Below are 113,855 nucleotides of genomic sequence, written 5' to 3' on the forward strand. Positions count from 1 at the left end.
ACGGTGATCGCTGAACAGGACGTACTGGGCGACCGCTTGATCCGGCAACCCAAGAAGCGCCGCAAGGCCGAGAATTTCCTGACCGAGACCCAGTCGCTGAGCCCCGGCGATCTGGTGGTGCATGTGGATCACGGCATTGGTCGTTATATGGGGATGGAGGTCGTCACGGCCGCCGGTGCCGCCCATGAATGCCTGCTGCTGGAATATGCCGAGCAGGCAAAGCTGTACCTACCGGTCGAAAACATCGAACTGCTGTCGAAATACGGCCATGACGAAGGGCTTTTGGATCGACTCGGCGGTGGCGCTTGGCAGGCCAAGAAAGCCAAGCTGAAAGAGCGCATTCGCGAGATGGCGGACAAGCTGATCCGCATCGCGGCGGAACGTGCGCTGCGTAAAGCCCCCGTGATGGATCCACCGCCGCACGCGTGGGAGGAATTCAGCGCGCGTTTCCCCTATCAGGAAACCGATGATCAGTTGCGCGCCATCGCCGAGGTGATGGAGGATATGCACTCGGGCGCGCCGATGGACAGGCTGATCTGCGGTGACGTCGGCTTTGGCAAGACCGAGGTGGCGATGCGCGCCGCCTTTGTCGCCGCCATGTCCGGCGTGCAGGTTGCGGTGGTGGCACCGACAACACTGCTTGCCCGACAGCATGCCGCAAGCTTCAGGGAACGGTTTCGCGGCTTCCCTCTGGAAGTGCGGCAATTGTCGCGTTTCGTCTCGGCCAAAGAGGCGCAGCAGACACGTGACGGGCTGGCCAAGGGCACGGTCGATATCGTGATCGGGACCCATGCGCTGTTGGCCAAGAACATACGGTTTCACAATCTGGGTCTGCTGGTCATCGACGAAGAACAGCATTTCGGTGTTGGACACAAGGAACGGCTGAAGCAACTACGCAGTGACATCCATGTTCTTACCCTGACCGCAACCCCGATTCCGCGAACCTTGCAATTGTCACTGACAGGGGTGCGCGATCTGTCGATCATCGGCACACCGCCCATCGACCGTCTGGCGATCAGAACCTATGTCAGCGAATTCGACGCGGTCACGATCCGAGAGGCGCTGCTGCGCGAACACTATCGCGGCGGGCAGAGTTTCTACGTGGTTCCGCGCATCTCGGACCTGCCCGAGATCGAGGAGTTCCTGAAAAGCCAGCTGCCCGAACTGACCTATGTGGTTGCACACGGCCAGATGGCGGCGGGTGAACTCGATGACCGAATGAACGCGTTTTATGACGGAAAGTATGATGTGCTGTTGGCCACAACTATTGTGGAAAGTGGTTTGGACATTCCAACGGCGAACACGATGGTCGTGCACCGCGCCGATATGTTCGGTCTTGCGCAGCTTTATCAGATCCGGGGCCGGGTGGGCCGGTCCAAAACCCGTGCCTATGCCTATCTGACCACCAAGCCACGACAGAAACTGACCGCCACTGCCGAGAAACGCCTGCGGGTTCTGGGCTCGCTGGACACGCTGGGCGCCGGGTTTACTTTGGCCAGTCAGGACCTCGACATTCGGGGCGCTGGCAATCTGCTGGGCGAAGAACAGTCTGGCCAGATGCGCGATGTGGGCTATGAGCTTTATCAATCCATGCTGGAAGAAGCGATTGCCAAGATCAAGGCCGGCGAGATGGAGGGGCTGTCAGATGCCGACGACCAATGGGCCCCACAGATCAATCTGGGCGTGCCGGTTCTGATACCCGATGATTACGTGCCCGATCTGGATGTTCGTCTCGGCCTCTACCGCCGCCTGTCGTCGCTGTCGACCAAGGTCGAATTGGAAGGCTTTGCCGCAGAGTTGATCGACCGTTTCGGCAAATTGCCGAAAGAGGTGAATACTCTGATGCTGGTCGTGCGCATCAAGGCCATGTGCAAACGGGCGGGCATCGCCAAGCTGGACGGAGGCCCGAAAGGCGCGACGATCCAGTTCCACAATGACAAGTTCGCATCCCCTCAGGGATTGGTCGAATTCATTCAGAACCAGCGCGGCATGGCCAAGGTCAAGGATAACAAGATCGTCGTGCGCCGGGATTGGAAGAAAGACAGCGACAAGATCAAAGGGGCCTTTGCGATTGCCCGCGACCTTGCTGAAAAAGTGGTCGCGGAAAAGAAGAAGACCAAGGCTGGCTGATGGGCAAGATGGGGCTCTGCCCCCGCTGCGCGTTCCGCGCATCTCCCCCGGGATATTTGCGGCCAGATGAAGTCACGGATCCCAGCTTCATCTGGCTGAAAATATCCCCGCCGGAGGCATCGCGCGGCAGCGCGATCCCGCCTATACTCGCATTGCAGCCTGCGCGCAGAAGCAAGACGCTGCAACCGCCCGATCAGCACGGGCCAGAGCCAGATCCAGGCGTTGTTTGACCTGTCGCATTTCAACATCTTCCCCGCGGGCTTTGAGACAATCGTACAGTCCCTTCAGGCTCCAGACGTTGTCGGGATGGATCGAAGCGCGGCTGAGCGAGCCGCCAAGGCCAAGATCTTCGCGATAGACGGCTTCTGCTTCTGCCGCATGACCTTGTTCGAACAGCAATGCGCCAAGCGCGTGGCGGGTGGGCTGCATCCAGCCCCAGGGTTCGTCATAGGGCAGGGTGTCGTCCAGTTCGACCGAGCGGCGCAGATGGGCAAAGGCGATTTCGAAATTGCCTTTTCGGTACTCGATCTCACCGCGCAGCATCTCCCCCGCGATTTCCAGCAGGTCGATCACACGATTGTTGTGCAACCTGCGTGTTTCCGGAACGCATTCCCTAGCTGCCAGAAACAGGTTCTCTTCCGCTTCGGCATGGACAACATCACCCGTTGCGGCATGCGCGATGGCGCGGGCGTAGTGGGTCGTGGCCGTCAGGGTCCGGTAGAGATCCGGATCGGAGGGCAGCTCCAGCGTCTTGGCCTCTTCCCAGCGGCCAAAGCGGATCAGGATGTGCGGCCCCATGGACATGTAGCTTTCGAAGTAATCCGCCATTGGGGGACTTTCGATGCGCAGCATCTCCTCTGGCGTTGTATCCCACAAACCCCGATTGGCGCGTAGGGCAGGTTCGATCTGACCTAGAAACAGCGCGCCATAGATGGCGAAGTGATAATTGTGTTGGCGGTATCCGGTGTAGATATTGAACGCGCCTTCGCGTTCGTAATACTTCAGATCCGCATCCGAGGCTTTTTCGTTCCACTGCACCACATTGTGATAATGGCCGCACAGCACGTCAATATGTGTCGGCATATGCACCAGGTGCCCCGCATCGGGCACCAATGTGCGCAGGACATCACCGGCTTTCAGAGCTTTTTCCGGAGTGGGCGACATCTCCATCAGGTGAACATAAAGATGCAGCAGGCCGGGATGTGACATGGCGGCCGGATCGTTGGCCATGGCCCATTCCAACGCCTCTTGCGCTTCAAGCGTTGCAGCGCCTTGTGCCGGTTGGCCGGTTTTCAGGTCCCACATTTTCCAGGGTGTCAGGTTCAAAAGCGCCTCGACGTAGATCGCGCGCAGGTCCGCATGATCGCGGTGCGCAGCGAAGGCTGCGCGCATCGCTTCGGCAAAATCGTGATCCCACCGATGCATGTCCTCTGCCGGATCTCGTTGCGGATAGCGCGCAGGGAGGGCTCGGATCAGAGCTTGCTCGACAGGCGTACAGCCGTCTGCCAATCGAAGGGCGTTTTGCATGGCATCATAAGCCAGCGCCAGCGCCTTGCGGCGTCCCCGCTCGTCCTGCAAGTCCCATGGCAGGTTGTAATTCGGCCCCGCCGCGTAGGCGGCGCCCCAATATGCCATGGCGCATTGGGGGTCGTGTTCAGCTGCGTGCTGGAAACAAACCACGGCTTCTTCGTGATTGTACCCATAGGTCCAGTTCAGGCCGCGGTCGAACCACAGCTGAGCCTCGGGAACGGAGGTCGTTACCGGACAGGAATAGCTGCCCAGATCATAATATTCACGCATCAGAAGCCCTCCGCTTGGTTCACGTCGAGGGTAGCGTGTTTCTGACGAGTCGCACAGATCAGGCTGGCAGACGTTCTTCAACGCGGCCCATATGCAGCATAAGCCCGAAGGCCAGAATGCACATGCTCAGGATACCAAAGGTCAAAGGCGTGATCGAACCGTCGAACAACAGCCCGATCGGGGCGGCGATGGCAGCGGCCAGCACCGTCGAAATCGATCCGATGACCGAGGCTGCCATTCCGGCAATATGCCCCATCGGCTCCATCGCGATGGCGTTCAGGTTGCCCAGCGTCACGCCGGCCATGAAAAACACCATGGTTTGCCAGAACACGAACAATGCGAACGAGGCGTCTGGCGAAAGATGCGCGGCGTTCAGGGTCATGACAAAGGTGGTAATCAGGATTTGCCCCCCCAGCGCCCATGTCACCATCCGGCGCATGCCCACACGCACCACTAGTGCCGCGTTCAGCAAACTGGCCGACCCGGACATCAGCGCCACGAACCCGAACCAGAACGGAAAGCTTTCGGCGCGGTCATGGATAACGTCATAAACGGGCTGAACCATTGTCAGCATGGTGAACAGCACCCCCATGCACAGGGTCTGAACCATGATCGAAAGGCGCACGGTCGGATGCGAGAACATTTCCTTCGTGGCCGAAAACATCAACGGAATGCGGAAGGGGCGACGGTTTTCACGGGCCAGAGATTCCGGCAACCGAACGCCCATCCAGGAAATGATGATCAACGCAAACAGAATGAAAGACACAAAGATCCCGCGCCATCCGAACAAAGCGATTACTCCGGCGCCCAGCATCGGTGCCGCCGCGGGTATCAACGTGAAAATCATCATCGCGATTGAGATGATCCGCGCCATTTCGCGGCCTGAATACAAGTCGCGGATGATCGCCATGGCCACCACGCGCGGACCTGCGGCGCCCAGGCCTTGAACCACACGTGCAATCAAGACCAGTTCCAGTGAAGAACTGGCCCATGCGACAGCAGACGCCGCAATGTACAAAGCCGCGCCGCCGTAAATGACCGGCTTGCGTCCCAGCGCATCCGAAAGCGGGCCGGTGAAAAACGTGCCGATCCCCATGCCCAACACAAATGACGTCAGGATCAGTTGGGCACGGTTAACGTCATCGGGGCTGAGCTGCGCACCGATCTCGGGCAACGCAGGCAGCATCGAATCGATCGAAAAGGCTATGGTGGCGAACATCATTGCAATCAGTGCAATGAATTCCGCCTTCGACATGCGATTGGCCATGAAGACCTCCTAACCCGTTCGCGCTATCACGGCGGGTCGGCATAGGCCAGACTGGAAATTTGCACAGACCTCAGTGCTATTCTGCAGGAGAAGCCTCAAGTTGAGACATGATTTCAGCGATCACTTTCTCCCACATTTCAGGAGGTTGGGCGCCGGGAACCGCATGTTGATTGGCGACAATGAAGGTCGGGACCGAGCTCACACCCATTTTGCGGGAATGAGCATCGCGATTGCGGATATCCTCGCGGTCGGCGTCTGATTTCAGCAGCTTCATGACCACGGCGGCGTCCATTCCGGCGCTGTCCGCGATATCGGCCAAGACTTCGTGGTCGCCGATGTCGCGACCCTGCACGAAATAGGCGTCAAACAGCGCATCGACGACGGCATTCTGCTTGCCTTCGATGCCAGCCCAATGGATCAGGCGATGCGCATCCAGCGTGTTGGGGGTACGTTTCATGGCCTCGAAGTTGATGTTCAGACCGGCCTTTTCGGCGTGTTCCACCACCGGCGCATAGGCGCGAACCGCGCCGTCCTTGCCGCCGAACTTGCGCTCGAGATACTCGCGCCGATCCATTCCCGCATCCGTCATGTCAGGATTCAACTGGAACGGATGCCATTCAATGACAAAGGGGTGGTCGGGTACGTTGGCCAGTGCCTTGTCCAGTTGAGTCTTGCCGATATAGCACCACGGGCAGATCGGATCGGACAGGATGTCGAGCTTGACGGTCTGGGTCATTTTGTTGGTGCCTCGAAATAGGCCGGCAGCGCCCGGCGCAGGAGTTTGCCGTTTCCGCCGGTCGGCAGGGCGGGCAGATGGATGAAGGCGCGTGGTTGTTTGTAACGCGCCAGGTTGGCTTCGACATAGGTGCGCAAGGCCGCATCGTCCAGCTTTTCCGGGCCCGTATAGAAGGCCGCTATCACAAATGTGTCCGGTTTGACCTCGACCGCGGCGGCGCCGACCTGAGTGATGCCCGGAAAGCGGGACAGGGCGGCTTCGACCTCGACCGGGGACACGCGATAGCCACCCGCGTTCATCATATCGTCGTCGCGGCCCAGATAGCTGATCTGACCATCCACGGCCATGACGCCCTGATCGCCCGTCAGAAACCACTCTCCCTGCATCCGCGTTTCAACCTCATCGGGTGCGTTGAGATAGGTCAGCATCAAACCGGGGTCAGAGCGGTGAATGGCGATGGTGCCTTCTTGGCCCTTTGGCACCGGACCGTCCGGACCAAGGATCGCCACACGACGCCCGGGTTGCGGTTGTCCTAATGCGTCGCTGCGCGCGGGGTGATCCGGGCTGGAGGAAATGAAGGTAGAGCATTCGGACATGCCATAGGCTTCGAACAACTCGGTGCCGGTGGCCTTTCGCCATTGTTCGTGCAGCGCGCGCGACAGTTTCTCACCCGCGCACAAGCCGTGGCGCAGGTCAGGCAGCTCCACCCGATCGCACCCTTGCACCATCTTGCGATAGACCCCGGGGGCCGCTGCAAAGATCGTTGCGCCATGCTGGCGCAGCAGGGCAGGCAGGGCCGTGATTTTGGTGCCGGGCGCGGGGATAAGGGCAGTTGCGCCCATGGTCCATGGATCCATCAGACCGGTGCCCAGCGTATAGGTCCAGTTGAATGCTCCGGCGTGACACAGCCGGTCGGTCTCGCGCAGACCATACCAGCCATCGACCATCATCTGCCGCGCCCAGATTGCTCGGTGGGCATGGGCCACGGCACGAGGCTTGCCCGAGGTTCCAGAGGTATAGACGACATAGGCCATACGTTCCGGATCGCCCATGTCAAATTCTGCCGGGGGCAGGTTTCGCATGGCTTTCAACGCGTCCAGCCCGATCTGCTTGGAATGCGAGGCGCAGGCGACGCCCGGATCACGCAGAATCACCGCCGGAGAAAGCTCGTCGATCATCCTGGCGGTTTCGGGTTCCGTCAGTTGTGACGATGTCGGCACCGGTACGATGCCCACGGCAATTGCCCCCAGATAGGCAATCGGGAAATCCACCGTGTTTCCCAGCCGCATCAGCGCGATATCACCGGGTTTCAACCCGGCCCGCAGCAACCCCATGCCTGTGCCCAGCACAGCCGCTTTCAGATCGCGATAGGTCCAGTCTTGCGCGCCGTTCGGGCGCAATATCGACAAAGCCACTTTATCCGGCGCGTGATCGGCGCGGCCCAGAACATGGGCCGCCAGATTGAATGGCGTGGGGCAGGGTGCGGGCGACCCCTGATCGAAGATTGACAACATGGCCTCTGGCTATCGCGCCGCCTGCCGCGTTGCAAGCATGGCTGGCCGGGCCTATAGAAGGGTCATGAGCACTCAAGATCCCAAATCTCTGATCCGAATTGCCCGCGATTCTGGCGACCATACCGAAGTCGAACCCCTGGACCTTGGCGCCCGTGTGCGAGAGCTGCGCAAAGCGCGGGAATGGACATTGGAACAGGCCGCCAGTCAGGCCGGATTGGCACGCTCGACCCTCAGCAAGATTGAAAACGGGCAGATGTCGCCGACTTACGACGCGCTCAAGAAGCTTGCGACCGGGCTAGAGATTTCTGTTCCGCAACTGTTTACGCCGCCCCAGCGCGATCAGGTGATCGGACGCATGGCGATCACCCGTGTGGGCGACGGCACGGCTCATGCCACCACCACCTATGAGCATGAGCTGCTGGCCGAAACCCTGACCAAGAAACAGATGCTGCCCTATCGTGCGCGGGTCCGCGCAAGATCAATGGATGAATTTGACGGCTGGGTGCGCCATGACGGCGAAGAATTCATGTATGTGCTGACCGGTGTCGTCAAGCTTTACACCGAGTTTTACGAGCCGGTTGAGATGCGCAGAGGGGACAGCGCGTATTACGACGGCAGCATGGGCCACAACGTGATTTCCGTCAGTGACGAAGACGCGACGATCCTTTGGGTTACATCACTTGCCTAAAGCGGTTCTGCTGAATTCCCGGTTCAGCCCTTCGGTGAACAGGAAATCTTCGACCTCTTCATGCGCCTCATTCATCGTAAGTTGGTGACGTTCGGCCAAATAGGCTTCAAACCCTTTTCGATCCTTCAACACGCGCATCATGTCCTTGTCACGCAGGTTCGGAAAACGCCGCTTTGCGCGTTCGCATGCCGCATTCCAGTCGTTTGTAAGATCGGTCCAGTTCATCATCAATGAGCTTCCCTTAGCAACGATTAGGACTGCTCTCCCCCACACCAGAGTACGGACAGGGTGCCGCCACGTAAGACATGACAAAATGTCGCAGCGGTGGACCGCGCTTTTTTCAGGGGGATTTGTGCCCGCTGCGAAGTTTCCGCAACGGGCCTACGGGCCTACATTTGGTGTGAGTGGTGGCGGGCCCGGTTGTTCTGTAATCCGCAGCGCCATATTATCCCGGCAGGCAGAGAGGCGGGGTCATCGCCAGCTCGACATTAAGCCTAAATGCCCAATTTATATGCATATTTTCCAGAAAAGTAAAATTGTTTGTGGGTGTTTCTTTCCGGATCGCTTGCATGTGACGATGCTGGACGCTGATTACGATGCTTCCAATGCGGCCAAACGATATCTTGTGTGGGATGGTAATGTGCTGAAATTTGCCGATTGGTGGAAATTTCCCGAGCGCTGTTTTTATGAAATTGCTGGCACTTTAAGCTTCCGTCTTTCGGAAACTTCAGTTGGAAAGACCAGCCGGATTCACATGTACAACGGCTGGTCTTGGGTTTGCGCCTTTTACTGGGCGTCGTACCACCAGACTTCGGGCATGTATTGCGGACCGTCGCCATAGATGGGCAGAGTTTCCGGGTGCTTCAGCTCTTTGACATGCGCGATGCGCCCGATGTCAAAGCTCCAGATCGGGATGACATAGCGGCCTGCGGTCAGTACCCGGTCCAGCGCGCGGGTGGCCGCGGTAAAGTCATCGCGGGTTTTTGAGGCCAGCATGGCATCGATCATGGCATCAACTGCGGGCGAAGATACGCCCATCAGGTTACGAGTGCCGGGGGCATCGGCAGTTTCGCTGCCCCAATAAAGACGCTGTTCATTGCCAGGAGACAGGGAAAGCGCCCGGCGGAACGTCGTGACGTCAAAGTCCAGCTCAGACGTGCGCCCGACATATTGGGCATTGTCGACCTGTTCCGTCGTGACCCCGATGCCGAGACGTTCCAGCGCGCGGGAATAGATCTCGACCACGGTTGCCATCTCGCTGTCACCCTGTTGCAGCAGGAAAGTCATCTGAAAGGCATCACCATTTGCATTGCGCAGCACGCCTTCCTGAACGGTCCAGCCTGCCTCGGCCAATAGTCCCGCGGCCTTGCGGAGGTTTGCCCGGTTCCGGGCCGATCCGTCGCCTTTCGGCAGTTCATACCCTTCCAGCGTGCCGGGCAACAGGATGTCATCATAAGGAAGCAACAGATCTTTTACCCGCCCCTGGGCCGGGCCAGGCTGCATGGCAAGGTCGGACCCCGAGAAATAAGACGCGATCCTTGGTTGCGCACCACCAGTTACCGTGTCGTTGATGAATTCGAAGTTGAACGCAAACATCAGCGCTTCGCGCACGCGCCAGTCGTCGAACGGAGCCTTTCTTGTGTTCATCACGAACCCGGTCATTCCCGAAGGTTTTCCATGCGGAATTTCGGTCTTGATGACATCGCCGCGCTGCACGGCGGGAAAGTTGTATTGCGTGTCCCATTTGTCGGCGTTGAATTCACGCACGGCTGAAAGCTCTCCGGCTTTGAACGCTTCGAACAAGACGCTGCCGTCGCCGTAGAATTCGATCCGCAGCTCATCAAGGTTCATGGTGCCGCGGCGAAACGGGATGTCGTTTCCCCAATAGTCCGGATTGCGTCGCAGATTCACAAAGCGTCCCGCTTCGTAGCTTTCAATCACGTAGGGGCCGGTTCCAATCGGCACATCATGCAGTTGTGCATCCGCGAAATTCTTGCCCTCCCATTGCGCTTTTTTCAGGATCGGGCGCATCCCGGCCAGCAGCGCAAGCTCTCGGTCGGGTTCATTGAACGTGATACGCACCGAACGCGGGCCGGTTTGTTCGATACTGTCGATCTTGCCCCATAGACCGCGATAGCGCAGATGCCCCTGCGTGCCCAACGTTTCGTAAGACCATATAACATCATCGATCGTGACCGGACTACCGTCGGAAAACCGCGCCTCCTCCCGCAGGCTGAATTCGACCCAGGACCGGGCTGGATCGGTCTCAACTGATTCGGCTAACAGCCCATAAAGTGTGAAAGGTTCGTCCCATGACCGCCCCATCAGGCTTTCATGGGTCCAGAAAGACAACTGCCATGGCGAGGTGCCTTTTTGCAAAAACGGGTTCAGGCTGTTAAAGCCGCCAGTGTTTCCGAACACGGCTTTGCCGCCTTTGGGCGCATCCGGGTTGGCGTATGGGAGGGACACAAAATCCGGTGGTAGGGCCGGGTCCCCATACATAGCTATGCCATGAGACGATTCTGCATGGGCGACAGAGATCACGAAAATGGTGGCGATTCCTGCCACAAGTGATCGAAACGGACGGAGAAAATCCGGGCTCATTTTGGAAACAATCCTGCTCTGGCCTTATTTTGTTGGTATTCACCGTAGTGATGATTTTTCTTATTATCAAACTTTTAGCTTGGACCAAGGCGCAGAATTGCTTATAAAGGTTGCACTGCTCGATAGGTTTCTTGCCTGTATGAAACCTGCCTCAATAACTTAACGCCCGCTTCGTGCGGGCGTTTTTTTTGCCTGTGGAAGTCTCAGGCCGGTATTCCAATCCCACATGTTTCCCCGTTTTCTTTGCAGGTGCAGCATGGCATGGTGCGCCTGATCAACGCTTGAGGGAGAATGGACATGAGCCTGTCCGGCAAAACGGCAATCATCACGGGATCAAATTCGGGCATCGGCCTGGGCGTCGCACGCGAGCTGGCCAAGGCCGGTGCCGATGTGGTTCTGAATTCCTTTACCGATCGCGATGAAGATCACGCGCTTGCCGCGCAGATTGCGAAAGAGACCGGAACCAATGCGCGCTACATCAAGGCCGACATGTCTAAGGGCGAGGAATGCCGATCCTTGATCGAACAGGCGGGGTCTTGTGACATTCTGGTGAACAATGCCGGGATTCAGCATGTCTCACCGATTGACAAATTCCCGGTTGATAAATGGGATGCGATTATCGCAATCAACATGAACTCGACCTTTCACACAACGGCGGCCGCGTTGCCGATGATGCGCAAGGCAGGTTGGGGACGTGTGGTGAACATCGCCTCGGCCCACGGTCTGACGGCATCCCCTTTCAAGGCGGCATATGTTGCGGCCAAGCACGGCGTGGTGGGAATGACCAAGACCGTAGCGCTGGAAACTGCGCAGGAACCGATCACCTGCAATGCCATCTGCCCGGGATATGTGCTGACGCCGCTGGTCGAGTCCCAGATTCCCGACACGATGAAAGAATACAACATGAGCCGTGAGGACGTTGTGAAGAACGTTCTTTTGGAACGGCAACCGTCCAAGGAATTCGCCACGGTCGAACAACTGGGTGGAACGACTATCTTCCTGTGTTCGGACGCGGCCGCTCAGATCACCGGAACCACAATTTCCGTCGATGGTGGCTGGACCGCGCTTTGAGGTTTTGCGGGGGAGCTGCCCCCACACCCCCAGAGTATTTTGGAAAAGATGAAGGGGTCCCGGCATGAAGCGGATCAATCTGGCTTTGCAGGGGGGTGGGGCGCATGGGGCGTTCACCTGGGGTGTGCTCGACCGGCTGCTGGACGAGGACGACATCGAGGTCGCTGCCATTACCGGAACTTCCGCAGGGGCGCTGAACGGTGCGGCCTACAAATCTGGTATGGTTCATTCCGGGCGCGAAGGCGCGCGGGCACGCCTGGACGGGTTGTGGAAGCGCATGGGCGCTATTGGCGACATGCGCTTTGCCAACTGGTTTCGCGGCCTTGAACCGGCGGCCATTGCGCAGGCGATGGAATATTCGGTGCCGTTTTCGATTGGGGATGCCTGGTCGCGGATGGTGTCGCCCTATGCGTACGGGCCGTTCTACAGCAACCCTTTGAAGCCGGTGGTGGACAGGTTCAATTTTGACGAGGTGTGCGCAGATGAAGGCCCGCGACTGTTTGTGTGTGCCACCTGCGTACGCAGCGGCAAGATCCGCGTCTTTACCGGCGACGAAATCAGCACCGACGCCATCCTGGCCTCGGCCTGTTTGCCGACCCTGTTCAAGGCGGTTGAGATTTTCGACCCGAAGACAAACCGGACCGAAGCCTATTGGGACGGAGGGTATACCGGCAATCCGGCGCTCTATCCGCTGTTCAACGATGATTTGCCGGATGACGTGGTGATCGTGAACATCAATCCGCTGGAGCGTGACGAAGTTCCGATCACGCCGCAGCAAATCCAGAACCGGATCAACGAGATCAGCTTCAACTCATCCCTGTTTCGCGAGTTGCGGGCGATCAGCTTTGTCCAACGGTTGTTGAAAGAAGGCAAGCTGACAGCCGGAGAGATGAGCCGCGTTCTGGTTCACATTATTGCAGATAACGACTTGATGAACAGCCTGTCTGTTGCCACCAAAACCGTGCCCAATCCGGTCATTCTGCACAAGCTGAAACAGGCCGGACGGAACGCCGCAGACGGTTTTCTTGCCAACCACAAGAAGGATTTGGGCCAGACCAGCACAATTGATCTGCCTGCGATGTTCAGCTGATCACTCGGGCGGCTGTGTCGGATCTTTTCCATTCGGATAGACAAGCCCTGCCGAAATCACCAGTTTGGCGGCGTCTTCGATGCTCATGTCCAGCAGGATCACGTCTTCTGCGGGGAAGAACAACAGAAACCCCGATGTCGGGTTGGGTGTCGTGGGTACGAATACGCTCAGCAGTTCGCCACCGGTTTCGGCGCGTTGGCTGACCTCACCCTTGGCGCTGGTCGAGACAAAGCCGATGGCCCAGATCCCGCGACGCGGGTACTGGATCAGGCAGGCTTTTTCGAAAGAACGCTCGGTCTGGGCAAACACCGTTTCCGAAATTTGCTTGATCCCGGAATAGACCGAGCGCACGACGGGCATCCGGTCAACAACGCTTTCGGCGAAGTGGATCAGGGAACGGCCCAGAATGCCCTTGGCGATCCAGCCGACCAGAACGGTGAAGATCAGGAAGATCACCACGCCCACGCCGCGCAGGTTGATGCCCACGTATTGTTCGGGCTGGAACTGTTGGGGCACCAGCGGCAGAACAGCACTGTCTATCCAGCCGACCACGGACCAGATCAGCCAGACCGTCAACCAGACAGGCGCAATGACCACGATGCCCGTCAGAAAGGACGCGCGCAGCCGTGAAAGCATGCCCGGGCGGCGGTGAGGCTCTTCGTCGAAGGGTGTATTCATTGCGGTTCCGAATGGTTTCCGGATTTAGGTAGTCAATCCACGGCCTTGGTACAATAGGTTAACGTCACCTCTGTTTGACGAGCGCTTGCGCGATCTTGGCCGCCAAACGCGCATTGTTTCGAACAAGGGCGATGTTGGCGACCAATGACCGGCCTTCGGTCTTTTCAAAGATACGTTGCAGCAGATAGGGGGTCACGGCTTTGCCGGTGATGCGATGGGCATCTGCATCTGACTGGGCTTCGGCGATGATGGGGGCCAATTCCTCGGCCGGGATTTGATCGGCGGCTGGAATCGGGTTCGCCACCAACTGCCCGCCGGGCAGACCCAGCGCGCGGCGGGTCGTGTGGGCTTTGGCGATGGCATCGGCACTGTCCATGCGCAGGGGCGCGTTAAAGGGCGACTTTGCCGACCAGAACGCAGGAAACTCGTCCTGGCCATGTGAGATCACAGGCACGCCCAGCGTTTCCAGAACCTCAAGCGTTTTGGCGAGGTCTAGGATGGCTTTCGCCCCGGCTGCGACGACGGTCACGGGCGTATGGCCAAGCTCGTGCAGATCGGCAGAGATGTCGAAGGAGGTCTCGGCCCCCTGATGCACGCCGCCGATACCGCCGGTGGCAAAAACCTCGATCCCGGCATAGTGCGCGGCGATCATCGTGGCGGCAACGGTGGTGGCCCCGGTGCCACCGGTCGAGATGCACGCCGCCATGTCCGCGCGCGAGATCTTGGCAACGCCTTGGGCCTGACCCAGCCATTGCAGCTGATCCTGATCCAGCCCGACATGCAATTTGCCTTCGATCACGGCCATGGTTGCAGGAACCGCACCCGCATCGCGGATGTCCTGTTCGACCTGAGCCGCGACTTCGATGTTCTGCGGATAGGGCATCCCATGGGTGATGATGGTGCTTTCCAGCGCAACGATGGGCAGGCCCGCGTCCTTGGCGGCGCGAACCTCGGCAGAGTATTTGATGTCGATCACAGTGGGGTTTCTCCGGAAACGTAGGTTGCAGCGGCGTGCAGGGCGCGGGTCAGGGCCTCGTCACTGGATGCACCGCCGGATTCTGAGGCGATATGGGCCGCCATGAAAGTATCCCCGGCACCGGTCACGCGGGTGACCAGAACGGCAGGGGGTGTTTGCGTCAGGATTTCTGTCGAGCTGCCGATGGTTGCCGAATTGCCGCCATCGGTGACCAGCACCCGCAGCGCGCCGCGATCCAGAAGGCCTTTGGCCGCGGATTCGGAATCGGTGAATTCACGCTGGCACAGGATACCGGCCTCTTCGAGGTTTACATAGAGCGTGGCGCGAGCATGTTTCAGGAACGGCAGCAGACGTTCGGCCTTGCCCGGCGATGCCGGGGCCACGCGCAGATCCGCACGAGCAAAAGCAGGGCTTTGGGCAATTTCTTCCAGCAGGTCCAGTGTCAGATTGCCATCCAGTGCGATCGGGCCCTCAAATGGGGCGTTCTCATAGCCCAGAGGTCCGTGCATCAAAGGGTGCAGTATCTTTGCGCCCGCGGCCTCCAGCGAATGCGCGTCGGCAATCGCCGCGATCAACCCGTTCGCACCTTCGACGGCCATATAGCGGTCGGTCGGCAAATCCTGCGACCGATAGATGTGATCCGTCACCATGCCGAGGCGCGAACAGGCATGGACAAGCTCGTCGCCTTCCGGATCGCGGCCAATGGCGGTCAGCAGGGTGGGTGTCATGCCGAAACGAACCAGTGTCATGGCAATGTTCATCGCAACGCCACCGGGCAGGCGGGTGATCCGGCCCGGCACGTCCGAGCCCTGTCGCATGGCGCTGGCCGATCGGCCGATCACGTCCCACAGGACCGAGCCGATGCACAGGATATTGGTGTTCTGAGTCATACGGGACGTCATGCCGCAGCGGTGTTGCCCGTGCAAGCCGGAACGTCATCGCAACAAGAGATTCCCGACCGGCCTGGGCCGATATGGCCTTTGGGCTTGCGATCCGTGGCCTTCGCGGGAACAATCAAAAGCAATGATTGGTGATTTGATTTTCCTGTTGGAGCGTTTCGTATGAATGGCCCCGTCTTCCGTGCCATCTTCCGAGCCCTCAATACCTGCGCCCTGAGTATTATCCTTCTTCTGACTTTGCATCCGGGACCCGTAAAAGCGCAAACTGCCCCGTCGACGGTCATTGATTTCTGGGTCAAGGATGACACTCTGTTTCTCGAGGTGAAACTGAACGCCGAGGCCATGCTGGTCGGTGCCGATCCGACACAACCCGACGCTTATTCCGGCAATTCAAAGTACCGATCTCTGCGGCGCATGGTGTCGTCGGAACTGGAACCCCAGATCAGAAATTTCGTTCAGGTCTGGAAGCAAAGCCTTGTGGTCGAAGCGCCTGATCGCCTGGACCTGTCTTATGAAGGTGTGCGTATACCGGTGGTGGGCGACACGGAAAAAGTGCGTGTTTCCAGGTTGTTGTTGACTGCACGTTTGCCGGATCACGCATCGAATCTGCGCCTGACCTGGCCGCAGTACAGCGGGTCAGTCGTTCTTCGTCAGCAAAACGTGATGGCCCCGTATACAGGGTTTCTGACTGCCGGAGAAATCAGCCCACTGATCCCGTTGCAGGGCGGGGCATCGCTAACGACCGAGCAGACACTGCAGACGTATTTCGCAAAGGGGATCAGCCGATTTGTTCAAGGCCTCCTTAAGCCATCCATCCTTGTTCTGACACTCGTGATGCTGACGCTGAGCCTGCGGCCTGTGATGTCTCAGGTGGCGTTTTTGGCAGCAGGGGTTTTTGTCGGGCTCGGGTTGGGCATGTACGGCGTGCTGGACGTACCAGAAAACATGCAGGATCAGGCCTTGGTGGCTGCGATCATCATTCTGGCGCTATGGAACCTGGTGGCCCGGCACTTGCAGGTCTGGCGCCTGTTGGCCGTGCTTGCCGCAGGCTGTGTTTACGGATTGGCACTGGCTTCGGATTTGACAAAGATCGGGGTGCCGCCCGATCATCTGGCCCCGGCTGTTTTGGGGTTTGGTGTCGGGAATCTAGTTCCTGTCGTCTTTGTGGCTGTTCTGGCCTTTGCCTGCGCGCTTTTGCTTGCAGGCGGGTCACACAGAAAACGAGGCCGGATTTCGGTTTTGACCTCGATGCTGATCGCCGGGATCGGCGTGTATTGGATGGCTGAACCCTGGTTGCTGGCTTAAGATATTGCCGCCAGCAGCTTGTTCAGCGCACCCAGCGGGTCGTCATCGCCCCAGATCTCGTCCCCGATGCCGAAGAAATCGGTGCAGGGGGCCAGATCGCCGATCAATTCGGGCGTCAGGCCGCCTTCGGCCACGACCGGGACTTCGATCATCTCGGACCACCATTGGAACAGATCTTTTTCGGCGCGGGTTCCGTCGCCCAACGTGGCGGTGCCAACGGGGCCGAAGGCCACATAATCTGCGCCGTGTTCGCCCGCCGTCATGCCGTCATGGCTGGACGCGCCGCAAAAGCTTCCGACGATCGCATCCGGACCCAGCTCCTTGCGCGCGGCGCGGACCGAACGTGCGCCGTCATCCAGATGCACCCCATCCAGCCCCAGACGTTGCGCCAGCAGCACGTGGTTTGAAATAACGATGGCCACGTCACGGGCGTGGGCCACTTCGCGGCAGGCATCAGCGGCACGGGCGATGGTGTCTTCGTCGTTGCCAGCCAGCGCCAGGCGGATGCAGGCGATCTCGGCCCCGTCCAGAACCGATGCCAGTTTGGCCGGAAACGTGCTCAGCTCGATGGTCGGAGGCGTTATCAGGTAAATCTGCGGCTGCTCGGGGGTGTCCATGGGCGCGTCCTTCGGCTTTTGGTCTTTGGCGCGGTTTAGCGGATTGCGGCGGGGAAGCAAACTTTTATGGCCGAGACCACGCAAATTCCAGCCCCAGCGCCTTGCCCTGCAAGAGCCTGCCGATTACAGCAGGCCAAGTTTTTACAAGGTGAACCATGCCCAGCGACAAATCCCAGCCTTCCTTCGTGCTTGTTCGCCCGCAGATGGGTGAGAATATCGGTGCCGCCGCCCGGGCGATGTGGAACTTTGGACTGGACCGGATGCGCATCGTGGCGCCTCGCGACGGCTGGCCAAACCCCAAGGCGGTGGCCATGTCCAGCGGTGCCGGCCGGTTGCTGGACGAAGCGCAGCTGTTTGACGATCTGGCCGGATCGCTGGCCGACAGCACTTTTGTCTTCGCCACCACTGCACGGCAACGCGGGCTGACAAAACCCGTCTACAGCCCCGAGCGCGCCATGCAGATCGCCGCTGAAAAGGTCGCGGCGGGCGAAAAGGTTGCGGTTCTGTTCGGCCCCGAACGCGCGGGGTTGGAGAACGAAGACATCGCCAAGGCAAATGCAATCATCTCGGTGCCCGTGAACCCGGAATACGCGTCGCTGAACCTGGGCCAATGCGTCTTGCTGACCGCTTATGAGTGGATGCGCCAGACCGGCGACGTGGTGCATGAATCCACCGATTTGGGCAAGGGGGACTGGGCCACGGGGATTGAAGTTGAGAAACTGGTGGAACACTACGAGGACCGGCTGGAAGAGGCCGGGTTCTTCTATCCCCCTGAAAAGGCCGAGGGCATGAAAACCAACCTGCGCAACCTGTGGTCGCGGATGCGGATGACGCGGGCCGACGTGCAGATGCTGCATGGGATCATGCGGCAGATGGTCCGCTGGAAAGACAAAGGCTGAGGCTGGACCTATCTTCCACCAAGCCCTAGCTTGCGACGAAATCAGGACATGAGGACAGCATGAGCGGTAAGCGCAGCATCTTCGAAGAGGTCTCGGACACCGAAAAACAACAGGCCGTTCAACCCGGTATGATCGACCGGGGGCGTGGCGGTGCGCGTAAGGCAATCCGTGCCTGGCTGATGATCCTGTTCGTTTTGGTCGTGGTGATGATCGCTGTCGGCGGTCTGACGCGGCTGACTGACAGCGGGCTGTCGATCACTGAATGGCGTCCGATTACAGGGGCGATCCCGCCGATGTCCGAGGCCGACTGGCAGGCCGAGTTCGACAAGTACAAGCAGATTGACCAGTGGCGCATTCAGAACCAGTGGATGCAGTTGAGCGACTTCAAAACCATCTATTGGTGGGAATGGGGGCATCGCCAACTGGGCCGCGTGATCGGGCTGGTCTGGGCCACCGGTTTCCTGGGCTTCCTCGTGACCCGCAAGATACCCACGGGTTGGACCGGCAAGCTGCTGATCCCCGGCCTTCTGGGCGGTGTGCAGGGGGCTGTCGGCTGGTGGATGGTCGCCTCGGGTGTGACGCAGGGCGAGGGGATGACCGCCGTCGCCAGCTATCGCCTGGCCACCCATCTGGGACTGGCATTCGTCATTCTCGGGTTCCTCGCTTGGTATATATTCGAGCTTGGCAGGGAAGAACGTGACCTGATGCAGGCGCGTCGCATGAAGGAAGCGAAACTGTTCTCGTTGTCCACCGGCCTGATGCATTTCGCCTTTTTGCAAATACTTATTGGCGCGCTTGTCGCCGGGATCGACGCTGGTCGGTCTTATACCGACTGGCCGCTGATCGGCGGGCAGCTGTTGCCGCCGGATGCCACCGCGTTGGAGCCGATGTGGCGCAATTTCTTCGAAAGCCCGGGGCTTGTGCAGTTCATCCACCGCTGCGCAGGCTACCTGTTGTTCATCTTTGCGATTGTCGTCTGGCGCCGCGGCAGCGCCAGCGCGCATCCTCAGACGCGCTTCGCCTTCAACGCGGCTTTCGCGGCCCTGTCGGTGCAAGTTGTCGTCGGTATCGTGACCGTCGTCTACGGAGCGCCGTGGCAGATCGCCATCTTCCACCAGTTCATGGCTGTTGTCGTCTGGACCCTGATCCTGCGCGCGCGGTTCCTGACTGCATATCCAATCGCAACATCTGTGCGCGGAGTAAATTGACATGACCGCTTTCGACGAACTGATGGCTTTTCAGCGTGAAACCTCGGCATTGGGCCAGATTGCCGGACGATTGGGGTGGGATCAGGAAACCGTCATGCCGCGCGGGGCCGCGCCTCAACGCGCCGAAGAAATGGCAGCGATCGAGGCCGTCCTGCACGCGCGCCGATCAGATCCGCGCGTGGCAGAGTGGCTGGATCAGGTCGCGCCACAGGATGAAGTCGGAAAGGCGCAGCTTCGGGAAATCCGGCGCGCCTATGATCGGGCGGTCAAGGTGCCCGCTGATCTGGCCACGGCGATTGCCCGGACCACGTCCGCCGCACAGGGAACATGGGCACAGGCGCGCGCGGACGAAGATGTCTCGACCTTCGTTCCCGTGCTGGAAGAGGTCGTATCGCTGAAGCGCCAGGAAGGCGAGGCGCTGGCGCAGGGCGGAGACGTCTATGATGCCATGGTCGAGGATTATGAACCCTATACGACCGGCGCTCAGATCGCGGCCATTTTTGATGAAATGCGCCCACGTCTTGTGGCCTTGCGTGCGGCCGTTCTGGAACGCCCGGAACCTGCTGCGCTGACCGGAAGCTTTGACGAGCTGACCCAAATGCGGCTTACGCAAAAACTGGCGGTCGCCTTCGGCTATGACCTCAACAACGGCCGTGTCGACAAGGCGGTTCACCCGTTCAGCTCGGGTTCGGGCCTGGATGTGCGCATCACCACGCGAACCAGCGAAACGGACCCGTTCAACTGCTTTTTTTCCACCATTCACGAGGTCGGCCACGCGGCTTACGAACAGGGGATCGACCGCGACTACCTGCTGACGCCGCTGGGGCGCGGCGTGTCCATGGGTGTGCATGAAAGCCAAAGCCGGATCTATGAAAACCAGCTTGGCCGTTCGCGTGCGTTTACGGGATGGTTGTTCGATCAGATGAAAGACGCATTCGGCGATTTCGGAATTGCCGATGCAGATGCTTTCTACGCTACCGTCAACCGGGTTCATAACGGTTATATCCGGACCGAAGCCGATGAAGTGCAATACAATCTGCACATCATGCTTCGCTTCGATCTTGAGCGCGCTCTGATGGCCGGGGACTTGCAGGTCAGCGAGCTGGAAGCGGCGTGGAATGACCGGTTCAAGGCCGACTTCGGTTATGCGGTCGACAAACCGTCGAACGGCTGTTTGCAGGATGTGCATTGGTCGGTTGGACTGTTCGGTTATTTCCCGACCTATTCGCTGGGCAATGTCTATGCAGGATGTCTGTATCAGGCACTGCGCGGCGCAGTTCCTGAACTGGATGCCCAACTGGCAGAAGGTGACACATCAGGCGCAACCGCTTGGCTGCGTGAACACGTCCAGCAACATGGCGGGCTTTATGCGCCACGCGAGATTATCCAGAGGGCGAGTGGAGTAGAGCCGGGGCCCGAACCTTTGCTGGACTATCTGGAACAGAAGTTCAGCGGATTGTACGGGCTGTGACGGCATGAAACGGTAGCCGATTGATAAGGCTTCTCGCCATTTGCGTTGCAACATTGGCTTTGGCTTGAATACTCAAACCAAGGCGTCGTGCAAAAAGTTTTCACACCTGTAACAAGCACAGGAATTCGGGCGCGCGGGTATTTCATGTATGGTTTCTGGGTGACAACCCAGTGTTTTGCGTCCGAAGGGCGAATGACTATGTCCAACCGTGATCTTTCTTCATGGATCGCAGGGAACGGGGCGGCGGGTGATTCAGAGTGCATTTCTTGTCAAGCCGATACTGGAGCGCGGGTATGCCATCGTCGCTCCGACCGCGCTGGAAATTGAATACCAAAACGGCCCGGGCACAGGGTGGGTTTGGAATGACGCATATTATGGCCGGGATGATTTTGAGTTCATTGCCAATATGCTTGAGGACGTGTTAGCTCGATTCCCCGTTTATCCGGCGCAGATCGTAACCACTGGCCATTCCCGAGGCGGATCGTTCGCTTGGTATCTTGCCTGTGCAGATATTGACCCACGTTTAATAGCCTTCGCCCCTATTGCTGGAACACCGGTGCGTGGCCAGCCTGGGGATTGTGCTTCAGCGGACTTCGATTTCGATATGTTATATAGCCATGGTTATGACGACACGGTTATTCCATTCGCCGGTTCCGGATCTTCGTGGTCTGATCCGGGATATATGGGTGCAGTTGAGGCTACGTTAAGGCTCGCATCTTCTGCAGGCTGCCAAAAGGATGAAGTTGTTGAAATAGATAGCCATGATCAGCGCATTCTAAGCGGTTGTAAAACCGGTTCGACCATTTCGGTGATCGGTTATGAGGCCGGGCATGGCGTTCCAAGTGGCTGGAGCGATCTGATGCTTGACTGGTTTGAGACGGTGAATGCCTTGGAATAGGGGCTTCCAACACAAAACTGGACTGGTGAAGACGGAGAGATGGTCGCGGGACATGCCGCGCAATTTGTCTTCGGCTTCACGCGGAACCCTTTATTGGGCGACGCCAACTCTCGTTTTGCGCAAACTTTTTCCCTCACAAACACGAACAGGTTATCCTAAACGACCTGAACCAGTTCGATTCGGGCCGCGACGGCTGCAAAGAACAAAACGCTGCCGACCAACACAAATACGTGCCAGATCGTATTGTGGAACGGCAGCCAGTCCAGCAGGTAGAAGGCGACCCCGGCCGTGTACACGAGCCCTCCGGCAATCATCAGCGTGACGATTGTGGGGGACAGGTCTGCCAACATGGATTGCCCGGCCCAGACCACCGCCCAACCCATCAATAGGTATAACGCAAGCCCGAACCAGCGGAACCGGTTTGGGTCTAACATCTTGAGAACTGACCCAAGCGTTGCCGAGGACCACAACCCGAGCAACAGCCCGGGGGACTGAGCACCGGACAACAGTAAAAACGGCGTATACGTCCCTGCGATCTTGACGTAGATGCCGGAATGATCGAGCCGTTGCAGAAACCCGCGCCATTCCTTGCTTTCGATCATGTTGTACAACGCAGAAAACGTCAGCATGAGTATCAACGTCACCCCGTAAATCGAGGCACCCAGTACCGCAGATTGATCATACCGGTAATTGATGGTCATGGTGATCAGCAGAGGTACGGCAACCAACGCACTTGAGACACCGAGCACATGGACCACACCGTCGCTGATCCGTTCCGTGCGACTGTAAGCTGGTCGGATATGCGCAAAAGACCACATATGAAAAGGCTAGGCGGCAGAATGGCTTCGGGCAAGCAGATCATCCCGAGAGTTGTCGATATCGTGATCCAGAATGACAAAACGCCCGCAGGGCGAGCGTTTTGTTTCAGATCCGTAATTGAGCGTGAGGGCTATTCTTCGGTTTCCTCATCACCCTGATCGGCGATCCGGGCGACGCTGACGACCTCTTCGCCCTTGCCGGTGTTGAACACCTTGACCCCGCCGGCACTGCGGGACCGGAACGAGATGCCGTCGACCGGAACCCGGATCGACTGACCCTTGGAGGTGGCCAGCATGATCTGGTCGTCGATTTCGACCGGGAACGAGGCCACCAGCGGGCCGCCCCGCATCGCCTTGTCCATCGCCATCACGCCCATGCCGCCACGACCGCGCACCGGGTAGTCATGCGACGAGCTGAGCTTGCCCGATCCTTTGGCCGTGATGGTCAGGATCAGGTTCTCGGCCGCCGACATCTCGGCATAGCGTTCCTGCGGCAGGATGCTGTCGGCATTGCCGCCATCCTCGTCGGTTTCGGTGTCATCGGTCACGCCGGCCATCAGGCGACGCATCTTCAGATAGGCGGCGCGCTCGTCCGGGGTGGCCTCGAAATGACGGATCACCGACATCGAGACCACGCGGTCGCCCGCGTTCAGTCGGATGCCCCGCACGCCGGTCGATTTGCGCCCCTTGAACACCCGCACGTCTGTTGTGGAGAAACGGATCGCCCGGCCGGAATTGGTGACCAGCATCACATCGTCATCGTCCGAGCAGATGCGCGCGTTGACCAGTTCCACGCCCTCGGGCAGGTCCATCGCGATCTTGCCGTTGCGCTTGACGTTAGTGAAGTCGCTCAGCGCGTTGCGACGCACGTCTCCGGCGCTGGTGGCGAAGACGATCTGAAGGTTTTCCCATTCTTCATCCGGCACATCGACCGGCATGATCGCCGCAATGGAAACGCCGGTGGGAATCGGCAGGATGTTGACGATTGCCTTACCCTTGCCGGTGCGCCCCGACTGGGGCAGGCGCCAGGTCTTGAGCTTGTAGACCATCCCGTCGGTGGTGAAGAACAGAAGCTGGGTGTGCGTATTGGCCACGAAGAGGGTGGTGACCACGTCCTCTTCCTTGGTCTGCATGCCCGACAGCCCCTTGCCACCCCGCTTTTGCGCGCGGAAATCGGCAAGCGGCGTGCGCTTGATATAGCCGCCCGAAGTCACGGTCACGACCATGTCTTCGCGCTCGATCAGGTCCTCGTCTTCCATGTCGCCCGACCAGTCGACGATCTCGGTGCGGCGCGGTACCGCGAATTGTTCGCGGACGCTGCGCAGTTCATCAGCGATGATGCCCATTATGCGTTCGCGCGAGGACAGGATATCCAGGTATTCCTTGATCTTTGCGGCCAGGTCTTCCAGCTCGTCCGTGACCTCTTTGACGCCCAGTTGCGTCAGGCGTTGCAGGCGCAGGTCAAGGATGGCGCGGGCCTGAACCTCGGTCAGGTTATAGGTCCCGTCGTCGTTCATCTTGGACAGCGGATCGTCGATCAGGCGCAGATAGTCCGCGATGTCGGCGGCCGGCCAGCGCCGGGTCATCAGCTTTTCGCGCGCCTCGGCCGCGTCGGCCGAAGACCGGATCGTGGCCACGACCTCGTCAACGTTCGATACCGCCACGGCCAGACCGCACAGGATATGGCTGCGTTCCCGCGCCTTGCGCAGGTCAAAGGCGGTGCGGCGGGCAACGACATCTTCGCGGAAATCGATGAAGCTGGTCAGGAAACGGCGCAGGGTCAGCTGCTCGGGGCGGCCGCCGTTCAGCGCCAGCATGTTGCAGCCGAACGAGGTTTGCATAGGCGTGAACCGGTACAGCTGGTTCAGCACCACCTCGGGCGTTGCGTCGCGTTTCAGCTCGACCACCACCCGTACGCCGTTGCGGTCGGATTCGTCCTGAACATGGCTGACGCCTTCGATGCGCTTTTCGCGCACGGCTTCGGCGATCTTCTCGATCATCGAAGCCTTGTTCACCTGATAGGGGATTTCATCCACGATGATGGCATAGCGATCCTTGCGCAGCTCTTCAACGCGGGTCTTGGCGCGGATGATTACGCTGCCGCGGCCTTCCAGATAGGCCTTGCGCGCGCCGGATCGGCCCAGCATCACGCCGCCGGTCGGGAAATCGGGGCCGGGAACGTATTCGATCAGTTGCTCGGACGTCAGGTCCGGGTCGTCGATCAGGGCCAGCGTCGCGTTAACTACTTCGCCCAGGTTGTGCGGCGGGATGTTGGTGGCCATGCCCACGGCGATACCGCCGGCGCCGTTGACCAGCATGTTGGGGAAACGGGCGGGAAGGACAGTCGGTTCCTTGTCCTTGCCGTCGTAGTTGTCCTGGAAATCGACCGTCTCTTTCTCGATATCCGCCAGCAGGGCTGCGGCGGGCTTGTCCATCCGCACTTCGGTGTAACGCATGGCCGCCGGGTTGTCGCCGTCCATCGAGCCGAAGTTGCCTTGACCATCCAGCAGCGGCAGCGACATCGAGAAATCCTGCGCCATCCGCACCAGCGCATCATAGATCGCGCTGTCACCGTGGGGGTGATACTTACCCATCACGTCACCCACCGGACGGGCCGATTTGCGATAGGCCTTGTCATGGGTATTTCCGGTCTCGTGCATCGCATAGAGGATGCGCCGATGCACCGGTTTCAAACCGTCGCGCAGATCGGGGATCGCGCGGCTGACGATGACCGACATCGCATAGTCCAGATAGGACGTGCGCATCTCGGATTCGATCGAGACCGTCGGGCCGTCATAGACAGGGCGCTCGGGCGGGGTTTCATCCATGTTTTCGGGGATTTCTGGCGTATCGCTCACGTAAACTGCCCGTATTTTGTGCTGGGTCTATATCTTGTGGATGCACCTTATCAGACCCGGCACATAAGGTGCAAGCAAGCAGCGCTCCCCAAGGTTCGAATCCTCGGTAACACCCAAGTAACATATTGTTATCTAAGTATTAGGGGGTTTTCGTGCTAGCCTGAGAATACCGTGCAACAAACCGGAGGTCTGCATGAAGACAAGTGAAACCGAATTGATGCTCAAGGGCTATGGCCTGACAACGGCCGAATTTTTCTATCACATGCCCGATTACGTCCACGTCCTGAATACCTTCATCTGGCAGGAATATGACCTTGCGCCGGATCATCCGAAACTCTTCGAATTCATCGAGTTTTGGCAACGAGAAATAGAAGGGCCGCTGCATTCCGTGAAATTCACGCACCGCAAGATGATCGCACCGGGCGAGTGGCGCAACATGGTTGGTGAGTTTCGCGTGAACTGAGTGATCGGCCAGGTCCGCGTGTGCGTCGGAATTCCTGTTCTCATTTGAGGCAAGTCGCGTATGGTGGCTGCCAATCTAATGGCGTCACAGGAAAAAACAATGATCAGAGCCGTTCTCTTTGTTGCAGCGCTTTGCATGAGCAGCCCCGTTTTTGCCGAGGGTGTTCTGGACAAGATCAAGAAAGGTGCCGAGAGCGTCGGGAAGACGATCGACAAAGGTGCCGAAGCGGTTGACGATACGATCACGTCCACTTCGGAGCTGCTGTCCAACGAGGCAACACCTGAAGAAACGCGCGCAAAGCTTGACGCGATGGCAGGCGAGATTTTGGATCAGCTTCTGGCGGAAAACCCCGATGCGCGGCCACTTTATGACGTCAGTGCCGGGTATGCGGTGTTCGACTCCCGTAAGGTTACGGTATTCCCCGTGTCGGCGGGCTATGGCCGGGGCGTGGCGGTGTCGAAAGACACCGGGCAACACACATATATGAACATGGGAACGGGCGGCGTTGGCGGCGCCATCGGCATCGGTGGTTTCGAGACCAAATTCGTAATCCTGTTCGAAACCCCTGCTGATTTGGATAAGTTCATAAACCAGGGCTATGACGCGACCGCAGAAACGGGGGCCATGTATGGCGAGGACAAAACGGGCGAAACCCTGCGTTTCACTGATGGACGCTCGTTCTTTGTTCTCAACAAAAAGGGCTGGCGCGTATCGGCCGGTGCGTCCGGCACCAAGTTCTGGAAATCGCCCGAGCTGAACTGATCAGCCAGAACAGCTGGCCCCGCCCAAAACGCAGAATTTGGCGCAATGAGGGTGGTTCAGATGCACGTCCGCCTCGGCCTCAGCCAGGGTATGACCCATCTCGAACTCGGGCTCATAGGGCAGCAGGGTACAGGCCAGGACAGCAGGTTTTTCGGCCCCCTTGCGTTTGACCACCATACGGGCGCTGGCGCACATGACGTCGTTGGGGGATTTGTCAAGAATTCCCCAGCACGCGGTGGTGATTTCTGGAACCTCGACAGTTTCGTCCATTTCGGGAAACAGAACGGTCTGAGCCGGGTTCTGCGGGTCAATGTCAAATCTGTGCCTGGCAAAGAACCTGGCATAGCCCGCACGGCTTTCCGCGTCTGACTCCCCCCAGACCGTACGCCCGGCGATGGCCATGTTGAAACCGTGGTCGCGCAACCATTCCATACCGGCCACGGTTTTGTCGAAACTGCCGTCACCGCGTTCTTCGTCATGCAGGGCCGGGCGGAAGTGATCGACCGAAACGCGCAGAGTCAACATGTGGTTGAATTCCTTTTGCAATCCCAGCAACCCGTCGCGCATTTTGCGGCGCATCATCGGCGCCATTGCGTTGGTCAGAATCAGAACCTTGTACCCTCGTTCCAGCGCGGCGCGTGTCATGTCGATCATGTCCGGGTTCATGAACGGCTCACCGCCCGTGAACCCGATCTCGTGCACGGGCCAGTTGCGAGCTTCGATCTGATCAAGGTAGTTCCGGACCTCGTCAGCGGTGATGTAAACCAAAGCGTCATTGGTCGGGCTGCTGGCGATATAGCAGTTCACGCATTCGATATTGCACAAAGTGCCCGTATTGAACCAAAGGGTCTCGGGCCGTGTCAGGGAAACCTTTGCGCGGGTCTGGCCGTCAGCTGTCACCGATTTGTTTTGAAACTTGCCGATATTGGCGAGCTGTGGGGCGTTGTCTTTCATTCCCGCATCCGGTTCTTAAAGGTCATCAATCCGATCTAGCCCTTTGTCGCGGATTTGGTAAGGGTGACGCAGCGGTTCTGACAGAGTTTTGAACAGAGTGATTTATTGCCGTATGGTTGCGCTAACATTGGACATGCCGGAAGGGGCGGGGTAAGGACAATTCATGGTTTCACGCGTCATACCTGTTGATCCCTTTGATCTGATCATTTTCGGCGGCACCGGCGATCTGGCGCAGCGCAAGATTCTGCCCGCGCTTTACCGTCGGTTTTGCGCCGGGCAATGGCATGAGGATGCCAGGATTATCGCAGCAGCGCGTGCGGGCCATTCCGCAGAAGATTTCCGGCAGATGGTCGCAGAATCGCTGCACCGGCATGCTGCGGTCCGCGCTTCGGAGTCCCAGAGAGTGTCCCGTTTTCTACAGCGGGTCGATTATGTCCCGCTGGATGCAGTATCAGCCGAAGGATGGGACCTGCTGGGTGAAAAACTGTCGCCTAACCGCGTGCGCGCGTTCTATTTCTCGGTCGGCCCAAGCCTGTTCGGCCCTTTGGCCGAGCGGGTCCGGGCCTATGATCTGGCGACCGAAGATACGCGCATCGTGGTGGAAAAACCGTTCGGGCATGATCTGGGCAGCGCGCGAGAGCTGAATGCCACACTGGCTGCGCATTTTGATGAAAGCCAGATCTACCGAATCGATCATTACCTGGGCAAGGAAACCGTCCAGAACCTGATGGCCGTACGGTTTGGCAATATGCTGTTCGAACCGCTGTGGAACAGCCAGTATGTCGACCATATCCAGATCACCGTTGCCGAAACCGTCGGTATCGATGGGCGCGAAGAATACTATGAACGCGCCGGCGCGATGCGGGACATGGTGCAAAATCACCTGATGCAGCTGCTGTGCCTGATTGCGATGGAACCCCCGGCAAAGTTCGATCCGGACGCGGTGCGAGATGAAAAGCTCAAGGTGATCCGGGCGCTTGATCCGGTGGAGCCGCATCACATCGTGCGCGGCCAGTTTTCGGCAGGGCCGGACGGGGCGGGATACCGCGAATGTGTCGGCAACCCACGCTCGACCACTGAAAGCTATGTGGCGCTGAAGGCGCATGTCAGCAATTGGCGATGGGCAGGCACGCCGTTTTATCTGCGTACGGGCAAACGGCTGGTGGCGCGTTCGTCGATTATCAATGTGATGTTCAAGGACGCGCCGCATTCGATTTTCGGGGAAGAGGCCGGGCGTCACGCCAATGCGCTATCGATCCGGTTGCAACCCAACGAGGGGATCACGCTGAAAGTGACGATCAAGGAACCGGGGCCAGGCGGGATGCGGCTGATCGACGTGCCATTGGACATGAGTTTCGCCGAAGCGCTGGGGCCCGAGAATCAAGACCCGCCAGATGCTTACGAGCGCCTCGTTATGGACGTGATACGGGGCAACCAAACGCTGTTCATGCGTGGGGACGAGGTCGAGGCCGCATGGGCCTGGACCGATCCGATCATCGCCGGATGGCTGGCGCGCGGGGACGTGCCCAAACCTTATGACAGTGGCAGCACAGGGCCGGGCGACGCCGAGCTGCTGATGAAACGGGATGGTCGCCGCTGGCAGGGAATAAAGCCATGAACATTCAAGAATATGCCGACCGAGAAATGCTGGCCATCGATGTGGCAAACGCGTTGGCGGGTGAGCTTGAGACCGCTTTGTTGCACAATGACACGGTTGCATTGGCCGTCCCCGGCGGGACGACACCGGGGCCGGTTTTTGACAGCCTGTGTGCTGCCGATCTCGAGTGGGACCGTGTGCGGGTTCTGCCTACGGACGAACGCTGCGTGCCGGCTGATCACGAACGTTCGAACGAACGCCTGATCCGGGAAAGGCTGCTGACCAACCGGGCATCCGTGGCACAGTATATCCCACTTTATGTTCCGGGCGCAGAGCCTGAATCGGCTTTGCCGGAAGTTGAATCGCTGATCGCGCCGGTGCTGCCTTTGTCGGTTCTTGTTCTTGGGATGGGGGAAGACATGCACACAGCTTCGTTGTTCCCCGGAATGGACGGGCTGGACAAGGCCCTCGACAGCCAGGCGCCGACCTTGATCGTCGCCCGGACCGATGTGCAGCCAGAGCCCCGGATTTCTTTGACGGCCCCTGTGCTGGACGGGGCTTTGTCGAAACATCTGATCATCTACGGGCAGGCAAAACGAGACGTATTGGACAAGGCCATGTCGATGCCACCGGAAGAGGCACCGATCGCCGCGGTCCTCAGCGGCATGACGGTTCATTGGGCGGAGTGAGGCAATGCAGTTGGATGCTTTGAAGGCGCTTGCAGCGGCTGACCGCCGTATCGTCGACCTGTTTGCAAAGGATGCAACCCGGGCCGCGGCGTTTTCAGCCTCGACCGGGGATTTGCTGTTCGATTATTCAAAAACGCAGATTGATGAAGACGTGCGCGCTGCGCTGCTGCAATTGTGTGAAGATGCCGGGCTTGCGACGCGGCGCGACGCCATGTTTACCGGGAAGAAGATCAACGAAACCGAAGGGCGCGCGGTGCTGCACACGGCGTTGCGCAATCTGGACGGTGGCCCGGTCGAAGTGGATGGTCAGGACGTCATGCCCGGGGTTCTGGACACGCTGCATCGGATGCGGGTCTTTGCCGAAGAAGTCCGCGGTGGTGCGATTGCCGGGGCAGGGGGTAGCTTTACCGATGTGGTCAATATCGGCATCGGTGGGTCGGATCTTGGCCCGGTCATGGCCACTCATGCGCTGGCTCCGTATCATGACGGGCCGCGCCTGCATTATGTCTCGAACGTGGATGGGGCCCACATCGCGGACACGTTGCGCCCATTGGATCCTGCACGGACGCTTGTGATTGTCGCGTCCAAGACATTCACCACGATCGAAACGATGACCAATGCGCGCACGGCCCGCGCCTGGATGTCCGAGGGCGGAGGTGATCCGTCCCGCCAGTTTGCCGCCGTATCCAGCGCGCTGGAAAAGACGCAGGCTTTCGGCATCCCCGAGGCGCATGTATTTGGTTTCGCTGATTGGGTGGGTGGGCGTTATTCGGTCTGGGGGCCGGTCGGATTGCCGGTCATGATTGCCGTCGGTTCAAATGCATTTGATGCGTTTCTGCGAGGCGGGCAGGCGATGGATCTGCATTTCCGCTCGGCGGATTGGGTGGAAAACATGCCTGTGATGCTGGCGCTGGTCGGCATCTGGCACCGTCAGGTTCTGGGTTGCACCAGCCGCGCTGTGCTGCCCTATGATCAGCGGCTGCTGCGCCTGCCGGCCTATCTCCAGCAGTTGGAAATGGAATCGAATGGCAAATCTGTCGCGATGGACGGATCTGCGCTGGCTGCCCCTTCCGGGCCGGTGGTCTGGGGAGAGCCGGGCACCAACGGCCAGCATGCGTTCTATCAGCTGATCCATCAGGGGACGGATGTCATTCCCTGCGAATTCATGGTCGCCGCCGAAGGGCACGAACCCGAGTTGACCCACCATCACCGCCTGCTTTTGGCCAACTGTCTGGCCCAGTCAGAGGCTTTGATGCGTGGCCGGTCTTTGGATGAAGCCCGTGAACGCGTGGCGGAAAAAGGCCTTGATGGCGACGAACTTGACCGGCAGGCGCGACACCGCGTGTTCCCGGGCAACCGCCCTTCCACGACGCTGATCTATCCGAAGCTTACACCGTTCGTTCTGGGGCAGATTATCGCGCTGTACGAACATCGTGTGTTCGTTGAAGGTGTTCTGCTGGGCATCAATTCCTTTGATCAGTGGGGTGTGGAATTGGGCAAAGAACTTGCCAACTCGCTCGGACCTGTCGTGGATGGTGTTGCCAGTGCTGACGGTAAAGACGGATCAACCGCCGCATTGGTCGCCTACGCGCTGAAACACCGAAACCAAGAGTGAAAAAATACCGCCCACGGCCGTGTTGGGCTGCATTCTTTTATTGTCAGACAATTAAATGATTGGCAGGGTTCCTCCGTAGGAAACGACTGCATTGACGCATCGGGTCACGCCCCAAGCCGTCAATGCCAGATGGACAAGGCAGAGGCCATCCAAGGTCTCGCCAAGGACGGGAGGATGTCCATGCTAGGACAGATGATGACGCAGCCCTTGCTGGTTTCGTCGCTGATCGATCACGCAGACCGCTATCACGGCCAGACCGAGATTGTTTCGGTTGAAACGGATGGAACGGTCACTGAAACCAACTGGTCCGAGATTGCGGTGAATGCCCGACGGATGGCGTCGGCCTTGACGAATCTGGGGCTGGAACCGCAGGACAGGATCGGGACACTGGCCTGGAACAATCGGCGGCATCTTGAGATCTATTTTGCCACGTCGGGCGCGGGCTATGTCTGTCACACGGTCAATCCCCGCCTGTTCCCCGAGCAGCTGACCTTTATCATCAACCATGCTCAGGACAGGGTTCTGTTCTTTGATGCGACGTTCATTCCGCTTGTCGCCGCGCTGCATGACGCTTTGTCCGAGGTTCAGCATTTTGTTCTGATGGGGCCTCGCAATGAAGAGGCTGCGGCTCAGGTTCCTGATCTGAAGTTCTATGACGAGTTGCTGGAGACCGGGGATGCAGGTTTCCAATGGCCCGACCTGGATGAAAAGACGGCCTGCGGTCTGTGCTATACGTCGGGAACCACGGGCAATCCAAAGGGCGTGTTGTATTCTCATCGGTCAACACTGCTGCACAGCTTTGCATCGAACACACGGGATGTGATCGGGTATTCAGCGATGGATGTTGTTATGCCGGTTGTGCCGATGTTTCACGTCAACGCCTGGGGATCGCCCTACGCCTGCGCCATGTCGGGATCGCGGCTTGTGTTGCCCGGGCCGGATTTGCACGGCGAGGCACTGGTCAATCTGATCGACACCTATGGCGTGACTTTGGCCATGGGTGTGCCGACCATCTGGCAGGGCTTGCTGGCCCATGCCGCAGCATGCGGAACCGAACTCAAAAGCCTTGAACGTACGGTTATTGGCGGCGCCGCGTGCCCTCCGTCGATGATCGAAACCTTCCGCGAAACCTATGGCGTTGACACGGTCCACGCCTGGGGCATGAGCGAGATGAGCCCGCTGGGCACGACGAATTATCCATTGGTCAAACACCTGAAGCTGCCACCGGAAGAACAGCACAAGATCCGCCTGAGCCAGGGAAGACCACCCTTTGGGGTTGAGTTGAAAATCGTGGACGAAGATGGGAATGATCTGCCGCATGACGGCGAAACCCAGGGCGATTTGATGGTGCGGGGTCACTGGGTTCTGGACAGCTACTTCCAGTTGCAGGATCAGGATCTGTTGCAGGATGGCTGGTTCGCCACCGGAGATGTGGCCACTTTGGACCCGGATGGCTACATGACCATTCGCGACAGATCCAAGGACATCATCAAATCCGGTGGGGAATGGATCAGTTCGGTCGAGCTTGAGAACATCGCCGTGGCCCACCCCCAGCTTGCGACGGCCGCCGTGGTCGGTGTTCCGCATCCGAAATGGGATGAACGCCCCTTGCTGGTTGCTGTCAAAGCCGATGGTGAAAATCCCGGCGAAGAGGATTTGCTTGCCTTTTTCGAAGGCAAAATCGCCAAGTGGCAGATCCCGGACAAGGTTGTCTTTGTCGACGCATTGCCGCTGAGCGCGACCGGAAAGGTATTGAAACGCAAGCTTCGGGCCGAGTTCGGCGACGCCCTGACAGGGTAGGTCTGCTGCGTTTTGGGGAATTGGCTCCGGCGGTAGGGATCGAACCTACGACCAATTGATTAACAGTCAACTGCTCTACCGCTGAGCTACGCCGGAACGGTTCGCGCCGTATAGCAATCCGGTTTCCAGACGTCCAGAGGGTGCGTGTGTTTTTCGACGAAAAAAACCGGCATAAATCGATGTGTTTTCTGACGCCAATGCAGGTCTGAACGAAGGGGGATTTTGGCTCCGGCGGTAGGGATCGAACCTACGACCAATTGATTAACAGTCAACTGCTCTACCGCTGAGCTACGCCGGAACTGAGGCGCATATAGCAACCCCGATTCCGGACGTCCAGTGGTTAAGTACGAGAACCATCAAAAAATTTTACTGTTTTAGCGAAGCCGCCGAAAAACAGATGAAACTGACAGTGGGCCAATGGGCGTCACTCTGTTTTTTCCAGTCAGATCAACGAGATGAGCGAAAACGTTGCGCTCGGCTGCGGGCAGCAATGCCGCTGGCGTATCCGTATAGATGCGCCCAGCCAGATGCCGCGCTGTCCCGTCTTCTTCTTCCAATGCGCTCAGAATCTGCGCCTCGCGGGTCTGGCGATGTGCAATCAGCCAGTCCAAACGTTGGGCAGGGCTGGTGATCGGTGCGCCATGGCCGGCATGGAAAACCGACCAGTCGCGCGCGCGCAGCCGATGGCAGGCAGTCATGAAGTCGGTCAGATCACCATCCGGAGGGGACACCAACGAGCTGGCCCACCCCATGACATGATCCGCCGTGAAACAGATGTTCTGCCAGGCCAGAGCAATGTGATTGCCCAGATGGCCCGGTGTGTGAATGACCTCAAGCTGCCACCCGTCGCCATTGATGGTCTCACTATCCGCCACTTCGACATCAGGGCGAAACGTGGTGTCGATGCCTTCGCCGCCGCCGGTCAGCCCCTGCGCGGCAAGATCGGTCATGACGGCGCTGCGCCCCGCCTCGGGCCCGCCATAAGCATAAATCGTCGCCCCTGTGCGCGCCGCCAGCGGAGCCGCCAGGGGTGAATGGTCCACATGCGTATGTGTGACAATGATATGGCTGATCCTTTGACCCGGCGCCAAGGAATCCAGAATTGCGTCCAAATGTGCCTCGCTTGCGGGGCCTGGATCGATGACGGCAATGTCGCGTTCACCCAGCAGATACGTGTTGGTGCCACGATAGGTCATCGGAGAGGGATTCGGGGCCAGAATACGCCGCAAACCCGGATGCAGTTCCTCTGGCTGGCCGACGGGCGGATCGAAATCATCTGGTGCCTGCATTCTGTGCTCTTTCTCTTGTCCGGGCAGCCCGTTAGGTTTAGCGCATGTCTTCGCACTGGCTCAAACCTTATATGCCTCGCAGTCTTTACGCCCGGGCAGCGCTGATCCTGGTTTTACCTGTGATCGTGTTGTTGCTGGTCGTGGGAATCGCGTTCCTTCAAAAGCATCTTGAGGATGTCACCGGCCAGATGACACGCGCGGCATCCCGCGAGGTGATGCTGATTTCGACAATGATCGAGGACGCGGAAACGCAACAACAGGCGCTGGCGTCGATTCGTCCCGATTTGCAGGCCCTTGAGATGAAGGCCAGGTTTCTGGGCGTCAACGAACAGCCTGAGATTGGCGCGCGGCGATGGTACGATTTCATCGCCCCGCAGGTCGAATCCGAACTGTATGCCAGGTTGCCCAATCTTGCCGCCGTGGCGTTACCCAGCAGCAAAGAGGCGCGGGTTTATCTGAAGACGCATCTGGGAGTGCTGCAATTGACGTTCGATCGGCGCAGGTTGTCGCCCGCGGCCCCGCATCAATTGATCGTCACCATGGTGTTCTTTGCGGTCATCATGACGACGATCTCGTTTCTTTACATGCGGAATCAATTGCGTCCCATTACGCGCCTCGCTGATGCAGCGCAGGCCTTCGGGCGGGGACGAATCGTTCCGTATTCACCCGGTGGAGCCATCGAGGTTCGTGCGGCGGGAAATGCGTTTCTGGATATGCGGTCCCGTATCGAACGCCAGATCGAGCAACGGACGTTGGTGCTGTCGGGTGTCAGCCACGATCTGCGCACCCCGTTGACGCGCCTGAAGCTTGGACTGTCGATGTTGCCGGAAGACGAGGCCGCACCGTTGCAAAAGGATGTCACGGAAATGCAGTCCTTGCTGGATGCGTTTCTGGACTTTTCGCGTGGGGCTGCCGAGGGATCGGCGGAAGAGGTCCAACCGGATGAATTTCTCCGCCAGATCGTGGATGATGCAAAACGGGCTGGTCATCAGGCAGAGCTGATCGCGGTCGAGGGGCAGGGGACGGTCATGATACGCCCCTTGGCTGTACGCCGGGCGGTGGAAAACCTGATTGGAAATGCCATGCGCTATGGCAGCCGGGCCGAGCTCAGCCTGTTTCTGAACGCGAAATCGATGCGCATCCGTGTTGAGGATGACGGCCCCGGTATACCTGCGGACCAACGTACAGAGGCGGTAAAGCCTTTCACGCGGCTCGACCCGGCTCGCAATCAGAATCAGGGCAGTGGCGTTGGCCTTGGTCTTGCGATTGTGGCGGATGTCGCGCGCGCGCATGGTGGAGCTTTGCGTCTGTCGAAAAGCGAACGTCTCGGAGGGCTCTGCGCGGACATAATAATCGGACGATAGACCCCCCGTTATGTCTGCGCTTGGGGTTCAATTTTGTTAATTTGTCTTGCCATGGCATCCTGTCCCCATAGTTTTTTACTTTTTTGGGGGCGCATAGGATGGTTATCGCAGGATTCGTGAAATTGGCCGAAAAGGGGTTTGTCGGGTGCGCGACACTTGCGGCCCTGCTGCCTCTTTGGCAGTGGTATGACGAAACCGATGAAAGGCGGGTGGAACGTCTGACCGGTTTTATCGGGGCAGGCGATACATGTCTGAAATGGTTGCGGTCCGACCTGATCGAATCGTTGGCATCCGAGTTGTGGCATGCGTCCCAGCAGGACGTGGTGGATGGCGACGAGGATCTTGCACCTCTTCCGGTTCAGGTGCGTGCCAATATGGCGATATTTTGCGCCGAAATGCTGGACTATTTGCAGAATGACTTCGGCAAGTTCGACGAGCCTCTCGCCTATGATTATTACATGATGATCATGGATGCGTCGTTCTGGGTCGATCCTGATGAATTCGAGACCTATTTGGAGGCGGTGCATCAAGATCCGAGCCTGTCCGGCAGTCACGAGGATTACAGCTTTGGTGGGCGCGACGGCTATTCCTATGAATGGCAAGTAACCCAAGAGGAGCTCGACGCCTATTTTGGGTTCGAAGATTCGGACGGATAAGCCAGCGCATCAACGTCCAGACGGCAACAACCCACCTGGATGTCTCGGCGAAATGGTAGGCCCGGAGGGACTCGAACCCCCAACCAAAGCGTTATGAGCGCTCTGCTCTAACCAATTGAGCTACAGGCCCGCCTAGGCGCTTGGGTATCACGGTGAACAGCCGCGTCAAGCCTGACCGTTGCAACAAACGCCACAATCGACTAACCCGCCCGCAAAGCTTTCTTGAGGGACCGGACATGACAGCGGGTAAAAACGGAATCACCTATGCCGATGCAGGTGTGGATATCGACGCGGGCAACGCCCTGGTCGATCGGATCAAACCCGCCGCCAAGCGGACCAACCGCCCCGGTGTGATGAGCGGCCTGGGTGGATTTGGCGCGCTGTTCGATCTGAAGGCTGCCGGGTACCAGGACCCGATTCTGGTCGGTGCGACGGATGGCGTGGGCACCAAGCTGCGGATTGCGATTGATACCGGCGTCGTGGACGGGGTCGGCGTCGATCTGGTGGCCATGTGCGTGAATGACCTGATCTGCCAGGGAGCCGAGCCGCTGTTCTTCCTCGATTATTTCGCGACCGGCAGGCTGGATACCGATACGGCGGCGCGGATCATCGAAGGGATTGCCGAAGGCTGTGCGCAGTCTGGCTGTGCCCTGATCGGTGGTGAAACCGCCGAGATGCCGGGAATGTATCCTGATGGCGATTTTGATCTGGCCGGGTTTGCGGTCGGTGCGATGGAACGCGGCGCAGATCTGCCTGCGGGCGTTCAAGCCGGTGACGTACTTTTGGGTCTGGCCTCGAACGGGGTGCATTCCAACGGTTATTCGCTTGTGCGCAAGCTGGTCGAACTGTCCGGTCTGGGCTGGGATTCGCCGTCGCCCTTTGGAGAGGGCAATCTGGGTGAGGCACTTCTGACGCCCACACGCCTTTACGTAAAACCGGCTTTGGCTGCGGTTCGCGCAGGTGGTGTGCATGCGCTGGCGCATATCACCGGCGGTGGGTTGACCGAAAATCTTCCCCGCGTGCTGCCCCAAGGGATGGGGGCCCGGATCGATCTGGACAGTTGGCAACTGCCCCCTGTCTTCGGCTGGATGGCGAAGACCGGCAGTATCGTTGAGGCGGAAATGCTCAAGACCTTCAATTGCGGTATCGGCCTTATTGTCGTGTGCGCCGCGGAAAAGGCGGATGAGCTGTCGGCCCTGCTGGCGGATGCCGGTGAAACCGTCGCTCGGATCGGTGCCGTCACGGAAACGCCCGGCGTTGCCTATTCGGGCAAACTGCTGTGAGCCAGAAGCGCGTCGCGATCCTGATCTCCGGGGGCGGGTCGAACATGGTGTCGCTTGTTGACAGCATGACCAAAGATCATCCGGCGCGGCCCTGTTTGGTGTTGTCCAATGATGCGCAGGCAGGCGGGCTGAAAAAAGCTGCGGACCGTGGCATTCCGACCGCAGTGGTTGATCATCGCCCTTTCAAGGGGGACCGCAGCGCCTTTGAAGCCGAGCTTTTGCAGCCCCTGCAAGAGGCGCAAACCGACATTGTCTGTCTGGCCGGCTTTATGCGGGTTCTGACAGCGGATTTCGTGTCTCGGTTTCAAGGCCGGATGCTGAATATCCACCCTTCATTATTGCCAAAATACAAAGGGTTACACACCCATGCCCGCGCGATTCAAGCCGGAGATTCCGAACACGGCTGCTCGGTGCATGAGGTGACGGCGGCACTGGATGATGGCCCGATTCTGGGTCAGGCACGGGTCCCGATCAAAGCCGATGATACACCGGAATCGCTGGCTGCGCGGGTGCTGGTTTGGGAGCATAAACTCTACCCCGAAGTGCTGCGGCGCTTTGCAGAAGGCAACAGGTCGCCCGTCCTGTTGCCGTGAACGCTCTGTGGGTGATTTACACCCGTGTAATAATCGGCCTATGGTCGTCGACGACGCTCGGGACGAGGACAAAAACGGGCAGGCACAAAAACAAGAGCGATACTAGTACGGCGCATGAAAACCCTGACGACGACGCAAGAGCTGGCCGATTTCTGCAAGGCCGCCGAAGGCTATCCCTATATCACGGTCGACACCGAATTTCTGCGTGAGCGGACGTACTACTCCAAGCTGTGTCTGGTGCAATTGGCTGTCCCGTCCGAGGATGAAGACAGCGCGGTTCTGGTCGATCCGCTTGCCGATGGCTTGTCGCTTGACCCGCTTTACGATCTTTTCCGGAATGAAAGCGTGGTCAAGGTGTTCCATGCCGCCCGCCAGGATCTTGAGATCTTCTGGGTCGAAGCCGGTGTGTTCCCCAAACCGCTGTTCGACACACAGGTCGCAGCGATGGTGTGTGGCTTTGGCGAACAGGTTGGCTATGAAACTCTGGTTCGGAAAATCTGCAAGCAGGGCGTCGACAAGACCTCTCGGTTCACCGACTGGTCCCGGCGCCCGCTGACCGATGCTCAGAAAAACTATGCTCTTGCGGATGTGACCTATTTGCGCGGGATCTACGAGCGTCTGGCCGCAGAACTTGAAAAGACGCAGCGCAGCCACTGGGTTGCCGAAGAATTGCGGACGCTGACACAGCCTGCCACATATGACATCCGCCCCGAAGACGCATGGAAGCGGGTGAAAACGCGCACGAACTCGGCCAAGTTTCTGGCTGTGGTTCGTGAATTGGCGCAGTTTCGCGAATCCTATGCGCAGGAAAACAACGTGCCCCGGAACCGCGTATTCAAAGACGACGCGTTGATCGAGCTGGCATCGACCAAACCCAAAACACATTCGGATTTGGGCGGATCCCGCCTGTTGCTGCGCGAAGCCCGCAAAGGGGCGGTCGCCGAAGGTATTCTGGCAGCGGTCAAGCGCGGCGTGAATTGCCCGCCCGACAAATTGCCCAAGGTCGACACTTCGCGCGACAAGCTCAAGGTCAATCCGGCGCTGGCTGACCTGCTAAGGGTTCTGCTGAAGTCCAAAACCGAAAGTTCAGGTGTGGCGGCGAAATTGATCGCCACAAGCTCGGACCTGGATCAGATTGCAGCCGGCGAGCGGGATGTTCCAGCCTTGTCGGGATGGCGGTTCGAAGTCTTTGGCGAGGATGCTCTCAAGCTGTGCGAGGGAAAGATTGCCCTGGCGGCCAAAGAGCAGTCGGTCAAGGTCGTGTCCCTGTAACGGCGCTTACCGGCGCCGTGATTCCAGTGCGTTCTGTTGTCCGACCACGCGGACCAGCCGAATACCTTCCAGTTCCTGTTTCGAGATATTGATGGCGTCCGATACCATCCGAGTACGTTCCGACCCTTGCGGCGTCTCATAGCTGGGGTAGTTCACACGGAACACAAATTCCAAAGTTCCGTTCTTCTGGTTTTCTTCCTTTTCAACAGGAACCAGACGCGCGTTGAATGCCCCCTGCCGGACAGCCGTGCCAGACGCATAGATGATCGCGCCAGAGGGGGTCGGGTCAATGCGCAATTCGTCGATCTGACCAATTGGAATGCTGGTGTCTTCAGCATCGGGGCGGGAAAACAGGCCGGTTCCTCCGCCTTGCTTCGGAACCAATGCGTCGGCGGCATTTGGGTCGGGCGGTGTTTCGGCTTCGACAGATCTGCTGGATCCGAACCAGTTTGACGGGTTCACCCGAGAGTCACGCCAGCTGCTGCATGCAGTCAGGGTCAGCGTGGCGATGATGAGAACGGACAGAGATTTTTGCATGGACCCACAGACTTTCACACGAGTTCAGGCAATGGGTTAGCGCAATTTCTTCGCGTTGAAAAGCCACCGCGGGGGCTGGACAGTGGCGGGTCACCGGCTTAGGTCACAATTGTGAATGCAAACAAAGGACCACCGCATCATGGCCACGCCCGCCTTTGAAGAGATTGTCGAGGATTTCGAGTTTCTCGAGGATTGGGAAGACCGGTATCGCCATGTCATCGAGCAGGGCAAGGCGATGGAGCCGTTGGACGACGCATTCAAGGTTCCGGCGACAAAAGTCCATGGATGCGCCAGCCAGGTCTGGCTGCATCCGATGATTGAATCCGGCGTCTTCAAGTTCGATGGTGACAGCGATGCACTGATCGTGCGCGGCCTGATCGCTGTTCTTCGGTCCTTGTACAACGGTTTGCCCGTGGCCGAAGTTCCCAAAGTCGATGCGGGGGCTGAACTGGCACGCCTTGGGCTGAACGACCACCTGTCCGCTCAGCGCTCGAACGGCCTGCGGTCGATGATCGAACGCATCCGGCAGGTCGCACAGGAAAACGCCTGATCTCATCTTGGGCGGTTTGCCCAGTCCGAGAGCGTGTTTTCCAGATCGCCGTAACCGGTGAACCGGCGTTCGAATTCAAGCCCCATCCGGTCTGCGCATTCGCGCGCGCGTTCCGTCAGCTCTGGGCTGTCGATCTGGGCCTGATAGACAAGTTTGGTGTAATTGCCGAAATACATGTCACGTAGTTCCGGGTGGCGGTCCAGGCCCAGTGGTTTCCAGACAAAGGCGTCGAATTGCCGGGCCAGGAAATCTGTCAGATAGAACGCGGTTGTTTCGTCTTCTCCGCGGTCCTGAAAAGCCTGATTTCCTTCGAAGAAGGAATAGCAATGGGGCCCCTTCACCATTTCGACCCCAAGCTTTTCGCAGGCGGCCTGAAGCAGGCCCCCTGTGCCGCAATCGGCGTAAACGATGTAGATCTTGTCATAATTGCGCTGATGCTTGGCCACGGCGTCTTCCACAGCCTGGGTGATCCGTTCCGGGTGAACGTGCAGGATCGCAGGCAGGCAGGTCAAAGCCATGTGATCCCAGCCATTCCGTGTTTTGATGTCCAGTATTTCGCGCGCAAGAGCGCCGCAGGCAATCAACAGGATGCTTCCCTTGCCCGTATCGTCATAGCCCTTCGTGGTCAGGGCTGCATCATCTGGCAGGGATTCGTTTGACGTCACTTGGCATCCTCCGGGGCTGCTGCCATAGGAGGATGATTGAGGCCGTTGGGCAAGCCCCGATCCGACATCTCATGTCAGGCCGCCGACGCATGCGCTTCGAACGCGGTCATCAGGGGCCGGACCAGCGGGCCGTACGCGGCAACACCGTTCAGCGACAGATCCGGAAACAGCGACAGGATTTCTTGCCGTGCGGCAGACCCGAGACTGTCCCAGATATGCGCGCCGGGATGAAAGCTCTCGCTCAGGCAATCTTCGGCCCAGAGCAGCTCATGCCGGTCGAACAGCAAGTGGATGTAGGTCACCAGCCCTCCGGGCCGCAGTATGATGTCGGACCCGTTCACGAGGTGTTTGGCAGGCGCCAGGGCTTCGCAATGCCCGGTGTACAGCTCGAGACGCCAATCCCCAATCAGCATACGGTGCTGTTGTGACACCAGAAGGTCGCGCGTGTTTCCGATGGCGCCTGCTTTGAAAAGAACAGGCGCATGCGGACCCGTTGCCTTGACGGTTCGCCGCCCCATCCATCGCAGGGGTTGCAGCCCATGATCATGGGTTTCAATCCGGTCGCCGACGGACAGGGTTTCAATCGGTCGCACGCCTTGCTCGGTGCGGATCATCGTTCCGGGGGTAAAGCAGGGCACCAGATCCCAATCTTCACGGCGGGATGTCAGGCCTGAATACCGGTTTCCGGCAAGGCTGTTGAGCGTGATCGAGCGGACAGGGCCAGCCTCCAAGGCGGACTGGTCCGAATTGTCCGAGAATTCCGGCATCAGATAGGTGTTGCCATCCACATCCTGCGCCAAAACTGCGGAAATCCTGGCAGTTGATCCGTCAAAATAGGTGATCGTGGCGTTGTAGACCGAAGTGCCATCGAATGTCTGAGGCGGTCCGCCATTGATCGAAAGCCGATCATTGGCCGACATGTTGTTCATGTTGTAGTACGAACCCGGATTGCCGACCGGGCTCCAGGTGACGCTGTTATGAGCCAGCGGATCGTCGGACCCGCCAAAGGTTTTTCCCACAAGCACCGAAGCGTTTTCAGCTGTGTTGTTGCCTTCGAAACTGTCGATATCGGCAAGTTTGCCGAGCGAGATGGCTGTGAACGTAGTCGGCACGAGACCCCCTGGGAATGTGGATGCCTCGTTCTTTTAGACCTGCTTTGGTTTAGAATTGGATAATCCGGATTTTCCGGTGACAAAGCGCTTCGGAATCGAAAAGGCCGCCCGGATCGGACGGCCTTTCAATCAGTATTATTCGGGTCTTAGCCAGCCAGTTGATTGTGCTTGCGGCCCACGAATTCCTTGGCGGTTTCCACTGCAACAGCTGCGTCACGGCAATAGGCATCCGCGCCGATGGCTTTGCCGAACTCTTCATTCAGGGGCGCGCCGCCGACCAAAACGATGTAATCGTCGCGGACGCCCTGTTCGACCATCGTGTCGATGACCACTTTCATGTAAGGCATCGTAGTGGTCAGCAGGGCCGACATACCCAGAATGTCGGGTTGTTCGTTTTCCAACGCTTCCAGGTAGTTTTCGACCGGGTTGTTGATGCCCAGATCGACAACTTCGAAGCCAGCGCCTTCCATCATCATCGAAACAAGGTTCTTGCCGATGTCGTGGATGTCGCCCTTCACGGTGCCGATGACCATCTTGCCGACGCGCGGTGCACCGGTTTCGGCCAACAGCGGCTTGAGAATGGACATGCCGCCCTTCATGGCGTTTGCGGCCAGCAGAACCTCGGGGACAAACAGGATGCCGTCGCGGAAGTCATGGCCCACGATTGTCATACCGCCAACCAGAGCCTTGGTCAGGATGTCATAAGGTGTCCATCCGCGTTCCAGCAGGATATTGGTGGCTTCTTCGATCTCTTCCTTCAGGCCGTCATAGAGATCGTCGAACATCTGCTCGACCAGTTCGTCGTCATTCAATTCGGACAGGACGATGTCTTCTTCGTCGGACATGGGGTATTCCCTGTGCTGGGCGGGCCATCGGCCCGTGGTGGCATTTTTTCCGTTTTGGCCAAAACGTCGCATCGTGACTGTGACGATTGCGACGTCGGTCGTTTCGGGACCGACCTATAGGGCAAAAAATGGGGGGGCTCGATAGAAAAGTCTGCAAGATCATCCTGCGGAGATTTCATCTCGCTTCAATCCATCGGTGATTTGGCGGGACTTGCGCCAAATTGGCGACAAGCCTATGTTAGCGGTAGAACAAAAAGAGAACAAAATGACATGAGTATCGCGCGGACGATCAGGGCAAGAGGAACAACGACGAACGAAGCTGGTCGGTTTGAATGCTTTGCCACCACTGCCACCGAAGACGGGTGGGACATTGAGGAAGAATTGCCGCCGCTGCGAACCGAGACACGTGAAGAGGTTGCGCGCAGCGCTATTACTTACAACCGATCCCCCGACTTGCCCTTCGATCGGTCGATCAACCCGTACCGGGGATGTGAACATGGTTGCGTTTACTGTTTTGCGCGGCCCAGCCACGCGTATCTTGGGCTATCGGCAGGATTGGATTTCGAAACCCGCCTGATCGCTCGACCCAACATGGGGCGTGTTCTGCGCAAGGAATTGTCCGCCAGATCCTACAAAGTCGCGCCGATTGCAATTGGTACGAATACGGACCCGTATCAGCCGATTGAGAAAAAGCACATGATTACAAGGTCATGCCTTGAGGTTTTGAGTGAGTTCAACCACCCGGTCGCGATCGTCACCAAGGGTACCCTGATAGAGCGGGATCTGGAGTTTCTTGCCGACATGGCAGGCCGGGGACTTGTGCGGGTTGGTATTTCGCTGACCACGTTGGATGCGGAATTGTCCCGCCGAATGGAACCACGGGCGCCGTCGCCCCTTCGTCGGTTGCGCGTGATCCGAACGCTGACGGAAGCGGGCGTTCCGGTGCGTGTCATGACGTCACCCATCGTGCCGGGGCTGACGGATCATGAACTGGAAAGCCTTCTGGAGGCCGGGAAAGAGGCTGGAGCGGATGCCGCAAGCTGGATCATGTTGCGCCTGCCGCGCGAAGTATCGCAGCTTTGGCAGGGCTGGCTAGCCGATCATGAGCCATCGCGGTCGGAAAAGGTCATGTCCAAACTGCGGGAAATGCATGGGGGTCGGGACTACGATCCGCGTTGGGGACACAGAATGCGGGGCGAGGGTGAGTATGCCGGGATTATCGCTCAAAGGTTCTTGAAGACCTGCAAACGTCTGGGGCTGTCCATAAAATCGGCCCCGTTGCGTTGCGATTTGTTTGCGGTGCCGCCGCAGCCCGGGGATCAGCTGAGCCTGTTCTGAGGTCATGCGCCCCGGCTTGTTCGGTGCTGTCTTGCGCGGGAAAACACCGGGTCTTCGCGGTCTCATTGCTTCAGTCCAAACAAAAAAGACCCCGGCAGTGCCGGGGCCTTCGAAACAGATTGCCGTAAGGCGCGTATCAGCGATTTTCGATATCCACGTAATCGCGCAGCGTTTCGCCCAGGTACAGCTGACGCGGGCGGCCGATCTTGTTTTGCGGATCGGCGATCATCTCTTTCCACTGGCTTACCCAGCCAACAGTGCGTGACAGGGCGAAGATCGGCGTGAACATCGAGGTCGGGAAACCCATCGCTTCGAGGATGATGCCCGAATAGAAGTCGACATTCGGGAACAGCTTCTTTTCGGCGAAATACGGGTCTTCCAGCGCTTCGCGTTCCAGTTCCTTGGCGACCTGCAGTTTTGGGTTGTTTTCAATGCCTAGCAGATCCAGAACCTCGTCTGCCGATTGCTTCATCACTTTGGCGCGCGGGTCGAAGTTCTTGTAGACGCGGTGGCCAAAGCCCATCAGGCGGAACGGATCGTCTTTGTCCTTGGCCCGGGCGATGTATTCGGGAATGCGATCGACGGTGCCGATCTCTTCCAGCATTTCCAGGCAGGCTTGGTTTGCGCCACCGTGGGCAGGGCCCCAGAGGCAAGCAACACCGGCTGCGATACAGGCAAACGGGTTCGCACCTGAAGATGAGGCCAGACGCACGGTAGATGTCGAGGCGTTTTGCTCATGATCCGCGTGCAGGGTCAAAATCCGGTCCATCGCTCGGCTAAGGATCGGGTTGACCTCATATTCCTCGGCAGGAACGCTGAAACACATGCGCAGGAAGTTCGACGCATAGTCCAGATCGTTGCGCGGATACACGAAAGGCTGACCGGTGTGGTACTTATAGGCCCATGCAGCAATAGTCGGCATCTTGGCGATCAGACGATGCGATGCGATTTCACGCTGCTGCGGGTCCGAGATATCCGTTGAATCGTGATAGAAGGCCGACATCGCGCCGACAACGCCGACCATAATAGCCATTGGGTGCGCGTCGCGGCGGAAACCGCGATAGAAATACTGCATCTGCTCGTGCAGCATGGTGTGGCGTGTGATCGTGGTCTCGAATTTCTCAAGATCCTTTGCCGCCGGCAGTTCTCCGTACAGCAGAAGATAGCAGACTTCGAGGAAATGCGATTTCTCGGCCAGTTGGTCGATCGGATAGCCGCGGTGCAGCAGTTCGCCTTTTTCGCCGTCGATATAGGTGATGGTGCTGTCGCAGCTTGCGGTCGAAGTGAACCCAGGATCGTAGGTGAAGACGCCGGCCTGACCATAAAGCTTGCGGATATCAATGACATCCGGACCAGCAGTCGGAGAATGAACAGGCAACTCATACTCTTTGCCGTGAACGGTCAGAGTGGCTGTTTTGTTGCTATCAGTCATGGTTGTCCCTTCTTCATTCATGCGCACGCCAGAGATACCTCCGGTGATACGGGCAATGACTGCGCGTGGACGCGCAGTCCGGGTGTTAGCGGAGCAGCGTTACCCGTTTATGAAGCTTGGGTTATTTCGCTGCTTCAGAAAGCCGCGCCAGGGTTTCTTCCCGTCCCAGCACAAGCATCATGTCAAAAACCGAAGGCGTAACGGCCCGACCCGCCAGGGCGGCCCTCAGCGGACCGGCCAGCTTGCCGAACTTGAGCTCCTTTGACTCGGCAAAGGAATTCAGTGCCTCCTCCAGTTCGTTCCGCGACCAGCTAGCATTTTGCAGATGCGGCGTCAATTCCGTCAGTATACCATCGGATACAGTTGCCAATGCCTTTGCTGCCTTTTCATCCGGAACGATAGGGCGGCTTGTCAATGCAAAATGAGCCTTTTCAAGCAGTTCCGGGAAGGTGCGCGCCCGGTCCTTGAGGCAATACATCGCACGTTCCAGATCACTGGATTGTGTTTCAGTAAGGGGCGTAAGGTCTGCTGCGGCCAGATACGCCTCGATCTCTTGCCGCAGCGCAGCATCGTCCGAGATTGCGATATGCTGTCCACACAGGTTTTCAAGCTTCTTCAGATCAAACCGCGCAGGGCTTTTGCCGATCCCGTCCAGATCGAACCATTCCTTTGCCTGCGCGTCCGTGAAAAACTCATCGTCGCCATGACTCCAGCCTAGCCGGGCCAGGTAATTGCGCATCCCGGCTGCGGGATAGCCCATGGCCTGATATTCCTGCGCTCCAAGAGCACCATGGCGCTTGGACAGCTTCTTGCCGTCCGGCCCGTGAATCAGCGGGATATGCGCCCAGACCGGAACGTCCCAGCCCATGGCTTCGTAGATCATCATTTGCCGCGCGGCGTTGTTGAGGTGATCGTCGCCGCGGATGACATGGGTGACACCCATGTCGTGATCGTCGACAACGACTGCCAGCATGTAGACGGGTGTTCCGTCCGAGCGCAGAAGAATCATGTCGTCCAACTGGTCATTGCGGATGCTCACATCGCCCTGAACCTGATCGTGGATCACGGTCACCCCGTCCTGAGGCGCCTTGATGCGTATGGCAAAAGGTGCATCCGGATGCGTCGCAGGATCGGCGTCACGCCATGGGCTGCGGAACAGAGTTGATTTCCCTTCGCTGCGCGCCTGGTCCCGAAAAGCCGCGATTTCTTCCTGGGTCGAGAAACACTTGTAGGCTTTGCCCTCGGCCAGCAACTGATGCGCGACCTCGGTGTGACGGGCGGCCCCTTCGAACTGGCTGATCACATCGCCGTCGTGATCAAGGCCAAGCCAGGCCATGCCCTGAAGGATCGCGGCGGTCGCCTCGGGTGTCGAACGTTCGCGATCGGTGTCTTCGATCCGCAGCAGGAATTTGCCGCCCCGACCACGCGCATACAGCCAATTGAACAATGCAGTGCGCGCGCCGCCAATATGCAGGAAACCGGTGGGCGAGGGGGCAAAACGAGTGACGACCTGTTCAGTCATGGTGGGGATTAACCTTTTGGTAACCGTATCTGGCATAGTTTGAAGCCTGTCTAACGAGCCCGAAGGACGGGGGCAACCATGCGTGTTCTTGCACGGGTCGAGGCCGCGCTGCTGCACCAGACAGGCTACCTTTTCCCTTGGACGCCGGTTTTGCTGGCGACGGGGATTGGTCTTTATTTCGGCGTCCGCGTCGAGCCGGATTGGTCAGTTTATGCCGGTCTTGTCTGTCTTGGAATCGCTCTTGTCGCCTTGCGCCGCCGGCTGCCACCGGGGGTGGGAAGGTTGGCAATCGGGGGGGCGCTGATCGTTGCCGGTTTCATTCTGGCAGGCGTTCGCGCCCATATGGTGGCAGAACCGGTACTGTCGTGGCGATATTATGGCCCTGTCGAGGGGAGGGTCGTCGCCATGGATCGGTCTGCCTCGGATGCGTTGCGGTTGACGCTTGATCAGGTACGCATAGGGGATGTACCTCAGGAGCGCAGGCCGCAGCGCATCCGTCTTTCCGTTCATGTTCCAACGGGCGCAATCGCACCGGGGCAGCGTATTATGACCACAGGTCATCTTTCGCCGCCGCAGGGCCCGGTCGAGCCCGGAGGTTTCGACTTTCGCCGTCATGCCTGGTTTCAACGATTGGGCGCGGTCGGGTATACCCGCGTCCCGATCATGACCATCGCACCAGCGACCGAAGGGATCGACGGCATTCGGATCACTGCGATCCGCATGGCCATTTCGCAGCGGGTCAGGCAGATCCTGCCCGGTGAAATCGGTGGATTTGCCGCCGCCGTCACCACCGGAGATCGCAGCGGGATGGGGCAGGAGACGCTATCATCCTTGCGGGCGTCCAATCTGGCGCACCTGCTGGCCATTTCCGGGCTTCATATGGGGCTTCTGACAGGCTTCGTATTCGTGGCGTGTCGGTTGGGGCTGTCGTTGTGCCCCCCTGTTGCGTTGCGACTTCCGGTTCGGAAAGTGGCTGCTGTTCTCGCGCTTTGTGCCGCAACCCTTTATCTGTTGTTGTCCGGCGGCAACGTAGCAACCGAACGGGCCTTTGTCATGGTCAGCGTCATGCTGGGGGCCGTGTTGATCGACCGACGCGCGATTTCGCTGCGTGCGGTTGCTGTTGCCGCCGTAATCGTGCTGGTTCTTCGGCCCGAGTCGCTGCTGAGCCCCGGATTTCAAATGTCTTTCGCCGCAACCACAGCGTTGGTCGCCGTCTTCGGAGCGTTGCGAGAGATGCGCCCGATGCCCGGCCCAAACTGGTTGAAGCCCGTCGTCGGCGTGGTGATGTCATCGGCAATTGCAGGCCTTGCAACAGCCCCCATAGGTGCCGCGCATTTCAATACGATGTCCCATTACGGTCTGCTTGCCAACCTGCTTTCCGTTCCTGTCATGGGTCTTTCTGTCGTGCCCTCCGCCGTCGTTGCGGCGCTTCTGGCCCCATTTGGACTGGAGGCAATTGCCCTGACCGTCATGGGGTGGGCGTTGCATTGGATCCTTACGGTTTCGGACTGGGTGTCGCACCTTGATGGCGCGCAGGGTTTTGTGGTCAGCCCGCCTTGGTACATCCTGCCCCTGGTCGCACTCGGCGCCTTGTGGATGGCCTTGTGGCAGGGACAAGCACGGTGGGCCGGAGCAGTGCCTGTTGTCCTGGCATTTCTGCTTTGGAACTCGGGGCACAGACCGGATGTCCTGATTGCTGAAAACGGCGGATTGGTGGGGGTCATGACCGACAAAGGGCGGGCCCTCAGCAAAAGCAAAGGCAGCGGGTTTGTCGCCGGTGTTTGGCTTGAAAATGACGGAGACAGTGTTGAGCAGATCGAGGCGGCGCTCAGATGGCCGGACAGCGACATCGTGCAACGATACCCGTTGAATGACTTTGAGATCATCCATATCACCGGAAAACGGGCGGCGCGGGTGTTTGATGAATGTCAGGAAAACCAGATCATCATCTCGGCCGTTGCGCTTGCCCTGCAAGGTTCGTGCGGGGTGTTCGATCCGGAACGGTTGTACGAAACCGGCAGCCTGTCGGTTTCGAACGGAAAGTTGACCTCGAGCGCAGACATGACAGGTCATCGGCTTTGGTCCCCGAAACCTGCCGGGGACCGTCATTCCAATCAGGCTCAATAGGTGCGGATCAGTCCGACCAACCGGCCCTGAACCTTGACCTTTTCTTCGGGCAGGACGCGCGTTTCATAAGCCGGGTTTGCAGCCTCAAGCGCGATTGCGTTGCCACGGCGGAAGTACCGCTTGAGGGTCGCTTCCTGATCCTCGACCAAGGCAACCACGATGTCGCCGTTATCCGCGGTCGAGGTTTCCCGGATGACGACCACATCACCGTCATTGATGCCAGCGTCGATCATCGAGTCGCCGCGAACTTCCAATGCATAGTGCTGACCCTGTCCCGAAACCATGGGGCCGGGGACGGCCACGTGATGCGATACATGGCTGATTGCTTCGATGGGAACACCGGCTGCGATCCGGCCCATGACCGGCAGCTCGAGCGCGTCCACCGATACAGGCTCCATATTCGCAGGGCGGGGGCCCTTGGGCCGGTCGCCTTCGATCACACGTGGCGTAAAGCCGGCCGTCGGCTCGCCGCCAAGGCTTTCGGGCAATTTCACGATCTCAATGGCCCGAGCGCGATGGGCAAGGCGGCGGATAAACCCGCGTTCCTCCAGTGCGGTGATCAACCGGTGAATGCCGGATTTCGACCGCAGGTCGAGAGCAGCCTTCATTTCATCAAAACTGGGCGGAACACCGTCCGCCTGCACGCGTTTGTGGATGAATTCCAGCAAATCCAATTGCTTCTTGGTCAGCATCGCTCACACCTCGTCGCTCATGCGTTTTCTTTTGTTCTACGCATGTTCACGTTTTGTGTCAACGAATTTGAGGTTACATCAGATTGGCAGATATTCGACCATTTCCCCGATGTCGCGCGCCGGATCGTGTGGGGCGCGGACCAAAAGCGCGTTGGACTGAGCCAATACGCTGAGCAGGGAACTGTCCTGATCTGCGCAAGCTTCGATACCGGCATCCGTCACCACGGCGCGCATATAATGCTCGCGCGGGCCATTCTCGGGCAAAGGACCACTCAGCCGGGCCGTGAGGAAGGGCGGCAGCACCTGTTCAAGCCCCAGCATCCGGCGCACCATCGGGGCCAGAAACAGATAGCCGCAGACCATGGCACTGACCGGATTGCCCGGCAACCCGACCATCGCCGCGTTGCCGATACGACCGGCCATCAGAGGTTTTCCGGGGCGCATTCGGATCTTGTAGAAGGATTGCTTCATCCCCAACCCCTGCGAGACGTCCGACACGAGGTCATAATCGCCAACCGACGCTCCGCCGATCGTCACGACCAGATCCGCCCCCTGCGCAAGGCCAAAGGCCGTTTCAAGCGACGAAAAAGTATCCCGCGCGATCGGAAGCACGCGCACCACAGCCCCCAATCCTTCGAGCATTGCCTTCAGGCCAAATGTGTTCGATGCAATGATCTGATCCGGGCCGGGTTCTTCCCCGGGCATGACCAACTCATCACCAGTCGAGATGAGGGCGATCACGGGTTTGCGCGACACAGGGACGCGAGGGATGTTCATCGCGGCCATCAAGGCCACATCTTCAGCGCGGATCAATCGCGGGGCCGATATGGACATGCCAGCCTTGAAATCCACGCCAGCGGGTCGGATGTTCGTTTTGGCGCCGGGTGTGTCTGTGATCGTCAGAAGATCACCGCGGCGGTCCGTATCCTCTTGAATCACAACGAAATCCGCGCCCTCGGGCACAGGGGCGCCGGTATAGATGCGAACGGCCTGTCCGGGGCCTACAGCGCCCTCAAAACGACGCCCGGCCGCTGACTCGCCCACAACTTTGAACATGGCGTGCAGTTCGACCTCGTCAGATTTGACTGCAAAGCCATCCATGGAAGAGGCGGCAAAAGGCGGCTGATCCCGCGTGGCCGTGACATCCCGCGACAGAACGCGCCCTGCGGACTGGGCCAGTGGTACCTCTTCGGCCGGCAAAGACCCCACGAGATCGAACAACAGGGCGCGCGCCTCTTCGACAGTAATCATTTCGCCTCGTAACGCCCTGATTTACCGCCATCTTTAAGCAGAACGCGAATGCCGCCTATCTCCATCGCCTTATCGACGGCCTTGGTCATGTCGTATACGGTCAAGGCGGCTGTCGATACGGCGGTCAGCGCTTCCATCTCTACCCCGGTCTGGCCCGAGGTCTTGACGGTGGCCTGGATCCGAACACCCGGCAGGTCCGGGTCAAGAGTCAGCTCGACGGCCACTTTGGTCACCGGCAAAGGATGACATAGCGGAATAAGGTCCGGCGTTTTCTTTGCGCCCATGATGCCAGCCAAGCGGGCAATGCCCAGAACATCGCCTTTCTTGGCGCGACCTTCGGAAATGATTTCAAAAGTTTCCGGCGCCATCCTGATGTGACCTTCGGCAATGGCGACGCGATCTGTCACCTCCTTGTCCGAGACATCGACCATATGTGCCTGACCTTGGGCATCGAAATGGGTCAGTGGCATCACATCACTCCGGGGATCAGCGGGTTTGACAGGATATGGCGCGTTGCCGCTTCCACATCGTCCTGGCGCATCAGGCTTTCTCCGATCAAGAAGCAGCGGGCCCCATAGCGTGCAATGTCCTTCAGGTCGTCTGGTGTACCCAGACCGCTTTCGCACACGATGGTGCGATCGGCGGGCACCAGCTTGGACAGGCGGCGCGTCGTGTCGAGCGTTGTCTCGAAGGTCTTCAGATTGCGGTTGTTGATACCGATCAGCGGACTTTTCAGCTGTGCCGCGCGTTCAAGCTCTGCCTCGTCGTGTACTTCGATCAGAACATCCATATCCCAATCGAATGCAGTGTCTTCCAGTTCAGCCGCCTGATCATCGCTGACCGAGGCCATGATTATCAGAATGCAATCCGCCCCCAGGGCGCGTGCTTCGACCACCTGATACGGGTCGTACATGAAATCCTTGCGCAAGGCGGGCAGGGATGTCGCCTCGCGCGCCTGCGTCAGATACTCTTTTTGACCCTGAAAACTGGGGGTGTCGGTCAGGACGGACAAACATGTCGCGCCACCATCTTCATAAGCCTTTGCAAGAACCGGCGGGTCGAAATCCGGCCGGATCAGTCCTTTGGACGGGCTGGCTTTCTTGACCTCTGCGATCAGGCCATAGCCTTGCCGCGAGGCGTGTTGCAGCGCATTGGCAAAGCCACGAGGTTCCGAGGCGGACCGGGCCTCACTTTCCAGTGTTTCCAGGGATTTCTGCGCTTTGTCCGCCGCGACTTCTTCCAGTTTGTAGGCTTTGATTCTATCCAGAACGGTGTCGGTCATGCGGCTTCCTGTGTCTTGGCGGCCAAGGCCGTAATTTTAATTTTGGCATTGCCACTGTCAATGCTTTCAGCAGCCATGGCCACGCCTTCGCGCAGATCTTTTGCCGCTTCGGCGACGACCAGAGCGGCGGCCGAATTCAGCAGCACCGCGTCACGATACGCAGACGGGGCACCTTCCAGCAAAGCCCGGAACGCAACGGCGTTTTCCTCGGGCGAGCCACCGATGATGTCCTCGAACGGATGCACCGGAAGACCTGCGTCTTCGGGGTGCAGTTCGACCTCTTTCACAATCCCGTCTTCCAGAGCGGCGACCCAGCTGATGCCGGTGATCGTAAGCTCGTCGGTCCCGTCCGAACCATGCACCAGCCAGGCCCGGTCCGAGCCCAGCAGGCCAAGCGTTTCGGCCATCGGGTGGATCAGGTCGCGGCTGAAGGCGCCGGTCAATTGCCGTTTGACGCCAGCAGGGTTGGTCAGGGGGCCAAGAATATTGAAGATCGTGCGCGTTCCCAATTCTTGCCGGGACGGCATCACATGGGCGATGGCAGGGTGGTGCATTGGCGCCATCATGAAGCCGATTCCAACGTCTTTCAGCGCATTTTCAACAACTTGCGGGCCGACCATTACGTTGATACCCATCTGGCCCAATGCGTCCGCCGCGCCGGATTTGGAGCTCAGGTTGCGATTGCCGTGTTTCGCGACCGTGACTCCGGCACCGGCCACGACAAAAGCGGTCGCGGTCGAGATGTTCAGGGTGCCTTTGCCGTCGCCGCCGGTGCCAACGATATCCATCGCCCCCTCGGGTGCGTTCACGGCATTGCATTTCGAACGCATTACGGCGGCTGCCGCGGCGTATTCATCGACCGTCTCACCGCGTGTCCGCATGGCCATCAGCAATCCGCCGATCTGGCTGGGCGTGGCTTCGCCATCGAACAGTATGGCAAAGGCTTTTTCAGCCTCGGCACGTGTCAAAGGACGATCGGCAGCGGCTCCGATCAGCGGTTTCAGCGCGTCGCTCATGCCGGGACTTTCAGTTCTTGCAGGAAGTTTTTGAGAAGGGCGTGACCGTGCTCGGATGCGATGGATTCCGGGTGGAACTGCACACCGTGGATCGGCAATTCCTTGTGGTGCAATCCCATGATCGTGCCGTCGCCCAGCTCGGCCGTGATCTCCAGGCAATCGGGCAGAGTCTCGCGCTCGACCACCAGCGAATGGTAGCGCGTTGCCTCAAAGGGTGAGGGCAGCCCGGCAAACAACCCCTTGCCGGTGTGCTTCACCGTGCCCATCTTGCCATGAACGATCTCGTGGCACCGAACCACCTTGCCGCCAAACACCTGGCCTATGGTCTGATGGCCCAGGCAAACCCCCATTAGCGGCGTTTTGGTTTCTGCGGCGGCTTCCGTCAGTTCCAGGCAAATCCCCGCCTGATCCGGGTCGCAGGGGCCGGGGCTCAGCAGTATGCCGGCGGGGTTCATGGCCATCGCTTCCTGCACGTCCAGCGCATCATTTCGGCGAATGACCATTTCGGCACCAAGTTCGCCTAAATAATGTACCAAATTGTAGGTAAACGAGTCGTAGTTGTCGATCAGCAGCAGCATTTGGGCACTTATCTTCGCTTGGGCATTTCGGGCTGGCGATGCAGCCCCGGGCCACGGTATAATGTCCGCACATACATGCTCAGGCTTGAGCGGCAGCGTCAAGAGGACATCCCGTTTCTGGCGCGTTCAATTGGCCGAGCGCCACACCAGATGGCGCAGAGCTGAACGAGGCAGAGGAAAGAGGCGAAAGGCAGGAAAATGGGCGGATTTTTCGGAGGAATGGTCGCGGGCGCGATCGTTGTTTTGATCTTGGGTGCGGTTGTGTCACTCAAGACGCCGATGGTGAATACCCCGGTTGTTGCAACCGAAGCACCGGCGCCGACGATTTCTGAGACTCCCGAGGCTCCGGCTGAAGTGGCAGACGCCGGTTCTGACGCCGATCTGGTGGAACTTGCCCCGCGTGCGCCAGAAGCCGCCGATGACGCAGGCGAGGATCTGGCCGATCTGTCGGGGCTGGAAACGTCAATCGATTCCCAGCCGGTTGTCGGCGCGGCAACGGACGCGCTGAACCAACCGGAAGCGGCAGGTGCAAATGAAGTGTCATTCGTGATCGAAGCGCCCGCCGCCCTGCCAGAGCCAAGTCAGGTTCCCGCGATTCAGCCAGACGATGCGCTGCCTGCCGTCATTGATGAAACACCGGCCCCGCCAACAGAGCCCGAGAACACCGAGGTGGCCGCGCTTGCGCCCGAGCCAGACCCTCTGCCACGGGCGGTGCCAGAACCGGAGCCAGAGTCGACAAAAGCCGAAGAACAGAACCCCTTTGAAAACAGCCCGATTGCCGTGGAGGGGGATGAAGACACCATGCCTCGGGAACTGCCGCGCATCGCTGCGCTGCCCCAGATCGGGGGTGAGCTGAAAGCAAGTGCCAGCTCGATCATCGGAAAACGCGTCGTTCCGCTGACAGAACGGGATGATGAGCCCGTCGTGGAACAGGCCTCGGCTGAACCGGCGAAATCGGCCAAGCCGATCGAGCGTTTTGCGGCAAAGTTCGAAAACCCCGAATCCAAGCCGCTGATGTCCATCATTCTGATCGATGACGAGGGTGCATTCGGGTCCGAGGCTTTGCAGGACTTTCCCTATCCGATCAGCTTTGCCGTGAACCCATCGGATCCTGACGCGGCAGAAAAGATGGCCCGTCACCGCAACGCCGGGTTCGAGGTGCTGGCCCTGGCGGATCTGCCCGAGGCGGCAAGCGCGCAGGACGCCGAGGTGTCGCTGTCGGTGTGGCTGGATACCCTGCCGGAAACGGTTGGTATTCTGGAAGGTGTGAACAGCGGGATTCAGGGCAATCGCAAACTGGCTGATCAGGTCGCCGCGATTGCTGCGGGAACCGGCCGGGGGCTGATTACGCAGGACAATGGGCTCAACACCGTGCAGAAACTGGCGGCGCGAAACGGAATTCCGTCCAGTGTCGTTTTCCGTGATATCGACGGCGCACGGCAGGATCCCAAAATCATGCGCAGATTCCTGGATCAGGCCGCGTTCCGTGCGGGGCAGGAAGGGACAGTGGTCATGCTGGGGCGCGTGCGTCCCGAGACGATTTCAGCCCTGTTGCTGTGGGGGCTGGAAGATCGGGGCAACCGCGTGGCAATGGCTCCGATCTCGGCTGTCATGATGAAACAGGTGCAGTGACCCGCACAGACAGCAACGAAAAGAGGCGGTGATCATCTGATCGGCCGCCCCTTTTTTAGCCGTTTCCGTTGCCGGTGAACCGGGCGGCGTCAGCTGCCGCGCGCCGTATGGCGTTGGATTTATGAACAGTTTCCATGAACTCGGCTTCGGGGTCGCTGTCGTAAACAACACCACCCCCAGCTTGGATATAGAGTTTCTGATCTTTCACGATGGCGGTGCGCAGGGCAATACACATGTCCATGTCTCCGCCCGCGCTGAAATAGCCGACGCCGCCGCCGTAAACGCCGCGTTTTTCAGGCTCCAGCTCGTCGATGATCTCCATCGCGCGCACTTTGGGCGCGCCCGAAACCGTACCTGCCGGCATACCGGCAAAGAAGGCGTCCAACGCGTCTTTGTCTTCGGCCAATTCGCCTACAACGTTTGATACGATGTGCATCACGTGGCTGTAGCGTTCGATGATGAACTCTTCTGTCGGACGCACGGTTCCGATCTTTGACACACGACCGGTATCGTTGCGACCCAGATCCAGCAGCATCAGGTGCTCGGCCAGTTCTTTCTTGTCGGCCAGCAGATCCAGCTCGTTCGCCTTGTCTTCTTCAGGCGTCGCGCCACGTGGGCGCGTGCCTGCGATGGGGCGAATGGTGACTTCATTGCCAAACACACGCACCAGGATTTCGGGGCTTGCGCCCACCACCTGAAAACCGCCGAAGTTGAAGTAGAACATGAAGGGTGACGGGTTGGTGCGCCGCAAGGATCGGTAGAGAGCAAAAGGCGGCAGCGGAAAATCCTGCGTCCAGCGCTGTGCCGGGACAACCTGAAAGATGTCACCCGCGCGGATGTATTCCTTGGCCTTTTCAACCGCCTCCATATAGCCGGACTTGGTAAAGTTCGACACCGGCGCGGCGACCTCGCGCGCGTCGCCCAGATCGCGGGTTTCCGCGGGCATGGCACGTTCCAGGTCGCGGACCGCATCCATCACACGCTCAGCCGCCTGCGCATAGGCCGCCTTGGCCGATTGACCGTCGCTGGCCCAGGCGGGTGAAACCACCGTCACCTCACCCTTGACCCCATCCAGCACTGCGATGACAGACGGGCGCAGCATGATCGCATCGGGCAAACCCAGCGGATCAGGGTTCACATCCGGAAGGTGTTCCACCAGCCGAACCATGTCATAACCCAGATACCCGAACAGCCCGGCAGCGGCCTGTGGCAGGTCATCGGGCAATTCCATGCGGCTCTCGGCAAGAAGCGCACGCAGGTTGTCCATCGGGTTGCCATCTTGGGGCGAGAACGCCTCGGCATCGAACCGAGCCGAGCGATTCAGTTCCGAGGTTTCCCCGTGACAGCGCCAGACCAGATCAGGTTTCATGCCAATGATCGAATAGCGGCCACGAACCTCTCCGCCTGTAACCGATTCCAGCATGAACGCATCTTTCTGCGCGCCCGTCAGCTTGAGCATCAGTGACACAGGTGTGTCCAGATCGGCGGCCAGACGCGTATATACAGCCTGGTTTTCGCCCGCATCATAGGCGCGCGCGAAGGTTTCGAAATCGGGTGTCAGGGCCATATCGGTCTCGTTTAAAAGCTCGCCTGCACGGCGTTCAGCGCCTGTTGATCCACCACGGGGCGCGCCCGGGTCTGGGCGTCACGTACGTAGGCGTTAAAGATATTCTGTGCCAAAGCCTGATCCATCTGCGAGCTCAGGGCATCACGCAACTGACGCAGTTCATCCGTATCCGCCGGCGGCAGGGTTTCATCCAGACGCACTATCCAAGCCGCACCATTGCCCTCAACAACGCGCATCTCGCCCGGTTCCATCGCGAAAACTTCGTTCATGAAACTGGCCGGAACATCATCCAGAAACGCTGTGCGGGTCAGGGCGTTTTCGACTCGGAAGGGCAGGCCGGTCGCTGCGAAATCACCGTCAGGTGTCAGTTGGTTCAGAATGGCATCCGCCTTTTCGCGCAGGGCTTTGTTGATCTCGGCCTGTTGCCAGGCCTCGGCGACACGGTCGCGCGCGCTCTCCAGCGGTTCCGGGCGACGCGGCAGAACCTCGTCCAGGCGCAGGGCAAAAATTGACCCATCTTCCAGGAATGCGATTTCAGGGAAATCTCCTTCCTGCACGGCTTCTGCGGCCGCTCGGAACCCGTCATAGGCCGCAACGCCTTCGTCGCTGTCACGAGTCCAGTCGATCTGACCCAGTTCCATTTCGGTTTCTTCCGCCAGTTCTTCCAGCGTGGCACCGCCTGCCAGCATGTCGTTGATATCTTCGGATTGCGCTTCGATCAGACGGCGGGCGCGTTCAGTCGCCAACTCTTCGCGAAGTGCCGGCTCGGCCTCTTCAAATGGAACAGTGTTCGCAGCCAGTGATCCGTTGACGCGGAACAGGGCCGGACCAAACACCGAAGGCAACGGGCCCACGACAGTGTCAAGCTCGGCCGCAAAAACGGCGTCCGCAGCTTCGCCCAGATCCTCACGCGTCACGTCGCCCAGATCGATGTCATTCAGTTCCAGATCGCGATCCCGAACCAACTGTTCGAACGTTGTGCCGCCAACCTCAAGCTGCGCCAAAGCGTCCTTGGCGGCCTGTTCGCTTGGGAAGTTCAGACGTTCGACCAAACGGCGTTCGGGCTGGTTGTATTCGTCGTTTCGTTCTTCATAAAGCTTGCGCAGAGCGTCTTCGTCGATTTCGACCGTGTCCACCAACATTGCTGGCGACAGAATCGCGTAAGTCAGCTGCTTGGTGCGGGGCAGCATGAACTGGTCCCCATTGTCATCATAGAATGCCTGGATCTGTGCGTCCGTTGGATCGGCCACAGGTGTATCCAGCGCTTCCGTTCCAACAGTTGCAACAGCAAAGCTGCGCCGCGCGCCGATATAATCGATCATCGTGTCCGTCAGCGTTGCCGGCATTTTCACGCCGCCCATGATTGCGCCCTGTACGATGGTTCGGGCGGATTCCTTGCGCAGATCGGATTCGAATTCGGAATCGGTCATGCCGACCTGTTCAAGCTGAAAGCGATAGGATTCACGGTCAAAAGTTCCGTTGACACCCTGAAATGCCGGGATCGAGATGATCTCTTGCTGGAGGTTCTCATCGCCGATGGAAATTCCAAGCTGACCGACCTCGTTGTCCAGCGCCGCCAAAGCGGTCAGGCGGGCAAGGGCGTTTCGGTCCAGACCCAGATCGCGGGCTTGCGACATCTGCAAAGGTTGCCCGGATTGTGCCTCCACCGCTCGAATCTCGCGCTGCAATTCGCGCACGTAGTCATCGACCGAGATGCTTTCGTCGCCGACTGTCGCAACTGTGCGGATCGTCCCGCTGAGGTTGACCGCGCCAAATCCCGCAAGGCCCAGCATCAGCAGGCCCATCAGAATCCAGACAAAGGTTTTCGAAAGACTTTTAGCGCCTGCGGCCATGATGCCCTCTTGTTTTTTCGGCAGAGTTCTGCCCTGTCGGTTGCGGCCCTGAATACGACGCACACCGCCGAGGGGCAAGCTTAGAAGGACAGAGCCTGCAACCGGTCGAACAATTGGCCCAGCCCGGCCCGATCCAGATTGGCAAAAGCAATGCGCACCTGCCGTTTTCCAGCCGGGTCATGATCCGGCATGAACATGGTTCCGGGCAACAGCAGCACGCCAGCTTCGCTGACCAGACGGCGCGCGAGCTCGTCTGAGGGCATATCAAACGGATGTTCGAGATAGGCAAAATAGGCGCCAAGTCCCAAAAGCCGCCACCCCCGTGCTTCAAGCGCCAGCATCCCTTCTGCAATGGCTGCGCGGCGGTCAAGAATTTCGTCATGCTCGCCGGCCAGCCATTGCGACAGGTTTTGCATACCCCACAACGCTGCGAACTGGCCGATCTGGCCCGGGCAAATGGCGACCGTATCCAGAAATTTCTCGACCTCGGCCAACAACGCCGGGTTTGTTGCGATGGCACCCACCCTGTGGCCCGTCAGACGATAAGCCTTGGAGAAAGAGTAAAGGTGGACAAGCGTTTCGTCCCATCCGGGTTGCTGAAACAGATCATGCGGGGGGCCGCTGCGGCTGTCGAAATCGCGATAGGTTTCATCGACGATCAGGCGGATCCCGGTTTTACGGGCCAGGTTGAAAAAGGCCCTGACCAGTTCGGCAGGGTATTCGACGCCGCCCGGATTGTTGGGCGTGACCAGCGCAATGGCGCGTGTCTTGTCGGTAATCAATCCGCGCGCACGCTCTGGATCGGGCAAAAGATCCTCCCCGGTCGGCAGGTCCACGGCCTGTACTCCGGCCATGTCCAGCCACATTTTGTGGTTGAAATACCAGGGGGTTGGCAGAATGACCTCATCCGCTTCGCCGGTAATCGCCGATATCACGGCCGAAAACGCCTGATTGCAGCCCGAGGTGATGGCGATCCGAGGTGCATCTACCTGCGCCGCATAGTGAGAACTGATCTGCGCCGCCAGTTCGGCGCGCAGATCGTCATTGCCCAATACCGGGCCGTAAAGATGTGCGCTGTCTTCGCGAACGGCGAAGTCGGCCATAGCCTGCCGCAAGGCCAGCGGCGGCGGATCGACCGGGGCCGCCTGGCTTACGTTGATCAACGGGCGGTCGGATGGGAAGGCAACGCCCTCGACCCATCGGCGCGCCTCCATCACCGGAGGGGCGAATGTTGCGGCGGTGCGGCTGAGCGTCATGAGCGGTCTACTGTTCAGAAATCAATCGGTGCCGCGATACGGCTCGACATATTGAAGGGCCATATCCCATGGGAAGAAGATCCATGTGTCCTGGCTGACTTCGGTGATGAAGGTATCCACCATCGGGCGGCCCTTGGGTTTGGCGTAAACCGTCGCGAAATGCGCATTCGGGTACATGTCCCGAACCAGTTCCAACGTCTTTCCGCTGTCGACCAGGTCGTCGATGATCAGAATACCGGTTCCGTCACCCATCAGGTCGGCGTCCGGAGATTTCAACACCTCTGCTTCACCCTGTTCCTGGTGGTGGTATGAACGCACGCTGATCGTATCGACCGTACGGATGTCCAGTTCTCGGCTGACGATCATCGCAGGCGCCATGCCGCCGCGCGTGATCGCGACAACACCCCGCCAGTTGCCATCATCGGGACCTTGCCCGTCAAGACGCCAGGCCAGTGCACGCGAATCGCGATGAATCTGGTCCCAGCTGATGTGAAAGCCTTTTTCGTGGGGCAGGCGGTCCTTGGCGCTCATGTTCTTAACCTTTTTCAACGTCCGGGGCGTCAACGGCCTTCATGCCGACAATGTGATACCCCGAATCCACATGCAGATTCTCACCGGTTACGCCGCTGGACAGATCCGACAACAGGTACAGCGCCGAGTTGCCGACGTCATCGATCGTCACGTTGCGGCGCAGGGGCGAGTTATATTCGTTCCACTTCATGATATAGCGGAAATCGCCGATGCCGCTGGCGGCCAGCGTCTTGATCGGGCCGGCCGAGATCGAGTTCACGCGGATGCCATCCTTGCCCAGATCCTCGGCCAGGTATTTGACCGACGCCTCCAGCGCGGCCTTGGCGACGCCCATGACATTATAATGCGGCATGACCTGCTCGGCGCCGTAATAGGTCAGGGTCACAGCGCTGCCGCCTTCTGACATCATCTTTTCGGCACGCTGCATCACGGCTGTGAAGGAATATACCGACACATCCATCGTCAGTTTGAAATTCGCGCGGCTGGTGTCGACATAGCGACCGCGCAGCTCGTTCTTGTCGGAAAAGCCGATGGCGTGGACGACGAAGTCCAGCTTGCCCCATTTCTCTTCCAGCGCTGCAAACAGCGCGTCGATGGACGCTTCGTCACTGACGTCGCAGGGCAGAACGATTTCGCTGCCCAATTGCGCCGCCAGCGGGTCGACGCGCTTTTTCAAAGCCTCGCCCTGATAGGAAAAGGCCAGCTCGGCCCCGGCGTTCGACAAGGCGCGGGCGATTCCCCATGCGATTGATTTGTCATTGGCCAGTCCCATGATGAGGCCGCGCTTGCCGGCCATCAACTGATTTGACATGTTCGGTTCTCCGCCTGTCTTCGCGTTATGTTGAGTTGGTTTATGCCATTGGTTGCGTTGCATCAAGGCCGTGCGCTCTTGCCCGCAGCGGGTTCTCGCCTTAGGTTCGTCGTTAGTACTTTCCAGGGGATGGAAATGACCGAGCGTGATGGCATCTTTGCTGGCTCCGATCCGTTTGAAATAGCGGCCCGGTGGCTTGCCGAGGCTGAAGAAACCGAATTGAACGACCCGAATGCGATTGCGCTTGCAACCGTTGATCCAGATGGCATGCCAAATGCTCGCATGGTGTTGCTCAAGGAAATCGAAGCGGACTCGTTTGTTTTTTATACGAACTACGAAAGCGCCAAGGCCAAGGAACTGGATGCAGCCGGAAAAGCTGCATTTGTGATGCATTGGAAATCTTTGCGGCGTCAGCTTCGTGTTCGTGGTATAATACGTCGTGAAAATGGGCCCCAGGCTGATGAATATTATGCATCAAGGTCATTGAAAAGCCGCCTGGGCGCGTGGGCTTCAAAGCAGTCGCAACCGCTTTCAAGCCGGGCAGCTTTGATGGCAGAGGTCGCGAAAGTGACGGCGAAACTTGGGCCAAATCCACCGCGTCCGCCGTATTGGGGCGGGTACAGATTGACGCCCACCGAGATTGAGTTCTGGGCCGATGGTGCATTCCGCTTGCATGACCGGTTCAGATGGCAACGAATTGAGCCGGGATCGGCATGGCATGTTGAAAGGTTGAATCCATGACGTTCACGTGTCGTGAAATGCAACAGGCAGAAAACAAACAATCTTTTCAGCTTGAATTTGTCTGCCATTCCCCTAAACAACAAACCCTTAACGAACTGCTGAAATTCGCGATGGGAAAACCGTGCCAGAAGACCTGAACAACATGTACCGCGTCCGTGGACACGTAAAATGGTTCGACCCCGCCAAGGGGTTTGGCTTTGTTGTGTCCGAAGAGGGCGGCCCGGATATTCTGTTGCATGTGAATGTTCTGCGCAACTACGGCCAGAGCTCGGTTGCGGATGGCGCCAGCATTGAAATCATGACTCACCGCACGGACCGAGGGGTTCAGGCGGTCGAGGTCGTTGCGATTGATCCGCCGGCGCGGACCGACTCGATGATGCTAGCTGATTTTGCCGAGTTGGATCCGGAGGTCATTGCAAAAGCGCCGCTGGAAGCCGCGCGGGTGAAATGGTTCGACAAGGGCAAAGGTTTCGGATTCGCCAATGTGTTTGGGCGCAACGAAGACGTATTCCTTCATATCGAGGTGCTGCGCCGCTCGGGGCTTGCCGATCTGCAACCTGGTGAAGCGCTGGCCATGAGGGTGATCGACGGCAAGCGGGGTCGGATGGCCGCGCAGGTTCTGGCCTGGGAAGCGGCTTTGGATAGCTGAACCGAATGAAACGGCTTCGGATACTCTTGACCATTTTCGTAACTTTGTGGACAGGAGTTGCCGCTGCCGCATGCAGATCGGACCGTGTCACGCTCAGAAATGACAGTGCGACGGTGCAATTTAACGTGGAAGTCGCCGTTACTCCGCAAGAGCGATCCCGCGGTTTGATGTTTCGCGAATCGTTGCCGGCTCGATCCGGTATGCTGTTCGTCTTTGATCCGCCGCAGCCCGTTGCGTTCTGGATGAAGAACACCCTGATCCCGCTCGATATGGTATTTCTGGATCGCACCGGTTTGGTGACGCGTGTGCATGAAGAGGCGATTCCGGGTGATCTTACGCCGATTGAAGGGGGCGATTCCGTATTTGCGGTGCTGGAAATCAATGCAGGATTGTCCGCGCGCTACTCTATCGGGCCCGGGACACAGATGAAGCACGAAATTTTTTCGCAAGGACCTGCAATTTGGCCCTGTTAGGGCTTTTCAAATCAGATCGGCGTCGTTAGGAAGGCGCACGGTCCGGGGCGTGGCGCAGTCTGGTAGCGCACCTGTTTTGGGTACAGGGGGTCGTAGGTTCGAATCCTGCCGCCCCGACCACTTCCATCAAGCTAATTCGGCGAGCCACCCATTGTCTGGTAGAGCTCGCTGATGGCTTGGTTCAGAACCTTGCTTTCAACCGGAACTTCAACTGCCGCACCGGATTTTTGCGGGACGTGGAAGAAAACACGCGCGTCCACGCGATACCCTGCGTTTGTTTTTGTTGACGTAAGGCGCATGACGCTTTGCGGCAGCTCCTGCGGATGGCCGTCATAGTTCAGAATCAGATAAGCTGTCGCCTTGGGGGGCAGGAACTCGCTGCATTCAAAGATTTGATTCCCGGTTTTCCTGAAAGACTCGCCAGGGCCCGAGCAGCTGGTTTCAAACGTGTCGAACAGTCGTTGAGGGAAGGAGTCGAACTGTGCGCTGCGTGACGGGATGGGCACATCCTGTGGTGCGCACGCCACGATGCAGGCTGTGGCCGGGATAAAATGAAACAACTTCATTCGCTTGAGCTCCCTCGCTCGTGGGTAGACCGTTCGGCACATGGCGCGGGACAGTCCGCCCGGACAGCATTGATTCCGTTTCAGCGTAACCAGCATGTCGTTAGTTGATCAAATGCAGATAACTATGCTGGTAAAAACGGGAATTCATTTTGAGAGTTCAAAATATCGGCGGAAATACGCCGTGGATGAAGTTGTGGAGGAATCGCGACCTGCACGCAGAAGGCTTCACGCAACCATCAGGTCAACAAAAAAGATTTGGAAAATGACCGAAAAAGGGCGTTGACCTTCTATGGGAACATACGTCAAATTGTATGGGCCAACGAGATTGCCACAATATCTGGTGTATAATCCGGAAAAGGCAGCGGGCGAGGGTCGGAAAAGCACAATCGTTTTACGTGCGGTCGCATTTGCGGCTTTGCGCTGTCTCAGACAGCGATCAGTACCTTTTTGCGCGCGTCTCAGGGCGTTGTGGGCGACACCCTGCAACACAAGATTTGGTGTCGGGAATCGGAAATTGAGCTGTATAAACCAGGGCTGCGGACATGAAGATTGAAAGAAAATTCACCAAACCGGATCAGGACGCCTATGCGGAACTGAATTTTGTGTCTGCAACATCTGAAATCCGAAATCCGGACGGTACAATCGTTTTTCGTCTGGATGACATCGAAGTCCCCTCGAGCTGGTCGCAGGTCGCAAGTGATGTGATTGCGCAGAAATACTTCCGCAAGGCGGGGGTGCCCACCAAGCTCAAGAAAGTGAAAGAAAAAGACGTTCCTGAATTCCTGTGGCGATCGGTTCCCGCGGACGGCGCAGAGTTCGAAGGAGAAACATCGTCGAAGCAAGTGTTCGACCGTCTGGCCGGTGCCTGGGCCTATTGGGGCTGGAAGGGCGGCTATTTCTCGACCGAGGAAGACGCGCGCGCCTATTTCGACGAGATGCGATATATGCTGGCAACCCAGCGCGCGGCGCCGAATTCGCCGCAGTGGTTCAACACGGGCTTGCACTGGGCGTATGGAATCGATGGCCCGGCGCAGGGGCACCACTATGTCGATTACAAGACCGGCAAGCTGACCAAGTCGAAATCGGCCTATGAGCATCCTCAGCCGCACGCGTGCTTCATCCAGTCAGTCGATGATGATCTGGTGAATGAAGGCGGCATCATGGATCTGTGGGTGCGCGAGGCGCGCCTGTTCAAATACGGGAGCGGAACAGGCACCAACTTCAGCCATCTGCGGGCCGAAGGCGAGGCACTGTCGGGTGGCGGCAAGTCTTCGGGCCTTATGGGCTTTCTCAAGATCGGCGACCGCGCCGCTGGCGCGATCAAATCAGGCGGGACAACCCGTCGGGCAGCAAAGATGGTGATCGTCGATGCAGATCACCCGGACATCGAGCAATTCATCGAATGGAAGGTGATTGAAGAACAGAAGGTGGCCTCGATCGTTGCCGGATCGAAGATGCACGAGAAGATGCTGAACGGCATTTTCGAGGCCATCCGGTCTTGGGATGGATCTGCCGATGACGCCTATGATCCGAACAAGAACGACGCGCTGAAAAAGGCGGTTCGTGAAGCGAAAAAGGTCGCAATCCCGGAAACTTACATCAAGCGTGTCTTGGATTATGCCAAGCAGGGCCACGACAGCATCGAGTTCCCAACCTACGACACAGACTGGGATTCGGAAGCTTACAGCTCGGTTTCGGGTCAGAACTCGAACAACTCCATCCGTGTGACCAACGCGTTCTTAACCGCCGTTGAAAAAGACGCCGATTGGGAGTTGATCAACCGCACCGATGGTAAGGTTGCCCGCACCGTCAAGGCGCGTGATCTTTGGGAAAAGGTCGGCCACGCCGCGTGGGCTTGCGCCGATCCGGGCATCCAGTTCCACGATACCGTCAATGAATGGCACACATGCCCCGAAGATGGTGAGATCCGCGGCTCGAACCCGTGCTCGGAATACATGTTCCTGGATGACACGGCCTGTAACCTGGCCTCGATGAACCTGCTGACCTTCCTGAAGGATGGTGAGTTCCAGGCGGCGGACTACATGCATGCCTCACGCCTGTGGACACTGACGCTGGAAATCTCGGTGACAATGGCGCAGTTCCCGTCGAAGGAAATCGCGCAACTGTCCTATGACTTTCGCACGCTGGGTCTGGGTTATGCCAATATCGGCGGTCTGCTGATGAACATGGGCTATAGCTACGACTCGGACGAAGGCCGGGCGATCTGCGGTGCGCTGACCGCGATCATGACCGGCGTGGCCTATGCGACATCGGCTGAAATTGCCGGAGAGCTTGGCCCGTTCAAAGGCTATGAGCGCAACGCCGAGCATATGCTGCGTGTCATCCGCAACCACCGCCGCGCGGCGCAGGGTGTGACGGAAGGCTACGAGAAATTGGCCGTCAAACCGGTGCCGCTGGATCACGGCAACTGCCCGGACAAGCGCCTGGTCGATCTGGCCATGTCCGCCTGGGACGAGGCGCTGAGCCTTGGTGAGAAGAACGGTTATCGCAACGCGCAAGCCACCGTGATCGCGCCCACCGGCACCATCGGTCTGGTGATGGATTGCGACACCACCGGAATCGAGCCTGACTTTGCGCTGGTGAAGTTCAAGAAGCTGGCCGGTGGCGGGTATTTCAAGATCATCAACCGCTCGGTGCCTTCGGCGCTGGAAAAGCTGGGCTATTCCTCGTCGCAGATCGAAGAGATCGTATCCTACGCAGTTGGTCACGGCACCATCGGCAATGCGCCGGGGATCAACCACACCTCGCTGACCGGCCATGGCTTTGGCCCGAATGAACTGGCCAAGGTGGACGCCGCGCTGGAAAGCGCGTTCGACATCCGGTTTGTCTTCAACCAGTGGACACTGGGCGAGGATTTCTGCACCGGTGTTCTGGGCATCCCGGCGACCAAGCTGAATGATCCGACCTTCGATCTGCTGCGCCATCTGGGCTTTACCAGGGCGGATATCGACGCGGCCAACGACCATGTCTGCGGAACCATGACGCTGGAAGGTGCGCCGCATCTGAAGGAAGAGCATTATTCGATCTTCGACTGCGCCAACCCGTGCGGGAAAAAAGGCAAGCGTTTCCTTGGAGTTGAAAGCCATATCACCATGATGGCGGCGGCACAGAGCTTCATCTCGGGTGCGATCTCGAAGACGATTAACATGCCGAATGACGCGACCATCGAGGATTGCCAGAAAGCCTATGAACTCAGCTGGTCGCTGGGTGTGAAGGCCAACGCGCTCTATCGTGACGGTTCGAAACTGTCTCAACCGCTGGCGGCAGCACTGGTCGAGGATGACGATGAGGCGGCAGAGGTGCTGGAGAGCGGCTCGGCGCAGGAAAAGGCTGTCGTTCTGGCCGAAAAGGTGATCGAGAAGGTTGTGGTCAAAGAGATCATCCGCAGCCATCGTGAGAAACTGCCGCATCGCCGCAAGGGCTATACCCAGAAGGCAATCGTTGGTGGCCACAAGGTCTATCTGCGCACCGGTGAGTTCGAAGACGGCCAGCTGGGCGAGATTTTCATCGACATGCACAAGGAAGGCGCTGGTTTCCGTGCGATGATGAACAACTTTGCCATCGCCGTGTCGGTCGGTCTGCAATACGGCGTGCCGCTGGAAGAATTCGTGGACGCCTTCACCTTCACCAAGTTCGAACCCGCGGGGATGGTGCAGGGCAACGACTCGATCAAGAACGCAACGTCGATCCTGGATTACATCTTCCGCGAACTGGCCGTGTCCTATCTGGACCGCACCGATCTGGCCCACGTGAAACCCGAAGGCGCAACCTTTGACGATTTGGGTCGGGGCGAGGACGAGGGTGTCTCGAATGTATCGGAAATCAGCGATACAGCCGCGTCCAAGTCGTTGGAAGTGCTGAAACAAATCAGCTCCACCGGCTATCTGCGCAAGCGCTTGCCGCAAGATCTGGCTGTGTTCAACGCGGGTCAGGTCGAGGTAAACGGTATGGCTGAACCAGCGGCTTCCTTCGAAGCACCGGCAGCCGAAACGGCGGTGGCCACCGGAATGGACGCCCGCACAAAGGCCAAGATGCAGGGGTACGAGGGCGATCCCTGCGGCGAATGCGGAAACTACACGCTGGTGCGCAACGGCACCTGCATGAAATGCAACACCTGTGGCGCGACAAGCGGGTGTAGCTGAGTTTAGCGCCCCGGCAACCCGGGGTGCAGGGGTCGGATAGCTGCCACAGGTACCGACCCCGACGAATACGGAGCAAGGCACTGAGACTTACCGTTGATGCCTTGGTCCACTCGGCCGACATGCCCGTGTTGGCCGGAAACAGGGTGGGGCGGAATATTTGCTCCCTCCCACTCTTTCACGGAACGGGTGCGCTCGTTCCATGCGACGTCCAGGCCGCAGGCAAAAAAACACCGGGCGGTCAACGAAATGAGCCTGGATGGCGAAACTGACAGGGGGCTTCGGCCCCCTTTCTTTTTTGCGACTGGTTGCCCGGATAAGCGCGGTCCTGCCGGATCGGGCCATGCCTGTCGGGCAAGTTCTGCCGAAACGGGTCTGGCAAGGTTTTGCCCGGCGGTGTGTCGCAACACCGACTCGGGCAAACACGCAAAGATTGGCGCGATTTCCCGGAAATCACGTAAAACGGGTGACGCCTGCGGCTGTTCCGGTGTTTCTGGGGCTTGTCCGGACGAAGACATAATCAACCTATCCAGGAGGCACGAAAATGAAACCGCAGTACTTGATTGGGATTTCCATTGCTGCACTGACCTTGCCGGGAGTGCTCTCGGCGCAGTCCTCAACCGACGCCAATGGCGATGGCGTTCTGACCATCGAAGAAATTCAGGCCGTGTTGCCCGACGTTGACGCTGATACATTTTCGGCGATGGACGCAAATGGCGACGGGGCGCTGGATGCTGATGAAGTGGCCGTTGCACAAGAGGCAGGTTTGCTTCCACCCAGCAACGGGTAGACAAGAAAGGGCGGCCCGACACTCATCGGGCCGCTTTTTCTGATGCTATAACGGCAAGTGAATGTTGAATTTTTCTCGAATCTCAGCATCCAGAACCGGGTCGAACCGGGCCGCCGACGGGGTGGACAGGATCTCATTCTTTCGGGCCACTGCCTTTTCAACCAGATCCGGCTTGCCAAGCTCCACCCATTCCTTGGGGGAAGAGCGGTCACCAAAGGTCGGATAGACATAGTCGGCCTGCATCCGGCTGAGGGTCGCATCGGTGCCCAGATAATGACCGGGGCCGCCCATGCATACGGATGCGATCTGATCCAACGCCAGGGTTTCATCGGTCACTTCGATCCCGCGCACACAGCGCTGCGCCTGACCGATCAGGTCGTCGCTGAGGATGAGGCTTTCAAAGCAGAACCCCAGCAGCGAGGCGTGCATGCCAGCGGCTTCATAAACCATGTTCAGACCGGACAGCCCGGCCATCACGTTCGAGCACATCTGTTCCCACCCGGCCTGCATGTCGGGCAGCTTCGAATCTGATGCGCCGGCTGCCGCGCCCCCCGGCAAGTCGTAGAAACGGTGCATCTGGGCGCAGCCTGCCGTCAGCAGGGCTTGTTCGCCGGAACCGATGGACATTGCGCCGGTCCGTAGATCAAGACCAAAGGGCCAGGTGCCGAAAACTGCGGGCGCGCCGGGACTTACGGCGTTTACATAAACCAATCCCGCAAGGCATTCCGCCGTGGCCTGGGCGATTGCTCCGGCGATGGTTGATGGCGCGGTGGCGCCGGCCATTCCGGCTGACAGCAACAGAACCGGCATTCCGGCCTTGATGCATTCCTCCATCACTTCGCAGCTTTCAGTGGCGAATTTCATCGGTGGGACGACGAAGCAGTTCGAGTTCGACACAAATGGTCGCTCGCGATATTTATCTTCGCCGCCCGCGATCATATAGATCATCTCCATCGCGGGGGCGACGTGGCTGGGTTCCGTGAAGGATGTGCCGACGTGTTTGAATGTTCCTGAACAGCTGGCGTAGATCGTGTTCAGGTCCATTTCCAGGTTGTCCGTGATGTCGCGACAGACCATGGGGCGCTGAACAAAGTGAATATTGTCAAGCTGTTGGCAGATACGTGCGGCATCGTGCAAATCCTGAACGGTTGAATCGCGATACTCGCGACCATGCACGTCGACCATTGAAACGGCTGCACCAGCCGTGCCGTAATGTACTTTTGTACCTGTCAGGTCCAGATCGGTTTTCCCGTCACGGCTGTACAAAGTGACATTGCGGTTCGCCTTTGCGATCGTGTCTTCGACAAGCGCACGGGGAAAGCGGACGCGGCCATCGTCGCCCAATGCGCAGCCTGCACCAACCAGATAGTCGATCCCGCTTTGCGGCGCGTCCGCCAGACCAATTGTTTCCAATGCGGTCAGGGCGGCCTCGTGGATACGTTCGATCTGTGCTTGGGTCAGGACATTCAGGACACCGCCTTCCATACCGGGGCGCACGGGGCGCAGATGTTCAGGCAATGCGGTTGCACGGGCAGCGCGACGCGCAGCGCGACCGCCGCTGCGCGATGTGTTGCGGGATTGGTCGTTCATTTCTATTTCCGATCTGTGAGAGATGTTTGGGGAACTGGCAAATGGCCGCTTACGGCCGTCCTCTCGCTGCACGTCCCCGGTCCGCACCAATGGTGCGGCTGATCAGGCTGATTTTCCAGTCGTGGTCAGTCATTCCGCCTCTCAACGTTTGGCGCAACAATTCCAAAACACGGCGACGCAATCTGTTCTGTTTGCGACCTCAACGGAATTTACTTCAGCAAATATCTGCCCAACAAACCTCTGACGGAATTCTGAGGCAGATTTTCTCCCTCGAGGACAGAAATCTGTTATACTGCATTCACTTACTCTTGAGCTTTGCGTGCAAGGAATTGAACTCTGACAAAAGCGATCCCAGTTGAATTGTAAGTTAACACATGATCTGAAGCCCGAGTGAAATCGCGTTGAAACAGACTTTTGAACTTTTTTCTGTCCTGATTGTCGTGGCTCTGACGGCCAACGCCAGCCCGGTTTTGGCAGAGGATTGGACAGGGGGGTACGTTGGGCTCAGCTTTGGGTATGGCGATGCGGATGGACCGGGTGGATCAAGCGGGGACGACACCGCCTTTGGTGCGCATGTAGGCTATGATCGGGATTTCGGGGCTTTCGTTCTGGGCGGTGAACTTGAATACAACCGCCTTTCCCTGAACCTCAGCCAGTCTCAGGGCAGTCTGGACAGCATGACCCGATTGAAACTGCGTGGCGGGTACGATTTCGGCAGCGCGCTGGGGTATGTCGTCGTTGGCGCGGCACGGGCCGAAACATCTGTCGACAGCGATACCGCCGCTGTTTACGGGATAGGCATCGCTTATCCGATTGGCGACAATTTTGTCATAAGTGGCGAGGCGTTGCGGCAAGATTTCGATGATGTTACCCGATCCACCGGTGGTTTGGATTCCAACGTAATTAACCTGCGCACAACGTTCCGTTTCTGACAACGGGCTTATTCAGCTGCGTGCTTCCTCGCAAGTTGCGACGCGAATTCGCACAGCGTTTTCAGCGCATCCGCAAAACCTTCATCCGCCACGGTCATGGCCACCCGTATGTGCCCGGCAGCGGCCTTGCCGAAGCTTTCGCCGGGCATGACGGCAATCTTGTGTGCGTCCAGCAGCGCGTTGGCAAACGCGTCCCCCGACATCCCGGTCGCGCGGATATCCAGCATCAGATACATGGCGCCCTGCGCGGGGACGAGGCCGACGATGTTTTGCGAGGCTAGAATATCCATGGCCAAGGATCGGCGGCGGCGGAACGGAGCGGCGATTTTTTCTTCAAGTTCAACACCCGCGGTCAGCGCAAAACTCGACGCGTCCTGCACGAACCCGGGAACGCCGTAGGTGGTGTGGGTCGCCAGATTGATCAGATGGGCGATGACCTCCTCGGGGCCGACGACCCATCCACACCGAGACCCCGTCATGGCGTGGGACTTGGACATGGATCCAACCACAAGCGTTCGCTCTGCCATGTCGGGCAGCGCACGCGGAGAAAGATGTTCACCGTCCCAGACCTGCGTGTCGTATACCTCATCCGAGATCAGCCAAAGATCGCGTCGCTTGCACACGTCAGCGACCGCCTCGAGCGATTGACGGGAATAGACCACGCCGGTCGGATTGTTCGGCGTGTTGATCAACAGCGAAACCGCGCCTTCAGCAGCGGCATCGATCCGCTCGGCCTGGGGCTGGAAAGCGTCGTCAGCGGCGGTTTGAACTGCGCGGGCGACGGCGCCAACACCCCGAATCGTGCCGGGGTAGGTGGCGTAGTACGGGTCGAGATACAATCCGACATCACCGGGATCGCAAACGGCCATATGTGCCGCGAACAGGGCGGCTTGCCCGCCGGGGGTGATCAGAACATTGTTCCGAGAGGTCGGAACGCCAGTGCGGGTCTGAACCCGCGCGGCGACCGTGTCGCGCAGCAGGTCCGTGCCGGGTACCATCGCGTAACCTGTATGGCCGTTGCGGGTCGACAGCTCCATCGCCCGAAGAATCGAAGGGTCGGTTCGGGTGTCATGTTCACCGATCGTCAATTCGGTTACGGCTTGTCCTTCGCTCAACATCCGGCGGGCGCGATAGAACACGTCCCAGCCATCGCTGCCGCCGCCGGTGATCTGCGTGATGCGTTCAGACAATCTCATGAAATCGCCTCTGGTTGCTTTGCGCTGAATGGGGCAGAGCAGTGGCCGTTTGTCAATCAGCTTCGCGGCGCCAGCGTTGCCTGAAGCTTTTTTGTCAGCGATGCGCGCACGAGGTCATAGGAGGCCGTCAAACGATGGCGCAGCTCCTCGGTCTCGGCATCAAACGGCAGGCGGACCCAGCTGCGGTGAAAATAGGGGGCTTTCACCGCGACACCGGCATCAATCAGCATCTGAGCCGTTTCCACGTCGGGCGTTTTGACGGAAACACCGTCATTTGCAATTCCGATACAGGCAAACATCTTGCCGCCAACTTTCCACGCGTCATGACCGCCGCCCCATGGGTCTGACAGTTCTGCACCGGGAAATTCCTTGCAGATGGAATTGATGAGGTCTCGATCCATGACGGGCACTCTGCCGGACCGGGTGATCAAACTCAACGCTTGGCTTGGCGGGAATCCCGTGCTAACCGAGGGGCATGAACCCGGTGACCTGCATCATTATCTGCTGCATTACCTGCTGATTTATCAAGCGGGCCGGTTTCTTTCGTTTTCATCCCTGAGACAAGTTGCTAAGCCCGCGCCAACGCGCAAGCCTTTGCTGTTTTCTAGGAGCCCGACCGATGACGACGATCAAGCTGCACAACACGCGGACGCGGACGAAGGAAGATTTCGTACCGATCGACCCTGACAACGTGCGGATGTATGTCTGTGGTCCGACGGTCTATGACCGCGCCCATCTGGGCAATGCCCGCCCGGTGGTCGTGTTCGACGTTCTTTATCGTCTGTTGCGCCACGTCTATGGCGCAGAGCACGTGACCTATGTGCGCAATTTCACCGACGTGGACGACAAGATCAACGCCACCGCGCTGGCCCGCAAACAGGCGGGCGCGGAAGGCACGCTGGAGCAATTGGTGCAGCAACGGTCGGATGAAACCATCGGCTGGTACCTGCATGATATGGGCGCTTTGGGCACGTTGGAGCCGAACGAGATGCCGCGTGCGACCCAGTTCATCGCACAGATGATTGCGATGATCGAAGACCTGATCGCCAAGGGCCATGCCTATGCCGCCGAAGGTCATGTTCTGTTTGCGGTGGATAGCTGGAAAGAAAGCTATGGCAAGCTATCGGGGCGCTCGGTGGATGACATGATCGCCGGCGCGCGGGTCGAGGTGGCGCCCTACAAGAAGAACCCGATGGATTTCGTTCTGTGGAAACCCTCGACCGATGAACTGCCGGGCTGGGACAGCCCATGGGGGCGGGGACGTCCGGGCTGGCACATCGAATGCTCGGCCATGAGCTATGAGTTGCTGGGTGAGAGTTTTGATATCCATGGTGGCGGCAACGACCTGATGTTCCCGCACCACGAGAATGAGATTGCCCAGAGCTGCTGCGCGCACCCGGAAGGTGAGTTCGCTCGATACTGGTTGCACAATGAGATGCTGCAGGTCGAAGGTAAGAAAATGTCCAAATCTCTGGGCAATTTCTTCACAGTTCACGATCTGTTGGAGCAAGGCGTGCCGGGTGAAGTGATCCGGTTTGTCTTTTTGCAGACGCATTACCGCAAGCCGATGGATTGGACTGAAAAAAAGGCCCGTGAAGCGGAGCGAACCTTGCGCAAATTCTACGCGCAGGCCGCGCAAGGGGTTGGTTATGGCGAGCCGCATCCTCAAGTCGTTAACTTTTTGGCCGATGACCTGAACACAGCCGGTGCCATCGCCGAACTCCACCAGTTATCCATCGCTGACGATGTCGTGGGGTTGCGGCATTCGCTGCAATTTTTGGGATTGTTGGGCAACGATGTCCCGTCGTGGGCTCAGACGCCGCAGGTCGATCTGTCGGCCCATGCAGATCGCTTGGCAAAGGCGCGCGTATCTGCAATGGAAAACAAGGATTTCTCGGAGGTCGATCGCCTCAAGGCGGCGTATGTTGCGGCGGGGCTTGAGGTGCGAATGAGCAAGGAAGGTGTTGAACTGGTGCCGGGCGCCGGTTTTGATGCTGCCAAGCTGGAGGAGGTCTGATGACCAAAGAACGCCTCTACCTCTACGACACGACCCTGCGTGACGGGCAGCAGACGCAGGGCGTGCAGTTTTCAACCGCTGAAAAAGTGCAGATCGCACAGGCGCTGGACGCATTGGGGGTGGATTACATCGAAGGCGGTTGGCCCGGTGCCAACCCCACCGACAGCGCGTTTTTCGAGGCGGCGCCAAAGACCGCGGCCCGGTTGACGGCCTTTGGCATGACCAAACGGGCAGGGCGCTCGGCCGAGAATGACGATGTGCTGGCTGCGGTGATGAATGCGGGTACGCAGGCCGTTTGTCTGGTTGGCAAGTCACATGATTATCACGTGACCCATGCGCTTGGCATTTCGCTTGAAGAGAACACGGAAAACGTTCGTGCTTCGGTCGCGCATATCGTGGCGCAAGGGCGCGAGGCGTTGTTCGATGCCGAACATTTCTTTGACGGGTACAAGGACAACCCCGAATACGCGACACAAGTTTGCCGGGCCGCGCTGGAGGCGGGCGCGCGATGGGTTGTGCTGTGTGACACCAACGGCGGCGGGTTGCCGTCCGAGGTCGGGCGGATCGTGTCCGAAGTGATCGCGGCCGGCCTGCCGGGTGAACGGTTGGGTATTCACACCCATAACGATACCGAGAACGCAGTGGCCTGTTCTCTGGCGGCGGTCGAAGCAGGTGCGCGGCAAATTCAGGGAACGCTGAATGGTCTGGGGGAACGCTGCGGCAACGCAAACCTGACGGCGCTGATCCCGACATTGCTGCTGAAAGAACCCTACGCCTCGCAGTTCGAAACCGGCGTCAGCCTTGATGCGCTGGCCAGGCTGACCCGCATCAGCCGCATGTTGGACGATGTCCTGAACCGCGTTCCCAGCAAGCAGGCGGCGTATGTGGGCGCGTCGGCTTTTGCGCATAAGGCGGGGTTGCACGCCAGCGCGATCCTTAAGGACCCGTCGACTTACGAACATGTGGACCCTGCGAGCATAGGCAATGAACGTATCATTCCGATGTCGAACCAGGCGGGTCAGTCGAACCTGCGCAAACGCCTGACCGAGGCGGGGCTGAGCGTCAAAGCCGGTGATCCCGCATTGGGCCGCATCCTTGAGCGGATCAAGGATCGTGAAGCGGTTGGGTATTCCTACGACACCGCGCAGGCCAGTTTCGAACTGTTGGCGCGGGATGAACTGGGGCAACTGCCTGAGTTCTTCGAGGTCAAACGCTACAAGGTCACTGTTGAGCGTCGGAAGAACAAATACAACAAGATGGTCAGCCTGTCCGAGGCTGTCGTCGTGGTCAAAGTGGACGGTGAAAAGAAACTGTCGGTCAGCGAGTCCATGGACGACTCCGGAAACGACAGGGGGCCTGTGAACGCGCTGGCCAAGGCGCTGGCGAAGGATTTGGGACAATACTCGCAGGTTTTGTCAGACATGCGCCTTGTCGATTTCAAGGTCCGTATCACCCAGGGCGGGACCGAAGCGGTGACCCGCGTCATCATCGACAGCGAAGACGGTCAGGGGCGGCGCTGGTCGACGGTGGGTGTTAGTGCGAACATAGTTGATGCGTCCTTTGAGGCGCTGCTGGATGCGATCCAGTGGAAACTGGTCCGTGATTGCGATCCGCAAAAGGCTGCGGCCGAGTGAGTGGGACCTTCGACGATGATGTCAAAGCCTGCGCCGCGCTGGTACAGCGTGCGGATCCTGATCGGTTCCGGGCGACGATGGCTGCTCCGGTCGCGGCCCGCGTGGTTTTGTTTCCGATCTATGCGTTGAATGTCGAAGTCGCCCGCGCGCCATGGGTGACGCAAGAGGCCATGATTGCCGAAATGCGGCTGCAATGGTGGCGCGACGCGTTGCAGGAGATTGCAGAAGGGGCCGCGGTGCGGCGGCACGAGGTGGTGACGCCTTTGTCGCGGGTCCTGTCGCCGCATCTGGCAGGCGTTCTGGATGAATTTGTTGCCGTAAGACGTTGGGATATATACCGGGATCCGTTCGAGGATCAGGAACATTTTGACGCCTATATCAACCACAGTTCCGGATCTCTTTTCGTCGCCTCGGCGCAGGCGCTGGGTGCGGCGGATGAAAGCGTGTTGCGCGATTTCGGGTACGGAGTCGGTGTGGCAAATTGGTTCCGCGCCATTCCCGAACTGGAAAAGCGGGGTCGCGTACCTTTGCTTAATGGGTCGACGGGTGGCGTTCAGCAACTGGCCCAATCCGCTTTGGACCGATTGCGCAAGGCGCGATCAAACCGGGCCGACATCGCACCTGAGGCGCGTCCCGCGCTGTATGCAGGTTGGTTGGCGGAACGGGTGCTTAAGCAGGCCATCGCCCAACCCAAGCGGGTGGCGGCTGGAGCGCTGGAACCAGGCGAAATGCGTCAGCGACTGTCCCTGATGTGGACCGTCGGCAGCGGGCGCTGGTGATCAGACCCTTTCGGGATCGGCCGGGCGCAAAATCAGCCACAGCAATGCGCCACCTGCCAGTGTCAGCAAGGGGATCATGGCCAGGTTAACGGCGTTCCACCCCTCGATCGCGGATCCGCCCGAGCAGTTCATCAACCCGCCCGAGGCCAGCGATGCCAATGTCACACCGCCAAACACCAGCAGGTCGTTGAGGCCCTGCATCCGTCCGCGTTCATGCGATTCATGCGACGCGGCCAGCATCGTGGTCGCGCCGATGAATCCGAAATTCCAACCAATGCCCAGAAGAACAAGGGCGACAAAAAAGTTACCCAATTCAACGCCTTGCAGCGCAACCACCCCTGATGCAGCAAGTATGGCCAAACCCAGAGCGACGATCTTCTCAACGCCAAACCGGGCAATCAGGTGCCCGGTGAAGAAGCTGGGGACATACATTGCCAGCACGTGACTGGTCACGATATCCGCTGCGTCATTGGCGGAAAATCCACATCCGACAACGGCAAGCGGCGTCGAGGTCATCACCAGATTCATCAACGCATAAGACACCATGGCACAGATGATCGCGACGGCGATGCGGGGTGTTTTCAACAACTCGATCCGTGACCGCCCCTTGGGTTCATCGGCCGCAGGTTTCGCAGGCGTCGGAATGTCGAGAAAGAAGAACAGCGCCGAGCCCAGAACGTTGATCCCGATTACGGCCATATATGTTCCCAAAAAAGGGATGACGTAAGCTTCAGACGTAAGTTTCACGATCTGAGGCCCGATGATGGCGGCCGCCAGCCCACCGGCCATCACGTATGAAATCGCTTTTGGGCGGTAGTCGTTTGACGCGGTGTCTGCTGCCGCAAAGCGATAGAACCCGTGTGCGCTCATGTAGATGCCGGTCAGCAGGCTGCCGACAAGAAAAATGGGGAACGAGCCCAGAAACAGGCCATAGGCCCCGATCAGCCCGCCCAGTGCACCGGCGGTTGCCCCGACAAGGAACCCCACGCGACGGCCCCATTTTTGCATGATGGCCGAGATCGGCGTGGCTGCCAGCATCGATCCCAGAACGATCAGGGATATCGGCAGCGTCGCCAGGCAAGGGTTCGAGGCCAGCGATTGACCTGCAAGCCCGCCAACGATGAACATCATCGGCATCTGCGCACCCAGGATGGCTTGGGCAGCCACCAGCACGGCCACATTGCGTTTGGCCTGCCGGTCGTCCGGAAGGGTTGAAATCATGGTCATGGGCGAATGGTTATCGGCTAAGTGTTTGCGGCACAAGCGGGTTGCATCTGCGTCACATGCGCCTAACCTGCCCGAAATAACAGAGCAGGGAGGCCGCATGCCCGCAGGCCGCATCATCGAAACATCGGACTGTGTGGCGGAAGGGGCCGAATGGCTGGCCCAAACCTGTCCGCGCATGGCGTATGCGATGGATCAGACCGGCCCCTTGCCGCTGCGCCGCCGCCCCGATGGGTTTGCGCAATTATTGAGTGCAATCGTCAGTCAGCAAGTCAGCGTGGCTTCGGCCAATGCGATCTGGAAACGGCTTCAGGATGCCCGCTTGACCGGTCCGCGCAAGATCCTGTGGGCAACGGATGACGATCTGCGGGCAGTTGGGTTGAGCCGACAGAAGATCCGTTATGCACGCGCTCTGGCCGAGGCACGTATCGACTATAAGGCACTGCGCGATGCAACTGACGCAGATGTCGTCGCTACTTTGACGCAAGTTCCGGGTATCGGTGTCTGGACAGCCGAAATCTATGCGATGTTCTCACTGGGTCGCGCAGATGTCATCGCACCCGGTGATCTCGCCCTGCAAGAGGCGGCGCGCATCCTCTATGACTTGCCTGAACGTCCAACGGACAAGGAATTGCGCAAAATGGCCGAGGCCTGGTCGCCCTGGCGTTCGGTTGCGGCACGGGTGCTGTGGGCCTATTACCGGGTTGCAAAACAAAGAGAAGGGATCAGATGACACGGGTTTTGAATGCGCTCCGGAAAGAGCCTGTTTCGGGCGACACGCGCTCGGTCGTGGTGTTCGTGCATGGCTATGGCGCAAACGGTGCCGATCTGCTGGGATTGGCCGATCCGCTGGGTGAACACCTGCCTGACACGTTGTTCGTGGCCCCCGACGCGCCCGAGCAGATCCCCGGAATGCCCAACGGGTATCAGTGGTTTCCGATTCCGTGGATCGATGGATCTTCCGAAGAAGAAGCCCGCCGGGGCATGGAAATGGCTGTCGAGGACTTCAACGCCTTTCTGGACGCGCTGATGGTGGACGAAGATGTTCTGCCCGAACAGGTTGTGCTGTTTGGCTTCAGCCAGGGCACCATGATGAGCTTGCACGTTGCGCCGCGGCGGGAAGATCCCGTGGCCGGGATCGTAGCCTTTTCAGGCCGTTTGCTGGAACCCGATTTGCTGGTGGATGAAACCGTCAGCCGGATGCCTGTCTTGCTGGTGCATGGCGACGCTGACGACGTTGTTCCGCCTCAATCCCTGCCGGAAGCGGCCGAAGCCTTGCAAGCTGCGGGTTTCAAAGAGGTCTATGCCCATGTCATGAAAGGCACCGGGCACGGTATCGCCCCGGATGGGCTGAGCGTTGCGCTGGCTTTCATGCGCGACAAGCTAAGCCTTTAGTGTTTGGAATCTGATCTGCGGAGCGCCCATGCGTTCCGCACCGGATCAAGTCCAAAGGTGCGCTTCGGCGAACTCGACCGAGTTTCCGGCCTGGTCGCGCACATACAGGGATCGCACGCCGCCGGGCCAGTCAAACTCGGCATCTACTGGAATATTCCAATCCAGAAGGTGTTTGCGCATCACTGCGATTTCCTCTCGTGACAGCACAAGACACACATGTCCGGGGCCGCGCGCGCCGTGGGGCGGAACCGGCATGCCGGGGTCGAGCGGCGGTTGTTCGGTCTGGTCGGGATTGAAAATCAGCAGGACCGATCCGCCGATGCGATAGAAAACATGGCGGTCAGCGACGCGTTGGATGCGTTCGAGCCCAAGAACTTCGCCGTAAAACTGTTCTGCCGCGTCCAGATCATCAACATAGAGCGCGGCTTCCAGAATGGCCGAAGGGGCCGGGATGTCAGGCGTTTTCTTCATGACCTCAGTTTAGCAGATCGGGGCAGGGTCTGTCACCGGCGCGGGCGACGGTCGCGCTTGCGTTGGGGGGCCGCGCTCAGTGTCGGCATTGGCAGACTGTCCCAGTGCCCGGGCTCAAGATCATCCAGGGTCCAGTCTCCGATGCGGTACCGGATCAGGCGCAGCGTCGGCAGGCCCACGGCAGCAGTCATCCGACGCACCTGTCGATTTTTGCCCTCACGTATGGTCAGTTCAAGCCAGCTGTCCGGTACCGTCTTGCGTTCACGGATCGGCGGGGTGCGCGGCCAAAGCATTTCGGGCTCGTCGATCTGGCGGGCCTTGGCAGGGCGGGTCAGACCATCCTTCAATTCGACCCCGTTGCGGAGCGTTTTCAGGGCCGCCTCGTCGGGGGTGCCTTCAACTTGAACCCAATAGGTTTTGGCCATCTTGTGCTTTGGGTCAGAGATCTGGGATTGCAACTTTCCATGATCTGTCAGCAGCATCAAACCTTCACTGTCACGGTCCAGCCTGCCCGCCGGATAGACGCCGGGAAGATCGATGAAATCGGACAGCGTGCTGCGTGGGCCGTCCGTATTGGCGCGGTCCGTGAACTGCGGCAGAACATCATAAGGTTTGTTGAAGCGAATGAACCAGGACATGACCTGCGCATAGCCCGAAGGTCACCCCCGGTGCAAGCTGTGGATAACTGTCACGTGCCTGTTACGGATTCGCGTTACCCCGTCTGCGACATATTGTGGAAAATCAGGGCTTGTCAGAGTTTTAACACGATATATAGTTATAAAAAGACCGGGGCGGGTGCTCCCCGCTCTGGTGTCACAAACGGGCAGCTGAGAGCGAGGAGCGATTCTGTGATGGACGGAGACTTCAGAACCGAATTTGTAAGGGAGCCGGGTGCGCTCAAACAACACCCGGCCCTGGTTTTGAACGCCGATTATCGCCCCTTGTCCTATTACCCGCTGTCACTGTGGCCCTGGCAAGAAGCGATCAAGGCGGCCTGGCTGGATCGGGTCGATATCGTGGCTGAATATGACGAAGTCGTCCGCAGCCCGAGCACCGAGATCCGAATACCCTCGGTCGTTGTTTTGAAAGACTATGTAAAACCCAGAAAGCGCGTGGCCTTCACGCGCTTTAATTTATTTTTGCGGGATGAATTCCGCTGCCAGTACTGTGGCAGCCGGGACAACCTGACCTTCGATCATGTGGTGCCGCGGGCCGCCGGTGGTGTGACCAGTTGGCAGAACGTGGTGGCCGCGTGCAGCCCGTGCAATCTGCGCAAGGGGTCAAAGTCGCTGCGCCAGGCTCGGATGACCTTGCGCAAGCCGCCACGTCAGCCCGATGCCGAAGCGTTGCGCAATATCGGACGGAAATTCCCACCGAACCACCTGCATGAAAGCTGGATAGATTTCCTGTACTGGGATGCAGAGCTGGACGAGTTCTAAGCCGCGCGGGATTTCCATGCGGCCAGCCAGATCAGCACCAGCATGGCAGAAGCAATGGCGTTCCAGCCAGCCATCGAGATACCGAACATCTCCCAGGGGATATCATCGCATCGCACCAAAGGCGCGGACATGATTTGATCGAACAGATCGTCAGCGGACAGACCGCTGATGCTGCCGGATGTGCAGCTGCTTGGGCCTTCCCACCAGCCTTGTTCAACGCCGGCGTGAAATACGCCCACCGCCGAAGTCGTCGCGGCCGCCGCGGCGCCCAGCAAGGGAAGAAAGGTCAGCCTTGGCAATGCCAGCGCCACGGCGCCAATCGCGATTGCCACTGCATGAGGATAGCGCTGCCAGATGCACATCTTGCACGGCGCAAGCCCGCCGAGATGCTGAAAGCCAAAAGCGGCCAGAAGAAGCGCCAGTGATCCAAGACTTGCCACTGCGACAAGTTGCGAACGTCTCGTCATAAGTATTTCACCACCAGGAATCCGCCAAACAGGAGGATGATGAACAAAGTGAACATTAGCCCCAGGCGCTTTTCAATGAAGTCGCGGATCGGCTCACCGAATCCCCAGAGCAGGCCTGCCACCAGAAAGAACCTCAACGCGCGGGCCAGAATCGAGGTCGCGATAAAGGTTCCAAGCGGCATGCCGGTCCAGCCGGACATAATGGTGATGACCTTGTAGGGGAAGGGGGTCACACCAGCGGCCAGAACGGCCCAGAACCCGAAGTCGTTGAACCGGGTATTGAATTCTTCCATGGCATGGGCTTTCCCCATGGATTCCAGAATGGGCTGCCCGATGCTTTCATAGAAAAACGCACCAATCGCATAGCCCAGCATGCCCCCCAGAACCGATGCCACCAGTGCCACGGTTGCGATCAGCCATGCCCGGGACGGGCGGGCCAGAATCATCGGAATCATCAGCACATCTGGGGGAATCGGGAAGAACGAACTTTCGATGAAAGCCACGATGGCCAGCGCCCACAGCGCGTGAGGGTGTTCGGCCAGACGAATGGTCCAGTCATAAAGCGATCGTAACATAAAGCACTCAAATCCCGTTTTCGGTCTGAAACCCAGCCAAACCATGCGCCCGATGGACCGTCAACAGCCGAAGGCGAAACAAATGGAATATTGGATGGTTTTTGCCTCTGGACCTTCGCTTGGATGGGCGCTAATCCAGTGTTCGTGGCCCAAGTGGCGGAATGGTAGACGCAGGGGATTCAAAATCCCCCGCCTTCACGGGCGTGAGAGTTCGAGTCTCTCCTTGGGCACCACAGTTCCGACAAACTCAGAACAACGTCCGTCCCAAGGGCGGGGCGCCGTTATCAAGCTGCTGACCCGCAAACTTGATCTGCATCTCTTGTTTGTGGTCCTCCGTAACGAGCCACCAGTGCCACAACGTTCTTGGCCTGCATCAGCAGACAGGTGATCAGGTCCCCGCAAGGATGGATCGTGAACCGAGTTGGTATTGAAGTGCCTTTGTCAGATTCGTCGAAACGTACATCCGTGACTTGCCCTGCCTCCTTATCCGAAACGCGGTTCGCTCTGTTTCGCGGTGATTAGCGCCGGGAATGAGGTCACGTTTTGGATTTGGAGTGACCGCATGAACCCGGACGGCTCGCTGTGAACTGATGGGGAAAGTTCGGGATTTATGCTCATATATGCGAATTGGCGCAGGTCAGACCGGTGCCGGCCTTGACATTGCGAGTATCTGAATGAAACCTCGAAAGGGTTGGGAGAAATTGGGAAATTCAAAGATTTGTAGCCGTTGCGATGCGGGCCGGTTTGTATTATCGGCACGCTTCCCTGAGCAGGTGATCAAACTTGATTTCCAACTGCCAGACAAAAAAAGTGGGAGTTAACAGATGAAAAACAGCAGCAAACTGAGCGTCGGCGCCTTCGTCACCGCAGCCCTTCTGGCTCCGGCGGCATATGCCGAAGAGTTCATTACGATCGGTACCGGTGGTGTCACCGGCGTTTACTATCCGACCGGCGGCGCGATCTGTCGTCTGGTCAACAAAGGCCGGAAAGAGCACGGCGTGCGCTGCTCGGTCGAATCGACCGGTGGTTCAGTTTACAACATCAACACCATCCGCGAAGGCGAGCTGGAGTTTGGTGTGGCCCAGTCCGACTGGCAGTACCACGCCTATAACGGCACCTCAAAATTCGAAGAAGCCGGCCCGTTCGAAGGCCTGCGCGCCGTGTTCTCGGTGCACCCCGAACCCTTCACCGTGGTGGCCCGCGCCGATTCCGGCATCACCAACTTTGAAGACCTGAAGGGCAAGCGCGTCAACATCGGCAACCCCGGTTCCGGTCAGCGCGGCACCATGGAAGTCCTGCTGGGCGAAATGGGCTGGACCACAGACGATTTCGAACTGGCGACCGAGCTGAAAGCGGCTGAACAGTCGGCGGCCCTGTGCGACAACCAGATCGACGCAATGGTTTACACTGTTGGCCACCCCTCAGGTTCGATTCAGGAAGCCACCACCGCATGTGACTCGGTTCTGGTGAACGTCAGCGGTGAGGCCGTGGACAAGCTGGTCAACGAAAACTCGTTCTACCGCAAGGCAACCATTCCCGGTGGCATGTACCGTGGGTCTGACGAAGACACCTCGACCTTTGGTGTGGGCGCGACCTTCGTGACCTCGGCCGATGTATCGGAAGATGCGGTTTACGCGGTCGTCAGCTCGGTCTTTGAAAACTTCGATGACTTCAAAAAGCTGCACCCGGCGTTTGCGAACCTGAAGCCCGAAGAGATGATTGCGGATGGCCTGTCGGCTCCGCTGCATCCGGGTGCCGAGAAGTACTACAAAGAAAAAGGCTGGATTCAGTAAACCAGACCTGACGCAGGGTGCCCAAGGGCGCCCTGCACAAAACCCGTGTGAAACGGGATTTCAGAAGGCCGAACAATGGCCGCGACGGGGAGACATTTGATGAATTCCGACACTCAATCCAATCGTCCGCTTTCCGAAGAAGAGCTTCAGGATCTGGTTGCATCTTCTGACGCAGGAGGGCGAAATCCGGTCGGGAACGTGGGCGTTTTCCTGGCGGTCGTGGCCGCGATCTGGTCGATATTTCAAGTTGTTCTGGCTTCGCCCTTGGCGAATTATGTCTTGCCCGGAAGCGTCGTGAACAATGCACGGCAATTCCATCTGGCTTTTGCTTTGTTTCTGGCCTTTGCGGCCTATCCGGCGCTCAAATCCAGCCCCCGGAACTATATTCCGGTTCAGGATTGGATCATGGGATTGGTGGGCGCGTTCGTCGCGCTGTACGGCTATTTCTTCTATGACAAGATCGTCAATGCGGGCGGTTTGGCCGACGACACTGACAAATGGGTTGCGTTGCTTGGCCTGGTGCTGTTGTTCGAGGCCGCGCGCCGTGCGCTTGGCCCTGCCATGGCAATTATCGCGACCATATTTTTGGCCTATGTCTTCTTCGGTGCCTCGGAATGGGTGCCCGAAGTTATCCGCTGGAAGGGCGCGAGCCTGAAAAAGGCGATGAGCCACATGTGGATCACGTCCGAGGGCGTGTTTGGTATTGCATTGGGTGTTTCCACGAAATTCGTCTTCCTGTTCGTGCTGTTTGGCGCATTGCTGGATAAAGCCGGGGCAGGGAACTACTTTATCAAGATGGCCTTTGGGGCCCTGGGCCACCTGCGTGGTGGTCCGGCCAAGGCGGCGGTTGTGGGCTCGGCTGCGACCGGCCTGATCTCGGGCTCGTCGATTGCCAATGTTGTTACCACAGGTACCTTCACCATCCCGCTGATGAAGCGCGTCGGGTTCAGCAGTGAACAAGCGGGCTCGGTCGAGGTTGCCAGCTCGGTCAACGGGCAGATCATGCCGCCGGTGATGGGGGCCGCTGCATTCCTGATGGTGGAATATGTGGGCATCTCTTATGTCGAGGTGATCACCCATGCCTTCCTGCCGGCTGCGATTTCCTACATCGCACTGGTTTACATCGTGCACCTTGAGGCCGTGAAACGGAACATGCCCACGCTGGGCGACCGCGATGTACATCTGGCGCGGACCGTAGTTGGGATGCTGGGCTTTTTCCTGGTGTTTGCAGGTCTTTGCTATGGCTCACAATTCCCGGTGGATGCCGTGACAAGCTGGGTGCCGTCGGCCGCTGGGATCGTGCTCAGCCTGATTATCTGCGCGGTCTATGTCGCACTGCTTTATCTGGCGGCACAGGTTCCGGATCTGGAACCGGACGACCCCAATGCCAAAGAAGTGCAACTGCCGGTCATCGCCGATATCTACAAAGCTGGCCTGCATTACCTGCTGCCGATCATCGTGCTGGTCTATTTCCTGATGATCGAACAGAAATCACCGGGCCTGTCCGCCTTCTGGGCCACATCGTTGCTGTTTGTCATCCTGCTGACGCAGAAGCCGCTGAAAGCGATGTTCCGCGGGCAGAGCAACCTGTACAACACTTTCATCGATGGTGTTGCCGACCTGTGGCAAGGTCTGATCGACGGGGCACGCAACATGATCGGCATCGCGCTTGCCACGGCAACTGCGGGCGTGATCGTGGGAACCGTCACGTTGACGGGGGTTGGTCAGGTTATGGCCGATCTGGTCGAGTTCCTGTCGGGTGGCAATCTGATCCTGATGCTGGTCATGGTCGGGCTGCTCAGCCTGATCCTGGGCATGGGTCTGCCGACAACCGCGAACTATATCGTTGTCAGCTCTTTGATGGCCGGTGTGGTTGTTGAGTTGGGCGCCCAAAGCGGGCTGATCGTTCCATTGATCGCTGTCCACCTGTTCGTGTTCTATTTCGGGATCATGGCCGACGTGACACCTCCGGTCGGGCTGGCCAGTTTTGCCGCCGCGGCCGTGTCGGGCGGTGATGCGATCAAAACCGGTTTCACGGCCTTCTTCTACAGCCTGCGCACCGTGGCGCTGCCCTTCGTGTTCATTTTCAACACCGATCTTCTGCTGATCGATGTGACATGGGTCGAAGGGATCATAGTGGCGATTTTCGCGACGATAGCGATACTTGTCTTCACGGCAGGCACCATGGGGTACTTCCTGACCCACAGCCGCATCTACGAAAGTATCGCGCTGATCGCCGTGGCCTTCGCCCTGTTCAGGCCGGATTTCTTCATGGATCGCATCGCGCCTCCATACACTTCGGTCGAGCCTGCGGCGTTTGTCGAAACCATCGGCCAGACTCCACCGGGAACCGAGGTTCGCATGGTGATCAGCGGGCCGGATTTTGATACCGGCAAGATGGTGGACACCACGGTTGTCGTGCCAGTCGGATCCGAAGAGGGCGGTGAAGCGCGCGTCGATGCCATGGGGCTGCTGTTGCTGGAAGAGGATGGCCTTGTCAAACTTGACGAGCCGATGTTTGGATCACCGGTTGCCGAAGATCTGGCCAACTTTGACTATTACGGTGACGAGGCCGTGCGTCTGAGCTCGGCCAGCCTGCCGTCCAGCCAGCCTCCGAAGCAACTGGTCTATATCCCGGCGCTGATCCTGCTGGGTCTGATCGCTTTCCTGCAACGCGGCCGTGCCGCCAGACAAGAGGTGCTCGTATGACACGTTCCGTTCTGTGTGCCGTTGATATCAGCAATGGCGAGATTGATGCACCGGTTCTGAAAAAAGCAGCCGCGCTGGCGGATATGGAAGGGGCGCAGCTTGACGTGGTGACAGTGCTGCCCGATTTCGGGGAAAGCTGGGTGTCGGGGTTTTTCGAATCCGGTTTTCACGACAAGGCGTTGGAGGAAGCGCAGGCCAAACTGACGGCGCTGTGCGTATCGGCCCTGGGGGCCGAGCGCAACGAAACCATCCGCCATGTGGTTGCGACAGGAACAGCTTATCAGGAGATTTTGAAGACGGCCGAAAGTGCCGGTTCTGATTTGATCGTAATCGGAGCCCACAAGCCGGATTTCAAGGATTACCTGCTGGGCCCGAATGCGGCACGCGTGGTGCGACATTCCAACGTCTCGGTTTACGTGGTCCGCTGACGCGAAAAGCAGATGCCGTGCACAGAGGTGCCGGAGCCCCGACGGTCGCCTGCCCGCCGTTCGGGCTCCCGCAGCCAGGTCAGTAGCCCGTCATCTCGAGATACCCAACGCCCTCGTGGCTGCCGGTGACCGTGACCGGACCTTCCCAATATTCAAAACGTGTCCCCATCCAGGCGTCCGGTGTCAGGGCGGATACCTTGACGTCGATGCCTCGGTCCGCAAGCACGACGCGCCATTGCGTCGGGACGTCGCGCCCTGCCACCTGATCGGTCGCAAGCGGCTCAAGCCTGACGGATCCGTCGGGGATGGCATCGGTGCTGCCGTCTGAATTGATCCATGTAGCCGAAGTGAAATCGCCGCGACCACCGCGCAGTCGAAAGGCCATCAGCTTGTCCCCGTCCTCGAAGCTGAGCGAAAACCAATCCCAGCCGGTTTGATCCTCGGCCAGGGGTTGCGAAGACCATTCCCGGTCCAGCCAGCCCTGACCGGTGACGCGCATATCGCCATCCGGCAGGTGCAGTACGCCTTCGACTGAATAAAAGGGTTGCGAATAGTAATAGCTGGCTTGCCCGTCGGCGGATTTGACAGAATAGCCCGCTTGGCCATGAAACACCAACGGGCCTTGTGCGCTCAGCGCAAGATCGTACCCGAAATCAGCCCCGTTCGCGGTCAAGGTCAGGGTATCCATATCCGGTCCGGCCATGCGCCATTCGTCGATCCAGGCCTCGAACGGTTGCACCGCAACACCTGCCTGCCCAATCCCCCCACGCGACAGGCGTTCGGCAAAATAGTGGGTGTCAGGCGTGGTGACAGCCGCATGGCCCATCCAGATCTGCGGGCTGTGCCATCCATCTGTTTCAAAAGGTTTCAGGGCCGACCGGAAAAGGGTCCATTGGATGCCATAGTCACGCCCGTCCTCGCCTTTGAGGTTGGCCGTCAGATACCACCATTCGATCCGATAGGCGGGATGAGGCCCGTGGTCTTTGGGAAAGTCGAATTCAAAGCCCGCCTGCGGAACCTCGAACCCTTCCGCCGACCCTCCAAGACCTGCAAAGCCCTGCGCCCAAAGAGGCGATGGGCACAAAAACACGAGAACGGCCAAAAGGGTTTTAACGTTCATTGGCGAACACCTTCAGCAAATCGGCAGGGGGCAGACGCAACATGCGCAGCGCGGGCAGGGCCGCTGCAACCAGGGCGGCCAGCAGGGTCAACAGGAACAGCCACAACCAATCCCAGGGAAACACGAACATCGGCAACCGCCAGCCAAAGGCTTGCACATTGATCACCGCCAACAGAACCCAGGCGAGAATCAGACCAAGCGGCAACGCCAGGCTCGCGGTCAGAGCCGCGAGCAGCACGCTGCGCAAAAGCTCCAGCCGCGCCAGTTGCGCCCGATTCAGTCCTAGCGCCCATACCGGAGCAATCTGAGGCAAGCGCTGGGTCCACAGGGTCAGCAGGCTGGTGAGTATGGCAAATCCCGCCACACCGAGGGTCAGAACATTGAGCGCCGATGTCACGACAAAGGTCTTTTCGAAGATTGCCAATGATTGCGCCTTCATGGCGGCCTGCTGGACCACGGCCTGACGCGGCAGGGCAAACCGCTCGCGCAATGTCTGCGCCATTTCAGTCGCCTGTTCGGGGTTCAAACGGATGCCAAACCGTCGGGTTTCGGCCCCTGGTGCGATCCGGTCAAGTTGGCTCATCGATACAATGGCTTGCCCGGTTGGGTTTCCATAATCCGAATAAACCCCAGCGATGGTCAGCGTGTGAGCCGGGGACAGTGTCAGCGTATCTCCGGGCCATAGGTTCGCGCGCCGTGCAAGTTGTTCGTTGATCAGAACCGCGTCTGCGGCCATCACGTCGTCCCATACGGTCGAGTTTGCCGATATCAAGGGCCAGTGTTGCCGATAGACCGGATCGTCAATGACCCCGTACAGAAACAGGGGGCCCGTCTCGTGCGACAGTTCCATGTTGCGAATTGGAAGGATGACGTCGACCTGCGGACGCAGCCAATCCGTGATCTCGCGCCCCTGTTCTTCGTCACGGACGGTCAGATACAGCTCTGAAGTCAGGCGCTGGTCGAGCCAGCCGACAAAGGTCAGCCGGAAACTTGAAACCATTGTACCCACACCGATATTTGCCGCAAGCGCAAGCAACAGGGCCATCAGGGCAAGCGACAGCCCGGGCAATTGTGCCCGCACGTCGGCCCAGACCCACTGCGCGACGGCGCCACGGGACCTGTTGCCAAAGACCGAAAGCGCAAAGGTCAGAAGCGCCGGCAACAAAAGCGCGGCACCCGTCAGCAATCCGGCCAACAGCACGAAACCGGCAACTAGCCCACCGATGCCGAGATAGGCGATGACACCGCCGAGGATCAGGGACAAGCCGAGCAAACCTGTCACACGACGTGTGCCGGCATTGCCCTGCCAGGCTTGCACACCGGGCCCCGCCAGCAGGGGCATACGAGACAATCGCCACAGCGCATGGCCACTGGCAAACAAGGTGCCGAAGACAGCCATCGCCATCCCGGCAAACACCCAATGGGGGTGCAATGTCAGCTGTCCGGTCACGGGCGCACCATACAGGCCACGAAGGGTTGCTGCGACATCGGGCAACAACGCTCCGGCCAGAAAGAACCCAAGAAGCAGCCCCAGGGTTCCACCGATCAGGGCCAGCCCCGTGAGTTCGGTCAGGATCAGGAAGACCAGCCGCCGCATCGAAACGCCTAGCGCACGCAGGGTGCGGATCATGCCTCGGCGTTGGGCAAAAGCCAGCCCGACGGTGCCGTTCACGATGAACAGGCCAACGGCAAAGGACAGCAGGCCAAAAGCCGACAGGTTCAGGTGAAAACTGTCAGTCAACCGAGCAGTATCGACTTGCGAGGATGGGCTGGCGCGCTCCAGTTCGGGCGCGATTTCGGCCAAAGGTGGCCGATCACGCGGCTGATCCGGCAACACAATGAGTCGCGAGATGAAATCGGTTTGGTTCAGCAGGGCTTCGGCTGTGCCGATATCCGTCAGAATAACGTCCGGTGGCAGCGCCGTGGTGAACGAAACCGGCGGAAGGTTGTTCTGGTCGCGCAACAGCGGCGCCAGCTCTGCCGCGACCAGAAGCCGCCCCGGAGCGGTCAGCATGTCTGCCGGCTCAGTCGGCGCGGTGCTTTGGTCGGCTTCGGTGACGGCGGGCAGGGCCGGGTAGGCGACCATGTCCACACCCATCAGGCGCAATGTGCGGCCCCGGATTCGATAGGGGCCCTCCAGAACGGCCGCCACCTGCCAGCCAGCACGACGCAGATCTACGTAACGAGAAACCGGAATTAGACCGGAAGGATCGCGCAGCTCGTCGAACTGTCCAAGGGCAAGCTGCGCGTTGGCCCGGGCATAGCTGGCGCGCGCTTCGGCATTGATGGCCTGAACCGCGGACCAGAGACCGGTGGCCAACGCGATGCCTGTCAAAAGCGTCGCCAGTTGCAACCAGTGCACCCGCCAGTGTGACATCAAAGCCTGAATGACGGCGCGTGTCATTGGATACAACCACCGCAGAGCTGGACGGTTCGATCCAGTCGGGCTGCAATCTGTTGGGAATGCGTGACCAACAGAAGCGCTGCGCCGGTATCAGCCACCAAGGCCAACATCAGATCCAGAACCCTTGCGCTGGCGGTTTCATCCAGATTGCCCGTGGGCTCATCCGCCAGCAGCAGTTTCGGACGCGCTGCCATGGCACGACCAATCGCCACCCGCTGCTGTTGCCCGCCGGACAGGTTTTCGGGATATCGGTCCAAAAGATCGGACAGGCCCAAGCGTTCAGTCAGATGCGCGGTCCACCCGGCATCCTCGGCGTCGGCAAGGCGGGCGTGAAAGGAAAGGTTCTGCGCAACGGTCAGCGAAGGGATCAGATTGAACTGCTGAAACACCAACGAAAGCTGACTGCGCCGCAATTCGGCCCGCCCGGCATCGTCCAGATGGGACAGAGGGGTTCGGTTCAAGATGATTTCACCGCTGTCGAAACAGTCAAGCGCTGCGGCAAGGTTCAGCAGAGTGCTTTTGCCACTGCCGCTTTCGCCGGTCAGGGCCAGGGTTTGCCCTTCATCCAATGTCAGCGACACGTCGCGCAGAACCGGGCGCCCGCCGGGATAGGTTTTCTGAACACGGTCGATGGTCAACAGCATGGTCTGGCCTTTTTTCTTCCAAGGATGTGCGACGGAATTCCAAACTGTCCAGTGCGGACCCGCACTCGGTTCCATTCGCCGCAGGCGTTCTTCACGATCGCCGGGGTTGTGCCCTGCACCTCAACGGGTCATTCTGCCCGGACGGTACACTGTCGTAAATCGGGATGAAAAACATGACGTTGCTGCATCAGATCGTTTGGGGCAGTACATTTCTGGCGCTCTGCTTCTTGGTCGAGATTCTTTTGTTAACCTGGTGTACCGTCACGATCATCAAGTGGGATGAAAAATGGTCGGCCAAGGGGGTGTTCTTTGGTACGGCAGCACCGATCGCGGTATCTTTGGCCTTTATTGTCGCGACGCACACGATTCAGGTCTGGATTTGGGCCATCGTCTGGGTGTTGCTTGAGGTTCTGCCGGATTGGAACTCGGCCATCTATTTCTCACTGGTGACGTTCACGACCCTGGGATACGGCGATATCGTTTTGGGCGAAGGGTTGCGAATTTTTGGGTCTTTTGCCGCGGTTGCTGGTCTTCTGGCCTTTGGTCTGTCGACCGCTTATCTGGTGGCGATGATGACGCGCGTTTTTCAAGAAAAGTTCTTTTCCTAAAGGATAGGCGCAAACAACCGCGCCAACGGTGCGCCAAACCGGATATGGGCAGGTTGCTGGGCCAAACTGCGCGTCAACTCATAGCTTGCCTCGAAATCCGCGCGCAGCATGTGATCAACTGCCAAGGCTGCTCGGGCATCAAAAAACAGGGCCATCGCTTCGAAGTTCAGCCGGAAGGACCGGTTGTCCAGATTGGTCGTGCCGACCGCAGCCAGCGTGTCGTCAACCACGAAAACCTTCTGGTGCATGAAACCGTCCGTATATCGGAACACGCGTGCGCCGCAGTCGCGGATTTCGTCGAAATAGGCAAAAGCAGCCAGCCATGGCAGCCGATGGTCTATGATATCGGGCACAAGGATGCGCACGTCCACACCGCGCATCGCTGCATGTTGCAATGCGGTCATGACGTCGATGTCGGGCACAAAATAGGGCGAGGCAATCCACAATCTTTCTTTCGCCTCGGCGATGGCCGAAAAGAACATCATGGCGCCGGTTTCGGTTTCGTCTCCGGGTCCGGTGGCCACCAATAGGGCATTCATGTCCTGCTCGGCCTCGCTGCCTGCCCAGTCGAGGTCGTCAATCAGGTCTTCATCGCGGGCCCAGTGCCAGTCTTCGGTGAAGATGAGCTGCAATTGCCGGACGATGTGGCCGGTCATCTTGATATGCGTGTCGCGCCAATGGCCGAAATGCGGGTCTTCTCCCAGATATTCAACGCCCACGTTGTGACCGCCGATAAAACCTGTTTCACCGTCAATGACGACGGTTTTGCGATGGTTCCGGTAATTCAGCTGAAACCTGAAATTTGGCCCGCGTTGCTCGCGCGGGTCGGCGACGTCGATACCCGCATCGCGCATCGTGTCCAGATAGGTGTTTTCCAATCCATAGCTGCCGACGGCATCGGTCATGAAACGGACATGCACCCCACGTTTCGCAGCCTCGATCAGCTTGGTCTGAAGTTTTTGGCCCAAGGCATCGTCTCTGACGATATAGAACTGGATCAGGATATAGTTCCTGGCCTCGTCTATCGACTGGAAAATGGCGTCAAACGTTGCCTGACCATCGATCAGAAGCTGAGCGCCATTGCCACTGGATACCGGAAGATGAGCCAGAAATTCGAATGGTCGTGGATTGATCGGCATCGTTGTCGGATCAGGCCTGGAATAGTCGGCAAAGGTCTTGATCCCTTCGACGACCCGTTCGCTTTGTTGGCGCGAGATGCGATAGCCGCGAAACCTGTGATGCCCCAGAAACAGGTACATCGGAACCGCAAAGATTGGCGCCGATACCAAAAAGACCACCCAGCCAACGGCTCCTTGCGGTGTGCGCGCGGTTTGTGCCGCGCGCACCGAAAACACAACTGCGGCTGCGTACAACGCAAAAACAAAGATGGATACAAGCAAAGTCCACATGGGCGGTAAGTCTTTCGGGTCGTTCAGTTTCCTCCAGTGTAGACCCGCGACCAGTCTTTCGCCATATCGACGATGATCCAGCCTTTGTCCGGCCCCTGATCCAGACCGTCAACCAACCGCCCAATCGGACTTTCCCGATCATAGGCCCACTCACGTTCGGCATCCGTATGGTGGAGCAGAACACCCAGCCGTGGTCTGCTACCCGAGGTTGTCCAATTCAGCATGGCGAAATCGCCGTCTGAGTTTCCTCCGGCCAGAATGGGGCGTTTGCCGATCGTGCGTTCGATGTTGATGGGTTTGCCTTCCTTGTCGTCGATGAAGGCAATCCCGGGGGCCTTGATGACAGTCGGAACGCCATCGACGTCTTCGAATGTCGAGTTTCCATAGGTGCCCAGAACCTGTTCCGGCGGAATGCCATAGGCCTGTTCCGCGAAGACCCGCATGAAATGAATACCGCCGCCCGAGACGATATAGGTCTTGAACCCTTCGTCCCGAAGATAGCGCAACAGTTCGACCATGGGCTGATAGGTCATCTGGTCATAGGGCAATCCGGTGTCCGGGTGTCGGGCCTTGGCCAGCCATTGCGCAACTTCGGCCTGAAACGTCTCGACGCTGGTTCCGGAATGCGAGGCGTTAACAACTTCGATCAACGCATCGTGGCCGCCTTGAAGAACCGTTGCTAAATCACCTTCGGCAGCGGCTTTCAAAGCGGGTGTGGACAAGATCGAAGGATCTTGTTCAGCCAGTTCAGAAAGTCGATCCATGGCAAAGATAAACTGGAAATAAACCGGCTGTTCGGCCCAGAGTGTGCCGTCATTGTCAAATACCGCGATCCGATCTGAAGGTGTCACATAGTCAGGTCCTTCTGCGTCGGTAACACTGGACACGAATTCAAGGATCGCCTCTTTTGCCGCAGTGGCGTTCCAACTGGGCAGCGGATCAGCGAGCAGGGATATGGGAACACAGGTCAGAAAAGCACCTAAAAGAACGTGTTTCATGAAGCTCTCGATAACTGTTGTGTTGAAAAAAGGCCGCCCTGCGCAGGGCGGCCTACAGCGTGGGGCCGCCGGGCCTAGTTGTTGGTCGGCGTTGTCAGCTTCTCCATGACCTGATCCAGGTTAAAGCTGGCTGCTTTCTGACGTGGCGGGAACTCCTCGAACGTGCTGAGGAAATTGCCAACGTATTGCTGGGCGGGCACAAGGAAATAGGCCCGGTCCAACAGCCAATCGTAATAGGTGTTGGACGTGCGGTACGCGCGTTCATACGGATCGCGGCGCAGGTTGATGATCAGCGGGATGCGCAGTTCGGTCCATGGCTCGATCCAGGCACGCAACGTGGCCCAGGCTTTCTGCTCCAGAAAGATGAGCTTCCAGTCTTCGAAGCGCAGCGCCGTGAGGTCACCATCATCCGAGAAATAGAAGATTTCTTTCCGGGGGCTTGCCGCAGTCTCACCAGTCAGCAGCGGCAGAATGTTGTAACCATCAAGGTGCACCTTGTAGTCGCGACCCATGCCCGATGAGCTGTAGCCGGCCTTCAGCTTTTCCTTGATGTCCGGATCGCCGGCCACGGCGAGGTAAGTGGGCAGCCAGTCCATGTGATGAACGATCTCGTTGGTGACTGATCCGGCCTCGATCTTGCCCGGCCAGCGCACCATCGACGGAACGCGCCAGCCACCCTCCCAGTTGGTATTCTTCTCGCCCCAGAACGGCGTGGCAGCCGCATCCGGCCAGGTGTTCATGTGGGGACCGTTGTCAGTGGAATAGTGGACGATCGTGTTGTCAGCGATGCCAAGCTCGTCCAGCAGATCCAGCAGCTGCCCAACATGCATGTCGTGTTCGATCATACCGGCGGTGTATTCATCAGCGACCCGCCCCGACAACTCATTGGCCTTGGCGCGCATCTCGTCTTTGACGTGGGTGCGGAAGTGCATGCGGGTACCGTTCCACCAGACATAGAAGGGCTGACCTTGCTCATGCGCCCGCTTGATGAAGTCGATGGCCGCGGCCACAGTTTCGTCATCCACGGTTTCCATACGCTTGCGGGTCAACGGTCCGGTGTCTTCGATCGTGCCATCGGATTTGGATTTGATGACGCCGCGCGGGCCATAGGCCTCGCGGAAGGTGCGCCCATCCGCCAGAACGCGATCACCCGGATAGTCTTCGTTTTCCGGTTCTTCCTCGGCATTCAGGTGGTAAAGATTGCCAAAAAACTCATCAAATCCGTGATTTGTCGGAAGATGCTCATCCTTGTCACCAAGGTGGTTTTTGCCGAATTGACCGGTCACATAGCCGTGGTCTTTGAGAAGTCCCGGGATAGTTGGGTCTTCAACCTGCATTCCAAGATCTGCCCCGGGCAGGCCGACTTTGGACAGACCGGTGCGGAACACGGATTGCCCCATGATGTATGACGAACGGCCGGCGGTACAGGATTGTTCACCGTAGTAATCGGTAAAGATCATGCCTTCTTTGGCAACCCTGTCGATATTGGGTGTCTGATATCCCATTAGACCCATGGTATAGGCCGAGATGTTGGATTGACCGATATCGTCGCCCCATATCACAAGAATATTGGGCTTTTGATCCTGCGCCCAGGCGGGCACGGCAAGGGCGACAGTTACGGTCGCCACTGCGAACCGGCGCAGTGTTCTACGCCAATTATCTGCAATCATTCGTGGAGAAGACATGAAGTGCTCCTGATCAGTCGAGCCTTAATGACTCGGAAAATTGAAATTTAGTTGAAGCCGCTAGCTTATAACTTGAAGCTGCAAGCAAGTTTTTGATTGCCCGAATAAAAACAATTTCTTGTTCGGGCAGTGAACACAGCTATTTTACGCGATGAAACGCATCGAAAACTTATCATATGATCACTTTGAAAGATACAAATGTTTGATTCTGATGACGATATGCGGATTCTGGCCAAGACCGACTGGTTTGGCACGCGCGATTCAAAGTTTCAGAGCGATCTTATGACATGCGCAATTCAAAGAACCTTCGATTCCGGAGAAACCCTGTACCACCACGGCGACCGCGCCAACGGTATTCATGCGGTGCTCGCAGGCGCGCTTCAGATCACGGCACCTGCCGATGATGGACAGGAATTCGTATTGCATCAGGATGGATCAGGATTCTGGATCGGGGATCTTGCGCTGTTTGCCGAAGCCAAACGACTGGTCAGCGTCGTGGCAACGCAAAAGACCCGCACCTTGTTTTTTCCCGGCTCGCGGGTAGAACGCATGATTCAGACAAACCCGGAATACATCCGTGATTTCTATGCATTGACGCATGAAAACATGAAGACTGCACTGCGCATCATGGCCAATCTTGCGGTTACGGGGTCTGAAAAGCGCCTTGTGCTGCGTCTGTTGCACCTTGACGAAGGCGCTTTGAGTTCGGACGGATGGATTATTGTGTCTCAGGAAGAACTTGCTGAAATGGTTGCGGTATCTCAGCCGACGTTGCACCGACATCTGCATCATCTGGCAGATCTGGGCCTTGTGGAATTGGGGTATAGCCGGCTACGGTTGATCGACCGGCGCAAGCTGATCAGCAACTGTCAAAGTTGAAGTCTAAGGGTTGAGCGGGGGTAAAGACTCGCTCTTTCTTTCTGTTGCGCTTTTCAGTGCGCCGAGGTGTTGCATGGCCGCTTGCCAGTCTTCCGGGCTGTTGCCAGCCGTCGCTGAATACCGCGCCGCACCGATATTCATTAGACTGCTTTCAAGATCCAAAGAACGCTCGGGGTACGCGCTGCGTGATTTCCAAAGATCCAATGCCTGATAAACCGCGGGCAAATCCCGTGATCTTAAAGCGGATCGCAAGGCATCGACGGCATATTTCTCCGATGCCAGATACCTGCGGCGCCGTTCCGTTTTCCAGGTTGCATAGCGCGGGCGCAGAAACCTTCCCAAAGTCCACAATGCGAATACAACAATGACAAGGTAAAGAACTGATTTGATGATGGTTTGCGCGTCAGGCGGCTGTCGTCTGGGCGGGGCCAGTGTAAGCTTGGTCGAGGGAAGTGATGCCGTTTCGATCTGACCGGTGTCCAGATTGAACCAGTCGATGGAAACGGCCGTCAATCGTGTTTCGCCCCCGTCTTGGGCGATGTACACGGTTTCTTCGACCCGTTGCCCGGACAGGATGCCCCGGTCTTCTGTTTCCGAAAAGCGGGGTTCCTTGGGATAGGCGCGCAGCTGTTGGCTTTGATCCTGCGGCGTCAGCGCCGGGATCGTCAGGGCCGTGGTGCCAGAGATCTGCGCGCTTATCTCGCGCGTGATGGAATCACCGGCCTGCATATCGGTCGGACCGTCCAGCTTCTGATCAAGAGAGAAACCACTTGCTATGATCAGCGGGTCAAGACCTTGAGCGCCCTCGGGGATCTCTGCGTTCAGCTGTATGGAAGGAAGCTGAACCGAAACCTGAACCGGGTCATTGGACCGCAGGTCGGCAAATGTCACGACAACCTCTTGCGCATCATACGCGACCGGCCCTGCTGCCAGCGGATACAGTCGATAACTGCGCTGTACGCCGGACCACGTTTCTCCGTGTACCGTTTCGCTTACCGGACCAGAAGCTCGCTCTGGCAGGCGAACCAGGATATTTTGTTGCTCCAATGATGGAAATACAGGCGGCTGCGGCATGAAGGTCGGAACCAGAACCTTGATGCGGACGATGGCGGGCTGGCCGACGATGACGGCCTCGTTCGGGACGTCCACTGATACCCGAGGTTGATAGGCTGAGTTTTCCTGTGCGGACAAGGATAACGGCATCAACAGGATGAAGACAGCTGGGTATCTCATTCTGTTTGCTCCTGTATTTCCAAAAGGAAACGGTTTCTCAGAAAATCCTGCATGTCGGTGTCGATCATACTGATCCACTGGTCGGCGGACAGTGACTGTGGCCCGTCCTTGGGGGCTTGAACCGTGGTGTCACTGCCACGTGCTGCATCGTTGTCAAACACCGTATCATCTGCACCGATGCCAGCCTCTTCCCCTGTGTCAGACTGTTCACGCGTCGTTTCGACATAATCCAGGATGGCCTTGGACAGGTCGAGATTTTGCTGGGCTTCGGGCCAGTCGGGGCGACGTTCCAAGGCGGTCTCGAACGCTGATATGGCTGGGCGATACTCGCGGTTTTTTATGCGGGCCATACCTTCGGCAAACGCAGCTTCCGGTGTGTCCAGCGTGGAAAACACGGACGACGCCTTTTCGTATTGACCATCCCTGAGATAGGCATATCCCTTGTGATATGGGTCTTCGAACATCTCGGCCGCGTCGCCAAATCGTTTTTGGTTCATCGCGATCTGGCCTTGTTGGTCGGGGGTGAAAAACCAGTCTCGCCATCCTTCTGCCCGCGCGCCGGATGAAGGCAACGCAATCAAAACCAGAACCGCCCAACGAATTACCCAGCCCTTGCGGAACCACAGCAGAGACAACACCGCAGCAGGCCAGGCCAGGATCCAGCCCTTGTCCTGCCAGTCCAGACGATCATCGTCATCCAGGGCGGCTGTATAGGCCGATTGAATGCGGCGCATCAGTTGATTGATGTCCCGATCGTCGTCCGAAAACGCGACCACTGAGGCGTTGGGGATGTTGTCCAGCTGCGCGATACGACCACCATCCGGCAGCATGGTGAGAACGAAAATATCAGAAGAAGAGGAGCTTAGCCCCGTTACCTGAGATGGATCAAGGTCGTCCAATACAAACAGCACCGCCCCAGGGCTGTCGCTGTCTTCCAGAATGGACTGAGCCAACGCAAGCGCATCGGCTGCCGCATCGCCATCCTTCGGCATCACCGCAGGCGTCAACCCCTCAAGCAACGGACGAAGTATGTTCGCATCTTCGGTCAAGGGCGCAACTCGGTGCGGCGTTCCTGCATAGGCGATCAAAGCGGTACGTGCGCCGGCACGTTCGGTGATCAGGTCGGAAATCTTGAACCGTGCCCGATCCAGCCGCGATGGCGCAAGATCCGAGCTTTCCATGCTGTCGGTGACTTTGAGAGCGATCACCAACGGGGCCGTGTCTGCGATCAACGGGTTGGGCGCGCGCGACCATGTCGGGCCCGAGGCCGCCAAAGTGACAAGCGCCGCAATGATCAGCGCAACGTCAATGGGCTGGATGCGCCTGTTTTCTTCCTTGCCAAGCAGCAAGGCCTCTGCAAGGTGTGGGGCTATCCCTGATGGCAGTTTGGTATCTGCCATCGGTCTGGGTCTGATCCGCCACCACAAGGCAAGGATGGGGATGAGAAGCAGCAGGTAATAGCCTCGGATAAAATGAAAATCAGCCAGATCCATCGTCAGAAGGCCCCCTGGTGTCGCTGTGAGAAATGGAACCAGGTCATGCTGACCATGATGACGATCAGCGCGATGAGTAACGGAATATGGGCAAGGCTTTGCTTGGGGCGATAGCTTTGCGTTTCCACCATTCTGGGGTTCTGAGAGTCAATGCGTGCGTAAGTTTGTTCAAGGGCCGTTGCATCGTCGGCAAAGAAATATTCTCCGCCCGTGCGATCGGCTATGTCCTTCAATGCCTGAAGATCGACACGGTCTTCGCCCGTGGCATTCGGGTCTCCGACGCCAATCGTATAAACAACCACGTTCTTTTCCGCAGCAATGGCCGAAGCATTGACGGGTGTCATGCGACTGGACGTATCGGCGCCATCGCTGAGAACAATCATCAGGCGCTGGTCAACCTCGCTGGATTCAAAGGTTCGAATGCCAAGCCCGATCGCATCGCCCAAAGCCGTGTTCGGACCTGCCATGCCAACTTGAGTTTGATCCAGGAACCCATTCAAACTGTTCAGATCTTCCGTGAAGGGGGCTTGAATGAACGCGCGTGTTCCAAAGATGATCAGCGCTATCCTGTCACCATCTCTTTCAGAGATGAACTGCTTGAGAACCTCTTTGACCGCCTCCAACCGTTGTATCGGGGCACCGGATCCGGTCTGGAAGTCGCGCTGATCCATCGAGCCAGAGATATCCAGCGCCAAAACCACATCGCGTGCAGATTTTTCCATCACGACGGGATCGCCCAGACGTTCCGGACGCGCCAGCGCCAGAACCAGAAGTATCCAGATCAAGGCGGCGCTGGCCGTTTGCAGCCGGGCCCGGGTTCGGATCATTGACCCGGATTGCGGCTCGACGCCAGCCGCCTGGGCCACGCGGCGAAAAAACGGAATGCGAATGGACACGGCTGTTTCCCGCCGGGGCGGAGCAATGGCGTACACCAGCAGCGGCAGCGGCAAGAGCAGAAACACCCAGGGCGCAGAGAAGGAAAACATCAGGTTCCCCGATACCGTTTATGGGACTTGACCCAATGCCTAGCAAGCTGGGTCAAGGCGCGGTTTGGCGGCAGGTCCTTGTACGGCGCGTCGATCAGCGTTTGCCCAATGTCTGATAAAAAGGACTTGTCATCAGAGGTTTGCGAAAGGAAATTCAACCAGTCATCCCCGTGAATACCTGCAACCTGCCTGCGCGAATATGCGACCAAAGCGGTGCGGCGAAGGATTTCGGCAACTTTTGCCGACGAGATATCCGGGTCTGCCAGCTCGGCCAGCGCATGGCGGCGATACGCGTTTGCCCGCCTTCGCCGGATGAAAAAAACACTGACCAGTACGGCAAGGCCAAGCAGTATGACGGCCAGCGCCAACCACCCCCATGTCTGCGGAAACATCGAAACAAGCGTGGGTTCCGGTGCCGACTCGAGCATATTCAGCAGATCAACCAGAGATTTCCCTGTCGTGTCGATGCTCATTTCTGCCCCCTGCGATGTCCGAACAGATACAGCAACTGATCCAGGGCAGGTTCCGCGGTCGTCAATGGAACAACCGGAAAGCCGTATCGACGGGACCATGTGTGCAGGTGGTCCAACCTGTCTTCCATGGATTTGCGAATTTTGCCGGACAATTCGGGGTCGGCGCTGTCGATTTCGATCTGGTCGCGCCCGTCCGAGACCGTGAGTTTCAGATCGGGCGCCAGCTCCTTGGCTGTCTTGTCAGCGATATTGAACACGATCAGATCGTTTGAGACCGCAATGCGGCGCAGCAGGGATTCCGATTTCTCGTCAAGCCCGTCGCAGTCGGAAAACAGGCAAACCAGCCCGTTGGTTTGGGTCATACGCGCGGCTTCCGACAACATGTCATTCAAAGTTACGATGGGTTGCGGGTTCAAGGCAGCATGCAAGGCCGAATTGGCAGCCCCGATGGAAGACAGAAACCGCATGAGCGCCGCCGCGCGGCGCTGCGGCCTGTGTTCAGCAACGCTTGTGTCGTTGAATACCAGACCACCGACACGATCGCCCTGACCAAGAACGCGATGCGCGGTGATTGCGGTAGCTTCGGCGGCGATGACCGATTTCATGTAGACTTCGGTTCCGAAAAACATCGAAACGCGCTGATCGACCAGCAACAGGGCAGGGCGGTCTCGTTCCTCGGTATAGACCCTAACATGGGGCTCACCGGTTCGCGCCGTGACTTTCCAGTCAATTGTGCGGATATCGTCGCCCGGTTGGTAGTTGCGCAATTCCTCGAAATTCAGGCCGCGTCCGCGCAGGCGCGATGCGTGTCTGCCATTCAGGATCGACCGGGCAGGCTGACGTGGCAAAAAGCTCAGGGCACGGGAATGCAGTTCCAGACGCAACAGGTGATCCGCACTGACGTGAATGCGGGGATCATCGGGATATGCTGTGGATCGCTGCACCCGGCCAACCCTAAAAGTCAGGGCAGCGCGACGAGACGCAGGATGTCCGCGATCACGTCATCTGCCGTTTTGGCGTTTCCCTGCGCCTCGAAGCTCAGCGTGATGCGGTGACGGAAAACGTCATGTGCAATGGCTCGAATATCCGCAGGGTCCACATAGTCACGCTGGTTCATCCACGCATGCGCCCGACCGCATTTGTCCAGTGCCAATGAGGCACGCGGGCTGGCACCGATTTCGATCCAGCTGGCCAGTTCTGCGCTGAGCGCCGCAGGCGTCCGGGTCGCCTGAACCAGATCGGCCATATAACGATCCATTGCATCCGAAACATGGATCTGCCCGATTTCCGAACGCGCTGCAAAAACGGCATCTTGCGGGATTGTCGGTGGTGGCTCGCTTGACGCGCCTTTCCCGGCGGCGATCTCTTCGCCCCGCACCAGCCGGATCACTTCAACCTCGTCCTCGACCGGTGGATAGGTGATCTGAACATGCATCAGGAACCGGTCCATCTGCGCTTCGGGCAGGGGATAGGTGCCTTCTTGTTCAATAGGGTTCTGGGTTGCCATCACGATGAACAGCGGTTCCATTTTGTGGGTGGTCCCGGAAACCGTGACCTGCCGTTCTTCCATCGCCTCCAACAATGCGGCCTGAACCTTGGCCGGTGCCCTGTTGATTTCGTCAGCGAGGACGATATTGGCAAAGATCGGCCCGGGTTCGAACCGAAAGGTGCCGCCTTCGTCAGTTTGTTGAAATACTTCGGTTCCCGTCACGTCTGAAGGCAGCAGATCGGGCGTGAACTGGATCCTGCTGAAGTCTGCATCCAGATTGCGCGCCATCGCCTTGACTGCACGTGTTTTGGCCAATCCGGGCAGACCTTCGATCAGAAGGTTTCCGTTGGCCAGCATGCCGATCAGCAGTCGGTCGATGACCTCGGTTTGCCCGATGATGGACTGGCCCATGCGGGCCTTGAGATCAAGCATCTGATTAAGTGCATTCATGGGTAGTGGTCCAATCGGTGCCAAGCTGGAAGAAACGAATTGATAGCGGAACAGGGGGTAAGCCGGTCAGGAATATCCCGAAATATCGGAATGCTAACAGGCTTTTGCGGACCGATCTACCGTGAATGCCTGGCGGTGAGGTGGCGCAAATCGTTCCTCAGTTCCTGTCGTATGGGCCCGGTGTTGGGCGCGTCGCGCAAACTGTCCAGCCAGTGGGGGTGAGGCGCCTGTCCCGCGGCCCTGCTCCAGGTCAGATCCCGCAGGATTTTCTGGGCACCGACGTCAAGTGTGTCAGGAATTTCGAAATCATTCAGGGTGGCCCAAACGCCGCTCCACAAGCGCCCTACAGACCAGGGATTGTATCCGCCGCCACCCAGAACCAGAAAACGAGGCGAAAGAGGCTTCAGCGCCGCCACCGTTCGCCAATGCGCGTTGTTGGACAGGGTCAAACGCGAAAGCGGGTCCTCGGCCACGGCATCTGCCCCGCATTGCAAGACAATCGCCTGCGGTTTGAACGCTTCGGTCGCAGGCAGGATCAAGTGATCCAGAATGGCGGCGAATTCGTCGTCGTTCAGATGTCGTGGAACCGGCAGGTTGAAGGCCGCGCCACCGGCGTCTTCCTCAAGTTGACCCGTGAACGGCCATCGACGCGTTTCATGGACCGAGATCATCCGAACTCTGTCCGACCCGTGAAACGCAAGTTCAACCCCGTCGCAATGATGGGCGTCGATGTCGACATAGACCACGCGATCCAGGCCAGCGCTCAAAAGGGTCTGTATCGCCAGAACCGGATCGTTCAGATAACAAAACCCGTTCGCCCGGTCCGCAAGGCCATGATGGGTGCCGCCCGCAGGGTTGAAAACGGTCCCTCCATCCCGGATCAGTTCGGCGGCCAGCATGGACCCACCGGCGGCGGTTGCCGGCCGCCGGTACATCTCGGCGAAGACCGGGTTCGACAGAGTCCCCAAACCGTATTTATCCCGTATTTCATCCGTGACGTGCTGGTCCGCTTCGGCCTTTTGCAGGGCGGCGATATAGTCCGGCGTATGAAACCTTTCCAATACACTTGGCTTTGCGCAGGGGCTGACGCGGTAGTTCTCGGGGGTCAACCATCCCAGTTCGCGACACAGATCGATGACGGTTGACACCCGTGGTATGGCCAGCGGGTGTTTTGAACCGTAGGTCGAGTTGCGGTAGATATCCGATCCGATGAACAGGGGGCGTTTCATGACCTAGCTTGCTGCGGCCTGACTGTTGTCCTCGCCCAACCTGCCATCCAGTGACATCAGTATGGCGACGGGCCGAAGGGCCGGGATGTGGCTGAACACGATCAGGATGCATACGGTCAGAGGTACGCTCAGAAACGCACCGATCAGTCCCCAGACCGTTGTCCAGAAGGTCAGGGCCAGAATGACAAGAAAGGTCGACATGTTCAGGGATCGGCCAAGCATGGCCGGATCAAGGAAATTGCCGATCAGGAATTGGATCGTACCACATCCCAGCACGATCACCAGGAAGGGGATGATCGTTTCGAATTGAACAAGCGCGATCATGGCCGGAAAAAGCACCGCTATGATCGAACCGATCGAGGGGATGAAGTTCAGGGCAAAGGTCAATACGGCCCAGGTTTCCGCGTATTCCAGACCAAGCAAGCGGAAAACCGTATAGCTGATCGTTGCCGTTATCAGGCTGATCAGGGTTTTGACGCCGACATAGCGCTGCAAGCTGACCGAAATCGCATCGAGCATGGCGGAAAATTCTGTTGCGGCGACGGGGTTTCCGGCGGCCAGTTGGATCTTTTTCCGAAAGGCCAGTCGTTCGGCCATCAGAAAGGCGACATAAAGGCTGATCAGGAAGAACTGGTTCAACAATGAGGTGGCACTGCCCAGCAACACGCGTGCGACATAGGACATGTCGATACTGACCAGATTGTCACGAATGAAGGTGGTCACGTCGTTGCCGACCAGCCCCGTTACACGCTCGACCGCACCGTCAAACTGGTTTTCATAGGTGCTGATGGATCGTGCAAACTGTGTCGCCTGACTGCCCAGCACGTACATGATCATGAACAAACCGGCCAGAACGACAGTCACACCGGCAATATTGGCCAGCCAGACCGGAGCGCGGGTCAGGGCGACGACGCGATCGCTCAGCGCGATGATCAATACATTGACCAACAGCGCCATGGCCAGCGGGATCAGGAAGTTCGCACCGGCATAGAGACCCAGCACGATCAGGGTCGCGATGATGCATGTATCCCGGACAACGGACAATCGAAGCTTGGGTCTAACCGTGATGTCTTTTTGATCCGGGGTCATTCGGTATCCTGTATCTGGCCCATTTCCCGTCCTGCGCCGCCCAATCCTGCACGCGAGGTCTTGTTTATGCAATGCGTTCAGGCGTTTGTTGGCCCTCATTAGCCAAATAGATTATCACGACGGGTTCTGTGTTCTATTTCGGCAGGTTAGGGTTGCAGCATGACAACTGCCGCGAATCCCTTGTTTGGCCGACCTGTTCAGGCGCTTTGGCTGTCGATCCGCCGGTTCAGCAGAAAGAACGGTTTTGTCATGAGCAGCCATGTGGCCATGTCGCTGATGATGGCGCTGTTTCCCTTTGTGCTGTTCACCGTGGCGCTGGCAGGGGCGTTGTCTCAAGGCTATGTCACAGATGAGTTGATCGACCTGATTTTCGGAGCGTGGCCCAAGGACGTCGCAGATCCGATCGTGGCCGAACTGCGGGCCGTTCTGGCCGGATCCGGCTCGGGTGTCATCACCTTGGGGGGGCTGCTGGCGATTTACTTTGCCTCCAACGGCGTGGCTGCCGTACGTGCAGCCATGAATCAGGCCTACCACGACGAAGACAGTTGGCCGTTCTGGAAAACCCGGCTGCTCTGTCTTGTGCTGGTTATTCTGGGCGGGTCGGCCATTCTGATCATTGCCGCGGTCGAGGTGGTTTTGCCGGTCTATACGAAACTGGTGGCTGAACACACGGAGGTTGCCGTGGCCAACTGGTTTTCCGTGGATCGCCTGCGCTGGACGTTCACCGTGGCGGTTCCTGCGGGTACCGTTCTTCTGGCGCATCTCGTGCTGCCGACCCGCAGGCACAGCTTGACGCAAATCCTGCCCGGCGTCTTATTGACTTTGGTCTTGTGGGCTGCCGGTGGGTGGGCGTTTTCAATTTATATCAGCCAGTTCGCCACCTACAGCGCCACCTATGCTGGATTGGCGGGGGCCATGGCGGCATTGATTTTCCTGTATCTCTATTCGGCGATCCTGATCTTGGGGGCCGAATACAACGGTGCATTGATTGACCTGCAAAAAGCCGCCGAAGGAGATACGGCATGAGATTTGCCCTGATACTGGCCTGCCTTGCAATTGCTGGTGAAGTTCAGGCGCAGACGCCAGAGTATGTGGGCTCAGACCAGTGTACCGACTGTCATCAGCAAGAAGCCGAAGCCTGGGCCGCGTCGCACCATGCGCTGGCCTGGACAAGACCCACTGGCGGCGCTGTTGTGGCGGATTTCGACGGTACCCGGTTCGATCATGACGGGATGTCCGTCCAGTTCAAAAATGAGGCTGGCAGCTTCACCGCTAGTGTAACGGAGAAAGACGGTGCAACGACGGAATATGACGTGCATTCCGTCGTTGGAATCGAACCCTTGCAGCAATACCTTTTCGAAACCGAACCGGGCCGGTTGCAAAGTTTCGACGTGGTTTGGGACATAGAGCAAAAGCGCTGGTATCACCTGTACCCTGATCAGGACCTGCCGCCTGATGACGGGTTACATTGGACCGGCCCTTACAAGAACTGGAACGCGCGCTGCGCCGAATGTCATGCCACGGATTTTGAGAAGAACTACGACCCTCAAACCAGAAGCTACACGTCACAACAGGTCGAAATCGGGGTCGGGTGCGAGGCCTGCCATGGGCCGGGGTCCGCACATCTCGATTGGGTCCGGGAACGGGGTTCTTCAGATGGCCTGGCCAATGCCGGCTTTTTGTTGAGTTGGGGCAAGGGGCGGACCGAAGAAGAAATACAGCAATGCGCCGGATGTCATTCCCGGCGCGAGGCGCATGGCAACGGAAACCCGGTTCCGGGAACCCCGTATCATGATGCCTATAATCTGGCCGTGCTGCGCCCCGGTTCCTATCATCCCGACGGGCAAATTCTGGATGAGGTTTACGTCTACGGCTCGTTCCTGCAATCCCGAATGTATGAACAGGGCGTCGGATGCATGAACTGCCACGAACCGCACAGCGCAGAATTGAAAGCCGAAGGAAACGGGGTTTGCACACAGTGCCATTCGCCTGCCGGAAATCCGGAATTCGCAACCCTTTCCGCAAAGGACTATGACACGTCTGCGCATCACAATCACCCGGAAGACAGCGAAGGCGCCCAGTGCAAAAGCTGCCACATGATCGAGCGGACCTACATGGGTGTCGACGGTCGACGCGATCACAGTTTTCGCATACCGCGACCGGATCTTGGGCTGGGCGTTGATGCCTGCACGGACTGCCATCAAGACCAGGATCAGGCCTGGGCCGCAAGCCAGATAGAGGGCTGGTTTCCGGGATCGCCAAATCGACGCCCGCATTATGGGACAGTTTTCAAAGCCGCGGCCGAAGGGCAGCTCGACACGCCCGAAGGTTTGCTTGCCGTCGCAATGGATGCGTCGCAGCCCGGGATCGTCAGAGCGACCGCCGCGTATCTGTTGCAACCGTTTGGGTCGCCACAGATCGCCGCTGACACAGCGCCGCTTTTGCAGGACGTTGACCCGCTGATACGAGCAAATGCAGCGGCGCTGCAACGTCAGGCCAGCCCGGCAGATCAGGTGCGCAGGCTCGAGCCGTTGCTGTCTGATCCTCTGCGAAACGTGCGCATCGCTGCCGCCAAAGAGTTCCTGAGCATACCGCCGCAGGGCTTGACGGCCGAGCAGCGGACCAGGCTTGGGCAGGGCATGTCGGAATGGCAGCAGGTCATTTCGAACAGGCTGGACGCCCCGGAAACCCATCTCGTTCTAGGGGGCATGGCATTGACGCTTCGCAACGCGCAAGCGGCGGAACAGGCGTTCAGAGAGGTCGTGACGCTGGACCCGCAGAGGGCAGAGGCGTGGCCGATGTTAGTGCAACTGGCGCAGATCAATCGTGGCCCGGAAGCTGCGCGCACAGTGCTGCAAGAGGCGCTGGACAGGTTGCCGGATGATCCGAACCTGCTGCAATTGTCGCAACAGTTTGGGCGCTGACCCGGCACATCCGTGCCCGAATTCTTTCATTTTGACGGCAGAATTCCTTGTTACAGCCAAGAACAAAGTGCTGATCCGAGGTGAGCCATGTCCAACGATGCAACAATGCGGAAGATGCCGGGTTCAAGTTCGGTGTCACTAGCCCAGCGCATCGAAGACCTGCGCAACCGGGAACCATCATACGTTACGCACGGAGATACGCTGATGTTGCAGGGAATGGCTGTCACGTCCTTGCGTGAACAGCGTCTGAGCGGAAATCTTATCCGGCTAGATGATTAAGAGCCGCCTCGAAACCCGGTTGCCACAACGAATTTTTCCGAACTGTCCGAGCGAGACGCCGGCGGTTTGACATGGGCGACTTTCTGGAATTTCTGCTTGAGCAACTTTTGCAGATCGCCCTCAGCCCCCCCAGCCAGAACCTTGGCAACAAAAGTGCCGCCTTCTTCCAGAACGTCGAAGGCGAAATAGGCGGCAGTTTCGCACAGCGCCATGATGCGCAGGTGATCGGTCTGCTTGTGCCCCGAAGATGCCGCCGCCATATCCGACATCACGACGTCTGCCTTGCCGCCCAGCCAGTCTTTGACTTTCTGGTCGGCGTCATCCTCCATGAAATCCAGAACGTGGATTTCGGCCCCGGCGATTGGTTCGACTTCTTGCAGGTCGATGCCCAGCACGGTTCCGATCCGTTTGCCTGACTTTTCGCCCAGCGCGTTCACGCGTTTGACCGCAACCTGACACCAACCGCCGGGCGCACAGCCCAGATCCACAACCCGCGCCCCGGGCAAGAGAAAGCGGAATTTGTCGTCCAGTTCCAAAATCTTGTAAGCTGCGCGCCCCCGATAGCCTTCGGACTGCGCACGCTTGACATAGGGATCGTTCAGTTGCCGCTCGAGCCAGCGGGTCGAGCTGAGCTTGCGCCCGCGTGCTGTCTTGACCTTGACCTTCAGGTCGCGTTGCCCGCGGCCCGAGTTGTTTTTTCCACTTGGTGTCTTCGCCATTAGAACGGTCCGTCTTCCAATACACCGTCCGCGCTCATCTGTGCATAAAGCAGACCTTCGCGCAGCCCCCGGTCCGCCACCGAAAGGCGGTCAGTGGGCCAGCAACGGAGCAATGCCTGCAATATGGCCGAGCCGGACATGATCAGGGCTTGCCGGTCTTCACCAATGCGAGGGTCCCGGCGCCGCCCATGAGGGCCGAGTTCTAAATACCCGCGTATGACTTTGTCAATCTGATCGCTGGTCATGCGCAGCCCGTCCACTTTGGTCCGGTCATAGCGCTTGAGGCCCAGATGCGATGCCGCGACAGTAGTGACCGTGCCACTGGTGCCGACGATCTGAAACCCTTCGCGCGCCTGTTCGTCCTTGTAGGGGGCAAAGTCGGCAAGGTTTTCCTCGAAAAACCAACTCATCAACGCAAATCGGGCCGCGTCATCCTCGACATCATTGAACTGGTCCCGCAGTGTGGCGACGCCCAGCGGTACGCTGATCCAGTCAACGACCTTGGCGGCTGGAAAAGGGCTGTCGACAGTGTGAAACCCGTGATGCAGCCGCATGATGGCCGCAGGCCGGTCGCGGCGTGGAACGGACGAGATGTCGATCCAGACCAATTCGGTCGAGCCGCCTCCGATATCGACGACCAGCAACTGCTCGGTCTTGGTCGAAACCAGTGGGGCACAGGAAATCACCGCCAGACGGGCTTCTTCCTCGGGCTGTATGATCTCGAGCGTCAGGCCGGTTTCGCGCTTCACCTGTCGGATGAATTCGCGCGAGTTCTTGGCGCGGCGGCACGCCTCGGTCGCGATCAGACGCATCCGTTTGACCTTGTTGCGTTTCAGCTTTTGCTGACAGATTCGCAATGCCTGAACGGTACGCGACATCGACGCCCGCGACAGTCGTCCGGTGCGTTCCAGACCCGCGCCCAACTGCACGGATTTGGAGAAACTGTCGACCACATGGAACCCACTTCCCTTGGGCTGGGCTATCAACATGCGGCAACTATTTGTCCCCAGATCCAGTGCCGCATAAAGAGCATCCGGATCGGGTCTTGCCGGCGCGGGGCTTTCGACCGCTTTCGGGAACGCGCCCGCACCTTTGGGACGCTTGGGCGCCATCTTTACGCCCTCCGATTTTCGAGTTACCCCGACCCTAGGCGGGGGATTGCTGACGTGCAAGTGATTTCAATTTTGAAATTAACGCGCGTGTCACATGCCGTTCACAAAATGATGCGATCTCCATGGGCGAACCCACGTTCGGGTTTATCTATTAGCTCTCAGCCAGATACGGAGACCGCAATGAAAGATGAGCGCATCCTTTCCTTCGACGAATTCGATGAAGTTGTAAATCCGCGCCCAGAAGAATGTGAATTTAATCGCGTTGTCGAACGCGCATTGTCCCGTCGCGGTTTTCTGGGCGGCGTTTTGGCGATGGGTAGTTTCACAGCTGTTGGTGGTTCGCTGATTCCTTCAGGGGCTCACGCGGTTTCGAACCGTTTCGCGTTTGAGGCGATTCCAGTGTCGACCGCGGACGAGGTCATTGTTCCCGCTGGTTACAAGGCCGAGGTCATGGTGCGCTGGGGCGATCCGCTTTGGTCGGACGCGCCTGAGTTTGATCACGCGACCCGGGGCACAGCTGCCAGCCAGGAACGCGCCTTTGGTGACAATACCGATGGTCAGGACGTTTTCTTGCATGACGGTCACGTTCTGCTGGTTGTAAACAACGAATATACCAATCGTGACATCCTGTGGGGCAACAATCCGGACGCCAAGCCAGCATCCGATGACGACATCGCAAAGGGCATGATGGCGCATGGTGTCACGATCGTGGAAATCGCGAACACCGATGGCAAGTGGGGCATCGTTAAGGACAGCCCCTATAACCGCCGCGTTACACCGCAGACCGAAATGTCCATTACGGGTCCGGCCGCCGGTCATGACTTGATGAAAGCGGCCGCCGATCCGTCCGGCACGACGTGCAAGGGAACATGGAACAATTGCGGAAATGGCGTGACACCGTGGGGCACGTATCTGGCTTGTGAAGAAAACTTCAACGGCTACTTCTCGGCCGAAGACGAAAATCACGAGGTCAATGCTGATCTGAAACGTTATGGCGTATCGTCAAAAGACTGGGGTTACGGTTGGGCCAAGATTGATGACCGGTTCGACGTCTCGAAAAACCCAAACGAACCGAACCGTGCTGGTTTTGTGGTTGAGATCGATCCGACTGATCCAACCTCGACTCCGCGAAAACTGACCGCTCTGGGACGCTTCAAGCACGAAAACGCCGAAGTCATAGTGAACAATGACGGTCGCGTGGTCGTTTACATGGGCGATGATGAACGCGGCGAGTTTCTTTACCGCTTTGTCTCGGAAGGTGTTTATGCCGCTGGTGTGGACACAAACGCGCTGTTGGAACAAGGCACACTTTCGGTTGCCAAGTTCAACGACGATGGAACCGGTGAGTGGCTTGATCTGACGCCGGAAAGCACTGGCATGGCCTCGCAGGCCGAGATCAGCATCCACACCCGTCAGGCTGGTTCGGCGGTTGGAGCAACCACCATGGATCGTCCCGAGTGGGTTGCGGCTAATCCAAACGCGCCCGAGGTTTACTGTTGCTTGACTAACAACAAAAACCGTGGCGTTAAGCCGAATGCAGGGGGCGACGATACCTCGGCCAACGGCCCGAACCCGCGTGACAAGAACAACTACGGTCAGATCGTTCGCTGGCGCCCGGATGGCGGCGATCATGCTGCGGCTGGCTTTGGCTGGGATCTGTACGTGCTTGCAGGCAATCCCACCGTCCACCAAGACGCCTATGCCGGATCCGAGAACGTGAACGCCGACAATATGTTCAACTCACCCGACGGATTGAAGTTCGACAGCAACGGCTTGCTGTGGATTCAGACCGATGGCAATTATGGCAACGAAGGTGACTTCGCCGGGCAGGGCAACAACCAGATGCTGGCAGGCGACCCTGTCACCGGCGAAATCCGTCGTTTTCTGGTTGGCCCCAACGAATGCGAGGTCACCGGTCTCAGCTGGTCACCGGACCGTCGTACGATGTTTGTCGGTATTCAGCACCCGGGCGAAGACGGCAACAGCCACTGGCCTGAAGGCGGGGACTCGGTGCCGCGCTCGGCCATTATCGCCATTACGCGCGAAGATGGCGGTTTGGTCGGCTAAGGCCATTTGCTCCATCAATTCTTGCCTCGGACGGTTTTTACCGTCCGGGGTTTTTCTTTTTCATGCAGCGCTTTCA

103 protein-coding genes and 5 tRNA genes (1 of these 108 running past the window's edge) are annotated in these 113,855 nt (G+C 58.5%); 49 read left to right on the forward strand and 59 right to left on the reverse strand.

Annotation, left to right across the window (positions count from 1 at the left end; translation table 11 throughout):
* Positions 1-2,130: the 3' portion of a transcription-repair coupling factor gene (gene mfd, locus ACR0LI_RS04540; RefSeq protein WP_480718076.1), read on the forward strand. Its footprint begins 1,329 nt before the window's first position; 2,130 of the gene's 3,459 nt are visible here — the last part of the coding sequence; its start codon lies off the left edge, out of view; it ends in the stop codon at positions 2,128-2,130.
* A 141-nt stretch (positions 2,131-2,271) separates the two neighbouring features.
* On the opposite strand, the gene ACR0LI_RS04545 is transcribed toward mfd, so the two are convergent.
* The 4 genes from ACR0LI_RS04545 to ACR0LI_RS04560 all read right to left on the reverse strand — a co-directional run bounded on the left by ACR0LI_RS04545 (position 2,272) and on the right by ACR0LI_RS04560 (position 7,447).
* Positions 2,272-3,930, reverse strand: a complete 1,659-nt coding sequence (locus ACR0LI_RS04545) for a tetratricopeptide repeat protein (RefSeq protein WP_480718077.1) — start codon at positions 3,928-3,930, stop codon at positions 2,272-2,274.
* Between the two features lie 58 nt (positions 3,931-3,988).
* Positions 3,989-5,197 (reverse strand): multidrug effflux MFS transporter, encoded by a 1,209-nt coding sequence (locus ACR0LI_RS04550; RefSeq protein WP_171723176.1) that lies wholly within the window; start codon positions 5,195-5,197, stop codon positions 3,989-3,991.
* Positions 5,198-5,273: 76 nt separating this feature from the next.
* On the reverse strand, positions 5,274-5,933 hold the full coding sequence (locus ACR0LI_RS04555; RefSeq protein ID WP_171632123.1) for a DsbA family oxidoreductase: 660 nt from the start codon (positions 5,931-5,933) through the stop codon (positions 5,274-5,276).
* The gene (locus ACR0LI_RS04560) at positions 5,930-7,447 is read right to left on the reverse strand and encodes a class I adenylate-forming enzyme family protein (RefSeq protein WP_480718078.1); all 1,518 of its coding nucleotides are present in this window, start codon (positions 7,445-7,447) and stop codon (positions 5,930-5,932) included. The genes ACR0LI_RS04555 and ACR0LI_RS04560 overlap by 4 nt, the downstream gene beginning before the upstream one ends.
* A gap of 64 nt (positions 7,448-7,511) precedes the next feature.
* On the opposite strand from ACR0LI_RS04560, the gene ACR0LI_RS04565 reads away from it, so the two are divergent.
* On the forward strand, positions 7,512-8,135 hold the full coding sequence (locus ACR0LI_RS04565) for a helix-turn-helix domain-containing protein (protein ID WP_171167898.1): 624 nt from the start codon (positions 7,512-7,514) through the stop codon (positions 8,133-8,135).
* Here the strand turns inward: ACR0LI_RS04565 and ACR0LI_RS04570 are convergent.
* Positions 8,124-8,363 carry a hypothetical protein gene (locus ACR0LI_RS04570; protein WP_170344111.1) on the reverse strand — a complete coding sequence of 80 codons (240 nt, stop codon included), beginning with the start codon at positions 8,361-8,363 and terminating at the stop codon, positions 8,124-8,126. The two genes, ACR0LI_RS04565 and ACR0LI_RS04570, sit on opposite strands and share 12 nt — an antisense overlap.
* 85 nt (positions 8,364-8,448) lie before the next feature.
* Here ACR0LI_RS04570 and ACR0LI_RS04575 point away from each other — a divergent pair, with 85 nt between their 5' ends.
* Complete coding sequence (locus ACR0LI_RS04575; RefSeq protein ID WP_480718079.1) at positions 8,449-8,976, forward strand: hypothetical protein; 528 nt, start codon at positions 8,449-8,451, stop codon at positions 8,974-8,976.
* On the opposite strand, the gene ACR0LI_RS04580 is transcribed toward ACR0LI_RS04575, so the two are convergent.
* A complete protein-coding gene (locus tag ACR0LI_RS04580; RefSeq protein ID WP_480718080.1) occupies positions 8,922-10,739 on the reverse strand; it encodes an extracellular solute-binding protein in 1,818 nt (605 codons plus the stop codon). The genes ACR0LI_RS04575 and ACR0LI_RS04580 overlap by 55 nt on opposite strands.
* Positions 10,740-11,036: 297 nt before the next feature.
* Here ACR0LI_RS04580 and ACR0LI_RS04585 point away from each other — a divergent pair, with 297 nt between their 5' ends.
* Both ACR0LI_RS04585 and ACR0LI_RS04590 read left to right on the forward strand, forming a co-directional pair.
* On the forward strand, positions 11,037-11,810 hold the full coding sequence (locus ACR0LI_RS04585; RefSeq protein ID WP_210092427.1) for a 3-hydroxybutyrate dehydrogenase: 774 nt from the start codon (positions 11,037-11,039) through the stop codon (positions 11,808-11,810).
* 64 nt (positions 11,811-11,874) lie between these two features.
* On the forward strand, positions 11,875-12,900 hold the full coding sequence (locus ACR0LI_RS04590; protein WP_480490295.1) for a patatin-like phospholipase family protein: 1,026 nt from the start codon (positions 11,875-11,877) through the stop codon (positions 12,898-12,900).
* Here the strand turns inward: ACR0LI_RS04590 and ACR0LI_RS04595 are convergent, their stop codons facing one another.
* The 3 genes from ACR0LI_RS04595 to ACR0LI_RS04605 form a co-directional block, all read right to left on the reverse strand.
* Complete coding sequence (locus ACR0LI_RS04595) at positions 12,901-13,578, reverse strand: DUF502 domain-containing protein (protein ID WP_152458130.1); 678 nt, start codon at positions 13,576-13,578, stop codon at positions 12,901-12,903.
* A 64-nt stretch (positions 13,579-13,642) separates the two neighbouring features.
* On the reverse strand, positions 13,643-14,554 hold the full coding sequence (locus tag ACR0LI_RS04600; RefSeq protein WP_480718081.1) for a pseudouridine-5'-phosphate glycosidase: 912 nt from the start codon (positions 14,552-14,554) through the stop codon (positions 13,643-13,645).
* Complete coding sequence (locus ACR0LI_RS04605; protein ID WP_152458128.1) at positions 14,551-15,444, reverse strand: PfkB family carbohydrate kinase; 894 nt, start codon at positions 15,442-15,444, stop codon at positions 14,551-14,553. Before ACR0LI_RS04605 ends, ACR0LI_RS04600 begins: the two co-directional genes overlap by 4 nt.
* A 171-nt stretch (positions 15,445-15,615) precedes the next feature.
* Here ACR0LI_RS04605 and ACR0LI_RS04610 point away from each other — a divergent pair, with 171 nt between their 5' ends.
* Positions 15,616-16,758, forward strand: coding sequence for a HupE/UreJ family protein (locus ACR0LI_RS04610; protein ID WP_480718082.1), 1,143 nt, complete (start codon positions 15,616-15,618; stop codon positions 16,756-16,758).
* Here ACR0LI_RS04610 and ACR0LI_RS04615 read toward each other — a convergent pair.
* Positions 16,755-17,375, reverse strand: a complete 621-nt coding sequence (locus ACR0LI_RS04615) for a thiamine phosphate synthase (protein ID WP_210092423.1) — start codon at positions 17,373-17,375, stop codon at positions 16,755-16,757. The two genes, ACR0LI_RS04610 and ACR0LI_RS04615, sit on opposite strands and share 4 nt — an antisense overlap.
* Positions 17,376-17,530: 155 nt before the next feature.
* Between ACR0LI_RS04615 and ACR0LI_RS04620 the strand changes: the two genes are divergently transcribed.
* The 4 genes from ACR0LI_RS04620 (at position 17,531) to ACR0LI_RS04635 (ending at position 21,851) form a co-directional block, all read left to right on the forward strand.
* The gene (locus ACR0LI_RS04620; protein WP_171632149.1) at positions 17,531-18,274 is read left to right on the forward strand and encodes an RNA methyltransferase; all 744 of its coding nucleotides are present in this window, start codon (positions 17,531-17,533) and stop codon (positions 18,272-18,274) included.
* A gap of 59 nt (positions 18,275-18,333) precedes the next feature.
* A complete protein-coding gene (ctaA, locus tag ACR0LI_RS04625; RefSeq protein ID WP_480718083.1) occupies positions 18,334-19,482 on the forward strand; it encodes a heme A synthase in 1,149 nt (382 codons plus the stop codon).
* Between the two features lies 1 nt (position 19,483).
* On the forward strand, positions 19,484-20,953 hold the full coding sequence (locus tag ACR0LI_RS04630) for a carboxypeptidase M32 (RefSeq protein WP_480718084.1): 1,470 nt from the start codon (positions 19,484-19,486) through the stop codon (positions 20,951-20,953).
* A 247-nt stretch (positions 20,954-21,200) separates the two neighbouring features.
* Positions 21,201-21,851 (forward strand): alpha/beta hydrolase family protein, encoded by a 651-nt coding sequence (locus ACR0LI_RS04635; protein WP_480718085.1) that lies wholly within the window; start codon positions 21,201-21,203, stop codon positions 21,849-21,851.
* Between the two features lie 155 nt (positions 21,852-22,006).
* On the opposite strand, the gene trhA is transcribed toward ACR0LI_RS04635, so the two are convergent.
* The gene (gene trhA, locus ACR0LI_RS04640; protein ID WP_480718086.1) at positions 22,007-22,609 is read right to left on the reverse strand and encodes a PAQR family membrane homeostasis protein TrhA; all 603 of its coding nucleotides are present in this window, start codon (positions 22,607-22,609) and stop codon (positions 22,007-22,009) included.
* A 191-nt stretch (positions 22,610-22,800) separates the two neighbouring features.
* Complete coding sequence (gene gyrA, locus ACR0LI_RS04645; RefSeq protein WP_480718087.1) at positions 22,801-25,527, reverse strand: DNA gyrase subunit A; 2,727 nt, start codon at positions 25,525-25,527, stop codon at positions 22,801-22,803.
* 193 nt (positions 25,528-25,720) lie between these two features.
* On the opposite strand from gyrA, the gene ACR0LI_RS04650 reads away from it, so the two are divergent.
* Together ACR0LI_RS04650 and ACR0LI_RS04655 are read left to right on the forward strand one after the other, a co-directional pair.
* Entirely contained in the window at positions 25,721-25,990 is a 270-nt protein-coding gene (locus ACR0LI_RS04650; RefSeq protein ID WP_152458119.1) for an usg protein, read from the forward strand.
* A 99-nt stretch (positions 25,991-26,089) separates the two neighbouring features.
* Complete coding sequence (locus ACR0LI_RS04655) at positions 26,090-26,752, forward strand: lipid-binding SYLF domain-containing protein (protein WP_171723187.1); 663 nt, start codon at positions 26,090-26,092, stop codon at positions 26,750-26,752.
* On the opposite strand, the gene ACR0LI_RS04660 is transcribed toward ACR0LI_RS04655, so the two are convergent.
* The gene (locus ACR0LI_RS04660; protein WP_480718088.1) at positions 26,753-27,706 is read right to left on the reverse strand and encodes a radical SAM protein; all 954 of its coding nucleotides are present in this window, start codon (positions 27,704-27,706) and stop codon (positions 26,753-26,755) included. It abuts the gene before it with no gap.
* 163 nt (positions 27,707-27,869) lie between these two features.
* Here ACR0LI_RS04660 and zwf point away from each other — a divergent pair, with 163 nt between their 5' ends.
* The 4 genes from zwf to ACR0LI_RS04680 all read left to right on the forward strand — a co-directional run bounded on the left by zwf (position 27,870) and on the right by ACR0LI_RS04680 (position 33,407).
* Positions 27,870-29,324 (forward strand): glucose-6-phosphate dehydrogenase, encoded by a 1,455-nt coding sequence (zwf, locus tag ACR0LI_RS04665; protein WP_171632169.1) that lies wholly within the window; start codon positions 27,870-27,872, stop codon positions 29,322-29,324.
* A complete protein-coding gene (gene pgl / locus ACR0LI_RS04670; protein WP_209832976.1) occupies positions 29,321-29,992 on the forward strand; it encodes a 6-phosphogluconolactonase in 672 nt (223 codons plus the stop codon). Before zwf ends, pgl begins: the two co-directional genes overlap by 4 nt.
* 4 nt (positions 29,993-29,996) lie before the next feature.
* Entirely contained in the window at positions 29,997-31,607 is a 1,611-nt protein-coding gene (pgi, locus tag ACR0LI_RS04675; RefSeq protein ID WP_480718089.1) for a glucose-6-phosphate isomerase, read from the forward strand.
* Positions 31,608-31,787: 180 nt separating this feature from the next.
* On the forward strand, positions 31,788-33,407 hold the full coding sequence (locus ACR0LI_RS04680; protein ID WP_480718090.1) for a long-chain-fatty-acid--CoA ligase: 1,620 nt from the start codon (positions 31,788-31,790) through the stop codon (positions 33,405-33,407).
* Positions 33,408-33,428: 21 nt separating this feature from the next.
* On the opposite strand, the gene ACR0LI_RS04685 is transcribed toward ACR0LI_RS04680, so the two are convergent.
* The 3 genes from ACR0LI_RS04685 to ACR0LI_RS04695 all read right to left on the reverse strand — a co-directional run bounded on the left by ACR0LI_RS04685 (position 33,429) and on the right by ACR0LI_RS04695 (position 34,696).
* Positions 33,429-33,503, reverse strand: a tRNA-Asn gene (locus tag ACR0LI_RS04685).
* Between the two features lie 127 nt (positions 33,504-33,630).
* Positions 33,631-33,705: transfer RNA gene (locus ACR0LI_RS04690), tRNA-Asn, on the reverse strand.
* Between the two features lie 76 nt (positions 33,706-33,781).
* Positions 33,782-34,696: an MBL fold metallo-hydrolase gene (locus ACR0LI_RS04695; RefSeq protein WP_480490277.1), complete on the reverse strand. Its 915-nt coding sequence runs from the start codon at positions 34,694-34,696 to the stop codon at positions 33,782-33,784.
* Positions 34,697-34,740: 44 nt separating this feature from the next.
* Here ACR0LI_RS04695 and ACR0LI_RS04700 point away from each other — a divergent pair, with 44 nt between their 5' ends.
* Together ACR0LI_RS04700 and ACR0LI_RS04705 are read left to right on the forward strand one after the other, a co-directional pair.
* Positions 34,741-36,060 carry an ATP-binding protein gene (locus ACR0LI_RS04700; protein ID WP_480718091.1) on the forward strand — a complete coding sequence of 440 codons (1,320 nt, stop codon included), beginning with the start codon at positions 34,741-34,743 and terminating at the stop codon, positions 36,058-36,060.
* A 98-nt stretch (positions 36,061-36,158) separates the two neighbouring features.
* On the forward strand, positions 36,159-36,716 hold the full coding sequence (locus tag ACR0LI_RS04705) for a hypothetical protein (RefSeq protein WP_171115717.1): 558 nt from the start codon (positions 36,159-36,161) through the stop codon (positions 36,714-36,716).
* 53 nt (positions 36,717-36,769) lie between these two features.
* Here ACR0LI_RS04705 and ACR0LI_RS04710 read toward each other — a convergent pair.
* Positions 36,770-36,846 (reverse strand) — tRNA-Ile (locus ACR0LI_RS04710).
* Between the two features lie 106 nt (positions 36,847-36,952).
* Between ACR0LI_RS04710 and purM the strand changes: the two genes are divergently transcribed.
* The 3 genes from purM (at position 36,953) to rnd (ending at position 39,864) form a co-directional block, all read left to right on the forward strand.
* The gene (gene purM, locus ACR0LI_RS04715; protein WP_171632187.1) at positions 36,953-37,999 is read left to right on the forward strand and encodes a phosphoribosylformylglycinamidine cyclo-ligase; all 1,047 of its coding nucleotides are present in this window, start codon (positions 36,953-36,955) and stop codon (positions 37,997-37,999) included.
* Positions 37,996-38,592 carry a phosphoribosylglycinamide formyltransferase gene (gene purN / locus ACR0LI_RS04720; RefSeq protein ID WP_480490274.1) on the forward strand — a complete coding sequence of 199 codons (597 nt, stop codon included), beginning with the start codon at positions 37,996-37,998 and terminating at the stop codon, positions 38,590-38,592. Before purM ends, purN begins: the two co-directional genes overlap by 4 nt.
* 114 nt (positions 38,593-38,706) lie before the next feature.
* Positions 38,707-39,864, forward strand: a complete 1,158-nt coding sequence (gene rnd / locus ACR0LI_RS04725) for a ribonuclease D (RefSeq protein ID WP_480718092.1) — start codon at positions 38,707-38,709, stop codon at positions 39,862-39,864.
* Between the two features lie 6 nt (positions 39,865-39,870).
* On the opposite strand, the gene ACR0LI_RS04730 is transcribed toward rnd, so the two are convergent.
* Positions 39,871-40,401: a hypothetical protein gene (locus ACR0LI_RS04730; protein WP_209832992.1), complete on the reverse strand. Its 531-nt coding sequence runs from the start codon at positions 40,399-40,401 to the stop codon at positions 39,871-39,873.
* 139 nt (positions 40,402-40,540) lie between these two features.
* Here ACR0LI_RS04730 and ACR0LI_RS04735 point away from each other — a divergent pair, with 139 nt between their 5' ends.
* A complete protein-coding gene (locus ACR0LI_RS04735) occupies positions 40,541-40,951 on the forward strand; it encodes a SufE family protein (protein ID WP_117868838.1) in 411 nt (136 codons plus the stop codon).
* A 2-nt stretch (positions 40,952-40,953) separates the two neighbouring features.
* On the opposite strand, the gene ACR0LI_RS04740 is transcribed toward ACR0LI_RS04735, so the two are convergent.
* The 3 genes from ACR0LI_RS04740 to ACR0LI_RS04750 form a co-directional block, all read right to left on the reverse strand.
* Positions 40,954-41,616, reverse strand: a complete 663-nt coding sequence (locus ACR0LI_RS04740) for a DUF1638 domain-containing protein (protein ID WP_480718093.1) — start codon at positions 41,614-41,616, stop codon at positions 40,954-40,956.
* A 74-nt stretch (positions 41,617-41,690) separates the two neighbouring features.
* Complete coding sequence (locus tag ACR0LI_RS04745; protein WP_480718094.1) at positions 41,691-42,728, reverse strand: Hint domain-containing protein; 1,038 nt, start codon at positions 42,726-42,728, stop codon at positions 41,691-41,693.
* A gap of 146 nt (positions 42,729-42,874) precedes the next feature.
* Positions 42,875-43,573 (reverse strand): corrinoid protein, encoded by a 699-nt coding sequence (locus tag ACR0LI_RS04750; protein ID WP_171632198.1) that lies wholly within the window; start codon positions 43,571-43,573, stop codon positions 42,875-42,877.
* Positions 43,574-43,843: 270 nt separating this feature from the next.
* Here ACR0LI_RS04750 and ACR0LI_RS04755 point away from each other — a divergent pair, with 270 nt between their 5' ends.
* Positions 43,844-44,911 carry a PA0069 family radical SAM protein gene (locus tag ACR0LI_RS04755; protein WP_480718095.1) on the forward strand — a complete coding sequence of 356 codons (1,068 nt, stop codon included), beginning with the start codon at positions 43,844-43,846 and terminating at the stop codon, positions 44,909-44,911.
* A 136-nt stretch (positions 44,912-45,047) separates the two neighbouring features.
* On the opposite strand, the gene gltA is transcribed toward ACR0LI_RS04755, so the two are convergent.
* The gene (gltA, locus tag ACR0LI_RS04760) at positions 45,048-46,343 is read right to left on the reverse strand and encodes a citrate synthase (protein WP_171632203.1); all 1,296 of its coding nucleotides are present in this window, start codon (positions 46,341-46,343) and stop codon (positions 45,048-45,050) included.
* A 121-nt stretch (positions 46,344-46,464) separates the two neighbouring features.
* Positions 46,465-47,865, reverse strand: a complete 1,401-nt coding sequence (gltX, locus tag ACR0LI_RS04765) for a glutamate--tRNA ligase (RefSeq protein WP_480718096.1) — start codon at positions 47,863-47,865, stop codon at positions 46,465-46,467.
* Positions 47,866-47,943: 78 nt separating this feature from the next.
* Between gltX and ACR0LI_RS04770 the strand changes: the two genes are divergently transcribed.
* A complete protein-coding gene (locus ACR0LI_RS04770) occupies positions 47,944-49,992 on the forward strand; it encodes a ComEC/Rec2 family competence protein (RefSeq protein WP_480718097.1) in 2,049 nt (682 codons plus the stop codon).
* On the opposite strand, the gene lexA is transcribed toward ACR0LI_RS04770, so the two are convergent.
* The 6 genes from lexA to ACR0LI_RS04800 all read right to left on the reverse strand — a co-directional run bounded on the left by lexA (position 49,986) and on the right by ACR0LI_RS04800 (position 54,811).
* Complete coding sequence (gene lexA, locus ACR0LI_RS04775; protein WP_171632210.1) at positions 49,986-50,684, reverse strand: transcriptional repressor LexA; 699 nt, start codon at positions 50,682-50,684, stop codon at positions 49,986-49,988. The genes ACR0LI_RS04770 and lexA overlap by 7 nt on opposite strands.
* A 78-nt stretch (positions 50,685-50,762) precedes the next feature.
* Complete coding sequence (locus ACR0LI_RS04780) at positions 50,763-51,935, reverse strand: molybdopterin molybdotransferase MoeA (protein ID WP_480718098.1); 1,173 nt, start codon at positions 51,933-51,935, stop codon at positions 50,763-50,765.
* Positions 51,932-52,405, reverse strand: coding sequence for a cyclic pyranopterin monophosphate synthase MoaC (gene moaC / locus ACR0LI_RS04785; RefSeq protein ID WP_171328258.1), 474 nt, complete (start codon positions 52,403-52,405; stop codon positions 51,932-51,934). The genes ACR0LI_RS04780 and moaC overlap by 4 nt, the downstream gene beginning before the upstream one ends.
* On the reverse strand, positions 52,405-53,217 hold the full coding sequence (gene trpC, locus ACR0LI_RS04790) for an indole-3-glycerol phosphate synthase TrpC (protein ID WP_171632216.1): 813 nt from the start codon (positions 53,215-53,217) through the stop codon (positions 52,405-52,407). Before trpC ends, moaC begins: the two co-directional genes overlap by 1 nt.
* The gene (gene trpD, locus ACR0LI_RS04795; protein ID WP_171632218.1) at positions 53,214-54,233 is read right to left on the reverse strand and encodes an anthranilate phosphoribosyltransferase; all 1,020 of its coding nucleotides are present in this window, start codon (positions 54,231-54,233) and stop codon (positions 53,214-53,216) included. Before trpD ends, trpC begins: the two co-directional genes overlap by 4 nt.
* Positions 54,230-54,811: an anthranilate synthase component II gene (locus tag ACR0LI_RS04800; protein ID WP_480718099.1), complete on the reverse strand. Its 582-nt coding sequence runs from the start codon at positions 54,809-54,811 to the stop codon at positions 54,230-54,232. Before ACR0LI_RS04800 ends, trpD begins: the two co-directional genes overlap by 4 nt.
* 198 nt (positions 54,812-55,009) lie before the next feature.
* On the opposite strand from ACR0LI_RS04800, the gene ACR0LI_RS04805 reads away from it, so the two are divergent.
* On the forward strand, positions 55,010-56,443 hold the full coding sequence (locus ACR0LI_RS04805) for a divergent polysaccharide deacetylase family protein (protein WP_480718100.1): 1,434 nt from the start codon (positions 55,010-55,012) through the stop codon (positions 56,441-56,443).
* A gap of 55 nt (positions 56,444-56,498) precedes the next feature.
* Here the strand turns inward: ACR0LI_RS04805 and trpE are convergent, their stop codons facing one another.
* The 5 genes from trpE to fabI all read right to left on the reverse strand — a co-directional run bounded on the left by trpE (position 56,499) and on the right by fabI (position 62,461).
* Positions 56,499-58,010 carry an anthranilate synthase component I gene (trpE, locus tag ACR0LI_RS04810; protein WP_210092403.1) on the reverse strand — a complete coding sequence of 504 codons (1,512 nt, stop codon included), beginning with the start codon at positions 58,008-58,010 and terminating at the stop codon, positions 56,499-56,501.
* Between the two features lie 11 nt (positions 58,011-58,021).
* Complete coding sequence (locus ACR0LI_RS04815) at positions 58,022-59,863, reverse strand: peptidylprolyl isomerase (protein WP_480718101.1); 1,842 nt, start codon at positions 59,861-59,863, stop codon at positions 58,022-58,024.
* Between the two features lie 80 nt (positions 59,864-59,943).
* Positions 59,944-61,119: an aminotransferase gene (locus ACR0LI_RS04820; protein ID WP_480718102.1), complete on the reverse strand. Its 1,176-nt coding sequence runs from the start codon at positions 61,117-61,119 to the stop codon at positions 59,944-59,946.
* 21 nt (positions 61,120-61,140) lie between these two features.
* Entirely contained in the window at positions 61,141-61,650 is a 510-nt protein-coding gene (gene gpt, locus ACR0LI_RS04825) for a xanthine phosphoribosyltransferase (RefSeq protein ID WP_152458089.1), read from the reverse strand.
* A gap of 4 nt (positions 61,651-61,654) precedes the next feature.
* Positions 61,655-62,461 carry an enoyl-ACP reductase FabI gene (gene fabI / locus ACR0LI_RS04830; protein WP_171228263.1) on the reverse strand — a complete coding sequence of 269 codons (807 nt, stop codon included), beginning with the start codon at positions 62,459-62,461 and terminating at the stop codon, positions 61,655-61,657.
* Between the two features lie 135 nt (positions 62,462-62,596).
* On the opposite strand from fabI, the gene pdxH reads away from it, so the two are divergent.
* The 4 genes from pdxH to ACR0LI_RS04850 all read left to right on the forward strand — a co-directional run bounded on the left by pdxH (position 62,597) and on the right by ACR0LI_RS04850 (position 64,444).
* On the forward strand, positions 62,597-63,202 hold the full coding sequence (gene pdxH / locus ACR0LI_RS04835; protein ID WP_480619999.1) for a pyridoxamine 5'-phosphate oxidase: 606 nt from the start codon (positions 62,597-62,599) through the stop codon (positions 63,200-63,202).
* A 142-nt stretch (positions 63,203-63,344) separates the two neighbouring features.
* Positions 63,345-63,851: a cold-shock protein gene (locus ACR0LI_RS04840; protein WP_216598188.1), complete on the forward strand. Its 507-nt coding sequence runs from the start codon at positions 63,345-63,347 to the stop codon at positions 63,849-63,851.
* A 5-nt stretch (positions 63,852-63,856) separates the two neighbouring features.
* On the forward strand, positions 63,857-64,324 hold the full coding sequence (locus tag ACR0LI_RS04845) for a DUF192 domain-containing protein (protein WP_171632240.1): 468 nt from the start codon (positions 63,857-63,859) through the stop codon (positions 64,322-64,324).
* Positions 64,325-64,367: 43 nt separating this feature from the next.
* Positions 64,368-64,444 (forward strand) — tRNA-Pro (locus ACR0LI_RS04850).
* Positions 64,445-64,455: 11 nt separating this feature from the next.
* Here ACR0LI_RS04850 and ACR0LI_RS04855 read toward each other — a convergent pair.
* Positions 64,456-64,890, reverse strand: coding sequence for a hypothetical protein (locus tag ACR0LI_RS04855; protein WP_171723209.1), 435 nt, complete (start codon positions 64,888-64,890; stop codon positions 64,456-64,458).
* Between the two features lie 542 nt (positions 64,891-65,432).
* On the opposite strand from ACR0LI_RS04855, the gene ACR0LI_RS04860 reads away from it, so the two are divergent.
* Both ACR0LI_RS04860 and ACR0LI_RS04865 read left to right on the forward strand, forming a co-directional pair.
* On the forward strand, positions 65,433-69,053 hold the full coding sequence (locus tag ACR0LI_RS04860) for a vitamin B12-dependent ribonucleotide reductase (protein WP_171632245.1): 3,621 nt from the start codon (positions 65,433-65,435) through the stop codon (positions 69,051-69,053).
* Positions 69,054-69,594: 541 nt separating this feature from the next.
* The gene (locus ACR0LI_RS04865; protein WP_117868858.1) at positions 69,595-69,840 is read left to right on the forward strand and encodes an EF-hand domain-containing protein; all 246 of its coding nucleotides are present in this window, start codon (positions 69,595-69,597) and stop codon (positions 69,838-69,840) included.
* 45 nt (positions 69,841-69,885) lie between these two features.
* Here ACR0LI_RS04865 and ACR0LI_RS04870 read toward each other — a convergent pair whose 3' ends face one another.
* Positions 69,886-71,430 (reverse strand): trimethylamine methyltransferase family protein, encoded by a 1,545-nt coding sequence (locus ACR0LI_RS04870; RefSeq protein ID WP_210092400.1) that lies wholly within the window; start codon positions 71,428-71,430, stop codon positions 69,886-69,888.
* A gap of 401 nt (positions 71,431-71,831) precedes the next feature.
* Between ACR0LI_RS04870 and ACR0LI_RS04875 the strand changes: the two genes are divergently transcribed.
* Complete coding sequence (locus ACR0LI_RS04875; RefSeq protein ID WP_480718103.1) at positions 71,832-72,362, forward strand: outer membrane protein; 531 nt, start codon at positions 71,832-71,834, stop codon at positions 72,360-72,362.
* 8 nt (positions 72,363-72,370) lie between these two features.
* Here the strand turns inward: ACR0LI_RS04875 and ACR0LI_RS04880 are convergent, their stop codons facing one another.
* Both ACR0LI_RS04880 and ACR0LI_RS04885 read right to left on the reverse strand, forming a co-directional pair.
* The gene (locus ACR0LI_RS04880) at positions 72,371-73,558 is read right to left on the reverse strand and encodes a pyridoxal phosphate-dependent aminotransferase (protein ID WP_480490253.1); all 1,188 of its coding nucleotides are present in this window, start codon (positions 73,556-73,558) and stop codon (positions 72,371-72,373) included.
* A 56-nt stretch (positions 73,559-73,614) separates the two neighbouring features.
* Positions 73,615-73,959, reverse strand: coding sequence for an MmcQ/YjbR family DNA-binding protein (locus ACR0LI_RS04885; protein ID WP_171723213.1), 345 nt, complete (start codon positions 73,957-73,959; stop codon positions 73,615-73,617).
* Between ACR0LI_RS04885 and ACR0LI_RS04890 the strand changes: the two genes are divergently transcribed.
* From ACR0LI_RS04890 to ACR0LI_RS04905, 4 genes are read left to right on the forward strand one after another with little or no spacing between them, the layout of a single operon-like run.
* Positions 73,958-74,245 (forward strand): hypothetical protein, encoded by a 288-nt coding sequence (locus ACR0LI_RS04890; protein WP_480718104.1) that lies wholly within the window; start codon positions 73,958-73,960, stop codon positions 74,243-74,245. The genes ACR0LI_RS04885 and ACR0LI_RS04890 overlap by 2 nt on opposite strands.
* Positions 74,178-75,575 (forward strand): cysteine--tRNA ligase, encoded by a 1,398-nt coding sequence (cysS, locus tag ACR0LI_RS04895; protein WP_480619458.1) that lies wholly within the window; start codon positions 74,178-74,180, stop codon positions 75,573-75,575. Before ACR0LI_RS04890 ends, cysS begins: the two co-directional genes overlap by 68 nt.
* Complete coding sequence (cimA, locus tag ACR0LI_RS04900; protein WP_480619456.1) at positions 75,575-77,209, forward strand: citramalate synthase; 1,635 nt, start codon at positions 75,575-75,577, stop codon at positions 77,207-77,209. The genes cysS and cimA overlap by 1 nt, the downstream gene beginning before the upstream one ends.
* Positions 77,206-77,988: a squalene/phytoene synthase family protein gene (locus ACR0LI_RS04905; protein ID WP_171632262.1), complete on the forward strand. Its 783-nt coding sequence runs from the start codon at positions 77,206-77,208 to the stop codon at positions 77,986-77,988. The genes cimA and ACR0LI_RS04905 overlap by 4 nt, the downstream gene beginning before the upstream one ends.
* Here the strand turns inward: ACR0LI_RS04905 and ACR0LI_RS04910 are convergent, their stop codons facing one another.
* On the reverse strand, positions 77,989-79,215 hold the full coding sequence (locus ACR0LI_RS04910) for an MFS transporter (protein ID WP_480718105.1): 1,227 nt from the start codon (positions 79,213-79,215) through the stop codon (positions 77,989-77,991).
* Positions 79,216-79,312: 97 nt separating this feature from the next.
* Here ACR0LI_RS04910 and ACR0LI_RS04915 point away from each other — a divergent pair, with 97 nt between their 5' ends.
* Both ACR0LI_RS04915 and ACR0LI_RS04920 read left to right on the forward strand, forming a co-directional pair.
* On the forward strand, positions 79,313-79,945 hold the full coding sequence (locus ACR0LI_RS04915; protein ID WP_480487654.1) for a DNA-3-methyladenine glycosylase family protein: 633 nt from the start codon (positions 79,313-79,315) through the stop codon (positions 79,943-79,945).
* Entirely contained in the window at positions 79,942-80,607 is a 666-nt protein-coding gene (locus ACR0LI_RS04920; protein ID WP_152458076.1) for an alpha/beta hydrolase, read from the forward strand. The genes ACR0LI_RS04915 and ACR0LI_RS04920 overlap by 4 nt, the downstream gene beginning before the upstream one ends.
* Positions 80,608-80,652: 45 nt before the next feature.
* Here the strand turns inward: ACR0LI_RS04920 and ACR0LI_RS04925 are convergent, their stop codons facing one another.
* Both ACR0LI_RS04925 and ACR0LI_RS04930 read right to left on the reverse strand, forming a co-directional pair.
* The gene (locus tag ACR0LI_RS04925) at positions 80,653-81,078 is read right to left on the reverse strand and encodes a VOC family protein (protein WP_480718106.1); all 426 of its coding nucleotides are present in this window, start codon (positions 81,076-81,078) and stop codon (positions 80,653-80,655) included.
* A gap of 32 nt (positions 81,079-81,110) precedes the next feature.
* Positions 81,111-81,716 (reverse strand): rRNA large subunit pseudouridine synthase E, encoded by a 606-nt coding sequence (locus ACR0LI_RS04930; protein ID WP_171632272.1) that lies wholly within the window; start codon positions 81,714-81,716, stop codon positions 81,111-81,113.
* Between the two features lie 213 nt (positions 81,717-81,929).
* Here ACR0LI_RS04930 and ACR0LI_RS04935 point away from each other — a divergent pair, with 213 nt between their 5' ends.
* Positions 81,930-82,517, forward strand: a complete 588-nt coding sequence (locus ACR0LI_RS04935) for an HNH endonuclease (protein ID WP_152458073.1) — start codon at positions 81,930-81,932, stop codon at positions 82,515-82,517.
* On the opposite strand, the gene ACR0LI_RS04940 is transcribed toward ACR0LI_RS04935, so the two are convergent.
* Both ACR0LI_RS04940 and ACR0LI_RS04945 read right to left on the reverse strand, forming a co-directional pair.
* On the reverse strand, positions 82,514-82,984 hold the full coding sequence (locus tag ACR0LI_RS04940; RefSeq protein ID WP_171723218.1) for a disulfide bond formation protein B: 471 nt from the start codon (positions 82,982-82,984) through the stop codon (positions 82,514-82,516). The two genes, ACR0LI_RS04935 and ACR0LI_RS04940, sit on opposite strands and share 4 nt — an antisense overlap.
* Complete coding sequence (locus tag ACR0LI_RS04945; protein WP_152458071.1) at positions 82,981-83,559, reverse strand: YqaA family protein; 579 nt, start codon at positions 83,557-83,559, stop codon at positions 82,981-82,983. The genes ACR0LI_RS04940 and ACR0LI_RS04945 overlap by 4 nt, the downstream gene beginning before the upstream one ends.
* A 147-nt stretch (positions 83,560-83,706) precedes the next feature.
* Here ACR0LI_RS04945 and ACR0LI_RS04950 point away from each other — a divergent pair.
* The 4 genes from ACR0LI_RS04950 (at position 83,707) to ACR0LI_RS04965 (ending at position 88,489) form a co-directional block, all read left to right on the forward strand.
* A tRNA-Leu gene (locus tag ACR0LI_RS04950) sits at positions 83,707-83,792 on the forward strand.
* A gap of 591 nt (positions 83,793-84,383) precedes the next feature.
* A complete protein-coding gene (locus ACR0LI_RS04955; protein WP_152458069.1) occupies positions 84,384-85,352 on the forward strand; it encodes a TAXI family TRAP transporter solute-binding subunit in 969 nt (322 codons plus the stop codon).
* Positions 85,353-85,451: 99 nt separating this feature from the next.
* Positions 85,452-88,061: a TRAP transporter permease gene (locus ACR0LI_RS04960; RefSeq protein WP_171723219.1), complete on the forward strand. Its 2,610-nt coding sequence runs from the start codon at positions 85,452-85,454 to the stop codon at positions 88,059-88,061.
* Complete coding sequence (locus ACR0LI_RS04965; RefSeq protein WP_171632280.1) at positions 88,058-88,489, forward strand: universal stress protein; 432 nt, start codon at positions 88,058-88,060, stop codon at positions 88,487-88,489. The genes ACR0LI_RS04960 and ACR0LI_RS04965 overlap by 4 nt, the downstream gene beginning before the upstream one ends.
* 79 nt (positions 88,490-88,568) lie before the next feature.
* Here ACR0LI_RS04965 and ACR0LI_RS04970 read toward each other — a convergent pair whose 3' ends face one another.
* Genes ACR0LI_RS04970 through ACR0LI_RS04980 form a run of 3 tightly spaced genes read right to left on the reverse strand, consistent with a single transcriptional unit; the run spans position 88,569 to position 92,657 of the window.
* Positions 88,569-89,609 (reverse strand): lipocalin-like domain-containing protein, encoded by a 1,041-nt coding sequence (locus ACR0LI_RS04970; protein ID WP_171723220.1) that lies wholly within the window; start codon positions 89,607-89,609, stop codon positions 88,569-88,571.
* Positions 89,599-92,013 (reverse strand): ABC transporter permease, encoded by a 2,415-nt coding sequence (locus ACR0LI_RS04975; protein WP_480718107.1) that lies wholly within the window; start codon positions 92,011-92,013, stop codon positions 89,599-89,601. Before ACR0LI_RS04975 ends, ACR0LI_RS04970 begins: the two co-directional genes overlap by 11 nt.
* The gene (locus tag ACR0LI_RS04980; RefSeq protein WP_480718108.1) at positions 92,010-92,657 is read right to left on the reverse strand and encodes an ABC transporter ATP-binding protein; all 648 of its coding nucleotides are present in this window, start codon (positions 92,655-92,657) and stop codon (positions 92,010-92,012) included. Before ACR0LI_RS04980 ends, ACR0LI_RS04975 begins: the two co-directional genes overlap by 4 nt.
* A gap of 173 nt (positions 92,658-92,830) precedes the next feature.
* Between ACR0LI_RS04980 and ACR0LI_RS04985 the strand changes: the two genes are divergently transcribed.
* Positions 92,831-93,265, forward strand: coding sequence for a potassium channel family protein (locus ACR0LI_RS04985; RefSeq protein ID WP_171723222.1), 435 nt, complete (start codon positions 92,831-92,833; stop codon positions 93,263-93,265).
* Here ACR0LI_RS04985 and cls read toward each other — a convergent pair.
* The 3 genes from cls to ACR0LI_RS05000 all read right to left on the reverse strand — a co-directional run bounded on the left by cls (position 93,262) and on the right by ACR0LI_RS05000 (position 97,357).
* Positions 93,262-94,674 (reverse strand): cardiolipin synthase, encoded by a 1,413-nt coding sequence (cls, locus tag ACR0LI_RS04990; RefSeq protein WP_480718109.1) that lies wholly within the window; start codon positions 94,672-94,674, stop codon positions 93,262-93,264. The two genes, ACR0LI_RS04985 and cls, sit on opposite strands and share 4 nt — an antisense overlap.
* 23 nt (positions 94,675-94,697) lie before the next feature.
* Complete coding sequence (locus ACR0LI_RS04995; RefSeq protein ID WP_480718110.1) at positions 94,698-95,672, reverse strand: HAD family hydrolase; 975 nt, start codon at positions 95,670-95,672, stop codon at positions 94,698-94,700.
* Positions 95,673-95,746: 74 nt separating this feature from the next.
* Positions 95,747-97,357: an arylsulfatase gene (locus ACR0LI_RS05000; protein ID WP_245217974.1), complete on the reverse strand. Its 1,611-nt coding sequence runs from the start codon at positions 97,355-97,357 to the stop codon at positions 95,747-95,749.
* Positions 97,358-97,555: 198 nt separating this feature from the next.
* On the opposite strand from ACR0LI_RS05000, the gene ACR0LI_RS05005 reads away from it, so the two are divergent.
* A complete protein-coding gene (locus ACR0LI_RS05005) occupies positions 97,556-98,236 on the forward strand; it encodes a Crp/Fnr family transcriptional regulator (RefSeq protein ID WP_209833043.1) in 681 nt (226 codons plus the stop codon).
* Positions 98,237-98,239: 3 nt separating this feature from the next.
* On the opposite strand, the gene ACR0LI_RS05010 is transcribed toward ACR0LI_RS05005, so the two are convergent.
* The 8 genes from ACR0LI_RS05010 to ACR0LI_RS05045 all read right to left on the reverse strand — a co-directional run bounded on the left by ACR0LI_RS05010 (position 98,240) and on the right by ACR0LI_RS05045 (position 106,678).
* Entirely contained in the window at positions 98,240-99,469 is a 1,230-nt protein-coding gene (locus ACR0LI_RS05010; RefSeq protein ID WP_480718111.1) for a hypothetical protein, read from the reverse strand.
* Positions 99,466-100,962 (reverse strand): VWA domain-containing protein, encoded by a 1,497-nt coding sequence (locus ACR0LI_RS05015; protein WP_480718112.1) that lies wholly within the window; start codon positions 100,960-100,962, stop codon positions 99,466-99,468. The genes ACR0LI_RS05010 and ACR0LI_RS05015 overlap by 4 nt, the downstream gene beginning before the upstream one ends.
* A gap of 2 nt (positions 100,963-100,964) precedes the next feature.
* Positions 100,965-101,948, reverse strand: a complete 984-nt coding sequence (locus ACR0LI_RS05020; protein WP_480718113.1) for a VWA domain-containing protein — start codon at positions 101,946-101,948, stop codon at positions 100,965-100,967.
* Positions 101,948-102,421 (reverse strand): DUF4381 domain-containing protein, encoded by a 474-nt coding sequence (locus tag ACR0LI_RS05025; protein WP_480718114.1) that lies wholly within the window; start codon positions 102,419-102,421, stop codon positions 101,948-101,950. Before ACR0LI_RS05025 ends, ACR0LI_RS05020 begins: the two co-directional genes overlap by 1 nt.
* Positions 102,418-103,365: a DUF58 domain-containing protein gene (locus ACR0LI_RS05030; protein WP_480718115.1), complete on the reverse strand. Its 948-nt coding sequence runs from the start codon at positions 103,363-103,365 to the stop codon at positions 102,418-102,420. Before ACR0LI_RS05030 ends, ACR0LI_RS05025 begins: the two co-directional genes overlap by 4 nt.
* A gap of 17 nt (positions 103,366-103,382) precedes the next feature.
* Complete coding sequence (locus ACR0LI_RS05035; protein WP_480718116.1) at positions 103,383-104,360, reverse strand: AAA family ATPase; 978 nt, start codon at positions 104,358-104,360, stop codon at positions 103,383-103,385.
* 116 nt (positions 104,361-104,476) lie between these two features.
* The gene (locus ACR0LI_RS05040) at positions 104,477-105,589 is read right to left on the reverse strand and encodes an acetoin utilization protein AcuC (RefSeq protein ID WP_480718117.1); all 1,113 of its coding nucleotides are present in this window, start codon (positions 105,587-105,589) and stop codon (positions 104,477-104,479) included.
* 3 nt (positions 105,590-105,592) lie between these two features.
* Positions 105,593-106,678: an AI-2E family transporter gene (locus ACR0LI_RS05045; protein WP_480718118.1), complete on the reverse strand. Its 1,086-nt coding sequence runs from the start codon at positions 106,676-106,678 to the stop codon at positions 105,593-105,595.
* Positions 106,679-106,837: 159 nt separating this feature from the next.
* Here ACR0LI_RS05045 and ACR0LI_RS05050 point away from each other — a divergent pair, with 159 nt between their 5' ends.
* The 3 genes from ACR0LI_RS05050 (at position 106,838) to ACR0LI_RS05060 (ending at position 109,881) form a co-directional block, all read left to right on the forward strand.
* On the forward strand, positions 106,838-107,704 hold the full coding sequence (locus tag ACR0LI_RS05050; RefSeq protein WP_171723234.1) for a YihY/virulence factor BrkB family protein: 867 nt from the start codon (positions 106,838-106,840) through the stop codon (positions 107,702-107,704).
* Positions 107,701-109,602, forward strand: coding sequence for a cytochrome c3 family protein (locus ACR0LI_RS05055; protein ID WP_480718119.1), 1,902 nt, complete (start codon positions 107,701-107,703; stop codon positions 109,600-109,602). Before ACR0LI_RS05050 ends, ACR0LI_RS05055 begins: the two co-directional genes overlap by 4 nt.
* 87 nt (positions 109,603-109,689) lie before the next feature.
* Entirely contained in the window at positions 109,690-109,881 is a 192-nt protein-coding gene (locus ACR0LI_RS05060) for a hypothetical protein (protein ID WP_171723236.1), read from the forward strand.
* Here ACR0LI_RS05060 and ACR0LI_RS05065 read toward each other — a convergent pair.
* Together ACR0LI_RS05065 and ACR0LI_RS05070 are read right to left on the reverse strand one after the other, a co-directional pair.
* The gene (locus tag ACR0LI_RS05065; protein ID WP_480718120.1) at positions 109,878-110,600 is read right to left on the reverse strand and encodes an RlmE family RNA methyltransferase; all 723 of its coding nucleotides are present in this window, start codon (positions 110,598-110,600) and stop codon (positions 109,878-109,880) included. The two genes, ACR0LI_RS05060 and ACR0LI_RS05065, sit on opposite strands and share 4 nt — an antisense overlap.
* Positions 110,600-111,712 carry a Ppx/GppA phosphatase family protein gene (locus ACR0LI_RS05070; RefSeq protein ID WP_171115826.1) on the reverse strand — a complete coding sequence of 371 codons (1,113 nt, stop codon included), beginning with the start codon at positions 111,710-111,712 and terminating at the stop codon, positions 110,600-110,602. Before ACR0LI_RS05070 ends, ACR0LI_RS05065 begins: the two co-directional genes overlap by 1 nt.
* A 180-nt stretch (positions 111,713-111,892) precedes the next feature.
* On the opposite strand from ACR0LI_RS05070, the gene ACR0LI_RS05075 reads away from it, so the two are divergent.
* Positions 111,893-113,779: a PhoX family protein gene (locus ACR0LI_RS05075; protein WP_480718121.1), complete on the forward strand. Its 1,887-nt coding sequence runs from the start codon at positions 111,893-111,895 to the stop codon at positions 113,777-113,779.
* The last annotated feature ends 76 nt before the right edge of the window (positions 113,780-113,855 follow it).

The organism is Ruegeria sp. CL7 (assembly GCF_056536445.1).

Coding starts and splice junctions, on each gene's coding strand:
- ACR0LI_RS04545 (WP_480718077.1), bottom strand. CDS start 3,930: ATGCGTGAATATTATGATCTGGGCAGCTATTCCTGTCCGGTAACGACC.
- ACR0LI_RS04550 (WP_171723176.1), bottom strand. CDS start 5,197: ATGGCCAATCGCATGTCGAAGGCGGAATTCATTGCACTGATTGCAATG.
- ACR0LI_RS04555 (WP_171632123.1), bottom strand. CDS start 5,933: ATGACCCAGACCGTCAAGCTCGACATCCTGTCCGATCCGATCTGCCCG.
- ACR0LI_RS04560 (WP_480718078.1), bottom strand. CDS start 7,447: ATGTTGTCAATCTTCGATCAGGGGTCGCCCGCACCCTGCCCCACGCCA.
- ACR0LI_RS04565 (WP_171167898.1), top strand. CDS start 7,512: ATGAGCACTCAAGATCCCAAATCTCTGATCCGAATTGCCCGCGATTCT.
- ACR0LI_RS04570 (WP_170344111.1), bottom strand. CDS start 8,363: ATGATGAACTGGACCGATCTTACAAACGACTGGAATGCGGCATGCGAA.
- ACR0LI_RS04575 (WP_480718079.1), top strand. CDS start 8,449: ATGTCGCAGCGGTGGACCGCGCTTTTTTCAGGGGGATTTGTGCCCGCT.
- ACR0LI_RS04580 (WP_480718080.1), bottom strand. CDS start 10,739: ATGAGCCCGGATTTTCTCCGTCCGTTTCGATCACTTGTGGCAGGAATC.
- ACR0LI_RS04585 (WP_210092427.1), top strand. CDS start 11,037: ATGAGCCTGTCCGGCAAAACGGCAATCATCACGGGATCAAATTCGGGC.
- ACR0LI_RS04590 (WP_480490295.1), top strand. CDS start 11,875: ATGAAGCGGATCAATCTGGCTTTGCAGGGGGGTGGGGCGCATGGGGCG.
- ACR0LI_RS04595 (WP_152458130.1), bottom strand. CDS start 13,578: ATGAATACACCCTTCGACGAAGAGCCTCACCGCCGCCCGGGCATGCTT.
- ACR0LI_RS04605 (WP_152458128.1), bottom strand. CDS start 15,444: ATGACTCAGAACACCAATATCCTGTGCATCGGCTCGGTCCTGTGGGAC.
- ACR0LI_RS04610 (WP_480718082.1), top strand. CDS start 15,616: ATGAATGGCCCCGTCTTCCGTGCCATCTTCCGAGCCCTCAATACCTGC.
- ACR0LI_RS04615 (WP_210092423.1), bottom strand. CDS start 17,375: ATGGACACCCCCGAGCAGCCGCAGATTTACCTGATAACGCCTCCGACC.
- ACR0LI_RS04620 (WP_171632149.1), top strand. CDS start 17,531: ATGCCCAGCGACAAATCCCAGCCTTCCTTCGTGCTTGTTCGCCCGCAG.
- ctaA (WP_480718083.1), top strand. CDS start 18,334: ATGAGCGGTAAGCGCAGCATCTTCGAAGAGGTCTCGGACACCGAAAAA.
- ACR0LI_RS04630 (WP_480718084.1), top strand. CDS start 19,484: ATGACCGCTTTCGACGAACTGATGGCTTTTCAGCGTGAAACCTCGGCA.
- ACR0LI_RS04650 (WP_152458119.1), top strand. CDS start 25,721: ATGAAGACAAGTGAAACCGAATTGATGCTCAAGGGCTATGGCCTGACA.
- ACR0LI_RS04655 (WP_171723187.1), top strand. CDS start 26,090: ATGATCAGAGCCGTTCTCTTTGTTGCAGCGCTTTGCATGAGCAGCCCC.
- ACR0LI_RS04660 (WP_480718088.1), bottom strand. CDS start 27,706: ATGAAAGACAACGCCCCACAGCTCGCCAATATCGGCAAGTTTCAAAAC.
- zwf (WP_171632169.1), top strand. CDS start 27,870: ATGGTTTCACGCGTCATACCTGTTGATCCCTTTGATCTGATCATTTTC.
- pgl (WP_209832976.1), top strand. CDS start 29,321: ATGAACATTCAAGAATATGCCGACCGAGAAATGCTGGCCATCGATGTG.
- pgi (WP_480718089.1), top strand. CDS start 29,997: ATGCAGTTGGATGCTTTGAAGGCGCTTGCAGCGGCTGACCGCCGTATC.
- ACR0LI_RS04680 (WP_480718090.1), top strand. CDS start 31,788: ATGCTAGGACAGATGATGACGCAGCCCTTGCTGGTTTCGTCGCTGATC.
- ACR0LI_RS04695 (WP_480490277.1), bottom strand. CDS start 34,696: ATGCAGGCACCAGATGATTTCGATCCGCCCGTCGGCCAGCCAGAGGAA.
- ACR0LI_RS04700 (WP_480718091.1), top strand. CDS start 34,741: ATGTCTTCGCACTGGCTCAAACCTTATATGCCTCGCAGTCTTTACGCC.
- ACR0LI_RS04705 (WP_171115717.1), top strand. CDS start 36,159: ATGGTTATCGCAGGATTCGTGAAATTGGCCGAAAAGGGGTTTGTCGGG.
- purM (WP_171632187.1), top strand. CDS start 36,953: ATGACAGCGGGTAAAAACGGAATCACCTATGCCGATGCAGGTGTGGAT.
- rnd (WP_480718092.1), top strand. CDS start 38,707: ATGAAAACCCTGACGACGACGCAAGAGCTGGCCGATTTCTGCAAGGCC.
- ACR0LI_RS04730 (WP_209832992.1), bottom strand. CDS start 40,401: ATGCAAAAATCTCTGTCCGTTCTCATCATCGCCACGCTGACCCTGACT.
- ACR0LI_RS04735 (WP_117868838.1), top strand. CDS start 40,541: ATGGCCACGCCCGCCTTTGAAGAGATTGTCGAGGATTTCGAGTTTCTC.
- ACR0LI_RS04750 (WP_171632198.1), bottom strand. CDS start 43,573: ATGTCCGACGAAGAAGACATCGTCCTGTCCGAATTGAATGACGACGAA.
- ACR0LI_RS04755 (WP_480718095.1), top strand. CDS start 43,844: ATGAGTATCGCGCGGACGATCAGGGCAAGAGGAACAACGACGAACGAA.
- gltA (WP_171632203.1), bottom strand. CDS start 46,343: ATGACTGATAGCAACAAAACAGCCACTCTGACCGTTCACGGCAAAGAG.
- gltX (WP_480718096.1), bottom strand. CDS start 47,865: ATGACTGAACAGGTCGTCACTCGTTTTGCCCCCTCGCCCACCGGTTTC.
- ACR0LI_RS04770 (WP_480718097.1), top strand. CDS start 47,944: ATGCGTGTTCTTGCACGGGTCGAGGCCGCGCTGCTGCACCAGACAGGC.
- lexA (WP_171632210.1), bottom strand. CDS start 50,684: ATGCTGACCAAGAAGCAATTGGATTTGCTGGAATTCATCCACAAACGC.
- ACR0LI_RS04780 (WP_480718098.1), bottom strand. CDS start 51,935: ATGATTACTGTCGAAGAGGCGCGCGCCCTGTTGTTCGATCTCGTGGGG.
- moaC (WP_171328258.1), bottom strand. CDS start 52,405: ATGCCACTGACCCATTTCGATGCCCAAGGTCAGGCACATATGGTCGAT.
- trpC (WP_171632216.1), bottom strand. CDS start 53,217: ATGACCGACACCGTTCTGGATAGAATCAAAGCCTACAAACTGGAAGAA.
- trpD (WP_171632218.1), bottom strand. CDS start 54,233: ATGAGCGACGCGCTGAAACCGCTGATCGGAGCCGCTGCCGATCGTCCT.
- ACR0LI_RS04800 (WP_480718099.1), bottom strand. CDS start 54,811: ATGCTGCTGCTGATCGACAACTACGACTCGTTTACCTACAATTTGGTA.
- ACR0LI_RS04805 (WP_480718100.1), top strand. CDS start 55,010: ATGGGCGGATTTTTCGGAGGAATGGTCGCGGGCGCGATCGTTGTTTTG.
- trpE (WP_210092403.1), bottom strand. CDS start 58,010: ATGGCCCTGACACCCGATTTCGAAACCTTCGCGCGCGCCTATGATGCG.
- ACR0LI_RS04815 (WP_480718101.1), bottom strand. CDS start 59,863: ATGGCCGCAGGCGCTAAAAGTCTTTCGAAAACCTTTGTCTGGATTCTG.
- ACR0LI_RS04820 (WP_480718102.1), bottom strand. CDS start 61,119: ATGACGCTCAGCCGCACCGCCGCAACATTCGCCCCTCCGGTGATGGAG.
- gpt (WP_152458089.1), bottom strand. CDS start 61,650: ATGAGCGCCAAGGACCGCCTGCCCCACGAAAAAGGCTTTCACATCAGC.
- fabI (WP_171228263.1), bottom strand. CDS start 62,461: ATGTCAAATCAGTTGATGGCCGGCAAGCGCGGCCTCATCATGGGACTG.
- pdxH (WP_480619999.1), top strand. CDS start 62,597: ATGACCGAGCGTGATGGCATCTTTGCTGGCTCCGATCCGTTTGAAATA.
- ACR0LI_RS04840 (WP_216598188.1), top strand. CDS start 63,345: ATGTACCGCGTCCGTGGACACGTAAAATGGTTCGACCCCGCCAAGGGG.
- ACR0LI_RS04845 (WP_171632240.1), top strand. CDS start 63,857: ATGAAACGGCTTCGGATACTCTTGACCATTTTCGTAACTTTGTGGACA.
- ACR0LI_RS04855 (WP_171723209.1), bottom strand. CDS start 64,890: ATGAAGTTGTTTCATTTTATCCCGGCCACAGCCTGCATCGTGGCGTGC.
- ACR0LI_RS04860 (WP_171632245.1), top strand. CDS start 65,433: ATGAAGATTGAAAGAAAATTCACCAAACCGGATCAGGACGCCTATGCG.
- ACR0LI_RS04865 (WP_117868858.1), top strand. CDS start 69,595: ATGAAACCGCAGTACTTGATTGGGATTTCCATTGCTGCACTGACCTTG.
- ACR0LI_RS04870 (WP_210092400.1), bottom strand. CDS start 71,430: ATGAACGACCAATCCCGCAACACATCGCGCAGCGGCGGTCGCGCTGCG.
- ACR0LI_RS04880 (WP_480490253.1), bottom strand. CDS start 73,558: ATGAGATTGTCTGAACGCATCACGCAGATCACCGGCGGCGGCAGCGAT.
- ACR0LI_RS04890 (WP_480718104.1), top strand. CDS start 73,958: ATGACGGGCACTCTGCCGGACCGGGTGATCAAACTCAACGCTTGGCTT.
- ACR0LI_RS04885 (WP_171723213.1), bottom strand. CDS start 73,959: ATGGATCGAGACCTCATCAATTCCATCTGCAAGGAATTTCCCGGTGCA.
- cysS (WP_480619458.1), top strand. CDS start 74,178: ATGACGACGATCAAGCTGCACAACACGCGGACGCGGACGAAGGAAGAT.
- cimA (WP_480619456.1), top strand. CDS start 75,575: ATGACCAAAGAACGCCTCTACCTCTACGACACGACCCTGCGTGACGGG.
- ACR0LI_RS04910 (WP_480718105.1), bottom strand. CDS start 79,215: ATGACCATGATTTCAACCCTTCCGGACGACCGGCAGGCCAAACGCAAT.
- ACR0LI_RS04915 (WP_480487654.1), top strand. CDS start 79,313: ATGCCCGCAGGCCGCATCATCGAAACATCGGACTGTGTGGCGGAAGGG.
- ACR0LI_RS04920 (WP_152458076.1), top strand. CDS start 79,942: ATGACACGGGTTTTGAATGCGCTCCGGAAAGAGCCTGTTTCGGGCGAC.
- ACR0LI_RS04925 (WP_480718106.1), bottom strand. CDS start 81,078: ATGAAGAAAACGCCTGACATCCCGGCCCCTTCGGCCATTCTGGAAGCC.
- ACR0LI_RS04930 (WP_171632272.1), bottom strand. CDS start 81,716: ATGTCCTGGTTCATTCGCTTCAACAAACCTTATGATGTTCTGCCGCAG.
- ACR0LI_RS04935 (WP_152458073.1), top strand. CDS start 81,930: ATGGACGGAGACTTCAGAACCGAATTTGTAAGGGAGCCGGGTGCGCTC.
- ACR0LI_RS04940 (WP_171723218.1), bottom strand. CDS start 82,984: ATGACGAGACGTTCGCAACTTGTCGCAGTGGCAAGTCTTGGATCACTG.
- ACR0LI_RS04945 (WP_152458071.1), bottom strand. CDS start 83,559: ATGTTACGATCGCTTTATGACTGGACCATTCGTCTGGCCGAACACCCT.
- ACR0LI_RS04955 (WP_152458069.1), top strand. CDS start 84,384: ATGAAAAACAGCAGCAAACTGAGCGTCGGCGCCTTCGTCACCGCAGCC.
- ACR0LI_RS04960 (WP_171723219.1), top strand. CDS start 85,452: ATGAATTCCGACACTCAATCCAATCGTCCGCTTTCCGAAGAAGAGCTT.
- ACR0LI_RS04965 (WP_171632280.1), top strand. CDS start 88,058: ATGACACGTTCCGTTCTGTGTGCCGTTGATATCAGCAATGGCGAGATT.
- ACR0LI_RS04970 (WP_171723220.1), bottom strand. CDS start 89,609: ATGAACGTTAAAACCCTTTTGGCCGTTCTCGTGTTTTTGTGCCCATCG.
- ACR0LI_RS04975 (WP_480718107.1), bottom strand. CDS start 92,013: ATGACACGCGCCGTCATTCAGGCTTTGATGTCACACTGGCGGGTGCAC.
- ACR0LI_RS04980 (WP_480718108.1), bottom strand. CDS start 92,657: ATGCTGTTGACCATCGACCGTGTTCAGAAAACCTATCCCGGCGGGCGC.
- ACR0LI_RS04985 (WP_171723222.1), top strand. CDS start 92,831: ATGACGTTGCTGCATCAGATCGTTTGGGGCAGTACATTTCTGGCGCTC.
- cls (WP_480718109.1), bottom strand. CDS start 94,674: ATGTGGACTTTGCTTGTATCCATCTTTGTTTTTGCGTTGTACGCAGCC.
- ACR0LI_RS04995 (WP_480718110.1), bottom strand. CDS start 95,672: ATGAAACACGTTCTTTTAGGTGCTTTTCTGACCTGTGTTCCCATATCC.
- ACR0LI_RS05000 (WP_245217974.1), bottom strand. CDS start 97,357: ATGTCTTCTCCACGAATGATTGCAGATAATTGGCGTAGAACACTGCGC.
- ACR0LI_RS05005 (WP_209833043.1), top strand. CDS start 97,556: ATGTTTGATTCTGATGACGATATGCGGATTCTGGCCAAGACCGACTGG.
- ACR0LI_RS05010 (WP_480718111.1), bottom strand. CDS start 99,469: ATGAGATACCCAGCTGTCTTCATCCTGTTGATGCCGTTATCCTTGTCC.
- ACR0LI_RS05015 (WP_480718112.1), bottom strand. CDS start 100,962: ATGGATCTGGCTGATTTTCATTTTATCCGAGGCTATTACCTGCTGCTT.
- ACR0LI_RS05020 (WP_480718113.1), bottom strand. CDS start 101,948: ATGTTTTCCTTCTCTGCGCCCTGGGTGTTTCTGCTCTTGCCGCTGCCG.
- ACR0LI_RS05025 (WP_480718114.1), bottom strand. CDS start 102,421: ATGAGCATCGACACGACAGGGAAATCTCTGGTTGATCTGCTGAATATG.
- ACR0LI_RS05035 (WP_480718116.1), bottom strand. CDS start 104,360: ATGAATGCACTTAATCAGATGCTTGATCTCAAGGCCCGCATGGGCCAG.
- ACR0LI_RS05040 (WP_480718117.1), bottom strand. CDS start 105,589: ATGAAACGCCCCCTGTTCATCGGATCGGATATCTACCGCAACTCGACC.
- ACR0LI_RS05045 (WP_480718118.1), bottom strand. CDS start 106,678: ATGACCCCGGATCAAAAAGACATCACGGTTAGACCCAAGCTTCGATTG.
- ACR0LI_RS05050 (WP_171723234.1), top strand. CDS start 106,838: ATGACAACTGCCGCGAATCCCTTGTTTGGCCGACCTGTTCAGGCGCTT.
- ACR0LI_RS05055 (WP_480718119.1), top strand. CDS start 107,701: ATGAGATTTGCCCTGATACTGGCCTGCCTTGCAATTGCTGGTGAAGTT.
- ACR0LI_RS05060 (WP_171723236.1), top strand. CDS start 109,690: ATGTCCAACGATGCAACAATGCGGAAGATGCCGGGTTCAAGTTCGGTG.
- ACR0LI_RS05065 (WP_480718120.1), bottom strand. CDS start 110,600: ATGGCGAAGACACCAAGTGGAAAAAACAACTCGGGCCGCGGGCAACGC.
- ACR0LI_RS05070 (WP_171115826.1), bottom strand. CDS start 111,712: ATGGCGCCCAAGCGTCCCAAAGGTGCGGGCGCGTTCCCGAAAGCGGTC.
- ACR0LI_RS05075 (WP_480718121.1), top strand. CDS start 111,893: ATGAAAGATGAGCGCATCCTTTCCTTCGACGAATTCGATGAAGTTGTA.